Source organism: Ruegeria sp. AP7 (assembly GCF_056539905.1).
In genome coordinates this window covers 1-115107 of sequence record NZ_JBQFVT010000010.1, presented here as the reverse complement: position 1 = coordinate 115107, position 115107 = coordinate 1, and the positions used below count along the sequence as shown (strand labels likewise).

Annotated in this window: 109 protein-coding genes and 1 riboswitch (1 of these 110 only partly in view); of the genes, 72 read left to right on the top strand and 37 right to left on the bottom strand. The window is 56.9% G+C overall.

Annotation, left to right across the window (positions count from 1 at the left end; translation table 11 throughout):
• The 6 genes from ACR0KN_RS16830 to ACR0KN_RS16805 all read left to right on the top strand — a co-directional run.
• Positions 1–44, top strand: the 3' portion of a protein-coding gene (locus ACR0KN_RS16830; protein ID WP_480655164.1) for a class I SAM-dependent methyltransferase. It extends 454 nt beyond the left edge of the window; only the last 44 of its 498 coding nucleotides appear in the window; its start codon lies beyond the left edge, outside the window; its stop codon occupies positions 42–44.
• Between the two features lie 91 nt (positions 45–135).
• Complete coding sequence (locus ACR0KN_RS16825; protein WP_480655162.1) at positions 136–765, top strand: glutathione S-transferase family protein; 630 nt, start codon at positions 136–138, stop codon at positions 763–765.
• 100 nt (positions 766–865) lie between these two features.
• Positions 866–3268 carry a GcvT family protein gene (locus ACR0KN_RS16820; protein WP_480655160.1) on the top strand — a complete coding sequence of 801 codons (2403 nt, stop codon included), beginning with the start codon at positions 866–868 and terminating at the stop codon, positions 3266–3268.
• 2 nt (positions 3269–3270) lie between these two features.
• Positions 3271–4815: a trimethylamine methyltransferase family protein gene (locus tag ACR0KN_RS16815; protein WP_480655158.1), complete on the top strand. Its 1545-nt coding sequence runs from the start codon at positions 3271–3273 to the stop codon at positions 4813–4815.
• Positions 4816–5499 carry a TetR/AcrR family transcriptional regulator gene (locus ACR0KN_RS16810; RefSeq protein WP_170545690.1) on the top strand — a complete coding sequence of 228 codons (684 nt, stop codon included), beginning with the start codon at positions 4816–4818 and terminating at the stop codon, positions 5497–5499.
• On the top strand, positions 5486–6790 hold the full coding sequence (locus ACR0KN_RS16805) for an NAD(P)/FAD-dependent oxidoreductase (RefSeq protein WP_480655155.1): 1305 nt from the start codon (positions 5486–5488) through the stop codon (positions 6788–6790). The genes ACR0KN_RS16810 and ACR0KN_RS16805 overlap by 14 nt, the downstream gene beginning before the upstream one ends.
• Here ACR0KN_RS16805 and ACR0KN_RS16800 read toward each other — a convergent pair.
• Positions 6787–10182 carry an indolepyruvate ferredoxin oxidoreductase family protein gene (locus tag ACR0KN_RS16800; RefSeq protein WP_480655153.1) on the bottom strand — a complete coding sequence of 1132 codons (3396 nt, stop codon included), beginning with the start codon at positions 10180–10182 and terminating at the stop codon, positions 6787–6789. The genes ACR0KN_RS16805 and ACR0KN_RS16800 overlap by 4 nt on opposite strands.
• Positions 10183–10326: 144 nt before the next feature.
• On the opposite strand from ACR0KN_RS16800, the gene ACR0KN_RS16795 reads away from it, so the two are divergent.
• Positions 10327–10788: an Lrp/AsnC family transcriptional regulator gene (locus tag ACR0KN_RS16795; protein WP_170774964.1), complete on the top strand. Its 462-nt coding sequence runs from the start codon at positions 10327–10329 to the stop codon at positions 10786–10788.
• Between the two features lie 3 nt (positions 10789–10791).
• Here ACR0KN_RS16795 and ACR0KN_RS16790 read toward each other — a convergent pair whose 3' ends face one another.
• A complete protein-coding gene (locus ACR0KN_RS16790; protein WP_010437966.1) occupies positions 10792–11181 on the bottom strand; it encodes a DUF3307 domain-containing protein in 390 nt (129 codons plus the stop codon).
• A gap of 169 nt (positions 11182–11350) precedes the next feature.
• On the opposite strand from ACR0KN_RS16790, the gene ACR0KN_RS16785 reads away from it, so the two are divergent.
• Positions 11351–14392 carry an ABC transporter transmembrane domain-containing protein gene (locus ACR0KN_RS16785; protein ID WP_480655151.1) on the top strand — a complete coding sequence of 1014 codons (3042 nt, stop codon included), beginning with the start codon at positions 11351–11353 and terminating at the stop codon, positions 14390–14392.
• Between the two features lie 5 nt (positions 14393–14397).
• Here the strand turns inward: ACR0KN_RS16785 and ACR0KN_RS16780 are convergent, their stop codons facing one another.
• The 8 genes from ACR0KN_RS16780 to ACR0KN_RS16745 form a co-directional block, all read right to left on the bottom strand.
• Positions 14398–14685: an ArsR/SmtB family transcription factor gene (locus tag ACR0KN_RS16780; protein WP_170477613.1), complete on the bottom strand. Its 288-nt coding sequence runs from the start codon at positions 14683–14685 to the stop codon at positions 14398–14400.
• A gap of 113 nt (positions 14686–14798) precedes the next feature.
• A complete protein-coding gene (locus tag ACR0KN_RS16775; protein ID WP_480655149.1) occupies positions 14799–16031 on the bottom strand; it encodes a mandelate racemase/muconate lactonizing enzyme family protein in 1233 nt (410 codons plus the stop codon).
• A 20-nt stretch (positions 16032–16051) separates the two neighbouring features.
• Positions 16052–17146 carry a Zn-dependent alcohol dehydrogenase gene (locus ACR0KN_RS16770; RefSeq protein WP_480655147.1) on the bottom strand — a complete coding sequence of 365 codons (1095 nt, stop codon included), beginning with the start codon at positions 17144–17146 and terminating at the stop codon, positions 16052–16054.
• Positions 17147–17376: 230 nt separating this feature from the next.
• Complete coding sequence (locus ACR0KN_RS16765) at positions 17377–18090, bottom strand: alpha/beta fold hydrolase (protein ID WP_480655145.1); 714 nt, start codon at positions 18088–18090, stop codon at positions 17377–17379.
• A gap of 11 nt (positions 18091–18101) precedes the next feature.
• Positions 18102–18890 carry a 3-oxoadipate enol-lactonase gene (gene pcaD / locus ACR0KN_RS16760; RefSeq protein WP_480655143.1) on the bottom strand — a complete coding sequence of 263 codons (789 nt, stop codon included), beginning with the start codon at positions 18888–18890 and terminating at the stop codon, positions 18102–18104.
• Between the two features lie 75 nt (positions 18891–18965).
• Positions 18966–19940: a threonine ammonia-lyase gene (locus ACR0KN_RS16755; RefSeq protein WP_480655141.1), complete on the bottom strand. Its 975-nt coding sequence runs from the start codon at positions 19938–19940 to the stop codon at positions 18966–18968.
• Positions 19937–20764 (bottom strand): alpha/beta fold hydrolase, encoded by an 828-nt coding sequence (locus tag ACR0KN_RS16750; protein WP_480655138.1) that lies wholly within the window; start codon positions 20762–20764, stop codon positions 19937–19939. Before ACR0KN_RS16750 ends, ACR0KN_RS16755 begins: the two co-directional genes overlap by 4 nt.
• Positions 20764–21450 carry a haloacid dehalogenase type II gene (locus ACR0KN_RS16745; protein ID WP_480655136.1) on the bottom strand — a complete coding sequence of 229 codons (687 nt, stop codon included), beginning with the start codon at positions 21448–21450 and terminating at the stop codon, positions 20764–20766. The genes ACR0KN_RS16750 and ACR0KN_RS16745 overlap by 1 nt, the downstream gene beginning before the upstream one ends.
• A 123-nt stretch (positions 21451–21573) precedes the next feature.
• Between ACR0KN_RS16745 and ACR0KN_RS16740 the strand changes: the two genes are divergently transcribed.
• Positions 21574–22002 carry an FKBP-type peptidyl-prolyl cis-trans isomerase gene (locus ACR0KN_RS16740; protein ID WP_170477588.1) on the top strand — a complete coding sequence of 143 codons (429 nt, stop codon included), beginning with the start codon at positions 21574–21576 and terminating at the stop codon, positions 22000–22002.
• A gap of 11 nt (positions 22003–22013) precedes the next feature.
• Here ACR0KN_RS16740 and ACR0KN_RS16735 read toward each other — a convergent pair whose 3' ends face one another.
• Genes ACR0KN_RS16735 through fabA form a run of 4 tightly spaced genes read right to left on the bottom strand, consistent with a single transcriptional unit; the run spans position 22014 to position 24828 of the window.
• Positions 22014–22202: a hypothetical protein gene (locus tag ACR0KN_RS16735; RefSeq protein WP_480655134.1), complete on the bottom strand. Its 189-nt coding sequence runs from the start codon at positions 22200–22202 to the stop codon at positions 22014–22016.
• A gap of 59 nt (positions 22203–22261) precedes the next feature.
• On the bottom strand, positions 22262–23053 hold the full coding sequence (locus tag ACR0KN_RS16730; protein ID WP_480655132.1) for an enoyl-ACP reductase FabI: 792 nt from the start codon (positions 23051–23053) through the stop codon (positions 22262–22264).
• Positions 23054–23058: 5 nt separating this feature from the next.
• On the bottom strand, positions 23059–24288 hold the full coding sequence (gene fabB / locus ACR0KN_RS16725) for a beta-ketoacyl-ACP synthase I (RefSeq protein ID WP_480655130.1): 1230 nt from the start codon (positions 24286–24288) through the stop codon (positions 23059–23061).
• A gap of 30 nt (positions 24289–24318) precedes the next feature.
• Positions 24319–24828: a bifunctional 3-hydroxydecanoyl-ACP dehydratase/trans-2-decenoyl-ACP isomerase gene (fabA, locus tag ACR0KN_RS16720; RefSeq protein WP_170477575.1), complete on the bottom strand. Its 510-nt coding sequence runs from the start codon at positions 24826–24828 to the stop codon at positions 24319–24321.
• Between the two features lie 187 nt (positions 24829–25015).
• On the opposite strand from fabA, the gene irrA reads away from it, so the two are divergent.
• Positions 25016–25432 (top strand): iron response transcriptional regulator IrrA, encoded by a 417-nt coding sequence (irrA, locus tag ACR0KN_RS16715; RefSeq protein ID WP_170477572.1) that lies wholly within the window; start codon positions 25016–25018, stop codon positions 25430–25432.
• A gap of 3 nt (positions 25433–25435) precedes the next feature.
• Here the strand turns inward: irrA and ACR0KN_RS16710 are convergent, their stop codons facing one another.
• A complete protein-coding gene (locus ACR0KN_RS16710; protein ID WP_480655127.1) occupies positions 25436–26332 on the bottom strand; it encodes a LysR family transcriptional regulator in 897 nt (298 codons plus the stop codon).
• Positions 26333–26417: 85 nt separating this feature from the next.
• Here ACR0KN_RS16710 and ACR0KN_RS16705 point away from each other — a divergent pair, with 85 nt between their 5' ends.
• A complete protein-coding gene (locus ACR0KN_RS16705) occupies positions 26418–27215 on the top strand; it encodes a phytanoyl-CoA dioxygenase family protein (RefSeq protein WP_029621670.1) in 798 nt (265 codons plus the stop codon).
• Positions 27216–27218: 3 nt separating this feature from the next.
• On the opposite strand, the gene ACR0KN_RS16700 is transcribed toward ACR0KN_RS16705, so the two are convergent.
• A complete protein-coding gene (locus ACR0KN_RS16700) occupies positions 27219–28082 on the bottom strand; it encodes a glycosyltransferase family protein (protein ID WP_480655125.1) in 864 nt (287 codons plus the stop codon).
• Positions 28083–28202: 120 nt separating this feature from the next.
• Between ACR0KN_RS16700 and miaB the strand changes: the two genes are divergently transcribed.
• The 10 genes from miaB to cmk all read left to right on the top strand — a co-directional run bounded on the left by miaB (position 28203) and on the right by cmk (position 38719).
• On the top strand, positions 28203–29522 hold the full coding sequence (gene miaB / locus ACR0KN_RS16695) for a tRNA (N6-isopentenyl adenosine(37)-C2)-methylthiotransferase MiaB (RefSeq protein ID WP_480655123.1): 1320 nt from the start codon (positions 28203–28205) through the stop codon (positions 29520–29522).
• 224 nt (positions 29523–29746) lie between these two features.
• Positions 29747–30451 (top strand): outer membrane protein, encoded by a 705-nt coding sequence (locus ACR0KN_RS16690; RefSeq protein WP_480655121.1) that lies wholly within the window; start codon positions 29747–29749, stop codon positions 30449–30451.
• Between the two features lie 147 nt (positions 30452–30598).
• Positions 30599–31621 (top strand): PhoH family protein, encoded by a 1023-nt coding sequence (locus ACR0KN_RS16685; protein ID WP_170477770.1) that lies wholly within the window; start codon positions 30599–30601, stop codon positions 31619–31621.
• Between the two features lie 42 nt (positions 31622–31663).
• The gene (ybeY, locus tag ACR0KN_RS16680) at positions 31664–32158 is read left to right on the top strand and encodes an rRNA maturation RNase YbeY (protein WP_170477555.1); all 495 of its coding nucleotides are present in this window, start codon (positions 31664–31666) and stop codon (positions 32156–32158) included.
• Between the two features lie 36 nt (positions 32159–32194).
• Complete coding sequence (locus ACR0KN_RS16675) at positions 32195–33079, top strand: hemolysin family protein (RefSeq protein WP_010438005.1); 885 nt, start codon at positions 32195–32197, stop codon at positions 33077–33079.
• A complete protein-coding gene (gene lnt / locus ACR0KN_RS16670) occupies positions 33076–34602 on the top strand; it encodes an apolipoprotein N-acyltransferase (RefSeq protein ID WP_480655118.1) in 1527 nt (508 codons plus the stop codon). The genes ACR0KN_RS16675 and lnt overlap by 4 nt, the downstream gene beginning before the upstream one ends.
• Before the next feature lie 21 nt (positions 34603–34623).
• Positions 34624–34672: riboswitch (SAM-SAH riboswitch) on the top strand.
• Between the two features lie 5 nt (positions 34673–34677).
• Complete coding sequence (gene metK, locus ACR0KN_RS16665; RefSeq protein WP_480655116.1) at positions 34678–35859, top strand: methionine adenosyltransferase; 1182 nt, start codon at positions 34678–34680, stop codon at positions 35857–35859.
• A gap of 98 nt (positions 35860–35957) precedes the next feature.
• Entirely contained in the window at positions 35958–36668 is a 711-nt protein-coding gene (gene trmB / locus ACR0KN_RS16660) for a tRNA (guanine(46)-N(7))-methyltransferase TrmB (protein ID WP_480655114.1), read from the top strand.
• 69 nt (positions 36669–36737) lie between these two features.
• The gene (aroA, locus tag ACR0KN_RS16655; RefSeq protein ID WP_480655112.1) at positions 36738–38096 is read left to right on the top strand and encodes a 3-phosphoshikimate 1-carboxyvinyltransferase; all 1359 of its coding nucleotides are present in this window, start codon (positions 36738–36740) and stop codon (positions 38094–38096) included.
• Positions 38096–38719: a (d)CMP kinase gene (cmk, locus tag ACR0KN_RS16650; RefSeq protein WP_480655110.1), complete on the top strand. Its 624-nt coding sequence runs from the start codon at positions 38096–38098 to the stop codon at positions 38717–38719. Before aroA ends, cmk begins: the two co-directional genes overlap by 1 nt.
• A 24-nt stretch (positions 38720–38743) precedes the next feature.
• Here the strand turns inward: cmk and ACR0KN_RS16645 are convergent, their stop codons facing one another.
• Positions 38744–39220 (bottom strand): YHS domain-containing (seleno)protein, encoded by a 477-nt coding sequence (locus ACR0KN_RS16645; protein ID WP_480655108.1) that lies wholly within the window; start codon positions 39218–39220, stop codon positions 38744–38746.
• A gap of 218 nt (positions 39221–39438) precedes the next feature.
• Between ACR0KN_RS16645 and ACR0KN_RS16640 the strand changes: the two genes are divergently transcribed.
• From ACR0KN_RS16640 to ACR0KN_RS16600, 9 genes are all read left to right on the top strand, one after another.
• Entirely contained in the window at positions 39439–39975 is a 537-nt protein-coding gene (locus ACR0KN_RS16640; protein ID WP_480655106.1) for a hypothetical protein, read from the top strand.
• 88 nt (positions 39976–40063) lie between these two features.
• Positions 40064–40414, top strand: coding sequence for a DUF6525 family protein (locus tag ACR0KN_RS16635; protein WP_480655104.1), 351 nt, complete (start codon positions 40064–40066; stop codon positions 40412–40414).
• A gap of 237 nt (positions 40415–40651) precedes the next feature.
• Positions 40652–42328 carry a 30S ribosomal protein S1 gene (gene rpsA / locus ACR0KN_RS16630; protein WP_010438032.1) on the top strand — a complete coding sequence of 559 codons (1677 nt, stop codon included), beginning with the start codon at positions 40652–40654 and terminating at the stop codon, positions 42326–42328.
• Between the two features lie 270 nt (positions 42329–42598).
• The gene (gene ihfB, locus ACR0KN_RS16625; RefSeq protein WP_008758048.1) at positions 42599–42883 is read left to right on the top strand and encodes an integration host factor subunit beta; all 285 of its coding nucleotides are present in this window, start codon (positions 42599–42601) and stop codon (positions 42881–42883) included.
• 6 nt (positions 42884–42889) lie between these two features.
• Positions 42890–43240: a LapA family protein gene (locus tag ACR0KN_RS16620; protein WP_170477764.1), complete on the top strand. Its 351-nt coding sequence runs from the start codon at positions 42890–42892 to the stop codon at positions 43238–43240.
• Positions 43241–43248: 8 nt separating this feature from the next.
• Entirely contained in the window at positions 43249–43893 is a 645-nt protein-coding gene (locus tag ACR0KN_RS16615) for a phosphoribosylanthranilate isomerase (RefSeq protein WP_170545612.1), read from the top strand.
• A gap of 46 nt (positions 43894–43939) precedes the next feature.
• Entirely contained in the window at positions 43940–44275 is a 336-nt protein-coding gene (locus tag ACR0KN_RS16610) for a hypothetical protein (RefSeq protein ID WP_480655101.1), read from the top strand.
• Positions 44276–44343: 68 nt separating this feature from the next.
• Entirely contained in the window at positions 44344–45591 is a 1248-nt protein-coding gene (trpB, locus tag ACR0KN_RS16605) for a tryptophan synthase subunit beta (RefSeq protein WP_170774908.1), read from the top strand.
• A 50-nt stretch (positions 45592–45641) separates the two neighbouring features.
• Positions 45642–46274 (top strand): class I SAM-dependent methyltransferase, encoded by a 633-nt coding sequence (locus ACR0KN_RS16600; protein WP_480655099.1) that lies wholly within the window; start codon positions 45642–45644, stop codon positions 46272–46274.
• Here the strand turns inward: ACR0KN_RS16600 and ACR0KN_RS16595 are convergent.
• The 7 genes from ACR0KN_RS16595 to ACR0KN_RS16565 all read right to left on the bottom strand — a co-directional run bounded on the left by ACR0KN_RS16595 (position 46271) and on the right by ACR0KN_RS16565 (position 52309).
• Complete coding sequence (locus ACR0KN_RS16595; protein WP_170477497.1) at positions 46271–46651, bottom strand: DUF2237 family protein; 381 nt, start codon at positions 46649–46651, stop codon at positions 46271–46273. The two genes, ACR0KN_RS16600 and ACR0KN_RS16595, sit on opposite strands and share 4 nt — an antisense overlap.
• Positions 46652–46660: 9 nt before the next feature.
• Complete coding sequence (locus ACR0KN_RS16590) at positions 46661–47824, bottom strand: serine hydrolase domain-containing protein (protein ID WP_480655097.1); 1164 nt, start codon at positions 47822–47824, stop codon at positions 46661–46663.
• Positions 47825–47896: 72 nt separating this feature from the next.
• Positions 47897–48580: an aminoacyl-tRNA hydrolase gene (pth, locus tag ACR0KN_RS16585; protein ID WP_480655095.1), complete on the bottom strand. Its 684-nt coding sequence runs from the start codon at positions 48578–48580 to the stop codon at positions 47897–47899.
• A gap of 130 nt (positions 48581–48710) precedes the next feature.
• The gene (locus ACR0KN_RS16580; protein ID WP_010438055.1) at positions 48711–49370 is read right to left on the bottom strand and encodes a 50S ribosomal protein L25/general stress protein Ctc; all 660 of its coding nucleotides are present in this window, start codon (positions 49368–49370) and stop codon (positions 48711–48713) included.
• Between the two features lie 253 nt (positions 49371–49623).
• Complete coding sequence (locus ACR0KN_RS16575) at positions 49624–50790, bottom strand: alpha-hydroxy acid oxidase (protein WP_170477489.1); 1167 nt, start codon at positions 50788–50790, stop codon at positions 49624–49626.
• A gap of 162 nt (positions 50791–50952) precedes the next feature.
• Complete coding sequence (gene trpA, locus ACR0KN_RS16570) at positions 50953–51744, bottom strand: tryptophan synthase subunit alpha (protein ID WP_480655092.1); 792 nt, start codon at positions 51742–51744, stop codon at positions 50953–50955.
• A gap of 79 nt (positions 51745–51823) precedes the next feature.
• Positions 51824–52309, bottom strand: coding sequence for an acyloxyacyl hydrolase (locus ACR0KN_RS16565; RefSeq protein WP_480655090.1), 486 nt, complete (start codon positions 52307–52309; stop codon positions 51824–51826).
• Positions 52310–52510: 201 nt separating this feature from the next.
• On the opposite strand from ACR0KN_RS16565, the gene ychF reads away from it, so the two are divergent.
• The 5 genes from ychF (at position 52511) to fdhF (ending at position 59907) form a co-directional block, all read left to right on the top strand.
• Positions 52511–53608: a redox-regulated ATPase YchF gene (ychF, locus tag ACR0KN_RS16560; RefSeq protein ID WP_480456787.1), complete on the top strand. Its 1098-nt coding sequence runs from the start codon at positions 52511–52513 to the stop codon at positions 53606–53608.
• Between the two features lie 189 nt (positions 53609–53797).
• The gene (locus ACR0KN_RS16555) at positions 53798–54184 is read left to right on the top strand and encodes a hypothetical protein (protein ID WP_480655088.1); all 387 of its coding nucleotides are present in this window, start codon (positions 53798–53800) and stop codon (positions 54182–54184) included.
• Positions 54185–54438: 254 nt separating this feature from the next.
• On the top strand, positions 54439–55320 hold the full coding sequence (locus ACR0KN_RS16550; protein ID WP_480655086.1) for a LysR family transcriptional regulator: 882 nt from the start codon (positions 54439–54441) through the stop codon (positions 55318–55320).
• Between the two features lie 85 nt (positions 55321–55405).
• Positions 55406–57109: an NAD(P)H-dependent oxidoreductase subunit E gene (locus ACR0KN_RS16545; protein ID WP_480609296.1), complete on the top strand. Its 1704-nt coding sequence runs from the start codon at positions 55406–55408 to the stop codon at positions 57107–57109.
• Between the two features lie 11 nt (positions 57110–57120).
• On the top strand, positions 57121–59907 hold the full coding sequence (gene fdhF, locus ACR0KN_RS16540) for a formate dehydrogenase subunit alpha (protein ID WP_480655084.1): 2787 nt from the start codon (positions 57121–57123) through the stop codon (positions 59905–59907).
• 53 nt (positions 59908–59960) lie between these two features.
• Here the strand turns inward: fdhF and ACR0KN_RS16535 are convergent, their stop codons facing one another.
• The 3 genes from ACR0KN_RS16535 to ACR0KN_RS16525 form a co-directional block, all read right to left on the bottom strand.
• Positions 59961–64043, bottom strand: coding sequence for a translocation/assembly module TamB domain-containing protein (locus ACR0KN_RS16535; RefSeq protein WP_480655082.1), 4083 nt, complete (start codon positions 64041–64043; stop codon positions 59961–59963).
• Positions 64043–65848, bottom strand: a complete 1806-nt coding sequence (locus ACR0KN_RS16530) for an autotransporter assembly complex protein TamA (RefSeq protein WP_480655080.1) — start codon at positions 65846–65848, stop codon at positions 64043–64045. The genes ACR0KN_RS16535 and ACR0KN_RS16530 overlap by 1 nt, the downstream gene beginning before the upstream one ends.
• Before the next feature lie 153 nt (positions 65849–66001).
• A complete protein-coding gene (locus tag ACR0KN_RS16525) occupies positions 66002–67225 on the bottom strand; it encodes a urate hydroxylase PuuD (protein WP_480655078.1) in 1224 nt (407 codons plus the stop codon).
• A 96-nt stretch (positions 67226–67321) separates the two neighbouring features.
• Between ACR0KN_RS16525 and ACR0KN_RS16520 the strand changes: the two genes are divergently transcribed.
• Positions 67322–68236 carry a LysR family transcriptional regulator gene (locus tag ACR0KN_RS16520; protein WP_480655076.1) on the top strand — a complete coding sequence of 305 codons (915 nt, stop codon included), beginning with the start codon at positions 67322–67324 and terminating at the stop codon, positions 68234–68236.
• A gap of 2 nt (positions 68237–68238) precedes the next feature.
• On the opposite strand, the gene uraH is transcribed toward ACR0KN_RS16520, so the two are convergent.
• Positions 68239–68595 carry a hydroxyisourate hydrolase gene (uraH, locus tag ACR0KN_RS16515; RefSeq protein WP_480655074.1) on the bottom strand — a complete coding sequence of 119 codons (357 nt, stop codon included), beginning with the start codon at positions 68593–68595 and terminating at the stop codon, positions 68239–68241.
• 163 nt (positions 68596–68758) lie between these two features.
• On the opposite strand from uraH, the gene puuE reads away from it, so the two are divergent.
• The 3 genes from puuE (at position 68759) to ACR0KN_RS16500 (ending at position 72154) form a co-directional block, all read left to right on the top strand.
• The gene (gene puuE / locus ACR0KN_RS16510) at positions 68759–70177 is read left to right on the top strand and encodes an allantoinase PuuE (protein WP_480655072.1); all 1419 of its coding nucleotides are present in this window, start codon (positions 68759–68761) and stop codon (positions 70175–70177) included.
• A complete protein-coding gene (locus tag ACR0KN_RS16505) occupies positions 70174–70659 on the top strand; it encodes an ureidoglycolate lyase (RefSeq protein WP_480655070.1) in 486 nt (161 codons plus the stop codon). The genes puuE and ACR0KN_RS16505 overlap by 4 nt, the downstream gene beginning before the upstream one ends.
• A gap of 67 nt (positions 70660–70726) precedes the next feature.
• Positions 70727–72154, top strand: coding sequence for a nucleobase:cation symporter-2 family protein (locus tag ACR0KN_RS16500; RefSeq protein ID WP_170477434.1), 1428 nt, complete (start codon positions 70727–70729; stop codon positions 72152–72154).
• Between the two features lie 40 nt (positions 72155–72194).
• Here the strand turns inward: ACR0KN_RS16500 and ACR0KN_RS16495 are convergent, their stop codons facing one another.
• The 3 genes from ACR0KN_RS16495 to ACR0KN_RS16485 form a co-directional block, all read right to left on the bottom strand.
• The gene (locus ACR0KN_RS16495; RefSeq protein WP_480655068.1) at positions 72195–73184 is read right to left on the bottom strand and encodes a type I glyceraldehyde-3-phosphate dehydrogenase; all 990 of its coding nucleotides are present in this window, start codon (positions 73182–73184) and stop codon (positions 72195–72197) included.
• 54 nt (positions 73185–73238) lie between these two features.
• Positions 73239–73562, bottom strand: a complete 324-nt coding sequence (locus ACR0KN_RS16490) for a hypothetical protein (protein WP_010438086.1) — start codon at positions 73560–73562, stop codon at positions 73239–73241.
• A 91-nt stretch (positions 73563–73653) separates the two neighbouring features.
• On the bottom strand, positions 73654–74487 hold the full coding sequence (locus ACR0KN_RS16485) for a bifunctional allantoicase/(S)-ureidoglycine aminohydrolase (protein WP_480655066.1): 834 nt from the start codon (positions 74485–74487) through the stop codon (positions 73654–73656).
• Positions 74488–75232: 745 nt separating this feature from the next.
• Between ACR0KN_RS16485 and ACR0KN_RS16480 the strand changes: the two genes are divergently transcribed.
• The 4 genes from ACR0KN_RS16480 (at position 75233) to ACR0KN_RS16465 (ending at position 78926) form a co-directional block, all read left to right on the top strand.
• Positions 75233–76468: an acyl-CoA dehydrogenase family protein gene (locus ACR0KN_RS16480; RefSeq protein ID WP_480655064.1), complete on the top strand. Its 1236-nt coding sequence runs from the start codon at positions 75233–75235 to the stop codon at positions 76466–76468.
• Between the two features lie 16 nt (positions 76469–76484).
• Positions 76485–77285, top strand: a complete 801-nt coding sequence (locus ACR0KN_RS16475; protein WP_480655062.1) for a thioesterase family protein — start codon at positions 76485–76487, stop codon at positions 77283–77285.
• Between the two features lie 70 nt (positions 77286–77355).
• Positions 77356–78003 carry a DUF1007 family protein gene (locus tag ACR0KN_RS16470; protein WP_260023077.1) on the top strand — a complete coding sequence of 216 codons (648 nt, stop codon included), beginning with the start codon at positions 77356–77358 and terminating at the stop codon, positions 78001–78003.
• Positions 77988–78926: a nickel/cobalt transporter gene (locus ACR0KN_RS16465; protein WP_480655060.1), complete on the top strand. Its 939-nt coding sequence runs from the start codon at positions 77988–77990 to the stop codon at positions 78924–78926. The genes ACR0KN_RS16470 and ACR0KN_RS16465 overlap by 16 nt, the downstream gene beginning before the upstream one ends.
• Before the next feature lie 2 nt (positions 78927–78928).
• Here ACR0KN_RS16465 and truA read toward each other — a convergent pair whose 3' ends face one another.
• Positions 78929–79696, bottom strand: a complete 768-nt coding sequence (gene truA / locus ACR0KN_RS16460; RefSeq protein WP_480655058.1) for a tRNA pseudouridine(38-40) synthase TruA — start codon at positions 79694–79696, stop codon at positions 78929–78931.
• A 107-nt stretch (positions 79697–79803) separates the two neighbouring features.
• Here truA and ACR0KN_RS16455 point away from each other — a divergent pair, with 107 nt between their 5' ends.
• The 10 genes from ACR0KN_RS16455 to ACR0KN_RS16410 all read left to right on the top strand — a co-directional run bounded on the left by ACR0KN_RS16455 (position 79804) and on the right by ACR0KN_RS16410 (position 92329).
• A complete protein-coding gene (locus ACR0KN_RS16455; RefSeq protein ID WP_480655056.1) occupies positions 79804–81219 on the top strand; it encodes a YcjX family GTP-binding protein in 1416 nt (471 codons plus the stop codon).
• The gene (locus tag ACR0KN_RS16450; protein WP_480655054.1) at positions 81216–81671 is read left to right on the top strand and encodes an N-acetyltransferase family protein; all 456 of its coding nucleotides are present in this window, start codon (positions 81216–81218) and stop codon (positions 81669–81671) included. Before ACR0KN_RS16455 ends, ACR0KN_RS16450 begins: the two co-directional genes overlap by 4 nt.
• Positions 81664–82653, top strand: a complete 990-nt coding sequence (locus ACR0KN_RS16445; protein ID WP_480655052.1) for a YcjF family protein — start codon at positions 81664–81666, stop codon at positions 82651–82653. The genes ACR0KN_RS16450 and ACR0KN_RS16445 overlap by 8 nt, the downstream gene beginning before the upstream one ends.
• Positions 82654–82707: 54 nt before the next feature.
• Positions 82708–83418, top strand: coding sequence for a VIT1/CCC1 transporter family protein (locus tag ACR0KN_RS16440; RefSeq protein ID WP_480655050.1), 711 nt, complete (start codon positions 82708–82710; stop codon positions 83416–83418).
• Between the two features lie 59 nt (positions 83419–83477).
• The gene (locus tag ACR0KN_RS16435; RefSeq protein WP_480655048.1) at positions 83478–84818 is read left to right on the top strand and encodes an SDR family oxidoreductase; all 1341 of its coding nucleotides are present in this window, start codon (positions 83478–83480) and stop codon (positions 84816–84818) included.
• Positions 84818–85297: a DUF2269 family protein gene (locus ACR0KN_RS16430; protein WP_480655046.1), complete on the top strand. Its 480-nt coding sequence runs from the start codon at positions 84818–84820 to the stop codon at positions 85295–85297. The genes ACR0KN_RS16435 and ACR0KN_RS16430 overlap by 1 nt, the downstream gene beginning before the upstream one ends.
• Before the next feature lie 101 nt (positions 85298–85398).
• Complete coding sequence (locus tag ACR0KN_RS16425; protein ID WP_480655044.1) at positions 85399–88107, top strand: DUF2339 domain-containing protein; 2709 nt, start codon at positions 85399–85401, stop codon at positions 88105–88107.
• Positions 88108–88271: 164 nt separating this feature from the next.
• The gene (gene ileS, locus ACR0KN_RS16420; RefSeq protein WP_480655042.1) at positions 88272–91190 is read left to right on the top strand and encodes an isoleucine--tRNA ligase; all 2919 of its coding nucleotides are present in this window, start codon (positions 88272–88274) and stop codon (positions 91188–91190) included.
• A 136-nt stretch (positions 91191–91326) separates the two neighbouring features.
• Complete coding sequence (locus ACR0KN_RS16415; RefSeq protein ID WP_480655040.1) at positions 91327–91785, top strand: methylated-DNA--[protein]-cysteine S-methyltransferase; 459 nt, start codon at positions 91327–91329, stop codon at positions 91783–91785.
• 76 nt (positions 91786–91861) lie between these two features.
• Positions 91862–92329, top strand: coding sequence for a hypothetical protein (locus ACR0KN_RS16410; protein ID WP_170477383.1), 468 nt, complete (start codon positions 91862–91864; stop codon positions 92327–92329).
• On the opposite strand, the gene ACR0KN_RS16405 is transcribed toward ACR0KN_RS16410, so the two are convergent.
• From ACR0KN_RS16405 to fsa, 4 genes are all read right to left on the bottom strand, one after another.
• Positions 92314–93027 carry a CDP-alcohol phosphatidyltransferase family protein gene (locus tag ACR0KN_RS16405; protein WP_170397421.1) on the bottom strand — a complete coding sequence of 238 codons (714 nt, stop codon included), beginning with the start codon at positions 93025–93027 and terminating at the stop codon, positions 92314–92316. The genes ACR0KN_RS16410 and ACR0KN_RS16405 overlap by 16 nt on opposite strands.
• Positions 93028–93080: 53 nt before the next feature.
• The gene (locus ACR0KN_RS16400) at positions 93081–94001 is read right to left on the bottom strand and encodes a tyrosine recombinase XerC (protein WP_480655038.1); all 921 of its coding nucleotides are present in this window, start codon (positions 93999–94001) and stop codon (positions 93081–93083) included.
• Positions 93998–94705, bottom strand: coding sequence for a DUF484 family protein (locus tag ACR0KN_RS16395; protein WP_480655036.1), 708 nt, complete (start codon positions 94703–94705; stop codon positions 93998–94000). Before ACR0KN_RS16395 ends, ACR0KN_RS16400 begins: the two co-directional genes overlap by 4 nt.
• A 196-nt stretch (positions 94706–94901) precedes the next feature.
• A complete protein-coding gene (fsa, locus tag ACR0KN_RS16390; protein ID WP_480655034.1) occupies positions 94902–95555 on the bottom strand; it encodes a fructose-6-phosphate aldolase in 654 nt (217 codons plus the stop codon).
• An 88-nt stretch (positions 95556–95643) separates the two neighbouring features.
• Between fsa and ACR0KN_RS16385 the strand changes: the two genes are divergently transcribed.
• From ACR0KN_RS16385 to ACR0KN_RS16370, 4 genes are all read left to right on the top strand, one after another.
• Positions 95644–97839 (top strand): primosomal protein N', encoded by a 2196-nt coding sequence (locus ACR0KN_RS16385; RefSeq protein WP_480655032.1) that lies wholly within the window; start codon positions 95644–95646, stop codon positions 97837–97839.
• 79 nt (positions 97840–97918) lie between these two features.
• Positions 97919–99151, top strand: a complete 1233-nt coding sequence (locus ACR0KN_RS16380) for an MFS transporter (protein ID WP_480655030.1) — start codon at positions 97919–97921, stop codon at positions 99149–99151.
• 68 nt (positions 99152–99219) lie between these two features.
• Complete coding sequence (locus ACR0KN_RS16375) at positions 99220–100098, top strand: 50S ribosomal protein L11 methyltransferase (protein ID WP_010438128.1); 879 nt, start codon at positions 99220–99222, stop codon at positions 100096–100098.
• Between the two features lie 99 nt (positions 100099–100197).
• Positions 100198–100542: a hypothetical protein gene (locus ACR0KN_RS16370; protein WP_170477760.1), complete on the top strand. Its 345-nt coding sequence runs from the start codon at positions 100198–100200 to the stop codon at positions 100540–100542.
• A 116-nt stretch (positions 100543–100658) separates the two neighbouring features.
• Here ACR0KN_RS16370 and ACR0KN_RS16365 read toward each other — a convergent pair whose 3' ends face one another.
• Positions 100659–100868: a DUF1127 domain-containing protein gene (locus tag ACR0KN_RS16365; RefSeq protein ID WP_480655027.1), complete on the bottom strand. Its 210-nt coding sequence runs from the start codon at positions 100866–100868 to the stop codon at positions 100659–100661.
• Positions 100869–101200: 332 nt separating this feature from the next.
• Here ACR0KN_RS16365 and ruvC point away from each other — a divergent pair, with 332 nt between their 5' ends.
• From ruvC to ACR0KN_RS16290, 15 genes are all read left to right on the top strand, one after another.
• A complete protein-coding gene (gene ruvC / locus ACR0KN_RS16360) occupies positions 101201–101698 on the top strand; it encodes a crossover junction endodeoxyribonuclease RuvC (RefSeq protein WP_170781487.1) in 498 nt (165 codons plus the stop codon).
• The gene (gene ruvA / locus ACR0KN_RS16355) at positions 101695–102372 is read left to right on the top strand and encodes a Holliday junction branch migration protein RuvA (protein ID WP_260023067.1); all 678 of its coding nucleotides are present in this window, start codon (positions 101695–101697) and stop codon (positions 102370–102372) included. Before ruvC ends, ruvA begins: the two co-directional genes overlap by 4 nt.
• Before the next feature lie 4 nt (positions 102373–102376).
• Entirely contained in the window at positions 102377–103396 is a 1020-nt protein-coding gene (ruvB, locus tag ACR0KN_RS16350) for a Holliday junction branch migration DNA helicase RuvB (protein WP_480655025.1), read from the top strand.
• A gap of 63 nt (positions 103397–103459) precedes the next feature.
• A complete protein-coding gene (locus ACR0KN_RS16345; protein WP_480655023.1) occupies positions 103460–104083 on the top strand; it encodes a hypothetical protein in 624 nt (207 codons plus the stop codon).
• Positions 104080–104463: a tol-pal system-associated acyl-CoA thioesterase gene (ybgC, locus tag ACR0KN_RS16340; RefSeq protein ID WP_170545473.1), complete on the top strand. Its 384-nt coding sequence runs from the start codon at positions 104080–104082 to the stop codon at positions 104461–104463. Before ACR0KN_RS16345 ends, ybgC begins: the two co-directional genes overlap by 4 nt.
• A gap of 105 nt (positions 104464–104568) precedes the next feature.
• Positions 104569–105264, top strand: coding sequence for a protein TolQ (tolQ, locus tag ACR0KN_RS16335; RefSeq protein ID WP_480655021.1), 696 nt, complete (start codon positions 104569–104571; stop codon positions 105262–105264).
• A gap of 2 nt (positions 105265–105266) precedes the next feature.
• Entirely contained in the window at positions 105267–105737 is a 471-nt protein-coding gene (gene tolR / locus ACR0KN_RS16330; RefSeq protein ID WP_010438155.1) for a protein TolR, read from the top strand.
• A 15-nt stretch (positions 105738–105752) separates the two neighbouring features.
• Positions 105753–106856 carry an energy transducer TonB gene (locus ACR0KN_RS16325; RefSeq protein ID WP_480655019.1) on the top strand — a complete coding sequence of 368 codons (1104 nt, stop codon included), beginning with the start codon at positions 105753–105755 and terminating at the stop codon, positions 106854–106856.
• Positions 106853–108172: a Tol-Pal system beta propeller repeat protein TolB gene (gene tolB / locus ACR0KN_RS16320; RefSeq protein WP_170477337.1), complete on the top strand. Its 1320-nt coding sequence runs from the start codon at positions 106853–106855 to the stop codon at positions 108170–108172. Before ACR0KN_RS16325 ends, tolB begins: the two co-directional genes overlap by 4 nt.
• 86 nt (positions 108173–108258) lie before the next feature.
• Positions 108259–108762, top strand: coding sequence for a peptidoglycan-associated lipoprotein Pal (pal, locus tag ACR0KN_RS16315; RefSeq protein ID WP_480655017.1), 504 nt, complete (start codon positions 108259–108261; stop codon positions 108760–108762).
• A gap of 4 nt (positions 108763–108766) precedes the next feature.
• The gene (ybgF, locus tag ACR0KN_RS16310) at positions 108767–109597 is read left to right on the top strand and encodes a tol-pal system protein YbgF (protein ID WP_480655015.1); all 831 of its coding nucleotides are present in this window, start codon (positions 108767–108769) and stop codon (positions 109595–109597) included.
• A 29-nt stretch (positions 109598–109626) separates the two neighbouring features.
• Positions 109627–110847: a tRNA lysidine(34) synthetase TilS gene (gene tilS, locus ACR0KN_RS16305; protein WP_480655241.1), complete on the top strand. Its 1221-nt coding sequence runs from the start codon at positions 109627–109629 to the stop codon at positions 110845–110847.
• Positions 110848–110924: 77 nt separating this feature from the next.
• Positions 110925–112841 carry an ATP-dependent zinc metalloprotease FtsH gene (gene ftsH / locus ACR0KN_RS16300; RefSeq protein ID WP_010438169.1) on the top strand — a complete coding sequence of 639 codons (1917 nt, stop codon included), beginning with the start codon at positions 110925–110927 and terminating at the stop codon, positions 112839–112841.
• A gap of 95 nt (positions 112842–112936) precedes the next feature.
• The gene (locus tag ACR0KN_RS16295; protein WP_319545172.1) at positions 112937–113512 is read left to right on the top strand and encodes an MOSC domain-containing protein; all 576 of its coding nucleotides are present in this window, start codon (positions 112937–112939) and stop codon (positions 113510–113512) included.
• 165 nt (positions 113513–113677) lie between these two features.
• The coding region (locus tag ACR0KN_RS16290; protein ID WP_480655013.1) for a formate--tetrahydrofolate ligase at positions 113678–115107 on the top strand (1430 nt) is incomplete at its 3' end.

Here is a 115107-nt window from a genome sequence, read left to right as displayed (position 1 = left end):
CGAGTGGTGCGGTTGAGGGTCGCTGCTTCATCTATCAACGGTGATCTGCCGTAGGGTCACTTTGTGATCGGACTCGCGCTGTTGCACTGGGGCGGTCTAACGTTTGGGGTGTGAAGCCTCAGAGGGGATCGTCAAATGCTGTTCTATGATTGCTCGACCGCGCCCAGCCCACGCCGAGCCCGGATGTTCATTGCAGAAAAAGGGTTGGAGATTGAGACGCGCGAAATCTCGATCGCAAATGGCGAGCAACTGAGTGATGCTTTTCGGGCGGTGAACCCCGGCGCGACGATCCCGGTGCTGATCACGGATGAAGGTACCGTGCTCACCGAAAATCTCGGTATTGCGGCCTATCTCGAAGCGCGTTTTCCTGAGCCTGCGTTGATGGGCCGAACAGCGGATGAAAAGGGCAAAGTTTTGATGTGGAACGCCATTGCCGAGCAGCAATGCGGTGCGCCGATTGCCGAGACGTTGCGCAATACCCATCCCTCTTTCAAAGACCGTGCCATCACAGGAACCGCGAACCATGCGCAGATTCCCGAACTGGCGCAGCGCGGAACTGCACGGGTGGTCGCGTTTTTTGATTTATTAGAAGCTCGTCTGTGCGAAAACGAATTCGTATCAGGCGGCTCATTCACGCTCGCTGACATCACCACATTTGTATTTGTCGATTTTGCACGTGTCATCAAGATGCGCATTCCTGACGACAACACAGCCACACAAGCTTGGTTTGATTCCATTCGCGCGCGACCAAGTGCCCGGATTTAACGCGCGTTTTTTGTAGAACGCACAGAACTGTACAGAAATGTCTAGACAGAAGTGAACAGTGCGTCTAGCGTCCCTTGCGAGTCACCCGGGGGAGGTTGGGATGAAATCGCAGTATCGCGTAGTGGTAATTGGCGGCGGCGTTGTGGGGGCCTCGGTTCTGTATCACCTTGCCAAGTTCGGCTGGTCGGATGTGGTGATGTTGGAGCGTCGGCGCCTGGCCTCGGGCTCGTCTTGGCATGCGGCTGGGGGCATCCATGCGTTGAACGCCGATCCCAACATGGCGTCGCTTCAGGCCTATACCATCGATTTGCTCAGCGAGATCGAAAAGGAATCGGGTCAGAACATCGGCCTGCATATGACCGGCGGCCTGACGCTGGCGGGAACGCCTGAGCGGTGGGAATGGTTGCAGGCCAACTACCGCATCTTTCAATCTATCGGCATTGATGATTGCGAATTGTTATCCCCGGAAGAGGCACAAAAACGCTGCCCGATCATGTCAACCGACGGCGTGCTAGGCGCAATGTGGGCGGACCGCGAAGGCTATATCGATACCACTGGAACAGTTCAGGCATATGCCACAGCAGCCAAAAAGCGCGGAGCCGAGTATTACGAGGAAACCAAGGTCGAACGCCTGACGCAGACCGCGGATGGCTGGGAAGTTGTGACCGACAAGGGCACCATCACGTGTGAGCATGTGGTCAATGCCGCAGGTCTCTGGGCCAAGCAGGTGGGCCGTATGGCAGGGGTGGAACTGCCGGTGTCGCCGCTCAAACATCACTATCTTATTACTGATACCGTGCCCGAGGTGGCTGAGGCAGATTTCGAGATGCCGATGACCGTGGACCTCGAAGGTTTCACCTATATGCGGCAGGACCAGAAGGGTGTTCTGGTTGGTATCTACGAAGTCGATCATGAACACTGGGCCATGGACGGTGCGCCTTGGAATTACGGCGAAGAGCTGTTTCAGGAACAGCTTGACCGGATTGAGAATGAGCTGACTTTGGGCTTTGAACGGTACCCGTCGATCCAGAATGTTGGCATCAAAACATGGGTGAATGGCGCGTTTACCTTCTCGCCTGATGGCAACCCTCTGGTCGGTCCGGTCCCGGGCAAGCGCGGTTATTGGTCAGCCTGTGCGGTGATGGCCGGGTTCCTACAGGGTGGTGGCGTCGGCAAGACGCTAGCCGAGTGGATGATCCATGGCGAGCCAGAGGCCGACGCGTGGCCAATGGATGTGGCACGCTATGGCGATTTTGCACAGAACAAACGGTATATCCGCGAGACCACCGGGCAATTCTACTCGCGCCGTTTCGTGATGACCTATCCAAACGAGCAATTGCCAGCAGGCCGTCCTTTGAAGATGGCTCCTGCACATGACGCGATGACCGAGGCCGGGTGCAAATGGGGTGTGAGCTGGGATCTGGAAGTGCCGCTCTATTTCGCGCCGGAAGGGTTTGAGGAAACCCCGACGCTGAAACGCTCGAACGCGCATGACATCGTAGCCGAAGAGTGTAGAACAATCCGTGAAGGCGTGGGTCTGCTGGATATCTCGGGCTTCTCGCGCTTTGAGGTTTCCGGACCAAATGCCGAGGCTTGGCTGGACAAGGTGATGGCCTCGAAACTGCCCGCACCGGGCCGGGCTAAGTTGGCCCCGATGCTGGGAGAAAACGGGCGGCTTAAGGGCGACCTGACCGTGCTCAATTGGGGCGATGGCACCTGGTGGATCATGGGCAGCTATTATCTGCGCGCATGGCATATGCGTTGGTTTGATGATCACATGATGGATGGCGTCACGGTCCGCGATCTGGGTGAAGAATACTGTGGATTTGCCGTGGTTGGGCCGAGGTCAGAGACCGTGGTCGAGAGATTGGCAGAACAGGACATCTCGGGCCTGAAATTCATGGGCTGTGGCGACTTCGATATTGGACTGGTCCGCGCCCGCGTTGCCCGGATGTCAGTGACGGGCGAGAAGGGGTACGAGATCAACTGCCGCTATGGCGACCATATCAAGCTACGCCGTATGCTGTTGGAGGCCGGGGCCGATGAGGAAATCCGCGAATGCGGTTTCAACGCGATGCTGTCGACGCGGATTGAGAAGAGCTTTGGTATCTGGTCTGCAGAATTCACCCAACTCTATACGCCCGGCATGACCGGGATGGATCGCTGGATCGACTGGGACAAGGATTTTGTCGGCAAAGATGCGGCGCTGGCCGAGCGCGATGGCAACGGACCAGCGCAGGTACAGGTGACGCTTGAGGTCGACGCGTTGGACGCGGATGCCAGCGGGTATGAACCCATTTGGGCAGGCGGCGAACGTGTGGGTTTTGTGACGTCGGGAGGCTTTGGGCACTACACCGGCAAGTCCCTGGCCATGGCTCTGGTAGATCGCGACAAGGCTAATCCAGGGACTGAGCTGTCGGTGCATGTGGTTGGCGTTGAACGCCCAGCCCGCGTGGTTGAGCCGTCGCCGTACGACCCGCAGGGCAAAGCGATGCGGGGTTGATCATGGAAGCAGAGGCCGGAAGACGCCGTCGCCGAGGGCGTGGGGCCGAGGCGGTCCCGCAACCCAGTCGTGACGTGAACTATCGTCAGCTGCGCAATCCGTTTCCGCAGATGGAAGTATTTCCGGCGGATCAGATTGCTGAGATGCACGAGACGGCCTTGCGCACGCTGGAAGAATTGGGTGTGAAGGTCCTGCTGCCCGAGGCGCGCCGGATTTATGCGCAGGGTGGTGCGCGCGTGAATGAAGATAATGAGATGGTCTTCATCGGGCGCGACATGGTCGAGGCTGCGGTGGCGTCGGCCCCGAAATCCATTGCCTGCCGCGCCGGGGCGCGGCGCAGGGATTTCACGCTGGAGCTCGGTTCTTTGGTGTTCCAACCCGGGGCTGGTGCTCCGAATGCGACTGACCTGGAGCGCGGGCGCAGGCCTGCAAACGGGCAAGACTATCTGGAGTTCCTCAAGCTCACGCATCATTTCGATGTCTTCCAGATGATCTCGCCACAGGTCGAACCGCAGGACGTACCCACCAACGTCCGGCACTATTTCACCACCCAAGCGCAAATGGAATTGACGGACAAGTTCCCCTTCTTCTTCTCGCGCGGAACGCCTCAGGTGATGGACTGTTTTGAGATGCTGTCCATCGCGCGCGGGCTAAGCGATGATGAGTTTCGGGTCAATCCGCATTGTTACACGATCATCAACACCAATAGCCCGCGGACGCTGGATATTCCGATGGCGCAAGGGCTGATCGATTTTGCGCGCCACGGGCAGATGTCGATCATCACTCCATTTACCCTGATGGGCGCGATGGCGCCAATCACTGTTGCCGGGGCCATCACCCTGTCGCATGCCGAGGCGCTCGCGGCTTTGACCCTGACGCAGCTGACAAACCCCGGCGCGCCAGTGTGCTATGGGACCTTCACCAGCAACGTTGATATGAAATCCGGTGCGCCTGCGTTTGGAACGCCTTCGCATTTTCAGGCGTCGTTGGCCGCGGGGCAACTCGCGCGACACTTGGGCCTGCCTTGGCGATCGGCGGCAGGGTCGGCTTCGAACATCAATGACGTACAGGCAGCCAACGAGAACCAGTTCGGTCTTTGGGGCTGCCTAATGGCCGGAGCGACAGTGATCATTCACTCAGCCGGTTGGCTTGAAGGTGGCCTGACGGTGTCCTTCGAAAAGATGATCTGTGATGCAGAAGTCCTGAACATGGTGGCCGAACTTTGCGCCGGAGCGCAGGCAGATAGTTCAGAGATAGGTTTCGATTCCGCGCTGAGCGAAGTTGAACCCAGCGGGCATTTCTTCGCGACCAGCCAGACGATGGAACGTTACAACACTGCATTTTACGAGCCACATATTCATGACTATGCCAATTTCGGGACTTGGACCGAGCGTGGTTCGGTCGACGCAAATCACCGGGCGACAGGCGTTTGGAAAGAAATTCTAGCGAATTTCGAAGCCCCAGCCCAGGATGTGAGCCGTCTTGGCGCGTTGCATGAATTCATCGCACGTCGCACGGAAGCAGGCGGTGCACCGCCGGAGAGTTGAATGAGCACAAAACCAATCCTCCACCGGGACGATCCGGAAGCTGAACCCTTGACCGGCAATATTAAGGTCACACGTGATGACTGGTTGAACGTCGCCATGGACGTCTTGATCTCGGATGGGGTCGAGCAGGTGAAGGTCATGAACCTGGCGGAACGTATGGCGGTCTCGCGCTCCTCGTTCTACTGGTACTTCAAGTCCCGGCAGGAGTTGTTGGATGCGTTGCTGGCGCGATGGCAGGCGACCAACACGGCAGCATTGATCGCACAATCCGAACTGCCTGCAGAGACGATAACGGCGGCCGTTTGCAATGTTCAGCGTTGTGTCGTGAACTCAGAGCTTTTTGATACGGCGCTTGATTTTGCCGTTCGAGATTGGGCGCGACGATCTGGAAAAGTGCGACGCATGTTGGATCAATCCGACGCGAGACGTCTGGCAGCGCTGTGCACGATGTTCATCCGTTTCAACTATGATGAGACCGAAGCCGAGACTCGTGCACGCGTACTGTACTATATGCAGATCGGATATGATCTGGCGCAGTTGAACGAGCCGATGGCGACCAGGCTATCGATGGTGCCACACTATCTTTACGTCTTCACTGGGGTTGAGCCGCGACCCGAAGAAGTATCCGAATTCAGCGACTATGCGAAACGCCTTTGGGAGAGGACAGGACATGAGCCAACCTGATGCAATCATTATCGGAACCGGCGTAATTGGGGCCGCCATCGCCTTCGAGATGGCTAAGGCGGGTTGGAAGACTCTGTCACTGGACCGCAATACGCAAGTTGGGCATGGATCGACCGCCGGTTCATGCGCCATCGTTCGGATGCATTATTCGACTTTTGATGGCACGGCCTTCGCCTGGGAGGGATACCATTATTGGCGTGATTGGGCAGATTATCTGGGATTGTCCGATGATGCCAATCTGGCACAGTTCCGTGAAACCGGCTGTATGGTCATGAAGACGGAGGCCAATGGATTTCTTGAAAATCATAAGAAGTACAGTACCGAACTGGACTGTCCTTTTGAAGAATGGACACCGGAGAAGATTACGGAACGTCTGCCGATTTACACGTTAGACAGCTTCGCTCCGGCGCGGCGCATGGATGATCCACAGTTTGGGCAATCGAACGGGGCACATGTTCAAGGCGCGGTTTTCTGGCCGAACGCGGGATATGTGACAGATCCGGCGTTGTCGGCCCAAAACCTTATGGATGCGGCGAAGTTGCATGGTGCCGACGTTCGCACCGGTGCTGAGGTGCGTGAAATACTGACCAGCGAGGGCCGCGTTGCGGGCGTCAAACTTGCCTCGGGTGAAGAGATTCATTCCAAAGTTGTTGTAAACGTCGCTGGGCCCGGGTCGGCAATTGTTAACGAAATGGCTGGGGTTCTGGGTGACATGACCATCCAGACCCGCCCGCTGCGGCAGGAAGTCGTGCATGTACCGGCACCCGAAGGGTTTGATTTTGAGACACAAGGAACAATTGTCTCAGATAGCGACATCGCCCTTTATTGCCGCCCTGAGCATGGCAACCACATTCTGATCGGCTCGGAAGATCCGGCGTGCGATCCGCATCAGTGGTGCGAAGATGACGTGAATTATAACCACGACTTTACAGACCAATGGACAACGCAAGCCATGCGTTACGCGCAACGCGTTCCCAGCCTGGGGATACCCTCACGCACTAGGGGCGTCGTGGATTTGTACGATGCATCGACAGATTGGATTCCGATCTATGATAAATCCAGCCTTCCGGGGTTCTACATGGCCTGCGGCACCAGCGGGAACCAATACAAAAATGCTCCGATCGCGGGCAAGATGATGACCGCTTTGATCGGCTATGTCGAAGGCGGCGCAGATCATGATGCCAATCCGTTGCAGTTCGAGTTGCCCTATTTAGGCCGAACAATCGACACCGGATTTTATTCCCGCAAACGGCCCATCAATACCGAAAGCAGCTTTTCGGTTCTCGGTTAAGACACCTCTGCGCGCGCTGTTTCGAAGCTCTCTTCGCGTACCGGTCCGAACCCTCGTATCTGGTCCGCCGCCGAGAACGCGCGCAACCACTCTGCTTCTGCTCGTGCTGTCGGATTAGTCTGATACATGTTCAGAAGCCCTTCAAACCAATTCAGGATATTACGGTGCAGCCGCGCTTCGGCGTGATATCCGAACGGGTTCAGAGGTGATCCGCGCAATCCGCGCAACCTTGAAAGACCACGCAGAACCGGGCGCATCCATACGCCCACCGCAATCTTGACCGGTCGCCCGCGCTCATCCTTGCGCCAACTCAGCAGCGGTGGGGCGAAATGGTATTTGGCTTTGAAATCACCTTCGAACTGCTGTGCCAGCTCCTCAGAAAAGTCAGAAGATGTCTGCAGTCGGGCGACCTCAAACTCGTCCTTATAGGCCATGAAACGGAACAGATTTCGAGCAATCGTCTCAACAAGGCGGTCCGAGATATCAGACTTTGACGATCGGATCGCCTTGATCCGCTGTGCGTAGCGGTTGGCATATTCGGCGTTCTGATAGTCAGTAAGAAAGGCAACCCGCCGCTCGATCATCTGGTCCAGTGTGTCCTCTGTCTCGGTCGGCTGAGCCAATCCCTGAACGCGTTCCGGATCAACTGCCAAACACCGTCCAAGGGCAAAAGCCAGTCGGTTCTTTTCGACCGCGACACCGTTTAGAAAAATTGCCTGCGACAGCGCGGTGTGTGACACAGGTACCAGCGCCTTTTGCCAAGCATAGCCCAACATAATGACATTGGCGAAGACCGTATCGCCTAACAGCGCCTCGGCCATCGCGTTTGCGTCTAGGCTGGTTAAATTTTCCGCACCCACTACGTCTGCAATCGCCTGCTCCCGCGCGTCAACCCGTAGTTGGGCATCACGATGCAGCACAAGATCTCCGGTAGGCATCTCGGCCCGGTTCAGAACGACGCGCGTCCCCGGCGCAAAGTGAGCCGATGCTTTGGGGGCCGAGCTTACGACCACATCGCATCCGATCACCGCATCCGCAGCGCCCTGATCAATGCGCACCTGGTTGAGCGTATCAGGTTCTTTACCGAGGCGGATATAGCTCAGTACGGTTCCGAATTTTTGTGCAAATCCGGTGAAATCCAGAACCGAAGCCCCCTTACCTTCTAGATGCGCCGCCATGGTGATCAAGGCCCCGACTGTAACCACTCCGGTGCCTCCGACGCCTGTCACCAGCAGATCAAAGGGGGACTCCAAAGATGCGGCTGAGGGCAGGGGCAGTCCCGCCTCAAGCGCATCAAGATCCATATCAACGCTCTGCTTGCGCCGAGTTGCGCCCTCAATGGTGACGAAACTGGGGCAGAACCCGTTCAGGCACGAGAAATCCTTGTTGCAGGAGCTCAGATTAATCTTGCGCTTGCGGCCAAGAGGCGTTTCACGCGGCTCGACACTAAGGCAGTTCGATGCCACCGAACAGTCGCCACAGCCTTCGCAGACGAGATCATTGATCCAAACAAATTTCTTTGGGTCTTCCATCGTGCCGCGCTTGCGGCGGCGTCGCTTTTCGGTCGCGCAAGTCTGTTCGTAGATCAGAACGGTGACACCGGGTATGTCGCGCAGCTCGCGTTGCAGGCTGTCCATTTCTGCCCGGTCATGAAATGTAGTTCCCGCAGGGAATTCGGCACGGCAGAACTTGGTGATGTCATCCGAGACCAGTGCGATCCGCTCGACCCCCTCGGCGCGGCAGGTTTGCGCGATGCCTGCCACGCTGACTGGCCCGTCCACCGGCTGCCCTCCGGTCATTGCGACCGCATCATTGTAGAGGATTTTATAGGTGATGTTCGTTCCTGCCGCGACCGCCTGTCGGATCGCGAGGGATCCCGAATGGTACCACGTCCCTTCGCCCAGATTCTGAAAGATATGCGTGCCGCCATTGAATTGTGAGGCCACCACGTGAGGCACGCCTTCTCCGCCCATCTGAGCGTAGCCGACGGTTTCGCGATCCATCCATGATGCCATGACATGGCACCCGATGCCGCTGGCAGCAGTGGAGCCTTCGGGTACTTTAGTCGAGGTGTTGTGCGGGCAACCCGAGCAGAAATAGGGCGTTCGCGTTGCACCCGGGACGTTGATCACGGGCGCTTCCGTCTCGGTCAGCGCGCGCGCTTTAGCAGGCAGGTTTTCTTCTGGAAAGAACGTGTCAAGGCGGGCGGCTACGATGGGGGCCAGCATCAACGGGCTGAGTTCCCCGGTCCACGGGATCAGCGGTTCACCATGGCTGTCATATTTGCCCACCATCTTGTGGGGTTTATCGCCGGGCCAGTCATAGAAGTACTCTTTAAACTGACTTTCGATGATGCCGCGCTTTTCCTCGACGACCAGAACCTCGGCCTTGCCTTTCACAAAGCGCAACGCGTTGCGGCGGGCCAGCGGCCAGACCATCCCGACCTTGTAGATGTCGATCCCCAAGCGACGGCAAGCGGCTTGATCAAGGCCCAACAAACGCAGCGCCTCCATCAAATCAAGGTGACCTTTGCCGGTGGTCACAAATCCGAATTTGGCGTTGTCGATGTCATAGATGCGTCGGTCGATGGGGTTTTCTTCGGCAAATGCCCGGACGGCACGCAGTTTGTGTTGTATGCGGGTCTCGATTTCAGGCGAGGGCAGGTCGGCCGTCCGCACATGCAAGCCGCGTTCTGGCAGATCGATCCGGGGTGGGGTGAAACTGCGGTCCGGGCGCAGGTCGACCGAACGCGCGCTTTCTACTGTTTCCGAGATCGCCTTGAACCCGACCCATGTGCCCGAAAAGCGGGAAAGAGCGAATCCGTATTCGCCGAATTCCAGATATTCCTCGACCGAGGCCGGGTTCAATGTGGGCATAAACCACGCCATGAAGGCCACGTCCGATTGGTGCGGCATCGACGAACTGACGCAACCGTGGTCGTCGCCCGCCACCACAAGCACGCCGCCTTTCGGGGCGGAACCATAAGCATTGCCATGTTTTAACGCATCGCCTGAACGGTCGACGCCAGGGCCTTTGCCGTACCACATCGAAAAGATGCCCTCGACTTCGCAATGTGGGTCCAACGTGGCCTGTTGGGCACCCAGTACGGCTGTAGCGCCGAGGTCCTCGTTCACAGCGGGCATGAAGGTGATTCTGTCTGCTATTAATCGCTCTTTGGCGCGCCACAGCTCCAGGTCCAACCCGCCCAATGGCGATCCGCGATAGCCAGAGACAAAACCTGATGTATTCAAACCTGCCTGCCGATCGCGCCGCGCCTGATCCATCATGATCCGCGCGAGGGCCTGAGTGCCCGTCAAAAAGACCCGGCCTTGAGTTAGGGAATAGCGATCGTCGAGTTGATAGGTGCGAATATTTCGGTCGAGGTGGCTCATTGCATCGGGTCCATGGGATTATGCCTTTGGTTGAGGATATTTTAACCCAGTTCGAATGGTTAACCGTTCCATTTTGTGTGCTGAGATGTAATATTTTGGAGAAAAAACTCACAATATATCAAAATTCCGATTAGAATATCCAATATGATTGCTCTAGATGACCGAGACCGCCGAATTCTGACGCTGCTGCAGAATGACAGTCGAATTTCGAATGCAGATTTAGCCGACACAGTGGGGATGTCGGCCTCGGCGCTTTGGCGCAGAGTGCGCGCTCTTGAAGACGCAGGGATAATCGAACGCTATGGTGCCTTGGTGAACCCACCGGCGATGGGATTGACGTTCGAAGCAATCGTACATGTGCATCTGACGCGACACGATCCGGACAAAATCGTCGACTTCATCCGAGCGGTGGAACTAAGCCCCGAAATCCAGGAATGCTATGCAACCACGGGGCAGGCGGACTACCACTTGCGTGTCCTTTGCCGAGATCTGGCGGCTTACAATACGTTTCTGGAGGACTTCCTGTTTCGGCTGCCAGCCGTTGCCAGTGCGCAGACCAATGTGGTGTTGCGTACAATCAAAAGAAATCAACCGACCGTGCCTTAAGCTTCAGGCTGCAAAGACCACCCAGGCCCAGGCCATCCCGATATAGGTCAGGTTATGAAGCAATTGATCCAGACCAGCAGCGCGCCAGAAAGCTGCCTGATTGGGTTGTAACTGTTTGCGGTCTGAGTAATTGGCTTTTGCGAAATCTATGTGGAAATGCACGATCCATTCCAATGCAGCAATGATCAGAATAAATTCTATCGGCGCACGAAAGAGCGCAAAGATAATAACCGATCCCACAACATGCACAGCTGCATGTTGCGCGCGTCCCATGTGGAAATACGTGCCACGCCCAGAAAGCATTTTGGGCGTCTGTAAATAATAATCGGCGAACATGTGCTTGATCTGAAGCAGGCAGAGCAACAGAAACACAGCGCCAAAGTTGGCAGGCAAATGTATCCTCCCGATATCGTCCTGAATCAGAAGATTAGGGGGTAATGGCCTGCCGCGCAAATGAACTTGTTCACACAACGCGAAATAAGCGCAAATCGGATTTTCATTTGCGTCTGAGGATACGATTGCGGTAAATTCGTGCCGTTGTATTCACACCAAAATCAGTGATTTGAGCGGTGGGTCATTAGTAGGGGCGGGTTCAATCGAGCGAACGATCTTTCGGTTCATCTGGAAATACTCCAAACGCGATCAGCTGATTCTACTGGCCGTGACTGCGACGCTATTTCCATTACTTTATCTCACCTTGGAGCTCCCCAAACGCATCATCAATGATGCAATCGGTGCGACCAGTCAGATTATCGACGTTTGGGGATATAGCCTGACACAAACTGCATTCCTGACGATTCTCTGCTTTGCCTTTCTGGCTGCGGTGCTGGCGCATGGTCTGATGAAAATGCGAATCAACACCATGAAGGGTGTTTTGAGCGAACGGATGCTGCGTCGATTTCGGTATCAGTTGATCAATCGCGCGCTTAGATTTCCGCAGCCCTATTTTGAGCGTGTGAGCCAGGGCGAAATGGTGTCGATGGTCACCGCTGAAAGCGAGCCCATGGGAGGCTTGATGGGGGATGCGATCAGTCAGCCTGTGCTGCAGGCGGGTCAGATGATCACGATTCTGTCCTTTCTGTTTCTGCAAAGCGTCTGGTTCGGTCTGGCTGCCGTCGCCTTGATTCCTTTACAGGCCTGGTTGATCCCCAAACTGCAGCGTCAAATCAATTTGCTGAACAAGAAGCGCATCCAGGAGGTCCGCGTACTGGCCGCCCAGATCGGTGAGAATGCCGCCGGTGCATCGACTTTGCGTGCCAATGGGGGGTGGCGGTATCGTCGTGCGATGATCTCGGATCAGCTGGGGCGGTTGTTTGCCATCCGCTTTGAGATCTATCAGAAAAAGTTCTTTATGAAGTTCATCAACAACTTCATCTCGCAGCTAACGCCCTTCATGTTTTATCTCGTCGGAGGCCTGCTGGTATTGCAGGGGTCGGTTTCTCTGGGCGCATTGGTGGCCGCGCTGGCCGCCTACAAAGACCTGAGCTCTCCTTGGAAGGAACTGCTGACCTACTACAACCAAACGCAGGATATGTCGCTGCGGTGGGATGTTGTGATCGAGCGATTCGCACCGGAAGGCATGATTGACGAGTCGCTGTTCGAAGGCGAGCCTTCTGAACGCCCCCACTTGAATGGTGATATCGTGCTGGACCGGGTCTCGGTTCGCGATATTGATGGCAATCAGGTGCTTGACGATCTGAACCTGACTTTTCCGGCCGGCAAGACCATTGGTATCTCGGCAACCAGCGAAGAAGATCGTGATGCACTGACCGAATTGCTGATCCGAGAGATTGCACCGACCTCTGGACGGATCGAAATCGGCGGCATCAATATGGCAGGCCTGCATCAGAGCGTTGTGGCAGCGCGGATCGGTCTGGCTACCTCTCGGCCGGTGATGTTTCAGGGTACGTTGGGCGAGAACGTGATTATGCCGATGCGCCCCCGCCCATTGTCCACCTCATCTGATGATCCGAATTTTGCGGAAACGCTGCGCGCGGGTAACAGCGCGGATCCAATAGATACCAAATGGTTTGATCCGGGATTGGCCGGTTTTGACGATACCGATCAGTTGCGTGAATGGTGGCTGCAGTTGATAGACGGCATGGGTTCAGGTGCCGCCCTGTTTCAGCGCGGGGCAGAACAGGCATTTGATCCCAATGAACATCCGCAGTTGGCGGCCAAACTGATTGAGCTGCGGCCATTGGTACAACAGGCAGTGCGCGAGGCTGGTCTAGCCGAGCAAGCTTTGGTTTTTGACCGGTCCACTTATAACCCCGCATTACCGGTTGCTGAAAACCTCTTGTTCGCGACGCCCTGCGTGCCAGTCAATCAACAACTTTTGGCGCGCCAAACCGTGTTTCTGGGTCAGTTGCGTGAGCTGGGGCTGGATGAAACTCTGGTCAGTCTGACCCGTGACGTGATTGAAATGCTACGCCAGATCTTCGGACTGGATGGAACCGACCACCCATTGTTCCGCAAACTCGGGCTCGAGGCTCAAACCTACGAGGCGGCGGTCGAATTGGTTGAGCAAACCCGCAAAGAAGGCACACAGGGCTTGGACGACGAGCAATTGGCCAGCTTGTTGTCGGTGCCGTTTGTGATCTCGGCGGAACAGATCGGTCCTGCGTTTTCGGACGAGCTAAAAAATCGCATCCTCGAGCTTCGCCACAGCCACTCGGAAAAATTGCTGGAACCTCTGCACGACGTTTTTGTGCCTTTGAATGAGAACGCCTTTGCGCCTGGCCTGACTGTCATGGAAAATGCGTTATTCGGTAAGGTCAGCCAGATTGGTGGTGCGCGAACCGATGAGGCACGCAAGCTGATCGTCGATGCGTTGGCTGAAAATGGCGCGCGTCCGTTGGTGGTTGAACTGATCTATGATGTGCCGGTTTCACTTGGTGGTCAGAACTTGCCGGCGGTGTTTGCTGAACCCTTGGCCTTTACGCGCGCAACAATCAAAAAGCCGGACATTTTGATCCTGGAAACTGCGTTGGCCAGCTATGACATGGAAACGCAGGTCGCGGTTTACAAAAATCTGCGTGAACTTTTGCCCGAAACTACGGTAATCTACCTAAATGATACGTTCGAAAATCCAGATGTTTTCGACATGCATGTCGAAATTCGTCAGGGTCGGGTCGTGACTGGCGAAGGCCCAACCGACGTCGAGGGTGACAGCGCTGCATCTGCCGACCTGAGTCGCAAATTGCGAGCGCTGGAACAAACACCGTTGTTCTCGGGTCTTGACCGCCGTCAGCTCCGCCTGCTGGCCTTTGGTGCGCGTTGGTTCGAGGCCAAGGCCGGCCAGGTGGTGTTCCTAAAGGACGACCAGCCAACCGATGGGGCCTATGTCGTCCTCGAAGGCGAAGCGGGTCTTTATCTGCCGCGTTCGGGCGAGGACGACCAACTTATCATAACCGTTGGCGCTGGTGCTTTGGTCGGTGAGCTCGGATTGATCCGTAAAGAGCCACGGGCCCTGAGCATGGTGGCAGAAACGGACCTGTCCTGTCTGCGAATTGGTGAAGAAGAATTCCTGGCCGTGGTCGAAAATGATGCTGCCACAGCCTTCAAGCTGCTGCAGGTTATCGCAGGATATGTCTCGAACTGATCGGCCTAGGCATCTGGCTCACAAAACAGGCTATAGAGAAGTTCGATCATCTGCGCAGCTTTGCCATCATTCAGTGCGTAATAGATCGTTTTGCCATCGCGTCGGGTTTTTACCAGTCCTTCGTCGCGTAAGCGTGCAAGCATTTGGCTGACCGCTGCCTGCCGAAGCTCCAGCAAATCCTCCAACTCTCCTACAGAACGCTCGCCGTCTCCCAGATGGCACAGGATCATCAGGCGACCTTCATGTGCCAGGGCCTTAAGGAATACCGCTGCCCGTGCCGCACTTTCTTTCATATCTGCGGGGGTTTCCCCCGACAAAATTTGAGTGTCGTTATCCTGAGGTCTCACGCAACAACCTAAGATCTACTTCTGGGTCGGATCAATATGCCTTACTTGCCGTCCGATTGTCACCCCTCGACCACAGGAGCGCCGCCCTGAAATGCATTTCCATTTACATAGTCGCAGGGCGCTTCCTGCATCTCTAAGTGCAGACCATTACCTATGTAGGGGTGTGCGCGCGCAAGGTCCTCGTCAACGTCAATACCAAGCCCGGGCTTGGTGGGAGGAGTGACAAAGCCCTCGTTGACGCGGATGCTTCCTTTGATCAGTTGGTCGTGAAACGGCGTTTCGATACTTTCCAGAAGCAACAGGTTTGGAATCGATGCGGCCAGATGAATGTTGGCAGCCCATTCAATCGGGCCCGCATATAGATGCGGTGCCAACTGCGCGTTAAAAACCTCGGCCATGGCGGCGACCTTCTTCATCTCCCAGATACCGCCTGCACGGCCAAGTGCGGGTTGCAGTATTTCGGCGGCGCCTGAGCGCAATACCGCGCCGAATTCGGCCTTGGTCGTCATCCGCTCACCCGTCGCGACAGGTATGCGGACATTGCGCGCCACGCGAGCCATATCTTCGATCATGTCCGGAGGAGTGGGCTCCTCAAACCACAAAGGTGAATAGGGCTCCAGCGCTTGTCCTAGGCGAATTGCTCCGGCGGTGTTGAACTGACCGTGGGTGCCGAATAGCAGGTCGGCCTTGTCTCCGACCGCCTCGCGAATGGCGTTACAGAATGCAACTGACATTGAGATATCCGACATAGCAGGCATATGCCCGCCGCGGATCGTATAGGGCCCCGCCGGATCGAATTTGATAGCTGTGTAGCCGCGTCGAACCATTTCTGCCGCACTTTCACCGGCCTGTTCCGGCGAGGTCCAGAAGTCAGCCAGATCGTGCTGAGGAAGCGGGTAGAGATAGGTATAGGCCCGGATACGGTCGTTCATCCTGCCGCCCAGAAGTGCATAGACCGGTCGGTCCCGATCTTTGCCAAGAATGTCCCAGCATGCGATCTCTAAGCCCGAAAACGCGCCCATGACAGTCAGATCCGGGCGCTGCGTAAATCCGCTGGAGTATGCACGCCGGAACATCAATTCGATATTCTCGGGGTTCTCCCCTTGCATGTGCCGTTCGAACACATCGCGGATGACATGGGTCATGGCATCGTGTCCGACCGAGGATGCATAGCATTCTCCCCATCCAACCACACCCGTATCGGTCGAGACTTTGACCAGAATCCAATAGCGCCCACCCCAGCCTGGGGCCGGAGGGGCGGTAACGATGACATCGAGATCCTGCAGTTTCATCAGGCGCTCCTTTCAGGGGTTCATTCGCGGTCGAACATGATCACATTGCGCTTAGCAGCACCGGTCTTGGTATCCTCGATGGCTTCGTTGATCTGTGAAAGGGACCAGCGACCCGAGATCAACTCGTCCAGTTTCAGCCGCCCCTGTTCATAAAGATCAATCATCCATGGAATATCGCGCTGGATCACAACGTCTCCCATTTTTGACCCAACCATGCCTTGCCCAAGCGCTGCCAAAACGACGGGTTCATAGCTGGACATGTCACCAGAATGCGGCATCCCGATCATGATCGCTTTGCCACCGCGGCCCAGATAGCGCGGGGCCTGGTCATAGGCTGGGATAGCGCCAACGGTGATCAGAACCGCGTCTGCTCCACGCCCGCCAAGCGCTTTATACGCGGCTTTCCACGGCTCCTTGAGGCTGCCCAGAACGCCATGCGTCGCTCCGAACTCTTCAGCGATCTCAAGCTTTTCTTCGGTCATGTCGACAGCAACGATACGGCGCGCGCCGGCGATACGTGCGCCTTGAATCGCATTTAGGCCAACCCCACCGGCACCAATCACTACAACATCCTGCCCGGGGCGCAATTCAGCAGCGTTGACGGCTGCACCGACCCCGGTGATCACGCCGCACGAGAGCAAGCTTGCGAGATCCTTTGGTAGTGTTTCGGGAATTCTGACGATCTGACGATGGCTGACCACGACTTTCTCGGCAAATGCACCGCAAGCCATCGCTTGTTCCAATGCGCCCCCGTCTGCGGTTCGTAGCGGTCCTTTGATCGTGTCATAGGGCGTTTCACAAATTGTGGGTTTTCCCCCAGCGCAAGAGGGGCATGACCCGCACGCACGGATCAGTGTCACGACCACCGGATCACCAACCTTAAAATCGCCCGCACCGTCTCCGACTGCCGAGATTATCCCAGCGGCCTCATGCCCGTAGACGGCAGGTAGGTGACCGCCCCATGCCCCGCTGGCGAATGAGATATCCGAATGGCAGATTGCCACGGCCTCCAGCATAACTTCTACCTCACCCATTCCAGGTGGCGCGATCAGAATGTCTTCGATGATCAGCGGTTCGCCGAACGCCCTGCACACGGCTGCTTTGATGGATTGCATGTTTTTCCCCGTTCCCGTTTGAGCTCACGGTGGCCTGTCCCGGCCTAACCTGCAAGGTGGTTTCCGTCACGTATATGTCGTTGTTATGCCAATGCGGCGCGCGCGTTCATAAATGCAGCAGGCTGTTATCAATCTTTCCGCCTCGCATTCCACAAGAGCCGAACGAATAGCTGGGCCAGTTTTGCACCCCGCCTTAGCGGTGATTGCGATCGCTTGTCATCGGGCCCCGGTCACATTCGTTCCGAGATCTGGTGCATCAATCCGGCCAGATGCTCAGGGTGCGAGAAGAACGGTGAATGAGAACTGTCGATGGTCAGGCACATACCGGCGTCTGCGCATCCAGCCATTTCGGCTTGATACTCGGTCGGCACTGTACGGTCATCAGTCGTTCGGATGTATCCTTTTGGGACGCTGGCGAAGTTTTTGCCTGTATCTAATGGCGTCGCTTGCGGCGCGATAGCTTGGGGGCATAAGCGACCAAACGCGTAGGCCACAACCTCATGCGGGCAGTCATGGTAGAACAGATCATGAACCCGATCCGGCACAACCGTATACGATAGACCATCAGAGGATTTTTCGACGGCATCACCTATCAGCTGGCGAGGCGCGCGTTTACGCATTTCAATCATGGAAAGCCCGGATTGCGGGACATATGCGCTGAGATAAATTACACCCCGCATGGCGTCCGGATCAGCCTCGGCAGCGGCGCTGACGGGATAACCACCCCAGGAGTGTGCCACGATGATCGATTGTGGTGTTGAGGCTTTCAAAATTGAATCCCGGCACGCTTCGAGGGTCACATCCTGAATTGGAGTTGGGTCCGAACCATGGCTTGGCATATCGATAGCGCGGGCAGAATGCCCGAATGTGGTCAATTCCGGAATCAGGTCACGCCAGCACCAGGCACCGTGGCATGACCCGTGGACTAGTAAGAAGTCCGCCAACTCTTTCTCCCTCAGATATGGCCGATCTCGATCAGGAAATTGCCAAGCAATTCGGCATATTCCTGCGGGCGCTCGACACATGGCAGATGACCCGCCCGTCGGATCAGTGCAAAGCGCGAGCCAGGTATCAGATCAACCGTTTCATGTACCAGATCGGGCGGAGTCGAACCGTCCTCGCTGCCGGCAATTCCCAATGTGGGCAGCCGCAGGCCGCTGGTGGGCGTATAGAAATCTGTGCCCGAAATTGCGGCACAACACCCCAGATAGCCCTCAACTGGTTGCCGAACCATCATGTTTCGCCACAAGGGCATCTCAGGGCCGGACTGGAAGTGTTTCGAGAACCAACGCTCCATTGTGGCGTCAGCAAGGGCTTCGATCCCACCGGCGCGAACGGCTGCCATACGATCTTGCCAGATCTTAGGCGTCCCAATCTTGGCAGCGGTATTCGACAGCACCAGTGCGCGGATCTGGTCCATGCGCTTTACCGCCAATCCCTGCGCAATCATACCGCCGATGGACAGGCCGACAAACACGCAGTCTTTTACCTCGAGCTGATCCAGCAGTTGTTCAGCATCTCGTATCAAGCTCCCCATTGAGTATGGGGCGGCCGGTTGGGACGATAATCCGTGTCCGCGTTTATCGAATCTGATGATCCGTAACCCTTTGGGTAGAAAAGGTATAATCGGGTCCCAAAGGCGCATGTCGGTACCCAGTGAATTGGCAAATACAATGGGGGCTCCGTCGACATCTCCGTCAATTCGATAGTGTAGACTTACGTCTTTCAGGTCAGCGATACGCATGCAATCGGTCCCCGTCTGTTCAGGGTGCCTAATAAAACAAACTCGATCAGATTTTGCACTGATCGCTTCCGATTGTCAGGTAAGGAATTCCAACGCTTGTTCAAATATCTGCGGATCTACATTCCCGCCCGAGGCCACGACGATCACGGTATCCCCTTCAATCTGATCTTCCCGAAACAGCGCTGACGCCAAAGACACCGCTCCACCTGGTTCCAACACTATCTTGAGGCGCAAAAAGGCGAGGGCCACGGCGTGCAGTGCCTCTTGTTCAGATACTGCAAGTCCGGGGCCGCAAAGCCGTTGAAGAATCGGAAAGGTAATTCGCCCCGGTTGCGGTGTCAGGATTGCGTCGCAGATGTTGCCGGATGAGGCATTGTTGCTCTGGATCGCGCCAAGCTGCAAAGAGCGTTTCACATCGTCAAACCCCTCGGGCTCACATGGGCGCGCGCGTAGGCCGGGCGCATGATGTTCCAGAGCCAGCGCAATGCCAGAGGTCAACCCACCTCCGCCGCAACATACGAGGACATCGCCTTCGGTCACGTCAAGCTCGCGCGCCTGACGCGCCAACTCCAATCCGGTCGTACCTTGCCCTGCAATCACTTGCGGCTCATCATAGGGTCGGATCAGAGTCAAACCGCGCTCAGTAGCCAGCGCTTCACCGATGTCTTCGCGGCTTTCGGTTGCACGGTCGTAGAGGACCACTTCACCCCCCAGCGCGCGGGTGTTTTCAATCTTCAGCTTCGGCGCATCCGACGGCATGACGATGACTGAAGATATCCCGTGTTGAGCTGCTGCATAGGCAACGCCCTGCGCGTGATTGCCCGAAGAATAGGCGATCACGCCGCGGTTGCGCGCCGCGTCATCCAGCGCAGAGATTGCGGACCACGCGCCGCGAAACTTGAAACTACCGGTGTGTTGCAGGCATTCGGGTTTTACCAATACGCGGCGACCCGCGATTTCATCCAGAAAAGGTGATGACAGAAGCGGGGTCTCGCGCACGTGCCCCTTCAGCCTGTCGGCTGCGGCTTCGATCATGTCAATGTTGCTCATGTGGCATCCAATATTTGGTGGATAAGGTCGAGGGATTGCAGTTCGTTCAGAAACGGAACGTGACCACGGTCCGGTACTTCGGTAGAGATCAGTTTAGGGTGGCGTGCGTGCATTTCTTGTACTGTGGCAGTGCTCAGCAGGTCGGAATTCGCACCCCGAATAACGCCAGTCGGGATATCGTGCAACGCGTCGAACATAGGCCAGAGGTCAGGAGCGGGCGTGTTTGCCGCCTGTTTGATCAGAGCGTTCCTCAGGGCAGGGTCATAGCGCAGGTCCAGTCCGGTATCGGTCTGGATGTATTGGTTCTCAACCTGCTGCCTCCAGATGTCCAAAGAGATACCTGGGAATTGCGATTCCATCATGACCCCAAGGGCGTGAGCCGCATCGTCGTAGGTTTTTGAGGTTGGGCGGTTGCCGACATAGCCCATGATCTTGGCAATACCACCGAGTTCGATCACCGGACCAACGTCGTTTAGGATCACAGCTGCCAAACGGTCAGGATGGCTGGTGGCCAGCGCCATGACGATCAGCCCCCCGCGCGAGGTGCCCAATAGTGCCACCTTACCCAAGCCCAGGTGATCCAGCAGTTCAACTGCATCCTGCCCCTCGCGCAGGATGTTGTAATTCATGTAGTTCGCATCAAAATCGGATTTTCCGCGCCCGCGATAATCCATCGAAATCATTCGAAGATCCGCCACATGCGGTGCAAAAAATGAAAAGTCTCGGCAATTTCGGGTCAAACCCGCAAGGCAAAGCAGTGGCTGACCTGTACCTGTGTCTTCGTAATAGAGGCGCTTACCGTCCGAAGTGGTGAAATACGCCATCAAAGCCCCGCCAATTGCGGGATCGTTGTCAGGTCAGACAGCACATGGGCAGGTTTCCAGGGCAGGCGGTCCATCGGTTCCCCTGCACGATTCACCCAAGCGGTAACAAATCCATAGCCGCTTGCCCCAGCGGCGTCCCAGCCGTTTGAACTGACGAATAGCACTTCGTTACGCGCGCAGCCAAACCGGTTTTGCACGAGGTCATAGACGCTGGCATGGGGTTTGAAGACCTCGACGCTTTCAACCGACAACACGTCATCAAGCACATCTCCGATCCCAGCAGATTGAACCGCACCATCCAACATAGGAGGTGAACCGTTGGACAGGATGGCCGTCTGCATCCCGCCCTCTTTTAGCGCCTTCAGCATCTCGGGGACTTCGGGAAAGGCCTGCAACTCCCAATACAAATCCAGTAGGCGCTGCCGAAGGGTGTTATCCCCTTGCAGGCTAACCGCTTCCAACGCCCAATCCAGCCCATCTTGCGTGACGTCCCAAAAGTCACAGTGCGCATCAGCGACAGCACGCAGCCAAGTGTATTGCAGTTGCTTCAGACGCCAGTGATTGGCCAATTCAGGCCATTTATCCGCCAGCGCCTCGAACCCCGGTTCCGCTGCGGCCTGCCGGGCAGCAGCAGCCACGTCGAACAGAGTGCCATACGCGTCGAATACACAAGTGGTGATAGCCATCCGATCCTCCCCTGATCGGGCGCAGGTAACCACAACCGGTTCCGGGGTTAAAGAGGGCAGGGTTTACAATGCCGTGTCAGCCTCTAGGCTGCGCCGTTCATTCCTTTCAGGCCGGAGGCCCCCATGACCGCAATAAAAGATGGCGACACCGTTCGCATCCACTACACCGGAACTCTGTTGGACGGCAAAGTCTTCGACAGCTCCGAGGGGCGCGATCCGCTTGAGTTTGCGGTTGGTTCCGGGCAGATCATCCCCGGTCTGGATGCTGCCCTGCCAGGGATGGAGATTGGCGAGAAAAAGCGTGTCGAGATTGATTGCGTTGAAGCCTATGGTCCGATCAATCCGGGTATGCGGCAACAAATACCGCGTGAAGGCATCCCGGATGACATTCCGCTGGAACCCGGCACGCAATTGCAGATGCAAACACCTGACGGTCAGGCGCTGCCAGTGACTGTTGTCGAAGTAGATGAGGCGACTGTGACCCTGGATGCAAATCATCCATTGGCGGGGCAGGATCTGGTCTTTGATATCGAAATAGTTTCGATCAACTGATCCCGTTCAGATCAAAGGCCGGGGATCTGTGACAACATAGGCTCAACCGCATCGCGTACGGGCGGTTGGGTCAGAAACACAAAGGCAATCAGCAGCGATGTGAGTATTAGCAGGAACAGGCGTGCACGTCCGCTTCCTGACTTGCGTTTCAACGCTGGCGAGCGCGCGTTACTCGCAAGGATTTGTTCAAGTTTGCTCATATCGTAATCCCTGCGCGGCAAAGATGGTCAAATCTTGGCACCCGCAGGGAAAGATATGGTCACATGGCCTCGGGCTGAGGCATACCCAGAATATGATACCCGCCATCGACGCGGATGATCTCACCCGAGGTGTAGCTTCCCGCATCTGAAGCCAGATAAACGGCAGTGCCGCCAACCGCTTCAAGCGTGGCGTTCGAACGCATGGGGGCGTTCTGGTCGCAGAACTTGTAGGTCTTGCGCGCTCCGCCGATGGCGGCACCGGCCAGCGTCTTCATAGGGCCGGGTGAGATGGCGTTGACGCGGATGCCGTCGGGGCCCAGATCGTTTGCCAGATAACGGGTCGCAGATTCCAGCGCCGCTTTGGCTACGCCCATGACGTTGTAGTTCGGCACCACCTTGTTCGAACCCTGATAGGTCAGGGTCAGCAGCGTGCCGCCATTGTCCTTCATCAGCGGATAGGCGCGGCGCGCGACCTCGATAAACGAATAGGCCGACACATCCATTGAATGCTTGAAGTTTGCGCGTGTGGTGTTCAGGAAACGGCCCGTCAGTTCGTTCTTGTCCGAATAGGCGATAGCGTGGACGACAAAATCGATGGTCGGCCAGCGCTTTCCCAACTCACCAAATGCGCGTTCTAGTGATGCGTCATCGGTGACATCCGCATCGACCATGAAGTCGCTGCCAAGGCTCTGGGCCAGAGGTTCCAGCCGCTTGCCGAATGCCTCGCCCTGATAGGTGAAAGCCAGTTCAGCGCCCGCCTGGTGCATGGCTTTGGCGATGCCCCATGCAATCGAGCGGTCATTTGCAACGCCCATGATCAGGCCGCGTTTACCCTTGAGAATATCCGACATCTTGTTCACCCGTTATACTTCGACAGAACCATGGATCCGTTGGTGCCGCCAAAGCCGAAGCTGTTGGTCATCACGCTGTCCAGTCCTGCGTTTTCAACTACTTGAGTTGCAATTTCACCGGGCAGGATGCCTTCGGCAAGTGTGTCGACATTGATCGACGGAGTAATGAAATCATGTTCCAGCATCAACAGGCAGAAGATCGCCTCAAGCGCGCCAGCCGCACCCTGCGCGTGGCCGGTCATCGATTTGGTTGATGAAATCGGAGGGACATTGCCTTCGCCAAAGATACGGCGCACGGCTTCGACTTCGCCTACATCGCCAACCGGGGTCGAGGTGCCGTGGGCGTTGATATAGCCGACCTTGCGGCCTTCGGGCACGGTCGACAGCGCCAGACGCATCGCGCGCTCGCCACCTTCTCCAGAAGGGGCCACCATATCGTGCCCATCCGATGTAGCGGCATAGCCGGTCACTTCGGCATAGATTTTCGCACCACGCGCAAGCGCATGTTCGAGGTCCTCAAGAACCACAATGCCGCCACCACCGGAAATTACGAATCCGTCGCGGTTTTGATCGAATGCGCGTGAGGCTCTGTTGGGCGTGTCGTTATATTTGGACGACATCGCACCCATCGCGTCGAACAGGCAGGACAGGGTCCAGTCCAGTTCCTCTCCGCCGCCCGCGAACATTACATCTTGCTTGCCCAGCATGATTTGTTCCGCAGCGTTGCCGATGCAATGCAGCGACGTCGAACAGGCAGAGGTAATCGAATAGTTGATGCCCTTGATCTTGAACGCGGTCGCAAGGTTCGCTGAAATCGTCGAGCACATGCATTTAGGCACTGCAAACGGGCCGATCCGTTTGGTCGCGCCGGTTTTCAGCACGGTTTGGTGTGCGGTCAGCATCGCGCTGGTCGAAGGTCCGCCCGAACCCGCGACCAGACCGGTGCGCGGATTAACGACCTGATCTTCGGTCAGCCCGGCATCAGCGATGGCCTGGCTCATCGCGATATGGGCATAAGCCGCGCCCGGTCCCATGAACCGCAGTGTGCGCTTGTCCACGTGATCAGCCACGTCGATTTTCAGCGATCCGGCGATCTGGCTGCGAAAGCCATGTTCGACCATCTGTTCGTTGGCCTCAATGCCGGATTTGCCTGCTTTCAGCGAGGCAAGCACCTCTTCAGCGTTGTTCCCGATCGAGGACACAACCCCCAAACCGGTGACGACTACTCGACGCATGTGCGTACTCCTTGTTTCGGTCGGTCAGGCTCAGGCGTCTGACAGAACGACCTTCATGTCCTTGACGTCGTATATCAACTCGCCATCGGCTTCGACGATGCCATCTGCCACACCCATTGTCAGACGGCGCGTTTGGATCGCTTTTTTGAAATCAATTTTATAGGTCAGCATCTTCCGGTCCGGGCGTACCATCCCGGTAAGCTTGACCTCGCCAACGCCAACGGCCATGCCACGGCCTTGCCAGCCGCGCCAACCGAGGTTGAAGCCGGTCAGTTGCCACAGACCGTCCAAGCCCAGACAGCCGGGCATGATCGGGTTGCCGGGGAAATGGCAGTCAAAGAACCAAAGGTCGGGTTTAATATCAAATTCGGCCAGTACATGGCCTTTGCCATGCGCACCACCATCGCCCGAGATATCGGTGATCCGGTCCATCATCAGCATCGGCGGGGCGGGCAACTGCGCGTTGCCAGGGCCAAAAAGCTCGCCGCGGGCGCATTTCAGCAGATCGTCCTTGTCAAAACTGCTTGGGAATTGGGCCATTCTGCCGCCTCTCCTGCCTGGGTCTGTTCGTTATATCTGGTCTCGTCTAGCACCCGTTTGCAAGGTCCTGCAAGACCAGCACGCCATATCATGCCGTGACACGTATACTTCTTGCGAATGAATTTCATTTGAAATTGCAGGTCGGGCGCACTTATATTAAGGGCAGCAAAACACAGGTATCGGATTCATGACACCTCAGAGCCGTGACATCGCTGCAAATTGGTTGGTTGACGCAGGTTTGCGCCCCACGCGCCAAAGGGTTGCTTTGGCCGAATTGCTTGTGGGTGACGGGTTGCATCGTCATGTGACCGCAGAAAGCCTGTTTGAATCCGCAAAAGCCAAAGGTGACGCGGTTTCGCTGGCGACCGTATACAACACATTACGCGCGTTCTGCGATGCCGGGGTTCTGCAGGAAATCACTGTGGACGGATCCAAAAGCTATTTCGACACCAATACGCACGACCATCCGCATTTCTATTGGGAAGACGAAAGCCGCCTAAGCGATGCGCCGTCAGACCAATTGGTGATTCAGCAATTGCCGGAAGCTCCTGAAGGCGTCGAAATCGCATCGGTCGATGTGGTGATCCGCTTGCGGAAGAAATAACCGCTAATCCTTTCGTAACAGCGTAACCAATGCATGTTCGGCCTGCGTGATCAGTGAATCGGCAGGCCCCGTGCCATGCCGCGCCAAAACGACGGCTTCGGTTGCGTCCGGATCGATGATCGGCAGGCTTACCAGGCGGACCTGATCATAGCTGAAGCCGCTTTTAGGGCTGGTATAACTTATCCCGATACCTTCCCCATGAGCAGCCAGACTACGCGAAAGCTCGAGTGATTCCGCCCGGTGCGAGATTGTGGGATTCAGACCTTTGCGTCTGAAGAGCGCGAGCACATGCTGCGCGGACAGACCCTCTTTGGACAGAATCAATGGATGTGCCGCGAGCTCGGTTAGGGTCACCTGCTCGGCCCTCGCCAGTGTATGATCGGGTGAAAGCAGTGCATGTGGCGTGCTGTCGAACAGCTTCTTGCACAAAAAACCGGCGTCCATGCCCAGATCATACGTAAGCGCAAAATCATATCTGCCATCGATCAGGCCGGAAATCAGACCTTCGAACGTTTCAACCCCGTGTGTCAGGACGACATCGGGCAAGGCCTCTCGCAGACGGTGCAGAGACTGGGCCAGAAGAAAGGGGGCCAAATCGACGAAGCATCCCAGGCGCAATCGGTTCTCGCCGGTTAGCGGCTGTTTTGACTGTTCTAATAGGGCTGCTCGGTTCAACACGGCTTCGGCTTCTTCGATAAATTTGCGGCCTTGCGGGGTTAATGCCATCGCGGCACCCCGCCTTCGGGCAAAGAGTGGATATCCCAAATGTGATTCGACCCGGGTCAGCGCATTGGACAAGGCGGGTTGCGAGACGTTCAGGCGCTGTGCTGCCGCAGACAGGCTGCCATGTCGACCAATGGCGCAGACATATTCGTATTGGCGGAGTGTAAGGTATAACATAGAGTTAATACCTAAATCGAAAGATATGATTTGAACAGAGGGCTCATTCATGCGCAGATCGGGCGACAAATCCAAGGAGACCGCGATGACTCACCCTCTTGTTTCCCAAGCCATGATTGACGACTTCCAGACGGATGGTGTTGTGTTGGTCAAAGGCCTGTTCGCCGATCACATTGAAACCCTGCGGGCCGGGGTTGCGGCAAATATGGATGAACCGGGTCCCTATGCGTCAGAGAACAAGAAAGACGGTGAGACTGGCCGTTTTTTTGACGACTATTGCAACTGGTCTCGTATCCCGCAGTTTCGTGAAGTGATCGAAACATCCCCTGCTGCCGAAGTTGCAGCCGACCTTATGCAATCGCAATCCGTGCAGATGTTCCACGACCATGTACTGGTGAAGGAGCCCGGGACCTCAATGGCGACTCCGTGGCATCAGGATGGGCCATACTATTTTGTCGATGGCCAACAAAATATAAGCTTCTGGTCACCTTTGGACCCGGTGAAACAAGCGACCCTGCGTTGCGTCGCCGGATCGCACCGCTGGGAAAAAGAAGTGCTGCCTACTCGCTGGGTCTCGGAAGAAGGGTTCTTCCCTGATGAGGGGCAGTACATGCCGATCCCTGACCCGGATGCCGAAGGGATGAAGGTTGTCGAATTCGAGATGGAGCCAGGCGACGCCGTGGCCTTCAACTATCGCACGCTTCACGGGGCCCGTGGCAATACTTCCGACAGTCGGCGCAGGGCCTTCTCGCTGCGGTTGGTTGGTGATGATGCGCGCTATGTTGAACGTCCGGGGCGGACATCGCCGCCATTTCCGGGGCATGACATGGTGCCGGGGCAAAGGCTACGCGAGGACTGGTTCCCGGTTCTGTTGCAGCGTTAGGACCTAGAACCACTGACCCGATTCAATCAGGCCCAGATCCAGCAACTGGCGCGAATCCCACTCGAACGGAGTTGAATGGTTCCAGCAGAAGTCAGAGATATCGAACGTCGACCCGGCGTTCGTCTTCAACGCCTTGGCCGCACGGAAGGAGCAGATCGCGGCGGTCAGGTTGTTGTGCCAAGGGCATGCGTAGGTGTTGTATTCCGCCTCGTTGAACGTGTGATCCGGCAGAAGCTTCAGATCGGATTTTGCTTTAAACAGCGAAATCCGATCGATGCGGCGCCGTTCATAGGGGATATGATCTTCGAACCGCCAGCGCAGGCCGCCAGACATATCCAGCTGCCGCTCTAGCGGCTTGCCAGATGCATCATGCCGCGTGTGGGCGTAGTATCCGGTCTTGTCCAGCATTGCTTGATCGGGGGCCACGCCGTTGGGAAAGGCCGTCAGATCGTTCGCATACAGATCGATCACGTGGGTCAACATCGCCTGTCGCCGCTCTTCTGAATGGAAGGCGAGCAATTCGCCAACCGAGCGGGTCTCGCAGAACGGATAGAACAGGTATTCGGCGTTGTAGCAGTAGTATATCCAGACGCCTTGCGTGGCTTGGATGATCCGGTTGACGGCGTCAAAAACGACTGTTCTGGGCGCGCATGCCATCACAACCCTGTAGACCCTCTCGCTCAGATCATCGTCGATCGCAAATTCCTGTGGCAGGAATGCGATCACCGATTTGAACCCCAGTTTTAGGTGGTGATGCAGCGTGCTTTCCAATTCGACTTCATCTTCGGCGAAGATCAGCGCTACAGGGCCCTTGTTCAGGGCCTCACCGCCGGTTTTCAGAAGGTGATCAAGGGAATCGTACTGCATCGTTGGCTTTGTTTCCGCCTCGCTGGAAATTCCCGCCAAATTCGGGTAATTGCGCCAGCATTGCAAGCGGCGTTCGATCCGTATAGACGACGCCGACCCAGCGACTGCAAAGGCCAACCCATGTCTGAACCGAAAAAGCTGTTTATCAAGACCTATGGCTGTCAGATGAACGTCTATGACAGTGAACGCATGGCCGAAGCGCTGGGCGGGCAGGGGTATGTCGAGACCAAGTCGGCCGATGATGCGGATATGATCCTTCTCAATACTTGCCACATCCGTGAAAAGGCAGCTGAGAAAGTCTATTCCGAACTGGGCCGGTTCAAGGGTCTGAAAGCAGACAAGCCGGATTTGAAGATTGGTGTCGCTGGCTGCGTAGCCCAAGCCGAGGGCGAAGAGATTATGCGCCGTCAGCCTCTGGTCGATCTGGTGGTGGGTCCGCAAAGCTATCATCGCCTGCCCGAGATGGAGGCGAAGACGCGCGCGGGTGAAAAGGCGCTGGATACCGATTTCCCCGAAGAAGACAAATTCGAGAAGCTCAAGAACCGTCCCAAAGCGAAGCGCGGCCCGACTGCTTTTCTGACCGTGCAGGAAGGCTGTGATAAATTCTGTGCATTCTGCGTGGTGCCCTATACCCGCGGGGCCGAGGTCAGCAGGCCTGCAGACCGCATTATTCGTGAGGCGCAGGATCTGGTCGAACGCGGCGTGCGCGAGATCACGTTGCTGGGGCAGAACGTAAATGCCTATCACGGGGTTGGGCCGAATGGGGACATGACCCTTGCCGGTCTGATCTGGGAGTTGAACAAGGTCGATGGGCTGGCGCGCATCCGCTTTACCACCTCGCACCCGAACGACATGGACGATGCGCTGATCGAGGCGCATGGGACCTGCGAAAAACTGATGCCTTATCTGCACCTGCCGGTGCAGTCGGGATCGGACAAAATCCTGAAACGCATGAACCGAAGTCACACGGCTGAAAGCTATCTGCGGCTAATCGAACGCATCCGCGAAGCCCGGCCCGATATTCTAATGTCCGGCGATTTCATCGTAGGCTTCCCCGAAGAGACAGATGAGGATTTTCAGGCTACTCTGGATTTGGTGGAAGAGGTCAAATACGGCTACGCGTATTCATTCAAGTATTCTACCCGCCCCGGTACGCCTGCGGCAGAACGGCCACAGGTCGATGCCGAAGTGGCAGACGAGCGTCTGCAACGGTTACAAGCCTTGATTACACGTCATCAGCGAGTGATTCAGGATTCCATGGTTGGCAAAACAGTCAGTGTCCTTTTTGAAAAATCTGGGCGTCAACCGGGCCAGATGGTTGGAAAATCCGAGTATCTTCACGCGGTTCACGTTTCGGATGCAGATGTGGCACGTGGAGATTTACGTAAGGTAAGGATCAAATCCTCTGGCGCGAACTCGCTAGGCGGCGAAGCGATTTAATCCAATATACGTATGCTGCAAGGGTTCCTTCCGACCAAATTTAACCCTTGATTTATGACTTGGAACTATGCTCCGAGAGAGGCCAGATTTCTCGGGTGTGGGTTTTGCGGCCTACGTAACTGTTGACCCGAAGAGGCAAGCCATGATGGCGGAGGGTGCGAGTAGTGAGTTGGATATGTTTTCCAATATCGAAGATGTCCCGCGTTTTGACGGCCCTCTTATTGATGTTATCTTGCGCTGCTCCGACTTTGGCTGGGGATGTGACCGGGGAAGTCACTGAACCTGACGTGATTTCGTCCGAACGATATGCCAGCGATATCCGGGCGTTTTATCTGGGGGTGAGCGCCAGTCGTGCAACGGGTGGTTCCGATGAGTTTGGCTTGCAGGTCAATGGCGGCTCAGTTTTCGGGATCGGAGAGGTCAGTACTGACGGAAACTTTGCCGGGTTTCGCGGGGGTTGGCGCGGGATTTTGCCTGCGAGAGGCGGGCGCGACTATGTCTATGGTCTGGAGGTCGGCTACGACTTTGGTACTCTGGACGGCAGCACGTCAGGACAGATCGGCGGAACACCCGTTCGCGGCAGATCTGCAATTTCCGATGTGTTCTCGATCCGCCTTCGAAATGGGCTTACGAACCGCAGCAAGAGTGTCCTTTACTTCGTGACAGTGGGCTATGTGCGTGGTGATATCACAACGTCGGCTTCTGTGACCGAAGTGGGTGGGACTACCCGCTTTGAAGACGTTGATCGGCGTCAGGGTTTTTCTGCCAGCCTGGGTGCCGAGCATAAACTGAATGACGATTGGTCGATTACTGGTGAGCTCGAATATCTGCAGTTCGAATCAAAAACCGTAGAACTGGGCTCTTCTTTCAGCACCAAATCGACGCCAAGCTATCGCGGATTGCGGATCGGATTGAATTATACGTTCTGAACCATTCGCAAAAACTGATATTTTATGCGCAACAACGGCGTTGATCGGCGCATTTGTCATCCAGTTTGCAAAAAACGAAACTGCGCCTTGCGTCCACCTCAAGATGTTGTCTACGCTCGGGGTGAAACGCCAAGACAGGAGAACGGATTGGCCATCGGTGCCCTGACCCCACCGCAAGAAGATATGCCCCAGCGTGAGGCGCTTGTTGAGTTCCCAGACAACAGACTACTAATCGATTTGTGCGGCGAATATGACCGTAACCTGACCGATATCGAACAAAAGCTTTCGGTGCAGATCGTGCGGCGTGGAAATCAGTTGGTCGTGCTGGGTGATGAAGAATCGCAAAAGCAGGCGATTGAAGTGCTGCAGGCGCTCTACACTCGGCTTGAAGGTGGGCGAGATGTCGAAGCAGCAGATGTCGACCGAGAGTTGCGCATGGGCAATTCCGAGGCCGGAACCGGCACGCGGGATGGTGACCAGCTTGAGATGTTCAAAGGCGGAACGGTCGAAATCAAAACCCGTAAGAAGCTGGTTGAGCCGCGGACAGACGCCCAGAAGGCATATGTTCAGTCGCTCTTCAACAATGAGCTGGCCTTTGGAATCGGCCCTGCAGGTACGGGTAAAACTTATCTGGCTGTTGCTGTGGGTGTGTCGATGTTCATCGGAGGCCATGTGGACCGGATCATTCTCAGCCGTCCAGCGGTAGAGGCCGGCGAAAAGCTGGGTTACCTGCCCGGTGACATGAAGGATAAAGTCGATCCCTACATGCAGCCGCTTTATGATGCGCTGAATGATTTCCTCCCGGGCAAGCAGCTGGCTAAGCTGATCGAAGAAAAGCGGATCGAAATCGCGCCTCTGGCGTTCATGCGTGGGCGGACGCTGGCGAATGCCTTTGTCGTGCTGGACGAGGCGCAAAATGCCACCACCATGCAAATGAAAATGTTCCTGACCAGACTTGGCGAAGGCAGCCGCATGGTGATCACCGGAGACCGGTCACAGGTCGATTTGCCGCGCGGTGTGCAATCGGGTTTGGCGGATGCGGAAAGACTGCTGAAGACGATCCCGAATATCAGTTTTAATTATTTCACGTCGAAAGATGTCGTGCGCCACCCGCTTGTCGCCGCCATTATTGAGGCGTATGAGGCCGACACGGGCCGCGAAACGGGGTGAAACCCAAGGTTCCGATGGGTTTTGGAGCCTTGGAGAGCCGGTATGAATCTGGATGTAACGATCGAAGACGAGCGCTGGCGGGAATTGGAGCCGCTGGCGCAACGTGCACTCATTGAAGTTCTTGATTATTGCGGTCTCAAATCGGACCTCTGCGAAATCAGCTTGTTGGGTTGTAACGATGAACGAATCGCAGTTCTGAATGCCGAATTCCGGGAAAAACTGAAGCCGACAAATGTTCTAAGCTGGCCTGCCGAAGATTTGTCCCCTGATCAGCCTGGGGGCATACCAATGTTGCCCGAGCCCGATTTCACTGGGGAAATCGCATTGGGAGACATTGCGATTTCATATGACACCTGCGCGCGTGAGGCCATCGCAGCGGGTAAATCAATAGAAGATCATGTGACCCACTTGATAATTCACGGCACGTTACATTTGTTAGGATACGATCACATTCGTGACCTCGACGCCACTTTGATGGAACGGGTTGAGATCGAAATACTTGGCAAACTGGGTATAGATAACCCATATAATGTATGACAGGGGCAGCTTTGCCCGATCATTTGGAACAGGATAATGGGCGATACAGACGGCAGTTCTAGGGCAGCGCAAGGCGCGCATTCACAGAACAGCAACACGGATAGCGATGAAAAAGGCGGGCTTTTATCCCGGATTTTCGACGCATTTTCACCTCCGGGCGATGAAGCCAGTCAGGTGAACGGGGCTAAGGTCACGGATTCACAACCGAGGGGTATGATCAACCTGCGCAGAATGCGGGTCGAAGATGTCGCGATACCCACGGCTGAGATTATCTCGGTTCCCTCGACAACACCCAAGGACGAGTTGGCGCAAATTTTTCGCGATAGTGGATTGTCGCGAATCCCTGTGTACGAGGGAACGCTCGACACGCCACTGGGCTTTGTCCACCTCAAGGATTTCGCGCTGACCCATGGATTTAATGGCAACTCGTCCGAGTTTGATTTGACGTCAATGCTAAGGACCTTGCTGTTCGTTCCGCCCTCGATGCCGATTGGTGTACTTTTAACCAAGATGCAAACTGAACGTCGTCATATGGCGCTGGTCATTGACGAATACGGTGGTGTCGACGGCCTGCTGACCATCGAAGACCTAATCGAACAGGTTGTGGGCGAAATTGCCGACGAACATGACGCCGATGAAGATCAGCTTTGGATACAAGAAAAACCCGGCTGCTACGTGGTTCAAGCTCGGGTTCCGCTTGAAGATTTCGAAGCCGAAATTGGTCGTTCATTGACCAGCCACGAAGATGTGGACGAAGAAGAGATCGACACTTTGGGCGGTTTGGTCTTCATGCTATCCGGGCGCGTCCCGGCGCGTGGTGAGGTGGTATGCCACCCCGAAGGTCCTGAATTCGAAGTTCTTGACGCAGACCCACGCCGCATAAAGCGGTTGCGCGTCATGTTGCCGGATATCGCTGCATGAATCCTGCCCAGGGGTGGCCCTATTGGTTGCGGTTGCTGCTAGCGGCATCCTTGGGAATCGTGGCTGCTTGTGGGCTTGCCCCGTTGGGTTTTTGGCCAGCGGCATTGGTGGCGCTGATCCTGCTTACTCCATTGTACTTGAACTCTGAATCATCCCGCCGCGCGGCTTTGCTGGGGTGGGTGTTCGCCACCGGGTACTTTGCCAATGCGCTAAACTGGATCATCGAACCATTCTTGGTTGACGCAGAACGCCATGCCTGGATGGCACCCTTTGCACTGATCTTATTGTCAGGCGGGTTGGCATTGTTCTGGGCGCTGGCCTTTGGAGTTGCAAAACGCATCGGTGGATCGCCGATCGTGCAGGGTATGCTACTGGCTTTGACGCTCTCTCTGGCCGAGTTTGCGCGGGGTTACATACTAACAGGGTTTCCTTGGGCGGGTATTGCCCAAATCTGGGTGGATACGCCTTTTTCTCAGCTCCTGTCGCTGATAGGACCTTATGGCTTGGGCGCGCTGACGCTGATTGCGACTTTGCCACTCGGTGCAGCCATCGCCAGTGATCGGACTCCACGCGGTCTGGGGATGCCAATCTTTGTGCCTGCGGGGTGCGCTGTATTGGCTCTGGCTTACGCCGCGAACCGGCCGTCGGTTGAATACACCGGCCGTATCGTGCGGCTGTTACAGCCTAATGCTCCACAGCACCAAAAGTGGGACCCGGAATATGCACCCCTGTTTTTTGCCCGCCAACTTGAATTCACGGTAGCCGAGCCCAGGCCAGATCTGATTGTCTGGCCAGAAACTTCGGTTCCGGCGTGGCTTGGCAGTGCGCAGCCCTATCTTTCAGCAATTGGTGAAGCGGCGCAGGGTACGCCTGTTTTTCTAGGTATTCAGCGTGCTGCCGGACGGCAGATCTATAACTCGATGATCTATTTGAATGGAGATGGCCAACAGGCAGGGCTCTATGACAAACACCACCTGGCCCCATTCGGAGAATATGTGCCCTTTGGTGAATTGATGGCGCGGTTTGGAATTCATGGAATGGCGGCAACCACGGGAAGTGGTTTCAGCGCTGGGCCGGGCGCTGCCCTGATGGATGCAGGAGGGCTTGGGAAAGCTCTGCCGCTGATCTGTTATGAGGCCGTATTCACACAAGATGTTCTGTCCGCGCCGGGCCGGGCAGATTTTCTTTTGCAGATCACTAACGATGCGTGGTTCGGGACTCGCTCCGGTCCGTATCAGCATCTTGCACAGGCACAGATGCGCGCTATCGAGCAGGGTCTGCCGATGTTGCGCTCGGCCAATACCGGTGTTTCTGCGATGATTGACCCTTTGGGGCGAATTACTGACGCGTTGGCGCTTGGGCAGGCCGGGTTTATCGACGCCGAATTGCCGCAGCCCCAAGCCGCGACGATATATTCCCGGATTGGGGACAAACCGGTGTTTTTCCTTCTATTAGCAGCTTGGGCGTTGCTCTGGCGTCATACCCGTAGGTTCAACGGTCAAATACCGATTGACCCTACCTGACTGCGCGCGTATTCGGTCAATTGCCCTTCACAACGGCTTCCTGACGTGATGGGAAAATCTTAATGGAGCACATTTATGTCCCGACAGAATTACACTTTTACTTCGGAGTCCGTATCCGAAGGACACCCTGATAAGGTCTGCGATCGTATTTCCGATGCGGTGCTAGACGCCTTCCTGCGTGAAGAGCCCGAAGCCCGCGTTGCGTGCGAAACTTTCGCTACAACGGACCGTGTGGTCATCGGTGGCGAAGTGGGACTGTCGGATCAGGACAAGCTACACGATTACATGGCGCATATCGATGATATTGCGCGCGCCTGCATCAAAGATATCGGATACGAGCAGGACAAGTTTCACCACGAAACCGTCGAGGTGACCAACCTGCTGCACGAACAGTCGGCTCATATTGCGCAGGGCGTCGACGCCGCTGACAACAAAGACGAGGGCGCAGGCGATCAGGGTATCATGTTCGGGTACGCCACGACCGAGACACCTGCACTGATGCCAGCTCCGATCCAGTATTCGCATGCAATCCTTCGCCGTCTGGCCGAAGTTCGCAAAAACGGTACCGAGCCCGCGCTGGGTCCGGACGCGAAATCGCAGCTGTCGGTCGTCTACCGGGATGGCAATCCAGTTGGTGTCAGCTCAATCGTGCTGTCCACTCAGCATCTGGATGAGGCGCTGACCTCGGATGATATCCGCCAGATTGTCGAACCCTATATTCGCGAAACCCTGCCCGATGGCTGGCTGACCGCCGAGACCGAGTGGCATGTGAATCCCACCGGCAAGTTCGTGATCGGCGGCCCCGATGGCGACGCGGGTCTGACCGGGCGCAAGATCATCGTGGACACCTACGGCGGTGCTGCTCCGCACGGGGGCGGTGCGTTCTCTGGCAAAGACCCGACCAAGGTGGACCGCTCGGCTGCGTATGCCGCACGCTACCTGGCCAAGAACGTGGTGGCGGCAGGAATGGCGGAACGCTGCACCATTCAGTTGAGCTATGCGATTGGCGTCTCCAAACCTCTGTCGATCTATGCCGACACACACGGGACAGGCCAGATCGCTGACGCGGTTATCGAGAAGGCTGTCGGTCAAGTCATGGACCTGACACCACGCGGCATTCGCGAGCATCTGCAACTGAACAAGCCGATATATCAGCGTACTGCAGCCTATGGCCATTTCGGACGCGAACCCGATGCAGATGGTGGATTCAGCTGGGAGCGTACCGATTTGGCCGACGCTCTTAAGCAGGCTGTCTGAGCGCCGTTCACCTATTCAAAAAATACGCCGGAGGTGTGGGGGCCAGCCCCCAACCTCCACCCTTGCCTCAGGCACGAGTCAGCAGTATGGGCACGGGCATGAGCAACCAGACCCCACAGCGCCCCCGCAGGAACTTTTATGGCCGCTTCAAAGGCAAGACCTTGAAGCCCAGCCAAAAGACTTATCTGTCAGAAGATCTGGCCGCCCTGTCTCCAGGTGCGGTAGATTGGGAAACCAACCCAGAACGCACCGCTTTGGACCTAGAGGGCCTGTTCGGTGGCAAGCCTGTCTGGCTCGAAGTCGGATTTGGCGGTGGCGAGCATTTGGTGCATCAGGCGCAAAACAATCCCGGTATCGGCATTATCGGAGCAGAGCCTTACATCAATGGTGTCGCAATGTTGTTGGGCAAAATTCGTCAGGCTGGTGCCGAAAACCTCGCCGTGCACCCCGGCGATGTGCGGGATCTGTTTGATGTGCTGCCCGAGGCCAGCATCTCGCGCGCGTTCCTGCTCTATCCTGATCCGTGGCCGAAAACACGTCATCATCGGCGCAGGTTCGTGACCCCTGAGCATCTGGAACCTCTCGCGCGTGCCTTGAAGCCGGGTTCGATTTTTCGCGTTGCCACCGATATCCCCGACTATGTGCGCCAGACTCTTGAAGAGGTACCGCGTACCGGTTTTGAGTGGCTCGCCGAGCGCCCCGCCGACTGGCGCGAGCCATGGGATGACTGGATTTCCACCCGCTACGAACAAAAAGCCCTACGCGAGGGGCGTACCCCGCATTATCTGACCTTCCGACGCAAAGACTGATTGCCGCTGGACCAACCGGCCCCAATTCGCTAATCGGCCTGAGGACCGATAGCGAAAACAGGAGCCCCCATGTCCGGACACGGCACGCCCATCCCGATGACGTCGCATCCATGCGGCCCGCTGACCGGCACGGCAGAGGTGCCTGGCGACAAATCAATCTCGCACCGGTCCCTGATCCTGGGGGCGATGGCTGTTGGCGAAACCAGGATTTCGGGCCTGCTTGAGGGCGAGGATGTGCTGGACACGGCCAAGGCCATGCGGGCCTTCGGGGCCGAAGTTACGGATCACGGGGGCGGCGAATGGTCGGTGCACGGCGTTGGCGTAGGCGGCTTTGCGGAACCTGATCAGGTGATCGATTGCGGGAACTCGGGCACCGGTGTGCGCCTGATTATGGGAGCGATGGCAACCTCTCCGATAACGGCGACCTTTACCGGGGATGCCAGCCTGAACAAGCGTCCGATGGCCCGGGTCACCGACCCTCTGGCGCTGTTCGGCACGCAATCTGTCGGCCGGGATGGTGGACGCCTGCCGATGACCATAGTTGGGGCAGTTGATCCTGTACCCGTGCACTACGAAGTGCCTGTGCCATCGGCGCAGGTCAAATCAGCCGTGTTGTTGGCCGGACTGAATGCGCCAGGCAAGACAGTAGTGATCGAAAAAGAGGCAACCCGTGATCATTCCGAACGGATGCTGGCCGGGTTCGGCGCAGAAATTACCGTCGAGGATACCGACGAGGGTCGAGTGATTACTCTGACCGGGCGTCCAGAATTGAAGCCGCAGGTCATTGCGGTGCCGCGTGACCCATCTAGCGCAGCCTTCCCGGTCTGTGCCGCACTGATTACCCCCGGATCGGATGTTTTGGTGCCGGGCATCGGATTAAACCCCACGCGTGCAGGTTTGTTTACAACGCTACGCGAGATGGGTGCGGATCTGACCTATGAGAACGAGCGCGAAGAGGGTGGTGAGCCCGTTGCAGATCTGCGGGCAAAATACTCGCCGAATATGAAGGGAATTTCCGTCCCACCAGAACGCGCTGCCTCGATGATTGACGAATACCCTGTGCTGTCCGTTGTTGCCGCCAATGCAACCGGCACAATGATGATGGGCGGCGTCAAAGAGTTACGCGTCAAGGAAAGTGACCGGATCGATGCAATGGCACGTGGCCTGCGCGCGAATGGCGTGACGGTAGACGAGGGTGACGATTGGTGGTCAGTCGAGGGCCTAGGCATTGGTGGTGTTCCTGGCGGCGGCATTTGTGAGAGTTTCCTCGATCACCGCATTGCCATGTCCTTCATGGTGATGGGTATGGGCGCGAAAAAGGCGGTTTCGGTAGATGATGGTGGTCCGATTGCAACTTCGTTCCCGATCTTTGAGCCGTTGATGACGGGTTTGGGTGCCAAGCTGCTTCGCGACAACCGGCCCGTCTGATGCTCGAGCAGCGTTATACGGTTGCGATCGACGGCCCTGCTGCGGCAGGTAAGGGCACGATCTCGAAGGCGGTAGCCTCGCATTTTGGGTTTGCCCATCTGGATACTGGATTGCTTTACCGAGCGGTTGGACGACGCATGCTGCAAGGTGAAGAGCCTGTTACGGCGGCGCAATCTCTAAACGCAGAAGAGTTGGGTCAGGGTGAACTTCGTACGGCCGAGATCGCACAGGCGGCCTCAAAAGTGGCTGTCATACCTGAGGTTCGTAGCGCGCTGGTTGATTTCCAACGTGCCTTTGCGCGACGTGTCGGAGGCGCAGTTCTTGACGGTCGTGATATTGGAACCGTTATTTGTCCGAATGCCGAGGTCAAACTGTTCGTCACGGCCAGTGCCGAAGTGCGCGCGGAACGGCGATATCTGGAGCTTGCAGCCAAAGACGATGACGTCTCGCGCGAACAGGTGCTGGCAGACGTCAAAGAACGCGATGCCCGCGATGCTGAACGCAGCACTGCACCGATGAAGCCCGCAGTTGATGCTGTGCTGCTGGATACCTCGGACCTGAGTGTCGATGCTGCACTGGCCCGTGCGATCGAAGTCATCGAAATGACCCTGCCTAAAGTATAATCGCCTTCAGGCAGGGCCAATTCCTTACAGCTCGCCTACAGCGATGCTTTTGATGTTGGTCCACTGATCATCGGCGGTTTTTGCTGTACCGGTGACGTCTTTCAGGAAAGATGCACGGGTGTCTGCGTTCAGGAACAAGAACAGCTTTCCGTCGGCAACCAGATATTGATCCGGGTCGCCGTCAAATTTCTTTCCGACCGAAACACCGAATGAGCAATATCCGCCGTGTTGAGGCAAGTATACTGCTGGGTTGGCCTCAAACGCTTCAAGGTTTGCAGCACTGGTGAAATAGTAGGACGCGCCGTCATAGGTCGCTGTATGGGTTGCAAAACCCTCGACCGGATTGCCGTCATTCACCAAGGCCACCAGATCTACACCATGTACCGCCAATGGAGCGCCAGCAGCAGAGATACCCTTTGAGACGTTTATTTCATCCGCAGCAAATGCAGGGGCAGTAAGGGCAAGTGTCATCGCAAGGGCCGTAAGGGCAAGAGATTTCATTTGGTTATTCCTTTCCATTTGGTTCCTGGCCGCAACAGTCGTCGGCCGATGGGGTGAAAATAGGAAAGGCTTTTCGGACGCGTAATCGCCGATAGAACGCAAAGTATTGCAGATCGTCCTAACCGATGCATGATGTGTGATAATTGTTCACAGAGCTTTGTTTGGTTCGTCAGAGCTGAACGTCATATTGTCGTTTCTATATCTGTAGGAGGCGCCACATGATCCGAATAGTTCTGTTTCTGGTGTTAACAGCCACAGGCATCGCTGCTCAGGAAGCTGAAACCCCGTCTCCGATCAATGAGCCCCCGATGACCTACGAACGTTTGGGTAAAATCCTGTTTGCACTGGATCCCGAGGCGCAACCACACGGGCCTGGTTTTGAGCTGATGATCTCAGAGACGCGTGTATTTGTTGTGACGGATACCAATGCGGATCGTATGCGCGTGATGGTTCCGATCCGATCTGCAGACGGTCTGAGTCAGGCCGACATGCAACGGATGATGCAGGCGAATTTCGATACGGCATTGGATGCGCGATATGCGATCGCGAACGGTAGGGTTTGGGCGGTATTCTTGCACCCGCTTTTGTCGTTGGAAAGGGATCAATTGATATCGGGCATCGCGCAAACGGTGAACATCGCACTAACATATGGCACCCTCTATTCCAGTGGGGGGGCACAGTTTGGCGGCGGCGACAGCGGTGAGTTGCAGCAAGAGCTGTTCAAGGAACTGTTAAAAAAGGGCGAGGAAATCTAATTTCCGACTGTACGGCCCAAAGAACGTCTTGCTAAAAGGTTTATGTTATATGATATCGTAACACAGGCTTGAAAGATGGAGTTTCTGTGTGTCTGCGCGTTACGATGTAAAACGAGGTGTGATCCCTGCCAACGCCGGTAGGGCGATCAAAGGCAATTCAGGCCGTAATTTGCGGACTCAGCTCAAACGCCGTAGGCGGCGGGGCTCGCCGATGCAGGCCTATGACGCATTACCGCAAGGCCTTAGGCAGTGGCTGGCGTCTGCCTGTTTGCCATGGAGTCCGGCCTCGGCTCTCAAAATCTGGGACCAAGCTGGGGGTTCGGCAAATCCCATGGCCGCTATTCTGCGGCTTGACGCCATTGAGCGATCCATGTTGCAGCGAGATGCGTTGATCTGGGGCACGCCGGGCAAGCAATCAAGCGCTGATCCCGCCGCATAAGCCAGCGTTTGTTGGCTTTGCACTTGCGCAAGCATTGGAAACCGCCTATACGCGCGCTGTCGATACAAGGGCGGTCAACGTCCGGATGACGTTTCTGAGCAGGGCCGGGTAACCTCGGCCCTTTGTGTTTGTTTGCTCAGGGGCGCACCGGATCACGCCTGAAGACATCATGAAACAAGACCGGCGGAGACAACCGCTCGGCCAGCAAAAACGTACTGTAAAGGAAAACAACGCCACATGGCTAACGCATCCATGGAGGAATTCGAAGCCCTCCTGAATGAAAGCTTCGAAATGGACACACCCGAAGAGGGTTCTGTTGTCAAAGGCAAGGTTCTGGCGATCGAAGCCGGCCAAGCCATCATCGACGTAGGCTACAAAATGGAAGGCCGCGTTGATCTGAAAGAATTCGCAAATCCCGGCGAAGCCCCTGAAATCGCTGTTGGTGACGAGGTCGAAGTTTACCTGCGCGCCGCAGAAAACGCCCGTGGCGAAGCCGTCATCTCGCGCGAGATGGCCCGCCGTGAAGAGGCATGGGATCGTCTGGAAAAAGCTTATGCCGACGACCAGCGTGTCGAAGGTGCAATCTTTGGTCGCGTCAAAGGTGGTTTCACCGTCGATCTGGGTGGCGCAGTTGCGTTCCTGCCAGGCTCGCAAGTTGATGTTCGCCCCGTGCGCGACGCTGGCCCGTTGATGGGTCTGAAGCAGCCGTTCCAGATTCTGAAAATGGACCGCCGCCGTGGCAACATCGTTGTGTCGCGTCGCGCAATCCTGGAAGAATCGCGTGCCGAACAGCGTGCCGAAGTGATCGGCAACCTGTCCGAAGGTCAGACCGTCGAGGGTGTCGTCAAGAACATCACCGAATACGGTGCGTTTGTCGACCTGGGCGGCGTTGACGGCCTGCTGCACGTCACTGACATGGCCTGGCGCCGTGTGAACCACCCGTCCGAGATCCTGACGATCGGCGAAACCATCAAGGTTCAGGTCATCAAGATCAACAAAGAAACCCACCGCATCAGCCTGGGCATGAAGCAGCTGCAGGAAGATCCGTGGGATCTAGTTGCTGCCAAGTACCCGCTGGGCTCGGTCCATCAGGGTCGCGTCACCAACATCACCGACTACGGCGCGTTCGTCGAGCTGGAAGCCGGTGTCGAAGGTCTGGTGCACGTGTCCGAGATGTCCTGGACCAAGAAAAACGTCCACCCCGGCAAGATCGTTTCGACCAGCCAGGAAGTCGACGTCATGGTTCTGGAAATCGACGGCGCCAAGCGTCGCGTGTCTCTGGGCCTGAAGCAGACTCAACGCAACCCATGGGAAGTGTTTGCAGAAACGCACCCCGAAGGCACCGAGGTCGAAGGCGAAGTCAAGAACATCACCGAATTCGGTCTGTTCATTGGCCTCGAAGGCGACATCGACGGCATGGTTCACCTGTCCGACCTGTCCTGGGACGAGCGTGGCGAAGATGCGATCCAGAACTACCGCAAAGGCGACATGGTTTCGGCCGTTGTCTCGGAAGTTGATGTTGAGAAAGAACGTATCTCTCTGTCGATCAAAGCCCTGGGCGGTGACAAGTTCGCCGAAGCCGTGGGCGGCGTGAAGCGTGGCTCGATCGTAACCGTCGAAGTGACCGCGATTGAAGATGGCGGCATCGAGGTCGAGTACGAAGGCATGAAGTCGTTCATCCGCCGTTCGGACCTGAGCCGTGACCGCGCCGAACAGCGCCCCGAGCGTTTCTCGGTCGGTGACAAGGTCGACGTCCGCGTCACCAACGTCGACAGCAAGACCCGCCGTCTGGGTCTGTCGATCAAGGCACGCGAGATCGCCGAAGAGAAAGAGGCTGTAGAACAGTACGGTTCTTCTGACTCGGGCGCATCGCTGGGCGATATCCTGGGTGCAGCGCTGAAGTCCGGCGACTGATTCAGGGCGAAAGCCTAACCAAGAAATTCGGCCCCGTGCGCATGCGCGGGGCCGTTTTTGTTGCGAATCAATATGTTCCAATTATCCGGGTTTTTTCCCGTCATGTTCGCTCAATAGGTGTAGAAAACGAGCTTGTGCGCTAATATTCGCGTTAGAATATGGCAAAATAAGTCCAATCGATGCAGAGTATGCGTTCCCCCAAACCGGGTTTTTTCCTATACTGTCAAATCAGTAGGCCAGACATACCGGACGCCTGGGAGGGTATTACGCATGATCCGTTCAGAACTGATTCAAAAAATCGCCGACGAAAACCCGCATCTTTATCAGCGCGACGTCGAACGGATTGTAAATACGGTTTTTGAAGAAGTGACCGATGCAATGTCGCGCGGTGATCGCGTTGAACTGCGTGGATTTGGCGCTTTCTCCGTGAAAAAACGCGATGCACGTGTCGGACGGAATCCCCGTACTGGAGAAACCGTACAGGTTGAAGAAAAATGTGTTCCGTTTTTCAAGACCGGCAAGTTGCTAAGGGATCGGTTGAACGGTAAAGCGTAAGTCATGATGCGCTACATTCGTTATGCTTTTCTTGCTGCCTTAGGGATCATATTGGTTTCAATCTCTCTGGCCAATCGTGAGCTGGTTGAATTGAAGCTGATGCCGGATGCACTGGCAGAGTTGCTTGGGTTCAACTTTTCAACCTCGCTCCCTTTGTTCTTGGTTGTCCTTGGTGGCGTTGTGGCCGGTCTGGTCATCGGCTTCCTTTGGGAGTGGCTACGTGAGCACAAGCACCGTAAAGACGCCACTGTGAAGAAAAGCGAAGTGCGTAAGCTTGAGCGCGAGGTCAAGAAGCTCAAGAAAAAGCAAAATGAAGGACAAGACGACGTTCTTGCCCTGCTGGATGAGGCAAGCTGAGGCCGACTATGTCCGGTGAAATCAGTGTCAAAATATGCGGTCTTACCGCACCTGATCATGTGCGTGCGGCAGTTGAAGCAGGTGCACGGTATCTTGGCTTCAATTTCTTTCCTAAATCGCCGCGTTACGTATCCGCTGTGCAAGCGGCAGAGTTGATGCAATCTGTGCCTGTTGGGGTCGCTAAGGTGGCTTTGGTTGTGAATGAGTCGAACGAGGTTTTGGATCAGATTACCGAAACCGCACCGTTCGATATGTTGCAGTTGCACGGTGGCGAAAGCATCGAACGGGTCTCGGAAATTAAATCACGCTATGGGTTGCCAGTGATGAAGGTCATTGGAGTGGCTGATGCTGAAGACTTGGATGCGATTGATGCCTTTAGCGACGTCGCTGACCAGATTTTGATCGATGCCAAACCACCAAAAAATGCTGTTCTACCGGGCGGCAACGGCTTGGCGTTCGATTGGCGTCTTATGGCCGGGCGGAAGTATTGGCGCAAGCCGTGGATGCTGGCGGGTGGTTTAACTCCCGACAACGTGGCGGAGGCCATTCGTACCACGGGAGCCCGGCAAGTGGACGTCGCTTCGGGCGTTGAAAGTGCTCCGGGTATCAAGGATGAGGCCTTGATCAGCGCATTTATCGACGCCACGCGGTGATCTGAACAATTGTCTGCTGCGTATCTCCGGAAAAGGGGAGACGACAATGCTTGCGGCAATTGGCGGTGTTTCGTTAAGACGATGGTACAACGGGCCGGAGCTATTCTGGCGGGCGCGTCAGGCGTTGCTTCAGGCGCGAGGCGATCCATTGTGCCTTGAAGCACAGGTCTTTTTACATCAGGGCATGTTTTTTTCACTCAGTGTTTGGGAAGACGTAGAGGCTATGCTGACATTTGCCCAATCGGGCCCGCATCGATGTGTGGTGGATGCAGCTTCGCGCTTGGCCAGAACCTATGAATTCCACCATTTTCCCTGCATTGCTGTCCCTAGCAGGGATCAGGCCTTGAAGGTCTGGGCGCAATGCGTCCAGGATCAGCAATGATGCGTTTTGCCATGGCAAATCCTGCCGCTACCACCTATGAAAGTCGCGTACGACGAGTGGAGACACCCATGGCCAACGATCTTTTTAATTCCTTCATGTCCGGCCCGGATGAGCAGGGCCGTTTCGGCATCTTCGGTGGACGGTTCGTCAGCGAAACGCTGATGCCGCTGATCCTGTCGCTGGAAGAGGAATATAACAAAGCCAAGGATGACCCTACTTTCTGGGCCGAGATGGATGATCTGTGGGCCAACTATGTGGGCCGCCCCTCGCCGCTTTATTACGCGGAACGCCTGACCGAGCATCTGGGCGGGGCCAAAATCTATCTGAAGCGCGATGAACTGAACCACACTGGTGCGCATAAGATTAATAACGTGCTGGGCCAGATCATTCTCGCGCGTCGCATGGGTAAGACCCGGATCATCGCGGAAACCGGGGCAGGGCAGCACGGCGTAGCCACCGCTACCGTCTGTGCCAAGTTCGGCCTGAAATGCATCGTCTATATGGGCGCGCATGACGTACAGCGTCAGGCCCCGAATGTATTCCGTATGCGCCTGCTTGGGGCTGAGGTGATTCCAGTGACAAGCGGTCGGGGTACGCTGAAAGATGCGATGAACGACGCGCTGCGCGACTGGGTGACCAATGTGCGCGACACGTTCTATTGCATCGGCACAGTGGCCGGTCCGCACCCGTACCCGGCGATGGTACGCGATTTCCAGTCGATCATCGGTAAGGAAGCCAAAGAGCAGATGCACAAGGCCGAAGGCCGTCTACCCGACACCATCATCGCAGCCATTGGCGGTGGGTCGAACGCGATGGGCCTGTTCTATCCGTTCCTTGATGACAAAGAGGTCAACATCATCGGCGTCGAAGCAGGCGGCAAGGGCGTGAACGAGAAGATGGAGCATTGCGCCTCGCTCACTGGTGGTCGTCCGGGCGTGCTGCATGGCAACCGCACCTATCTGCTACAGGATGATGACGGGCAAATTCTCGAAGGCTATTCCATCTCGGCGGGTCTGGATTATCCGGGGATCGGGCCCGAGCATTCCTGGCTGAACGATATCGGCCGTGCCAACTATGTCTCAATCACCGACAAAGAGGCGCTGGAGGCATTTCAGCTGTGCTGTGCGACCGAGGGCATCATCCCGGCGCTCGAGCCCAGTCATGCGCTGGCGCATGTGATGAAGATCGCACCAGATTTGCCCAAAGATCACCTGATCTGCATGAACATGTGCGGACGCGGCGACAAGGATGTGCAGACGGTCGCGAAATACCTGAACTTCGACATGTCCGACACCGAAGGCCGTACAGCAGACTGATCACCAAAACAGGCTTTGCGCCTTTGAGGAACTGTGCCAGTTTGCTAATCATGAGCAGCGCATCCTCAAAGGCTGAACTTGATCGACTTGACCAAAAATACGATCAGGCAGCCCCAGGCTGGGCGGATAAGATGCGGCTGCTAGGGTATTTTGATGCCTACCTAGGATTTCTGTCGTCAGATCCGCTTGCAGACTTGGGGCGTAATGCGCTGGATATCGGGTGTGGGACGGGTGCTTTCGCCGAAGCACGCACAGTCATCCGGCCCGAAGGTAACATCGCGCTGCTCGAGCCTTCTGCCCGGATGCTGCACTTGGCGCATTCAGCTTTGCAGCGCCGCGGATTCGATGCGAAGCTCATTCAATCCAGATTGGACGATTTTCAACCGGAGGCCCGATTTGACTGCCTACTGGCCGCGCATGTTCTGGAACATTGCGCCGACCCTACTGAGGCTCTGCGCCAAATGCGCGATCTTGCCGAACCCGGTGCGACGCTCTGGCTGGTCGTGAGCAAACCGCATTGGTGCAATGCGATCATATGGTTTCAGTGGCGGCACCGGACCTACAGGCCAGAGACGGTGGTGGAGATGTTGTCCCGCTCAGGATGGGATCTGCAAGCTGAACACAGCTTTCCGACCGGGCCTCCATCGCGCACGTCACGTGGATATCGGGCGACCGCGATCTAGGTCTCGTCTTCGGAACGCTGCGCCTGCAGGATATGCAGGGGAACGATATCCAACGCTCTCTGATGGGTGGCTTCAAGGTGGACCAAGGGTGCACAGCCCTCGTCATAGGCTTGCAAGAAGCGCGACGCACATAGGCACCAGCTATCGCCGGGTTTGAGACCTGGGAAATCGAATTCAGGTCGAGGCGTGCTCAGGTCATTGCCGACATATTTCGAGTACGCCAAAAACTCAGCGGTCATTACTGCGCAAACCGTGTGGCTGCCCTGGTCTTCCGGGCAGGTGTTGCACACGCCGTCGCGAAAGAACCCGGTCAGAGGATCGCGAGAACAAGGGGCGAGTACGCCTCCCAAAACATTGATGCTGTCTAGCTTTTGCATGGCTGCATCTTACAGGCTTTGCGCAATTTTGCGGAACATTTCGACATTCAGCTCGTTGACGCCGGGTTCGCGGAACTTTCGGTCAGCGCCAGTTGTCACGATCAAGACCCCGCGTGGCTGGTCGAAATAGATATACTGGCCATAGATGCCGCGCGCCATGAATTCACCTTCGTGCGCTCCAGTCGGAATCCACCATTGATACCCATATCCGATCTTTCCGGGTTCAGTCGGTGCGCTTGGCCAAGTCGAGGCACTGATCCAATCGGCCGGCACCACCTGTTGTCCATCGCGTGCACCGTTTTGTAGGATCAGCTGTCCAAAGCGCGCGAAATCCCTTGTTGTGAAATTGAGTCCCCCAAGTACAAATGCCACGCCAGCACCATCGGTGATGTAGTATCCATCCCGCTCGAGCCCCAAGTGTTCAATGATCTTCTGGGTCAACAGATCCGCAACGCTCTGTCCGGTTGCACCTCGGATAACCATTCCGATTATATGAGTGTCTATGGACACATATTGCCAAGTTTCGCCCGGCGCGACAAAGCTGTCCCGCAGTGAGGCCGCAAAATCATCCAGCTCACCACCCAAGGCAACCACACGCCCCATTCGGTTGATGTCAGAGTCGTAATCCAGATAATCTTCGTCGAAGGTCACGCCGCTGGCCATATTCAAGACATTGCGGATCGTCGCAGTGTCATAGGCGCTGCCCTTGAGCTCTGGGGCGTATTGTGCAACCGGGTCATCCAGCGATGAAATAGCACCCTCGGCCATCAGAATACCAAACAGGGCCGACAAATAGCTTTTTGCAACTGACCACGAAATCCTCCGGTCATCGGGTCCTGTGCCCAGATAATATTCCTCAAACCGGATCGCTCCGTCTTGCATCACAAGCAAAGATGTTACCGAGCGATCTTCGATCCACTGGTCAGTTCCATCGGGTAGATCGAAACCGGGGCCATAAGGCAGTTCCCAGGTCGGGCCGTCACCGCGCGGTAAATCGGTGGTCAGAAACGCCTCGTCCATGTGCGAAAAATTATACACGATCTTTTCTTCTGAAAACAAAGAGTTCACGGCCATCAGGCGTTGAATCTCTTCGCGTTTCCAAAAGCCGACCACCAACGCCGCTAACGCCAGAGCCAACACAAGACGTAGCAGCCACTTAAAAGCAGATCTCATCCGAAGTCTCCCATTACACCTGACAGTGGACCCCGGTCAGTTCCATTACGCAATTACTACGTTGCGGAAGCATTACCTGAATTTGTCCAGCAGCTTCTGCATGGCCGAACGCTCATCTGGCACAGATGCGGCCTCGGCGATCGTTTTAGGGGGGCATTCAGGTTTGCCAGACTGCTTCGACGATCTTGGCGGAGCGGTTCGCAAAGCAACAGCATTCATGAACTTGCCGCTTTCGTCATCTGCAAGATAATCCGCACCACCCGAAACCCCGCGCAGGACGCTATCCAGCCAGTCTGCATCGGCTTTGGTAAAATCACTCAGAACATAGGGTGAGACCATTTCCTTACGGCCCGGATGCCCAATGCCCAGCCGCACGCGATCATAGGCCGGGCTGATATGTTCGTGTATCGACCGCAACCCGTTATGTCCCGCATGTCCGCCGCCAGCTTTCACACGTACCTTGCCCGGGGCCAAATCAAGCTCATCATGGAAGACGGTCACGTCGGTCGAATCGAGTTTGTAGAACCGCATTGCCTCGCCCACGGACTGGCCCGAACGGTTCATAAATGTCTGAGGTTTGACCAGCAGCACTTTCTGCCCGCCCAGGCGACCTTCGGCGATCTCAGCCTGAAATTTAGATTTCCACGGGCCAAAGCCATGGTCTTCGGCGATCCGCTCCAATGCCATAAACCCGATATTGTGCCGGTTACGGGCGTATTTCTGCCCGGGATTTCCTAAGCCGACAAACAGTTTCATCGCATCGTCCTTAACAGCGTAATCTCAGCGGTTGATGCCACATCTTACCGTCTCGTTTCCAGCCCAACATCTGCATAAAAAAACGGGGCTACAAACGAGCCCCGTTACACTATTCGGATATGATCCGAACTTATTCTTCAGCTTCGTCCTGGCCGATGACTTCAACTTCATCAGCTGCAACTTCGCCCTCTTCACCCTCTTCATCGTCGCTTGTCGACAGACCGGTGGGTGCCGAAACGTTGGCGATCACGAAGTCACGATCGATGGTTGGTTTGGTGCCAGCAGGCAGATCAACCGAAGAAATGGTGACAACGTCGTTGATTTCCATGCCTGTCAGATCAACGGTGATCTTCTCAGGAATGTCACCCGCGGTGCACAACAGTTCAACTTCTGGACGCACAACGGTCAGAACGCCACCCTTCTTGATGCCGGGGGCCGCTTCTTCGTTGACGAATTCAACAGGTATGAACAGCGCGATCTTTGTGGTCCGACGCAGGCGCATCAGGTCCAGGTGTGTCGGCAGGTCTTTGACAACGTCACGCTGAACGTCGCGGCAGATGACGCGAACGTCTTCGTGGCCTTCAACCTTCAGGTTCCACAGGGTCGACTTGAACCGGCCTGCTTTCAGTCGCTTGAACAGGACGTTGAACGGGATTTGGATCGGCAGCGGGTCTTTGTCGCCACCAAACACAATGCCCGGAACCATGCCGTCGCGGCGTGCTTGACGAGCGGCGCCCTTGCCTGTCCCCGTCCGTTCCAGAGCTACGAGATCAGGAATCTCTCCAGCCATGATAATTCTCCAATGTTAGGGCGGGCATCCTCCAAGGCTGTATGCCCGCGTGAAGCCGCGTCCTTAGCTTGATTCAATTGGTTTGGAAAGGGCTTTTTGTGGCCTGAGGAATTTTGCGAGGCTCTGCCTCGCGCTCCGGGATATTTACGGCCAGATGAAGATGGGGTCCACTTCTTCATTGGGCTGCAAATATCTCGGGGGAGACGCCCAAAGGCGGCAGGGGCAGCGCCCCCTTTTTTTGGTAAGTCGAGGATCAGGCCTGCCAGCGGCCGCCGAAGTCTTCCGGGACCAGAAGATTGTGGCGCCCCAGATCAGCCACGTTGCGCTCACCGCAAAGTGCCATCGTCGTATCGAGCTCTTTCTGGATTACCTCCAAAGCCGTCGTCACACCCTTCTGACCCATCGCACCCAGCCCATAAACAAAGGCGCGGCCTATGAAGGTTCCTTTGGCCCCAAGCGCCAGAGCCTTTAGCACGTCTTGCCCCGAACGAATGCCGCTATCCAGATGCACTTCGACATCATTGCCAACGGCATCCATGATCTCAGGCAGAACCCGGATTGAACTGAGCGCACCGTCCAGCTGTCGCCCGCCGTGATTTGATACGACGATGGCGTCCGCACCCAGCTTGGCGGCCATCTTTGCGTCTTCGGCGTCCAATATACCCTTGAGGATTACTTTGCCGCCCCACTGTTCCATCAGCTTCTCAACCTTGCCCCAGTCGAGGCTGGGATCGAACTGTTCAGCAGTCCATGTTCCCAGTGAGCGGGTATCGGTGATGCTGTCGACATGACCGACGATGTTACCGAATTCCCGGCGCTTGGCGCCCAGCATTTCGATACCCCAGGCCCATTTTGTCATCAGGTTGGCAATGGTTTTGGGGGTCAGCTTTGGAGGGGCGGAGAGGCCATTCTTCAAGTCCTTGTGTCGCTGACCGAGGATTTGCAGGTCGAGCGTGATCACCAAGGCTGAGCATTTCGCATCCTTCGCGCGCTGGATTAGTCGCCCGACGTAGTCTTGATCCTTCATTGTATAGAGTTGGAACCAGAACGGAGCGGTCGTGTTTTCAGCAACATCTTCGATCGAGTTGATTGACATCGTCGAAAGGGTGAAGGGCACGCCAAAGGCCTCGGCAGCTTTGGCCGCTTTGATCTCACCATCTGCGTGTTGCATGCCTGTGAGACCTACCGGAGCCAGTGCCACCGGCATCGACACATCCTGTCCGATCATCTGCGACGCGGTCGAGCGCCCGGTCATATCTACGGCCACCCGCTGACGCAGGCGGATGTCTTCGAAATCCGAGGTGTTCTCGCGGAATGTTTGTTCCGTCCAACTGCCGCTTTCCGCATAGTCAAAAAACATGCGTGGAACCCGGCGTTCATAGATCCGTTTGAGATCTTCAATATTGGTAATTGTCGGCATGGATCTGGCTTCCGCAGGATTGGTTAAGTTTCTTTACCAATTTTTCTATCGCCCTGCAATGGTGATCAACTGCGGTTGGTTGCCGCGTGGTTAAAAAAGAAAAATACCGCAGCAAGTTGAACGCCTGCTGCGGTGGATACCGATTTGAAATATCATAAGTTATCAGGCGGTGTGCGCGCCGTCAGCAAGTGATTTGACGAAGTCCAACACCTCAGTCACTGGTTTTCCAGACCCGATTTGGCTGACTATTGCGGACCCGACAACGGCGCCATCTGACACGCTGGCAATGTTGCGTGACTTCTCTGGCGTATTGATCCCGAACCCGACAATGACCGGTAAATCGGTTGCGGCTTTGATCCGTGCAACCTCGGGTCCGACATCGGTCGCCTGCGCCTCAGCAGCGCCGGTGATGCCGGTAATCGACACGTAATAAACAAAGCCAGACGTGTTCTGCAGCACGCGAGGTAGGCGGTTATCGTCGGTTGTCGGTGTTGCCAGCCTGATAAAGTTCAACCCGGCAGCCTGTGCTGGCAGGCAAAGCTCTTCGTCTTCTTCAGGTGGCAGGTCGACGACAATGAGCCCGTCGATTCCGGCGGATTTGGCATCTTCCAGAAAGACATCGACTCCACGGCTGTAGATCGGGTTGTAGTATCCCATCAGCACAATCGGCGTGGTATCATCGGTTTCGCGGAAAGCGCGTGCCATATCCAGCGTGCGCTGCAACGTCATCCCGCCATCCAACGCCCGTTGACCAGCGGCCTGGATGGTGGGGCCATCCGCCATCGGGTCGGTAAAGGGCAGGCCCAGTTCGATCACATCGACGCCTGCGCCGGGCAAACCCTTTACGACCTCCAGCGACGTTTCATAGTCGGGATCCCCGGCCATGACATAAGCTACAAATGCCTTTTTGCCCTGTTCTTTCAGAGCGGCGAATTTGGCGTCGATACGGGTCATCGGAAGTCCTTGCACTCGGGTTTGGACCTGATGTGCAGAAACTTTCGCTGAAAATCAATCCCGCTTGGTGGACTAGAGATCAGAACGAGTAATGATACCGCAGCAGTAGTGAGTTCACACCGGGGTTATCGCCCTGCGTACTAGCATTGGATTTGTGCGTGATGGCAACCGACAGTTTGTTCCCACTTTCAAGCGTATAACCAAGACCCAACAGGCTGCGAATCTGAAAACGGCCTCCCAAATCATTCTGATCGCTTCCTTCGCTATAGTAGCCGGGCATGACGCTGCCTTCGATAAACCATCGGTCGGCAAAGCTATACACTCCGATTAATCCGGCACCAATATGCGTGTCTCCGTCTGTATCAACCGAGAGAGCTCCGCCCCATGTTGCGCTGAACCGAGTTGCCTCGTGAAACGGGCGATGCTGATACTCAAGCGAAAAAATGGCCTGATCGTCTCCGTCGCTGTGGGAGTAATCTGCGTAGCCAGCGCCGAAAATGATGGATTGTGCCTGCGCAGAAGTCGCCGCCGCCAGCGCGAAGGCCAGAATAACAAGGGGTTTCATCGTACCTACTATGTCCGTCGTTCGTTGGTATTAGTTTTATTGGGGACTGTATGTGCATGAATTCAATGAGGGCAAGAACACAATGTCATGCCAATTTCGTGATGTAGCAGATCAGACTCGGAGGTGGGAGGGAGTGCTACGCCTTGCGCATTGCGCTAGACCTGCCTAGAAGCGGCGCTCGAATGGTATCAGGAGGCCGTCATGGGCTTTAAAATGGGAATCGTGGGTTTGCCGAATGTGGGCAAGTCGACCCTCTTCAATGCGCTGACAAAAACTGCGGCAGCCCAGGCGGCGAATTTCCCATTCTGTACCATCGAACCCAACGTGGGTGATGTTGCTGTTCCTGATGATCGCCTGGACAAATTGGCGGCGATCGCCAGTTCTAAACAGATCATTCCAACGCGCATGACCTTTGTAGATATCGCCGGTCTGGTAAAAGGCGCATCAAAGGGCGAAGGACTTGGCAACCAATTCCTGGCAAATATCCGTGAGACCGATGCGATTGCTCATGTTCTGCGCTGTTTTGAGGATGGTGATGTGACCCATGTGGATGGTCGTGTCGATCCCGTGGCGGATGCGGACACGATCGAAACCGAGCTTATGCTGGCCGATCTGGAAAGTATTGAAAAGCGCCGTGCCAATCTGGTGCGCAAGCTGAAGGGGAACGACAAAGAGGCGCAGCAGCAGGATCGCCTGCTGGCCGAGGCACAGTTGATGCTGGAAAACGGCAAGCCCGCGCGATTGGTCGAAGTCTCGGACGAAGACGCCAAAGCCTGGAAGATGTTGCAGCTTCTGACGACTAAGCCGGTGCTCTACGTCTGCAACGTGTCCGAGGAAGAAGCCGCCGAAGGTAATGAGTATTCCGCCAAGGTTGCCGAGATGGCCGCTGCGCAGGGCAATGCCCATGTCATCATCAGTGCTAAGATCGAAGAAGAGATCAGCCTGCTGGAAGACGAGGAAGCGCAGATGTTCCTTGAGGAAATGGGGCTAGAAGAACCCGGCCTCGACCGCCTGATCCGCGCTGGTTACGATCTGCTCAAGCTGGAAACCTATTTCACCGTAGGCCCGAAAGAGGCCCGCGCCTGGACCATCCGCACCGGCACCGCCGCACCACAGGCGGCTGGCGTGATCCACGGCGATTTCGAGAAAGGCTTCATCCGCGCCGAGACCATCGCTTATGATGACTATATCGCCGCCAATGGGGAACAGGGCGCGAAAGAAGCGGGCAAGATGCGAGCCGAAGGTAAAGGCTACATCGTCAAGGACGGCGATGTGATGCATTTTCTATTTAATACATAGACTGCGACGCTTTCTGCGTGATTTTTCGCACATCAGAGGCAGGGACTGCATTGAGAGCAAATATACTGGATTTAACAGGGCACACTAACGGCAGTCTATTCAGCCGAACAGAAAACCTTTGACGCAAGCGAGTTTTGAGCGATGTTTCAAGGATTCAAAAACAGTATCGATTATTTTGGACACACTAAAATGACCGAAGAGGAAAAAGAACCTGCCTATTCCACTGAAGAACTGTCAAAGGCTTTGGAAGTCTGCAAGTATTCAAGTCGGAGTTCATTGAAAACAAGCGGTCAAAATCCGGGATATTTGTTCTGGCGTTCCCAACGTTGGGTTGATGTCGAAGAGCACTGCGGTGACAGCAAATCTAAGGTGTTGTTGGCGGCACTCGAAGGCATCTCTGACGACTTCCGCAACCTAGAGAAAGCTTTTTTGCTGCAAACTCGAAACAAGGGCGACTCGCGGCCAGCGTTTGATTGGCGCGAGCAGATAGTAAAGGCATTTGAAAATAAGTTCCCCGACGTGCCGGCAAAGGTTGTATCGTGTTTAGAGGCAGACTTTGCACATAGGCACAGATAGCTCCATCAAATTCAATTTAGACAACCATGCCAGCGATTGACTAAATGACCGCCTAAAGCAGTAGTCGACCCAGCCGCAGCGAACGGCAACTTTATCCGCTTCTCTGGCATTCAGATAATATCTCAGTAGATCCGCTTACTGGTACACTGCCTTGCATGCTCGCGCTGCGCGGAAATGCCAGTCAGATCATGCGTTCCTAAGCATTGAAAACCTTGCTAAATAGCTTTCTAGCCCGCCGTTTGAGATACCTCTAAATGATCGAAATCCGCGACCTCCAACTGCTCAGCGCCTTGGCGCGGCACCGTCATTTCGCAAAAGCGGCTGAGGAGTGCGGCATTTCCCAGCCTGCGTTCTCAATGCGCATCCGAAATCTCGAGGATCGATTGGGTGTCTCTATTGTCCGGCGCGCCAATCGGTTTCAGGGCCTGACCGAAGAGGGCGAGATGATCGTTCAGCGGGCGCGACGCATTCTCGATGACACCAAAGCTTTGGAACAGCAGGTGTTGGCTGCCAAGGGTGAGATCACCGGCACGCTTATTCTGGGCGTGATCCCTACGGCGATTGCCTTCACCGGACGACTGACCAAGCGGTTGCGCGACGCCCACCCGCGTATCGTGACCCGGATCGAGACCATGTCCGCGACCGCGATCCAACACCGGTTGGACGAAGGCAGTCTGGACGCGGGTATTACCTATGGCGACAGCATCGGCACCGACTTGCGGCAGGTGCAGCCGCTTTACGAAGAAACCTACGTCCTGTTGGTTCCTTCGCATATGACCGATGAGACAGGCCCTATCCCATGGGCGCGCGTGGCCGAGTTCCCGCTCAGCCTGTTGGAGCCTCAGATGCAAAACCGGCGAATTCTAGACCGGATCTTTGCCGAACAGGGCTTGCACCCGGATATAGTGGCCGAGACCAGTGGGTTCACCGCCTCGATGGTTATGGCGCGCGAGGGGCTGGCTGCCACAGTGATCCCGCGCGTGCTGGTGCGGGCGCTAGGGGATCTGAAAGATACCAAAGTGCTGCCTCTGGTCGACCCGGTGGTTAGCAAGCCAATTTGTCTGGCGACCCTGACTCGCGACCCGGAATTGCCCACGGTTGGCGCATTACGTTATGTGGTGGCGTCGTTAAGGTGATAATCTGTCGTTATCGTACGATTGGGATATGCGATTTGACGATATGCTAGTCTGATGAGACACGGAGCCTTAATCGGAGGGCATCATGGCACCATTAGATACCAAGCCATCAGGCGCACCCAAGGGCGTCTGGAAGTCAGGTAAAGGCAAAGGGCGGCACACACCTAAAGGCCGTCAATTCACGGATGAGGCGCAGGCTGAAATCGCGCGTCTGCTGGGCGACCACCCGCGCCGTCGTGACCTGCTGATCGAATTTCTGCATTTGATTCAGGACGAACACGGCCATATCAGCGCCGACCACATTGCCGCCTTGGCGGTTGAGATGCGGATCGGGCAGGCTGAGATTTATGAGACGGCCACCTTCTATGCGCATTTCGACGTGGTGAAGGAAGGCGAGACGCCTCCGCCCGCGCTGACGATCCGGGTATGTGATTCTCTTTCGTGTGAAATGGCCGGTGCCCAGCAACTTCAAAAGGCGCTTGAAGATGGTCTTGACCCGGCAGAGGTCCGCGTTGTTCGCGCACCTTGTATGGGCCGTTGTGACACCGCGCCTGTTCTTGAGATCGGTCACAATCATATCGATCATGCGACCCCTGAAAAAGTACAGGCGGCGATTGCGACCGAAGACACGCATGCGCATCTGCCCGACTACGAAGCCTTTGCCGCTTATGAAGCTAATGGCGGCTACGCCAAGCTGAATGAGCTCCGCGACGGCGGTGACTGGGAGAAGGTGCAGGAAGACGTTCTGTCCTCGGGCCTGCGTGGTTTGGGTGGCGCTGGCTTCCCATCCGGCAAGAAATGGGGCTTTGTTCGCATGAACGAAGGTCCGCGCTATCTGGCTGTAAACGGGGATGAGGGCGAGCCCGGTACGTTCAAAGACCGCTACTACTTGGAGCGTACACCGCATGTCTTCCTCGAAGGTATGCTGATCGCCGCATGGGCAGTCGAGGCCGAGACGTGCTTTATCTACATGCGTGACGAATACCCGGCGGTTCTGGAAATCCTACGCCGTGAGATTGCCGCGCTGGAACAGGCCGGGATTGTTGAGCCCGGCTATATCGATCTGCGCCGCGGCGCCGGAGCTTATATCTGCGGTGAAGAATCCGCGATGATCGAGTCGATCGAAGGTAAAAAGGGCCTGCCGCGTCACCGTCCTCCGTTCGTGGCGCAGGTTGGGGTCTTTAACCGCCCGACCTTGGTGCACAATGTCGAGACCCTCTATTGGGTGACCAAAGTTTGCCGTGAAGGGCCTGAATGCCTTAACAGCACCGAAAAGAATGGTCGCAAGGGTTTGCGTAGCTATTCGGTCTCGGGGCGGGTCGCGAAGCCGGGTGTTTACCTTCTGCCTGCTGGCTCGACCATTTTGGATGTGATCGAAGCTGCTGGTGGTATGGCCGAAGGGCAGACCTTCAAGGCTTATCAGCCAGGTGGTCCATCCTCGGGCCTGTTGCCCGCGTCGATGGACGATATCCCATTGGACTTCGACACGCTGCAACCGCACGGCACCTTCATCGGCTCTGCCGCTGTGGTGGTTCTGTCCGATCAGGACACCGCGCGCGATGCGGCGCTGAACATGTTGCGCTTCTTCGAAGACGAAAGCTGCGGCCAGTGCACGCCCTGCCGTGCAGGCTGCGAAAAGGCGGTCAAGCTGATGCAAGCCGAAAAATGGGATCAGGACCTGCTGGAAGACCTGTGTCAGGTCATGGGCGATGCCTCGATCTGCGGTCTGGGGCAGGCGGCCCCGAACCCGATCCGCCTGGTCATGAAACATTTCGCTGACGAAATCTGAGGGAGACAGCCATGCTTGATGCAAGCCCAAACAAGACCGTCACCTTCAACCTGAATGGCGAAGATGTCACCGTGCCCGAGGGCTGGACCATCTGGGAAGCCGCCAAGGGGCAGGGGTTCACAATCCCGCACCTGTGTCACAAGCCGCAACCCGGTTACAAACCCGACGGCAATTGCCGTGCCTGCATGGTCGAGGTGGAAGGCGAGCGCACGCTGGTTGCCTCCTGCATCCGCCCGGCGGCGGACGGTATGGTCGTGAAGACCGACAGTGATCGGGCCGAGAAATCGCGCGCCATGGTCATGGAACTGTTGGTCGCGGATCAGCCTGAGGAAGCACACGACACCTCCAGCCACTTCTGGGATATGGCCAAGCTGAACCATGTCAGCGACAGCCGTTTCCCGGCGAAAGAGGCCGAGAAAATCCCGCTGTTGGATGACAGCCACGTTGCGATGCGCGTCAATCTGGACGCTTGCATCAACTGCAACCTCTGCGTCCGGGCCTGCCGCGACGTGCAGGTCAACGATGTGATTGGTATGGCCGGACGTGGCCACACAGCGCAGGTGGTGTTCGACCAGAACGACCCGATGGGTGCTTCGACCTGTGTGGCTTGTGGTGAATGCGTGCAGGCCTGCCCGACCGGTGCATTGATGCCCGCCACTATTCTGGATGAGAACCAGCAGGGTGACAGCAAGGATTACGACAGTGAAACCGAAAGCGTCTGCCCGTTCTGCGGCGTCGGCTGTAAGGTCTCGCTGAAGGTCAAAGACGGCAAGGTCAAATATGTCGAGGGCATCAACGGTCCCGCAAACGAAGGCCGTCTGTGCGTCAAAGGCCGCTTTGGTTTCGACTATATCCACCATCCGCATCGCCTGACCAAGCCGCTGATCCGTCGTGAAGATGCGCCTGAGAAGGGCCTGAATGTCGATCCCGGCAACCTATCAACTCATTTCCGCGAAGCGACTTGGGAAGAGGCGATGGATCTGGCCGCCACCAAGTTGAAAGCCCTGCGCGAGGAAGACCCGCGCAGTGTTGCGGGCTTTGGTTCGGCCAAGTGCACCAATGAAGAGGCGTATCTGTTCCAAAAGTTCATCCGTCAGGGCTTCCGCCACAACAATGTCGACCACTGCACCCGCCTGTGCCATGCGTCGTCGGTTGCGGCCCTGATCGAAAACGTCGGCTCCGGCGCTGTTACTGCGACCTTCAACGAGATCGAAAACGCGGATGTGGCGATCATCATCGGGGCCAACCCGATCGAGAACCACCCCGTAGCCGCGACTTACTTCAAGCAGTTCACCAAACGTGGCGGCAAGCTGATCGTGATGGACCCACGCGGCGTCGGCATGCGTAAATTTGCTGATGAAATGCTGCAATTCCGTCCGGGAGCGGACGTCTCGATGCTCAACGCGATCATGAATGTGATCGTGGAAGAGGAGCTCTATGACAGCCAGTATATCCACCGCTGGACTGAGAACTGGGAAGCCGAGAAAGAGCATCTGCGCCAGTTCACGCCCGAAGCGATGTCGCAGATCTGTGGTATTGAACCAGATCAACTGCGCCGAGTGGCGCGCACCTTTGCACAAGCCAAGGCCGGTCTGATCTTTTGGGGTATGGGCGTCAGCCAGCACATCCACGGAACCGATAATTCGCGCTGCCTGATCTCGCTGGCCTTGATGACCGGTAACGTTGGCAAGCCGGGCGCGGGTCTTCACCCGTTGCGGGGCCAAAACAACGTTCAGGGCGCCTCAGATGCGGGTCTGATCCCGATGTTCCTGCCGGATTATCAGTCAGTCACCGATGACAGCATCCGGGCCAAGTTCAACAATGTTTGGAACGATGAACGCGACTTCTCGAACGAGAAGGGCCTGACGGTAACCGAGATCATCGATCAGGCCTATGGGGGCAACATCAAAGGTATGTACATTCAGGGTGAAAACCCTGCCATGTCTGACCCGGATGTAGGCCACGCGCGTGATGCTCTGGCCAAGCTGGAGCTGATGATCGTGCAGGATATCTTCCTGACCGAAACAGCGAACTATGCCGACATCATCCTGCCCGCCTCGGCGCTCTATGAGAAGAACGGCACCGTGTCCAACACCAACCGTCAGGTACAACGTGTGCGTCCTGCTGTGACGCCTCCGGGTGAGGCGCGCGAGGATTGGAAGATCACTGTCGAGCTTGCGCAGCGCATAGGTCTGAACTGGGAGTACACGGATGTGTCCCAGGTCTTTGCCGAGATGAAGCTGACCATGGCCTCGCTCGACAATATCACTTGGGAAAGGTTGGAGACCGAGACCATCACCTATCCTTCGCTCAGCGAAACCGATCCGGGACAGGCCATCGTGTTCGGTGACGGGTTCCCGCGCGCAGATGGCCGGGCCCGGTTCACCCCGGCCAGCGTCATTCCGCCGGATGAGGCGCCGGATGACGAGTACCCGATGATCGCCACCACGGGCCGGCAGCTGGAACACTGGCACACCGGGTCGATGACCCGCCGGGCCACTGTTTTGGACGCCGTAGAACCTGAAGCGAACTGCTCGATGAACCCGCGTACGTTGAAACTGATGGGGATTGAGCCGGGCGAGATGATCCGTCTGACTACTCGCCGCGGTTCGATTGAAATCATGGTGCGAGCTGACCGAGCGATTGCCGAGGATATGGTGTTTATACCATTCGCCTATGTCGAGGCGGCGGCGAATATCCTGACCAACTCGGCCATCGACCCATACGGCAAGATCCCCGAGTTTAAATTCTCGGCCATTCGTGTCGAAAAGATCGAAGACGCCATCGCGGCGGAATAAACTTCACGTACTCTTAGAAAGGGCGGCTCATTTGAGGTCGCCCTTTTTTGTGATCAGTAATCCCGTTCGAAGAATATACCCAACCCCGTCTCACCCCGGCCATCCACCGTACCACGCACTGTAAAGCTGTCGGTGACGTCTAGGTTCAAATTCACTTCGGTATCGCCTTCGGTATTGACGGTGAAATCGGTGTAGAGGTTGTCGCTTAGATATGCGCCTGCCCCTAGGCTGCCACCGCCGCCTTCCGTTGCGCCAAGGTCTACAGTGTCAAGCCCCGTAGCCTCGCGCACGCCCTTGGTTGCATCCCCACCCGCGCCGCTGAGCTGGGCCAGTGAAGCCGCCATCTGCGCGATCACAAAAGGCGACAACTCCGAAAAACGGTTGCCGAACAGCAGCATGGCCAGTGCTTCTTCGGTCGGGCGTTCGGGGTCTGAGAACACGTCCACTTCGGGCGAATCCAGAGGACCTGCGATCTCAATGGTGGCTGTACCGTCCGAGGTGCTGGTCGAAGATTCAAACTCGATATAGGGGGTCAGGTCACCTTGCAGTGTCACCAGACCCTTGGTCAGCGCAAGACGACGGCCCAGAATGTCGATGTTACCCCGGATCAATTCAATCTGACCCGAGGGGACGACGGATGTGGTGGTTCCGCCAATTTGAATGCGCCCTCCCAATTCGGCGTTGACACCTCGGCCTCGAACAAACACGGCTTTGGGGGCAAGCAGGCCGATGTCCAATGACATGCGCGAGTTGCTTTTGGCTTTGTCTTCGGTTTCGACCAGATTGGCACGTTCCCGCGTCACAAAACCGGCACGGCTTTCGTTAATATGGTCGATTGTTGGGATTGGTGCTGCGCCAACTGCGCCTGCCGCTGCGGCAAGGTTTATGTTAGTTTCACCAAAGTTTATCTGACCGGCCAGAGCACTGTTTCCAGCCAATGCCCCGGTCAGGGCAATCTGGCCGTTCAATGTGGTCTCATACAAAAGCCTGTCTGTCAGAACGAGATTATTGAGCTTCGTGGTGATCTGGGCGTTGAAGGGCGTGGCCAAATCGACCGGTCCGTTGACGGTGAATCCTCCTCCTGCCCGCAGGCCACCCTGCAGTGCAACAGTTGCACGGGTTTGCACGATGTTGACCGTTCCGCCGATATCGGTGATCGTTTGCCCCACATCTGGCAACGCCATTGATGCGCCGGATGTTGAAATCGTTCCGCTGAGCGCATCCAGTGCAGGCGCCCCTTTCAGGGCTAGATCGAACCGAGCTTTACCTGCCAGGCTATTGGGTGAAATAAACGCATTGGCGATACCTATGTTGATACCGCCTTGCATCTTCAAGTCTGCCTCGCCGCTACTTTCATCAAAGGTACCCGCGACCGTAGTGTTAATCTCGGCGGGGCCGTCGGCTTTGGCGTCGATAGTCCACTTGCCTGCATCACGACGAGCATTTCCATTGGCAGACAGGGTTCCAGGGAAATCGGGGATCAGACGTTCGAGCCGATTGATTTTGGCCTCAAAATCAAAGTCGGCTGAACCATTGGTGTCAACGGTTCCCGACAAGTCGGCATAAGAGCTCTCAGGTCCTTGCAAGCGGGCGTTGCCCTCAAGGCCAGACCCGGTCGGGGCGACATTGCCATCAAGTTTTAGCGGGCCGGACAGAGTAGGCGAGACCCGACCCACATTGTCCAGCATGGCCGAGAAATTCAGGCCACCTGCTTCACGGTCCAATCGTCCCGATGCATCTGCAGTCAGGGCTGTTCCGTTCAGATTGAACGTGCGGATGTTAAGACCTTGATCGTCGTTTGCGGCATCCACGTTTAGCGTTGTTCTGCCCTGAACAAGCGCATCGATCACGTTTATACCTGTTCCAAGATCATCCGCGCTGAGGTTGCCAATGATCTCAAAAGTCTTGCTACCTTGCGCGGCTCTGCCTGTGACATCAGCATTGATTGATCCCGTCAGGTCGCGCCCGACGAGGCCTGAGAACACTGACAAATCCGGTGCCGTTACCTTGGCACTGCCGTCTACGGCAATGTCGCCGATAGGATCATTAATCGTAGCACCGACCTCGGCGGTCAACGCGGCGCTTTTGATTGTAGCATTTCGGACGACGACCTGATCGCCGGAATGTGCGCCGTCCAGATTGATCGATACCCGGCCTCTCAACAGCGGATCGAACTCACTCATCCCTGTTTCGATATTTGTTCCGATTACGCTGGCCTGGCCGTCAAACTCCAGTGTTTGTACGGTGCCCTTGCCATCCAGCCGGGCCTGCACCGCACCGGAGAGATCACGCTTAGCGAGGCCCGAGAATACCTTCAGATCGGGGGCGTTGACGTTGGCCTGCCCATCGATCGTCATGTTGCCATCAAGGGTCGTGACCGTACCGCTGGCCTGAGCAGTCAGTGCATCACCACTGATCGAAAGCTCCCGTATGGACACGCCATCGGTTCCGCGTTTGGCATCTAACACAATGTCGGTTTTACCGGTGATCATTGGGTCGATATCGTCGCGGCCAGTAACCAAATCGCGCCCGTTTACTGTTAGCTTGCCATCAAAGCTGCGTTCCAGCGGTGAGCCTTTGCCTTCGACTTTGATCGAAGCTTCGCCACCTAGCTGCAGCTGTGCGAGGTTCGAAAACCTCGATAGGTCGGTGGCCTGCAGCAGTGCCGCGCCATCAACCTGCAACCCTGTCTCAAGCCCGCTGATCACGGCATCGGTTTCAAGGGTATAGTCGCTTCCAACCAGTTCGAAACCGGTCAGTTGTAAGGACTGGTCACTGCCATAATCGAACCGTCCATCCAGCGTGATCTGATCCCCAACGGCAGCTTTCAGCGCTGGGTCAGTCAAATCGATGCCATCAAGCACGGCCTGGACGTCTCCATCCATCGATAAGCCGCTGGACTGATCCAAGGTGCCCTGCCCAGTAATTCTGGCGTGATCAATATTCAGATTGGGGGTCTCAACGTTGTCAGTTGTCAGGCTCAGATCCCAATAGTTACCGTTTTTGGAGTTGTACAAGGCCGAAATCTGCGCCGCGCCAATGGACGTGTCGCCGCCACTGACGGGCAGAACAACTTTGTCGCCTTCTGGAGGCGTGATGCGGCCTTGAAGGGCAACCAGTTGCAATGCACCGCCCGAGGCAAGGCTCACCTCGCTTTTCAGTTCCAATGCTTCTGAGGTGATCTCAATTTCCGAGATGTCCAGCGCGCCATCGGAATGGGTGCGCCCGTCCACGAAAAGCCTCGTGTCTGTGCCAAAAAACGTGTCCATCTCTTGGGCCAGGAACGGAGTCAGGTCGCCGCCGACATCGGCAGTAAATGCAATCCCATCGGATGCAGTGCCATTCTCTTCGGCTGTCCGCAGTCGAACTTGGCCAGATACGCGAAGCTGTTGATCGCTGCTCAGCCCGATATCGGCGTTGAAATCTGATACCGGCCCCGAACCTTTTGCGGTCAGTCTTAGCGGCGGGGCATCGGGGATGGACAGGGCCGTTGCGATCAACCCGCCCGAGGCTTCGGCGACGGTGAGGTCCAGGTCGATCTGGCTGTTATCGTTCTGGAATCCGGCTTTAAGATCAATCGTATCACCCGCTCGATCCAGCCGGTCGATATCCAGCCTTGTATCCAGCGTTCCGTCCGCCAGCGAGAGGTTACCATTCACGGCAAGATCAGCCGCAATACCGATCAATGGCTCACCCAAAGACAAGTCATCGACCCGAAGCTCGCCAATTTCGATGGAAACCGGAAGCTCGGGCAGTTGAAAGGGTTGGGTCTCAGCTGAAGGCGCCGGCGTGTCCTTAGTCGTCGTGCCCGGGGCACGGGCGATGTCAATCTCTTGCGCCGACAATGTATTGACTGAGAATCGACCCCGCAGCAACGCCAGCCGGTTCCAATCCAGCTCAGCATTTTTGATGGTCAGCCAGACACCTTCGTCATCGGCGACGATAATTTCCTGAATCGTCGCTCGTGAACTCAGCGCGCCTTCCAGACCAATCACCCGCACATTTTGATCGTCACCTGACAGGGTGTCCTGCAGGAACTGCTCGATCATGCTGCCGCCTTCGTCCTGCGCGGTCGCTGCGAAGGGTACGATGATCACTGCTGAACTCAGCAACAGAGGATATATAAAGCGACGCATCAGAAGGCCTGCCCGATCCCGAGGTAGAACTGCAGCCCATCGCCCGTGTCACCCTGAACTGGGACGGCTAGGTCAAAGCGCAATGGCCCGAAACCGCCTAGATCATAGCGAATACCCAGCCCGGCGCCAGAATGCTCTTCCGCGCCGCTGCCGATGAACGAGGACGTGTCGACGACGCCATAGTCATAGAAGCCGACCAACGAGATTGTGTCGGTGACTTTGCCACGAACTTCAGCTGACAGTCCCAGAAAGGACTTACCGCCGGCAACACCGTCCCCGACTGGGATGCCGAGGCTTTCATAGGGCTGACCGCGTACCGTTCCCGCGCCGCCCGAGAAGAACAGGAAATCCGGCGTCACACCGTCTGGCGGCGGGCCAAGGACTGATCCAAGTTGAACGCGCCCGGCGAGCACCAACCGGCCGCCTGTGCCTATGTCGTTATAGTAACGCCCGTCAAAAAACATCCTCAGGCCAGTGTCAGAACCAGAGAACCCGACAAAGGGCATCACCTGCGAATCCAGATAGTAGCCACGCGTGGCGCTGACCTTGCTATCCCGTTCATCCCATTCAGACCGGAAAGGCAGGATGAAGTACCGGAACTTGCGGCCATCGCCATAGGCGTCATCCGCGTCTGACCATTGGAAACCGGCTGAGGCTTCGGCATAAAGACGGTCCGAAAATGTGCGGCGGGCACCATAGGCAAGCGAGGCGATGGTGACGTTGTAATTCTCGGTGTTTCGCCGTTCCAGCAGCCCGCTCCAGAATGTATTGTCGTCAGGGCCGAGCCGGTCTGGTTGATCCAGACGCAGGCCAATGCGCCCATCGATATCCTCGGCGCCGCCAATGTTGCGGATCGCAGCCTCGAACCTTAACCGCTCTGCCCGCCGGAATACATTCCGATGGGTCCACGTGGCAGTTAAATCCAGCCCATCGCGCGAGGCGATCTCGGCCCCGAAAGTCAGCCGACGAGGGGGAAGATCTTCGAATGTGGCATCGAAATCCAAAGTGCCGTCCGGGTTGGGCTCATCATGCTCCTTTATAGAGACCGTGCTGAACGTGCCGGTGCGCCGCAGCCGGGTTCCAACCTTTTGTACCTGTTCTGGCGAATAAACTTCACCCGAGGGAAAGCCTGCAATTTTTTCGATCGACCGATGACGAACGTTAGTGTCGCCTTGGATGTTCATTTTGCCGAACCGAAGCCTTGGCCCCGGTGCCAGATCAATTGTGGCATCCAGTCGTGCCTGCGCATGTCGCGCGATTACTTTTTGGTCCGACACCTCTGCCTTTGCGTGGCCCGTATCGCGCCAGCCTTGGACTCCTGCGGATGCTGCTTGCTGGATTGCTCCGGTGGTGGCCGTTTTGCCTGTGGCAAATTCCTCGGGTAGCACGGTTTCTGGTGCCAATGGTTGAACGACAGCCGTGCCAAATTTGAACTTCGGCCCTGAAGTCACCAATATCGTTGCACGTTTGAACTGGGTAGGAACATTCAAAGAGTTGATGTTTGCAGCTTCCTGCCCGTCCAACTTTATGCTGACGACGGGGCTGAAATACCCTTCGTCATACATGATTTGAACGATGGTGCGGTAGTCGGACAGAGCAGCCGACAGGATTTCCAGCGACGTATCCAGTCCACGCGATTCTGAGGTGAAAACCGATGAGGTCTCTTCCAGTCGGTCAATCAGATCTTTAGATGCGCCGGGAGCGGAGAGGGTGGTTTCCAGCGCGGATGCAAGATTTGGAGACAATGCCAAAAGAGCGCAAAAAAGCCAGCTTCTCAGAACGCTGCGCGGTCTGCTCCCTATCATTGTCTGGCTCCAACTGCCCCAAGTCGAAATCACTATGGCCGCGAAACAATAGAAATGCGGCTTGTTGAATTCATTTAGAGCATTTGGCGACGCCAAGGGGAAGAACTAAACCAAACTCAGTTGCTATTATTGGCTCGACCGTGTCCCAATTTTTCACAGATCGGCATTTTGGAACCACCTAATGATTGCGTCGCGATCTTCGGGCTCCATGTAAGTGACGTTTGCGGGGGGCATTGCGTGGGTGACGCCGGATTGCAGATATATCTGCTGCGCGTTCTGCGCGATGTCGGCCTCGGTTTCTAGCAACACACCTTTGGGTGCCCACAGGATGCCTTCCCAGACAGGCTCACGCGCGTGGCACATGGAACAGCGCCCCAAAACAATGTCATGCGCTTCTTCAAAGCCATCCGCCGCTGCAAATTTCTTTTCATATGGTGTAAGCTCTTGCGCTTCGGCCTCTTCCAACGGGTCGTGCATAGAAGCGGTCGACAGCCACATGATGGCCATGAACAGCAGTGCAGTCACCAGCCAGGTCCAGGTTGGATTACCGGTGCGCGCATGGCGGGTGTTGAAATAGTGGCGAATGGTGACGCCCATCAAAAAGACCAACGCGGCGATGATCCAATTGTACTCGGTGGCAAAGGCCAGCGGGTAGTGATTCGACAGCATCAGGAACACAACGGGCAAGGTTAGATAGTTATTGTGAGTCGAACGCAATTTGGCGATTTTGCCGTATTTGGGATCAGGCGTACGTCCGTTTTTGAGGTCATCCACAACAATGCGCTGGTTTGGCATAATTATGAAGAACACATTCGCCGTCATGATCGTGGCTGTGAAAGCACCCAGATGCAGCATCATCGCACGGCCGGTGAAGATTTGGTTGTAACCCCAGCCCATGGCCACCAGTAGGACAAACAACAGAACCATCAGCAGCGTCGGGCGTTCACCGAGACCAGACTTGCACAGAAAATCATAGACCAGCCAGCCAATGGTCAGCGACGCAGCCGAGATAAGGATGCCCTGCCACAGCGCCAGATCAGCTTTATGCGCATCGATCAGATAAAGCTCACCGCCAACCCAGTAGACGATCATTAATAGCGCGGCGCCGCTCAGCCAAGTCGCGTAGCTTTCCCATTTGAACCAGGTCAGGTGGTCAGGCATGCGCTCCGGCGCGACAAGATATTTCTGGATGTGATAAAAGCCACCGCCATGGACTTGCCATTCCTCGCCGTCCGCCGGGCCGGGAATATCGCGGTTCAGGCCAAGGTCCAGCGCGATGAAATAGAAGGATGATCCGATCCAGGCGATCGCAGTGATGACGTGCAGCCAGCGCACGCCAAAACCAATCCAATCCCAGAACACGGCGAAGTCGTACATTGATGAGGTCTCCGATAAGTTATCGCCACACTAGGCAAACGGGCTTTTCTTCGGTATTCCCGTATATTGTCAAACTGTATCAAAAAAAACGATAAGATGTCCTATCTCGATAACATTCGAACCTTTGTACGGGTTTATGATCTAGGCAGTATGTCAGCCGCCGGACGCGATATGCGAATCTCACCTGCGGTGACGTCAGCGCGGATTTCGCAGTTAGAAGATCACCTCGGGGTTCGTCTGTTCCAGCGAACCACACGCAACTTGACTCCAACTGAGCAAGGGCGTGCATTTTACCCCGGTGCAGTCGCAGTTCTGGATGCGGTGGATGAGGCAGAAGCGCAAGTCACACATCTGACCGAAGCGCCGCGCGGGTCGCTGTTCGTCGCAGCGCCCCTGGGTGTCGGACGCCGTCTTCTGGCACCTCATGTGCCTGATTTTCTGTCAGAATACCCTGAGATTGATGTGCGTCTAAGGCTGACAGACCGCTCTGTCGACCTAACCACCGAAGGGTTGGATCTGGCCTTTTTCATCGGTCAGCCCGAAGACAGCACATTGCGCATTCGCAAGATCGCGGATTGTCAGCGCGTGCTATGCGCGGCCCCTGATTACGTAAGCCGTTGTGGGATGCCCGAATCTGGAACGGATCTGATTTCAGGCAAACATGAGTGTTTGAATCTACGCTTCCCCGGAGCGGCAGAGTTTCAGTGGATGCTGGAAACGCTCGATGGCCCGAAACGGTTCGCTGTTTCAGGTCGCTATGAGTGCGACGATGGCGATGTTTTAACCGATTGGGCGTTGTCGGGGCAGGGAATTGCTATGAAACCTGTGTTCGAAGTGTCCGAACATCTGAAGGCAGGACGATTGATCCCGGTGGCGATGCAAACGCCACCGGTGCCGGTTCAAATGGCTTGCCTGTATACCCATCGCCGCCACCAAGATCCCAAGGCACGGCTGTTTATGGATTTCATGATTGATCGTATCGGCAAGGTGGTCCGCAGCGCCGAAATCTAGGTCTAGCTGCCCCGATAGGTCGAATACCCATAAGGGGATAGAAGCAGCGGCACATGGTAATGGGCATCCGGGTCGGACATACCAAAGCGGATAGGCACATGATCCAGAAACAGAGGATCATCGCCGTCCTGGCCCGTCGCGCGTAGGTAATCGCCAGCAAAGAAAATCAGTTCATACGTGCCGGCTTTGAAGTCGTCCTGCGGTAGGATCGGACTGTTGGTGCGACCATCCGCGTTGGTCTCCATCTCGACCAGTTTGCGATGAGAATCTCCCGACACTTCGTAAAGAGAGATTTTCAACCCCTCAGCGGGGCAGCCGCGTGCCGTGTCCAGAACATGGGTCGTCAGATAGCCAGCCAAGGGTCTCTCCTATGTGTTTCTTTTGGTGTGCCACAGTCTGGGCCAAACAGCAAAATGGTTGAAATGCCGAAAGAACTGGAAACAGTGTTCGGATTGATTTGATAATCAATGGACCGTTTCTGCGGTAAAGCTGTTAAAACACCTAATCGGACTGGAAGACCCTATGCAGCCGCCTCGTTACCCTCGCGACATGATCGGATACGGAGCCAACCCGCCTGATGCCGCGTGGCCCGGTGGGGCAAAACTGGCTGTTCAGATCGTGTTGAACTACGAAGAGGGTGGCGAGAATTGTGTTTTGCACGGGGATGCCGCGTCTGAGGCGTTCTTGTCTGAGATCGTTGGGGCGGCGCAGTGGCCGGGCCAGCGACACTGGAACATGGAATCGATCTATGAATACGGTGCGCGGGCGGGGTTCTGGCGCTTGCATCGCCTGATGAAAGATCTACCGATCACTGTCTATGGCGTGGCGACAGCTCTGGCGCGCTCGCCGGATCAGGTCTCCGCGATGAAATCTGCCGGGTGGGAGATCGCCAGCCATGGCCTGAAATGGGTCGAGCATAAGGACATGCCCGAGGATGAGGAGCGGGTCCAGATCGCCGAGGCGATCCGCCTACATACCGAAGTTGTCGGGGAACGCCCGCGCGGCTGGTACACCGGACGCTGTTCGGACAACACCGTGCGTCTGGTCGCCGAGGAAGGTGGCTTTGCGTATGTCGCCGACACCTATGCGGATGATCTTCCATACTGGATGCAGACCGGTGGCCGGGATCAGTTGATTGTTCCCTACACGCTGGATTGCAACGATATGCGCTTTGCCACACCGCAGGGGTTCAACGCCGGGGATCAGTTCTATTCTTATCTGAAAGACAGCTTCGATGCGCTTTATGCAGAAGGCGAAGCTGGCGCACCCAAGATGCTGTCGATCGGTCTTCATTGTCGCTTGATCGGGCGTCCGGGACGCGTCATGGCGCTGAAACGGTTTCTGGATTACGCGCTCGGGTTCTCGGATGTGTGGTTTGCAACGCGATTGCAGATTGCGGAACATTGGGCTGAAATGCACCCGCCGGCTGAGCGCCCAAAACCTTCACAGATGGGCCGCGACGAATTTGTCTCCGCTTACGGAGGTATCTTCGAGCATTCCGCATGGATCGCCGAGCGAGCACATGGTCTGGAACTGGGCGCGGCACATGACACGGCGGGTGGATTGCACAATGCTCTGACCCGCATGTTCCGGTCCGCCTCGGACGAGGAACGGCTGGGTGTGTTAACGGCCCACCCCGATCTTGCTGGTAAACTGGCGCAGGCCAAGCGGCTGACACAGGAAAGCACGTCTGAGCAGGCTTCGGCCGGTCTCGATGGGCTGACGGATGACGAACGAGCCACCTTTACCGAATTAAATCAGCGCTACACCGAAAAATTTGGTTTTCCGTTCATTATCGCCGTTAGGGACCACAACAAGGCCTCGATCCTGGGCGCATTTGAGCGGCGGATCGAACAGGATCGCGAGACCGAGTTCGCAGAGGCATGCCGACAGGTCGAACGGATCGCCGAATTCCGTCTGCGCGATGTGCTGCCTTCATGACCCAGATTGTCGCTGAAACGATTTCGGCAGCAGCGTTCGCGCCATTTGGCGATCTGATTGATATCTCAGGTGAGCCTGACAAGATCATCAATCAAGGCCAATGCGGCCGTTATCACGACCGGGCTGGGCTGGATTTCGGTAAGGCGCGTGCCGGTATTAGCCTGTTTAACGCCAACCCGCGCGAATTGCCTTACCGGCTGGAAATGGTCGAGCGTCATCCCGATGGCAGCCAGGCCTTTATTCCGATGACTCACCAGCCTTTTCTGGTGATCGTCGCACCGGATGAGGGCGGAAAACCCGGGCAACCAAGGGCTTTCATCACGCTCCCCGGGCAAGTTGTGAATTATCACCGAGGCACTTGGCACGGGGTTCTAACTCCTCTGCACGGGCCCGGCCTGTTCGCGGTCGTCGATAGGATCGGGGACGGTCCAAATCTAGAAGAATACTGGTTCAGCACTCCGTACGAGGTGGTCGACCGCTGAATCCAAATACGAAGCCGCCAAAGAAGCGGTAAGAACCCCATTGGATCTTAGGGAGGACAATGAGATTATGGCCGAAACTACGATAGGGACACCCGAACAGCTTCGGGACCCGAACTATACGCCCGCCTTACACAAGGCGATACCGCTGGGCATTCAGCATGTGCTGGCGATGTTTGTTTCAAACGTCACGCCGGCCATTATCGTGGCCGGAGCCGCCGGGTTTGGATTTGGATCCAATTCCCCCGATTTTCCTGAGCTGCTCTACCTGATCCAAATGTCGATGCTGTTCGCGGGTCTGGCGACCTTGTTGCAGACTGTGACGCTGGGCCCAGTTGGCGCGGCACTGCCGATTGTTCAGGGAACAAGCTTTGCCTTTCTGCCCATCATGATCCCGCTTGTCGCTGGTAAGGGTGTGGATGCTTTGGCAGCACTGTTCGGTGGCGTCCTGATCGGTGGTCTTTTTCACGCCTTTCTAGGCCTGTTCATTGGCAAGATACGTTTTGCGCTTCCGCCGCTGGTGACCGGGCTTGTCGTGACAATGATCGGTTTGGCGCTGGTCAAGGTTGGCATTCAATATTCTGCTGGTGGCGTGCCTGCGATTGGTACTCCGGAATACGGATCGCTGCTCAACTGGTCGGCGGCGTTGGTCGTGGTTGTCGTGACGCTGGGCCTCAAGTTCTTTGCGCGTGGTATGCTGTCGGTGTCTGCCGTACTCGTCGGATTGGCGGTTGGCTACGTCTATGCCCTAATGGTCGGCATGGTGACGTTCGAAGCCATCGGCAACAGCTGGTCGCGGGCCTCTGCATTCGCACTGCCAGTCCCGTTCAAATATGGCTTTGAGTTCTCATTGGCGGCCATTATCGGATTCTGTCTGATGTCTTTCGTCTCGGCCATTGAGACCGTCGGTGACGTATCGGGGATCACCAAGGGTGGTGCAGGTCGCGAGGCGACAGACAAAGAAATCGAAGGTGCAACATATGCCGATGGTTTTGGAACTGCACTCGCCGGTATGTTCGGCGGGTTTCCGAATACATCGTTCAGCCAGAATGTCGGCTTGATCGCGATGACAGGCGTCATGAGCCGTCATGTTGTGACCTGCGGGGCCTTGTTCCTGATCCTGTGTGGTCTCGTGCCGAAGGTCGGAGCGATCATTCGCACAGTACCCATCGAAGTGCTGGGTGGCGGCGTGATCGTCATGTTCGGCATGGTGGTTGCGGCAGGCATCTCGATGCTGTCGGACGTGGATTGGAATCGCCGCAACATGGTGATCTTTGCGATCTCACTGTCGATTGGTCTTGGGTTGCAGCTGGAACCTGGTGCGGTCCAGCACCTGCCGGATACGCTCCGCATTCTGATGACAAGCGGCCTGCTGCCAGCGGCTCTGATCGCCATCGTGCTGAACCTGGTCCTGCCTGAAGAGCTGGCAGAAGAATCGACCGAGGAAGTTTCTGGCGGAATGGCCGGTCACGGCTCTGGCAGCCTGCCTCACGAATGAGGCCTATGAACAATCCCGCAGCGCGGGTCAGCGCTGCGGGTCACCCCGCTTCGGCCATCAAGCGTGCGACATCCAGCATGCGGGCCGAAAACCCCCATTCATTGTCATACCAACCAAAGACCCTGATTTGGTTCTCTCCGATCATACGCGTCTCGGGCCCGGCCAAAACGAGTGATTCAGGACGGGAGCGCAAATCAGATGATACCAAGGGCAGATCGGTCCAGCCCAGTACGGCAGAAGCTGCGACCGCGTTGCGAAACGCTTGGTCGAACTGATCCGCGCTCTTGCCCCGTTCAAGGGTGGCGACAAGATCGACAGCAGATACGCTGGCCGTGGGAACACGCACCGCAGCCCCTGAAATGCGACCGGCAAGATTTGGCAGTACAACATCGATCAGATGTGTGGCGCTTGAGGTCGTGGGCACCATCGACAACGCACCAGCGCGCGAACGAGCCAGATCCCCGCGTGGCGCATCGACCATAGGCTGGCTGTTTGTATAGCAGTGGATCGTGGTCATGTGCCCGGACACAAGCCCGCCCATTTCATCAATCAGTTTGACGAGCGGTGCCAGCCCATTCGTGGTGCATGACGCATTCGACACGATCCGTGCGTTGCCCAATTGATCTTCGTTTGCACCCAGTACAACCGTGACCTCGGCAGCAGGTGAGGGGCCGGAAATCAGCACTTTGCCCGCCCCGGCAGTCAATCCCCGGCTGGCAACATCCGATGTGCGCGCGATGCCGGTGCAATCGAGCATGACATCGACGCCGGACAGATCGACCTTTGCCAAATCTGCGCTGTGGGACATTGGAACAATCCGGCCATCGATGTTCAATGCTCCACCTTCGGCTGCCACCGAACCTGGATAAGGTCCGAATGTGCTGTCGTACTTGAACAGATATGCGCAGGTTTCGAGCGGTGCGATATCGTTGATCAGCACCAGTTCGATATCCGAATGCTGCGACGGGCCTAGGACCTGTCGCAGGATGGTGCGGCCGATACGGCCGAATCCGTTGATCGCAAGTTTCATGCGCAAGCTATGGCAGGCAGATCATGCGATCTCAATCAAAGTATTGTACCAATTTCAGTTGCAGCTGACCTGTGAAAAGAACTGGCCCGAGATGTTCTGATACATGCTGGAATAGATCGCCTTGCATCCGGTCGCCTGCTGTATCGCAGCCATCGCCTGAATGGTGCGCAGACGTGGCGGGGGGCCAAAGGGGTTCAGATTGTTGTTGTCCCGCGTGGCCCGATAGACCACAGGCGCGTCCGAGACCTGCGTCACCGCCCAGGTACGGCTCATGACGAAAACGGACTTGGTTTCTTCCTTGGCTGCGACCGGCTCGGCGTTGAACGCCGAAAGGCCAAGGGTGGCAACCAGTGCAATCATCGTACCGCGCAGTAACATTGAACAATCTCCAGTGCTGAAAACTTATGTAATTTCATCAGATTCCAGCGATTCTGTGAACCCCTATACCGGACATTAACGCTATGGTCGTCTATCGCGAGGGAACCGACAGAGGCATATGCCGATTTACATCTTTATATAGCAGATATCGGAACCGACCCGGACCACCCGCATAACAGGCTTGGGGGCAGAAAGCGCGCAGCCACATATAATCTCCGGCCTCGACCTCGACCCAATCCTGATTGAGTCGATAAACCGCCTTGCCCTCCAGCACATACAGGCCGTGTTCCATCACATGGGTTTCTGCAAATGGGATTACGCCACCGGGCTCGAAATTGACGATGTTGACATGCATATCATGCCGCAGGTCATGCGGATCGGTAAAACGCGTGGTAGACCAACGCCCTTTGGTGCCGGGCATCTCGACGGGCGCCACATCGCATTCGTTGGTGATGATCGGATCAGGGGCTGGCAGGCCGGGCACGGCCTGATAGGCTTTGCGAACCCAATGGAACCGGGCAACGGAATCGGCGCGATTGTGTAGGGCCCAGTCACTTCCGGGTGGGATATAAGCATATCCTCCGGTCTCAAGTACGTGCTCCGCTTGGTTCAACGTCAGGGTTACAGAGCCTTCGACTACAAAAATCACACCTTGTGCGTTTGGGTCTGTTTCCGGAGTATCACTGCCGCCACTGGGCTGAACCTCCATGATGTATTGCGAGAATGTCTCTGCAAACCCACTCAGAGGCCGCGAAAGAACCCACAGGCGTGTCCCTTCCCAGAAAGGAAGAAAGCTGGTGACGATGTCGCGCATCGTGCCTTTCGGGATAACCGCATAGGCGTCGGTGAACATGGCGCGGTCAGTCAATAACTGCTCTTGCCCCGGGTGACCGCCTGTAGGTGCATAGTATTTTGGATGTGTCATCAAATGCCTCTGGTTCGTCTTGGGATAATATGAGGCGAACGGGCTGAGGGACCTAGCACCCGCCTTGCAATAGGTTTGTTCGGGATAATTTGAAGGTGACCAAGTTGGGCTTGGCCACACACGCACAGAGGTATATCTATGAGCGTGAAAGTTGTTCAGATCGGCGAGGCCCCATAATGAAAGCCTTCTTTTATTCAGCGCTCGTTACCGTTCTATTACTGGGTTCGAGTGGAATCGCTCAGGCCAAACCGATTTCCCGAATCATCGCGGAAATGGGGTTGAGCCCCGCGGATTTCGAAGTGCTAAGCGCCACCTCGAATGCGTTGTTGTCCTCAGGTTCGCCCTCGGTTGGGCAAGAGAGGGCTTGGCTTAATCAAGATACAGGCTCAAAAGGGACGATCCGAGTTCACAGCGTTCAGAATAATTGCGTAATACTCCAGCATATTGTGCAGCCCGAAGGCGCGGAACAGGCTCGGGATATCAGAACACGCCGTTGCAGAACTGCCGATGGTAACTGGATACTGGCACCTTAAAGGCTGTCACTGGGTCGGCGTCTGACCTCATGTATCTACGCCCGATCCAATCGAGAATTTCTGCCGCAACCTCAGGCACCTCACTGTGATGCAGTGTATGGTTTCGTTTTATCTGAATGACGTTCCGTCACCCAACTGGACAGTGTCATAGGTGCTGAGCCATCCTTGGACCCAAGCGTCGGGTGCGCGCGGTGCTGTAGAGAGGACTATACATGACCATGACATTCGGACTGCGCGATGAAAATCGCGCCTTGTTGCAACGTGTTGCTGATATGATCCGGGATGAGGTCATGCCGCTTGAACAGGAGTATCATGCGGAGATCAACAAAGGCGATCGCTGGCAATACACCGAGCGTCAGGCCGAAATCCTCGAAGGTCTAAAGGACAAGGCCAAAGCGGCAGGGCTGTGGAACTTCTGGCTGACGGACAGTGATAAGGGCTTTGGCCTCAGTACAGTTGAGTACGCCTATTTTGCCGAAGAAATGGGTAAGACCCCTTTGGGGGCTGAAGTATTTAACTGCTCAGCACCTGATACCGGGAATATGGAGGTCTTTGAGCGCTACGGCTCGGACGCGATGAAGGAACAGTGGCTGAAGCCGTTGCTCGATGGCCAGATCAGGTCGGCCTATCTGATGACCGAACCGGATGTGGCGTCGTCGGATGCAACGAATATCTCGATGTCCTGTGTGCGGGACGGTGCTGACTACATTCTGAATGGTGAGAAATGGTGGTCTTCCGGGGCAGGTGATCCGCGCTGCAAGGTCTATATCGTGATGGTCAAAACGGGCGGAGATGATCTGCCGAAGCACCAGCGCCAGTCGATGATCGTGGTGCCAGCAGGCACTCCTGGCATCGAGGTATTGCGGCCGATGGAAGTCTACGGCCACGACGATGCACCTCATGGTCACATGCATATCCGTTTCACAGATGTCCGGGTTCCAGCCGAGAACATCCTGCTGGGCGAAGGGCGCGGGTTCGAGATCGCGCAGGGTCGTCTGGGGCCGGGTCGCATTCATCATTGCATGCGCGCCATCGGTCAGGCCGAAGCTGCATTGGAGCAGATGTGCAAGCGGTCACTGCAACGCCAAGCATTCGGGAAGAAGCTGGCGCAACTGGGCGCCAATTACGACATCATTGCCGAATGTCGGATGGAGATCGAAATGGCCCGACTGCTCTGCCTAAAGGCGGCATGGTACATGGATCAGGGCGATGCGCGGGCGGCGGCCCCTTGGATCAGCCAGATCAAGGTCGTGGCGCCCAAAATAGCGCTGAAGGTGATCGACGAAGCTGTGCAGATGTTTGGCGCGCAAGGGATCAGCCAGGATACACCTTTGGCCAACGCGTGGACCCATGTACGCACCTTGCGTCTGGCGGATGGGCCAGACGCGGTGCATCGTCGCCAGGTCGCGCGCGCCGAATTAAAGAAATACACGCAAGAAAAAGTCTGAGGCAGAAGCAACCGCGATGATATCGGATCTGTTGGGGCAGGCGTATTTTCATCAGAATACGCAAGGTGAGTTTGTCGGCAATGATCCCGCGCGCGGGCCCTGGTCAGCAGATCACTGTCATGCGGGGCCAGTCAGTGGCCTGATTGTGCGAGCGGCCGAGACCGAGGTCGGACCAGATAAGATGTTGACCCGTCTCACGGTCAATTTGCTGCGCCCGCTGCCTTTGGCCGGTTTGCGGGTCGCGGCGGAGACCACGCGCCACACAAAAACGCTGGCGACCACACGCGTCACCGTTCATGATCTAGATGATACGCTTTGTGCAACCGCAACCACCATGCATGTGGTGCGCAGGGACCTTGGGTCTGTTTCCAATGTCGACCTGCCCGCACCGCGATTGGAAGATGTCGTCGATGGCCCATTTCCAATCGGTGAAATGCGGCATGATCTGCCTGGTTTTGCCCATCACTCAGAAATTGGCTATCCAGCCGGCGGCAATCAGGGCGCTGGTCCCAAAATCGTATGGATGCGCACGCCCACCTTGGTTGAGGGCGAAGACCCCTCGCCGATACAGGCGCTCTGCCCGCTCGCGGATTGTGGTAATGGCATATCATGGAATGCGCCCACGACCGAGATGGGATTCATGAACACCGATCTGACGATACAAGTCCATCGAGAGCCCACCTCAGACTGGCTGGCCTCCGATTCGATTTCACACTGGCAGCCGTCGGGGATTGGTATGTCGCAGTCGGTTTTGTTTGACACGCAGGGACCTGTGGGAACGGCGCTACAGACTCTGGTTCTGTTTCCGCCCAAATAACTCGGCTGGATTCTGCGATACTCTGGGGAACCGGATTGCCGATGCCTGCCCCGCACCCTATCTTTGCGCTATGCGTTGGATTGCGACCCTTCTAACCTGCTGCCTGCCATTCCCGGTTTTGGCCCACCCGCACGTCTTTATCGACACGGGACTGGAGTTCGTCGTCGATGAGGCAGGCAACCTGACCCATGTGCGTGTGACCTGGGCCTATGATGAATTCTATTCGCTGCTGGTGCTGGAAGACATGAGATTGGATCAGGACGGCGATGGCGTGCTGACCGAAGCGGAAGAAAAATTTCTAAGCGGCTTCGATGCGCAATGGGTCGAAGGGTACAATGGCGATTTGGTCATTCGTATGGGCGAGACCGTGATCCCCCTGTCTGGCCCGTTAGAGCCACAAGCGACGACTGAAGATGCACGTATCGTGACCACGCATTTGCGCTCGGTAGAAGGCACGCCCGTTCCGGCAAGTGACCTGTCGATCAAAGCCTTTGATGAGAGCTTTTACACCGCCTACGAGGTGACCCGGCCTGTGACGGTTTCGGGTCCTGTCATCTGTCAGATTGATCGGAGCGATCCAGACATTGACGCAGAACTGGCGCAGATGCAGGCATTTTTACGGACACTCGATGCCGACTATGACCTCGAGGAGAATGACATCCCCCTGGTTGGTGAGAAATTCGCAACTGAGATCAGACTTTCATGTCCAAATACCTGATCGTTCCCGTCGTCATCGCTTGCGGGTTGCTCCTTTGGTTCTGGGGCAGCGGTGGCTTTGACCATCTGGCGGCATGGGCTGCTGGTGAGCAGCGGGAGTTCCAGAACCAGATCGCTCGCGCCTTGCGTGCAGCCCGGGCCGAGCAGCCCGAAGCTATCGCGACGCTACTGACCGTCTGTTTCGCCTATGGTTTTTTCCACGCCATTGGACCAGGTCATGGCAAGGTATTAATCGGGGGGTACGGGTTGGGCCGTCGTGTCGCGTTTTGGCGACTATCCGCGATCAGTGTTTTGTCGAGTCTGGGTCAAGCAGTCACGGCAATCGTGTTGGTTTATGCCGGTGTGCTCGTGTTCCAGATGTCGCGCGAGTCGTTGGTAGGCACGACCGAACAGGTCATGGCACCGATCAGCTATGGCATGATTGCGGTAATCGGGTTGTGGTTGATCTTTCGCGCGCTGCGCAGCTTTGTACGGCATCGCAAAAGCCAGACATCGCATACGCACGACCACCATCACCATGCGCACAACCCTGATCACCATCATCACGACCACGACGTCTGCGCTGACTGCGGCCACCGCCACGGCCCGACTGCCGATGAGGTCGCTAAGGTGGGCAGCCTGCGCGAGGCCTTGATCTTGATCGCAGGCATCGCTGCACGACCCTGTACCGGGGCGTTGTTTGTGCTGATTCTGACTTGGCAGATGGGTATCGCGATGGTTGGCATCGCGGGCGCGTTCGCTATGGCGCTGGGCACTGCAACGGTGACGACTCTGGTCGGATGGACGTCCTTCGGGCTGCGCGGCGGGTTGCTTGCCTCAGCCTCGGCCACGCGCTTTGCATCAGTGCTGGCTCCGACCATCGAACTGGTGGCGGGTCTTATCATCGCCGTGATTGCTAGTGGGTTGCTGTTGCGGGCTTTGTAGACTTAGCCGAAAACCGGCTCTGGATACCCGACCCTTGCCAGATACAATCCTTGCGGCGGGCAAACCGGGCCACAGGCCGCTCGGTCAACCGCCTCAAGCGCATCGCGAACGTCCTCAGGCGTCCATGCCCTAGCTCCCACACGCTCCAACGTGCCAACAAAGCTACGTACCTGATTGTGCAGGAACGATCGGGCGCGAACATGGAAGTGGATTTCGGGGCCAGAGAAGCCCTGCACCCGTTCCACCCGCAACTCATCCAGCGTTTTGATCGGGCTGGCGGCCTGACAGATGGAGGACCGGAAGGTGGTGAAGTCATGCCGCCCGATCAGCATATCCGCCCCGGCCTGCATCGCCGCGACGTCCAGAGAATGATTGATCTGCCAGACCTGCCCCTTGTCATGGGTAGCGGGCGCGCGGCGCATCAGGATGCGGAACAGATATTGCCGCTCAAGCGCCGCGAACCGCGCATGCCAGTCATCATCCACCCGTGCGGCTTTCACGATGGCAACGGGCTGCGGCTTGAGGTGATAATTCAACGCCTCAGACAGGCGGAACGGGTCCCAGTCCTTAACCAGATCGCAATGCGCCACTTGCCCCAGCGCGTGCACACCCGCATCCGTACGACCGGCGGCTGCGATGGTGTGGTCTCCGGGTTCGATCCGCGAAAGCGCTAGTTCGATCGCGCCCTGAACCGACGGCAGTTCTTTCTGCCGTTGCCATCCGGCGAACGGTTCCCCTTGGTATTCGACTTGCAGCGCGTATCTGGGCATGGGGCGCTGGTATCGCGCCTTGGGCGGTCGGGCAAGGGGGCGAAAGCTCTGGCAAGTGCGGTAACCGCTACCTATCTTGGCACAAACGATAATTGCGGGGCGACGGCTTGGTCATCTCATCATTGGCAGACAGTTTGGTACGCAGCGTCGAATCCGTCGGCGACCGCGTGTCCGAAACGTTCTTTGAGCCGGTCATACGGCTGGGCGTCACGGGATTGGCGCGGTCTGGTAAAACTGTATTTATCACATCGCTGGTGGCCAACCTCCTGGACCGCGGCCGTATGACCGGGTTGGTGGCGCAGCAAGAGGGGCGGATCACCGCCAGCTATCTGCAACCCCAACCCGACGATACCGTGCCCCGATTCGATTTCGAATCCCATCTGTCAGCGCTCACGGGGCCTACGCCGCACTGGCCGGAAAGCACAAGGGCGGTGTCTGAGCTGCGCCTGTCCTTCAAAGTCCAGCCCGCAGGTCTGCTTTCAGGGCTGCAAGGGCCGCGAACATTGCATCTGGACATTGTGGATTATCCCGGTGAATGGCTGCTGGATCTGGCCCTGTTGGACAAATCCTACGATGACTGGTCGCGTGGCACGTTGGAGCACATATCCAACCGTCCACAAGCAGAGGCGTTTCTGGCCAAGGCCAGAGCGGCCGACCCCACCGCGCCACATGATGAGCCGCAGGCGCAGGACCTTGCTCGCAGCTTCACAGACTATCTAAATGCCGCGCGTGAGGCCGGGTTCTACGACTGCACCCCCGGTCGGTTCCTTCTGCCGGGAGATCTCGCAGGCTCTCCTGTGCTGACCTTCGCGCCTTTGCCGGTGTCTGAAGCATCACGCCGAAGGACGTTGCACCGCGAGATGGAACGGCGCTACGAGGCTTACAAGGTACAAGTGGTCAAACCCTTCTTCCGCGATCACTTTGCCCGGATCGACCGGCAGATCGTTCTGGTCGATGCGCTGGGCGCGATCCACAAAGGCCCGCAAGCGGTTGAAGATATGCGCCGCGCCATGGCCGATATCCTGTCGGCCTTCCGCCCCGGTCGCAATGCGTGGCTGAACAAACTGCTGCTTGGCAAGCGGGTCGAGCGTATCCTGTTTGCGGCCACCAAAGCGGACCATCTGCACCATCTGCAGCACCCACGCCTGACCGCGATCATCGAGGCCCTGACCCGTGAAGCGCGCGATCGCGCCAGCTTTGCGGGCGCTGAGACGGCGGCCTTATCGTTGGCTTCGCTTCGAACCACGACGGAAGAGATGCGCAGCCATAACGGCGTTGAACTCCCTTGCGTGCGCGGTACTCTGCTGGACAGCGGCAAGCAGGCGGCGTTCTATCCTGGCGATTTGCCAGAGGACCCGGCCCATCTGCTTGGCCCCGCGCGAAACGGGGCCGAAGGTTGGTTGGGCGAGGATTATGGCTATATGGCTTTCGCGCCGACGCATCTGACCCTGAATCCCGGAGACGGCCCACCGCATATTCGATTGGACCGAGCCGCGCAGTTTCTGATTGGAGACAGGCTGTGAACGCGATCCTCCGCCCAGCACGCACTACCGATGCCGGAACCACAGGCGCAATTCTGCACGGGTTTGCACGGGAAAATGACTGGATGCCAGAGCTGCATTCCGAAGCTGAAACCATCGCATTTTGCGGTCGCATGATCGATTTGGGCTGGGTCACTGTCGCCGAGGTGCAAGGCCAGGTCGCCGGATTTCTGGCGTTGGACGGGGAAGAAGTGCAGTCGCTTTATTTGAAGGCACCGGCGCGTGGGCTGGGGATCGGACAGCAATTGCTTGATCTTGCGAAGACGCAGCGCCCCAATCTCAATCTATATGCGTTTCAAGCTAATCACCGCGCCTGCCGGTTCTATGAACGCAACGGCTTTGTTGAGGTCTCGCGCGGTGATGGCTCCGAGAATGACGAAAACCTGCCAGATATTAAATATGTCTGGACACGTAAGGAGGAGGTCGATGGCTAAGGGCCCCGTGCTGATTGATCTGGAAGACGACACCCCGGCAGCCGATGTTTCAACCGCACCTCCCGTACCTGATATCGCACCTCCGCAGGGACAGGCGATGCAGGCAGCGGTTCGGTTTGCAGCCCGAAAACCATCGGCCTTGGCGCGCTGGTTTTGGGGTTTGGCGCTTGCGGTCGTAGGCGCGGTGGTCTCAGTTGCGGCGTGGGATTTTGCCATGTCGCTGCTGGAACGCGCCCCAATTCTGGGGTGGATCGTCACGGGCCTGATCGCCGCGCTTTTGCTGGTCGTGCTGGTTATCGCACTACGTGAACTGGCCGCGATTAGTCGCCTTTCTCGCGTGGACGGGTTACGCCGCGTTGCCGATGCTGCGTTAGCAGACGAGGACTTGACGCAAGCCCGCGCCGTCACCACACGGCTGATTGCATTCTACAAGGGGCGTGATGAAACCCGCTGGGGCAGCGATCGTCTGAACGAACGCATGGGCGAGCTATTCGATGCCTCAACCCTGCTGAGCTTGGCCGAAGACGAACTGCTGGCCCCGCTGGACGTTGCTGCCAGTCGCGAGGTCGAGGCCGCAGCCCGGCAGGTCGCTACCGTGACCGCACTGGTGCCACTTGCGCTGGCTGACGTCGCAACGGCGTTGGCAAGTTCATTGCGCATGATCCGACGCATCGCCGAGATTTACGGCGGTCGGGCGGGCTTTCTTGGCAGTTGGCGCCTGACCCGTGCTGTGTTTGTGCATTTGGTTGCGACCGGTGCCGTAGCTGTAGGGGATGATTTACTGGAGCCGATCCTGGGCGGCTCAGTCCTCAGCAAACTGTCGCGCCGGTTCGGTGAGGGCTTGGTCAATGGTGCGTTAACAGCACGCGTTGGCGTCGCCGCGATGGAGGTGTGCCGACCTCTGCCCTTCTCAAAACGCCACAAACCTTCGACGCGGGGCATGATCAAACGCGCACTTAGTGGGCTGTTTTCCAAGAGTTGATCTGGCGCAAGGCCACAATAGCATGGATCCGTCATAAAAAAGTCGGAGCAAGCCATGACCGATCACGGCCACAGCCAGCAAGAGATTATCGAACGGATCCATGCCCCGCCTGGACGTGGTGTGTTGCGTGATGTGGTCTATGGCGGCATCGATGGATCGGTCACCACGTTCGCCATCGTCGCCGGTGTCGCGGGGGCGGGGCTATCGCCATTTGTCATCGTAGCACTCGGGTTGGCCAATGTGCTGGCAGATGGATTCTCGATGGCGGCGGGCAACTATTCCGGCACCAAGGCCGAGATCGACAACATCCATCGTATCCGCGCCATCGAAGAACAGCATATCAGGCTCTATCCGGACGGAGAGCGCAAGGAAGTACGCGAAATCCTTACGCAAAAAGGTCTGTCGGGCCGCGTGTTGGATGAGGCCACGGATGAGATCACCTCAAACCACGACAATTGGATTAACCTGATGATCGAGGGCGAATACGGGTTAGGCAGCGTCGACCCGCACCCGATGAAAGCCGCAATGGCGACGTTCTTTGCCTTTCTGGTCGCGGGTATGATTCCATTGCTGCCATTCCTTTTCTCGATTGAAGGTGCGTTTGCTGTTTCAGCCTGGATGACGGCAGGTGTATTCTTTGCCATCGGAGCCATGAAAAGCCGCTGGTCCCTTGCGCCTTGGTGGCGATCCGGGGCCGAAACACTTCTGATCGGTGGACTGGCCGCCGGGATCGCATTCTGGGTCGGCTCCCTGTTCCATCCCTGATCGGTGCTGTTGTCGCAGACAGTTCAATCAAGCTGGTCGCAGGGGTTTGATCCGCTAGGGTGGCAAAAACACGTGTGGGTCATCCTGTGGCAGTGAAGTTCGAAGAAAAAACAGTATTGGTGCTGGGCGCCTATGGTTTTATCGGCGCGGCTGTTGTTCGGGCGCTGCATGCGGATGGTCTCGCGGTCAAGGGCCTTATACGCAGCCGAAAGACAGCGGGACGTGTCTTGCCCGATGTTGATCTGGTGTCGGGCGACCTGCGAGATTTTAGATCAGCCGGGGACTGGAGGCCACTCCTCACAGGTGTCGATGTTGTGGTGAATTGCGCTGGGGCTCTGCAGGATGGGGGACAAGACGATCTGCGCGCCGTGCATTACACGGCTATTGCATCGCTGGGACAGGCTTGTGCCGAGGCAGGCGTTTCATTCGTCCAGGTCTCAGCAATAGGGGCCGACACCGATGCCACGACCGAGTTCATGCGCTCCAAGGCGGACGGGGATGCGGCCCTACGCGCAAGTGGCGCGACTTTGTGGTGCTTCAAGCCCGGATTGGTGATTGGACAGAGCGATTATGGCGGCACCGCGCTGTTGCGGATGCTGGCGGCGGTGCCTTTCGCACAGCCGGTCGCTTATCCGGAAACTCCGGTGCAATGTGTCGGGATGCGAGACCTGTGCGCCGCCGTCTTGTCTGCCATTCGCGACGATCTGCCGCCAGGTAGCTACGATCTGGTGGAAGATACGCCGCAACCTCTGTCGCGGGTTTTGTCAGTGACACGACACTGGCTTGGCTTTTCGCCTGCACACTTAACTATCACAATGCCACCACGGGTAACCAATGCAGTCGCCGCCGTGGCTGATCTGCTTGGCCACCTTGGGTGGCGATCACCGCTGCGGAGCACGGCGATGATGGTAATGGCGCAAGGGGTGACAGGCGACTCTGAGCCATATCGCTGTGCCACGGGCCGCTCTCTGGCCGGATTAGAGGAGATTTATGGCGGGCTGGCTTGCGCGAGAGAACACAGGCTGACAGCTCGGATGACGTTGCTGATGCCGGTCGTTATTGCTGTGCTCTGCCTCTTCTGGGTTCTATCTGGTGTGTTCGGACTAACGGGTCTTTCTCAGGCAGCCGAAGTCCTTACGAGGAATGGTTGGTCAGGCGCCATCGCAAATGCAAGCGTAGTGTTCTGGTCATTGATTGACATAATGCTGGGGCTGGCAATTCTGTGGCGCCCTTGGGCGGCCGGCGTTTGTTTGGCTCAAGCCGCGATCGCCATGTTTTATTTGATCGCTGCAACGTTGATGGCACCAGAGCTTTGGCTAGATCCGCTGGGACCATTGGTCAAGATCGCGCCCGCATTAATGCTGTCATTGGTTGCTCGACCCATGTTGGAGAGCCGCTGATGGACCCGGACCTGTTTCTGCGCTGGCTGCATGTGATCGGAGCGTGTGTTCTGTTGGGAACAGGCGCGGGCATCGCCTTTTTCATGCTGATGGCGCATCGAACAGCAGACGCGAGGATTATCGCCCATACTGCAGGTATCGTGGTGTTGGCCGACATGATTTTCACAGCAACCGCGGTCGTACTACAGCCTGTGACGGGCGCACTGTTGGCATGGCGCTCAGGCTGGTCTCTGACAGAGGATTGGATCGTGGCGTCTGTGCTGCTTTATATTCTGACCGGCCTGTTCTGGTTGCCTGTGGTTTGGATACAAATCAGGCTGCGGGATTTTGCAAGACTGGCCAATCACGATGGGACTGCTTTGCCGGTTGCATATTTCCGATTGTTCCGCCTTTGGTTCGCCTGCGGCATTCCAGCCTTTGTTGCTGTGCTGACAATCGTCTGGTTGATGCTGGCGCGCCCCGACTTGGCGCTGTTTTAGGCAGGCTTGCAAAGCAACATACGGTAATCATGTGGATTTCCTTACTATAAACCTGCCGATCACCGCGATACGTTTGATGTATCCTACCTCGGAGGTTTCGGTTGGAATCATTACTTGTTCTCATTGGCCTGATCGTTTTGGCGATTCCTGTTTCGATCATCGTATTGCTGGTTGGCCAGTCGCGGTTGCGCAAACGGGTAGAACAGCTTGAGCAGCAACTTGCAGGGCAAATGCCAGAAAGCACTGCTGAGGCACCCAAAACGTCCCGATCAGAACCCACAACCGTGCAAGCTAAGCCTGCGCCTTGGGCAGCGGCAAAAGCTTCAACCACCACCGACGAAGGTCTAACGGAGACACCGCTAGCTCCCGAGATTAAAGATCCTCCAGCCAGTATCGTATTTCGCGAAGAAAAAATCGCAGCGCTGGGCGCGTGGTTGCGCGAGAACTGGTTCTACGCGGTATCGGCGCTTTCACTGGCGTTGGCGGGGATCTTTCTGGTTCAGTATGGGGTCGAAAACGGGTTGTTACCCCCCACCGCGCGGGTCGCTGCGGCGCTGGTCTTTGGCTTGCTGCTGATCGGCGCGGGTGAGGTGATCCGCCGTCGGTTCGGCGATGATGAGGAGGCCTCAACCGCTTATCTCCCATCGGTATTTTCAGGCGCAGGTCTGGTTACCCTGTTCGGCGGCATTCTGGCGGCAGGCCAGCTTTATGATCTGATCGGGCCCGAGGCGGCGTTGGCCGGGTTGATTGTCATCGCGCTGTTCGGGCTCGTGTTGGGTTGGTTCCATGGGCCGCTATTGGCGGCTGTTGGTCTGATCGGAGCTTTTGCCGCCCCCTTTGCCGTGGGTGGTTCCTCGGATGATCCGAACTGGCTCTACGGTTACTTTTTCATAATCGCCGTATTGGGTCTGGGAATTGATACAGTAAGGCGTTGGGCGTGGATTTCGGTGTTGACCCTAATTGGCACCTATGGCGCCGCGTTTCTGCTGGTACTGTCTTCGCCGTCGACCGAGCCCGGGTATCTAACCTGCGTCACGGCACTGGCGATCATTGCGATCGCGATACCCATACGGCGTATCTGGCCAAACCACTCTGGTGCGATGGTGACCGAGATTATCCGACGCCGGAAAGGAGAACCATGGCCCGAGTTTCCAACTCGGATTGCCTTTGGTGCGGTACTCGTTTCCTCAGTGATTTTGTCGCTGCATTGGTCAGATTCAGGTGGTGAATTCTGGTTGGGCGTCGTGCTGTTCACAGGTTTGATATTGGCGCTGATGCTCTGGGCAAAGGATGCACGGGCATTACAGGATGTGACCGCATTCCCAGCACTGGGACTAATCTGGTTTGTCTTGGTGCACGGGTTGGATGGAGGCGCAGTATGGCTTCGCTTTGTGGATACTTATGCGGAAACAGCCGAGGCAGATTATCCTTGGAGCGTCACGCAATTGGTGGCCTTAGGCGCTTTGGTCACTTTGATTGCAGCTTGGCGATCCTTTCGGGCCGGGCGCTATAGCGTGGTCTGGGCCGGAGGGGCGGCGATATTCGCACCGGCCCTGGCGATCGCGCTTGAGGTCGGATGGCACCCTGCTGAGGTATTGGGAGCCTACCCATGGGCGCTACATGCCATCGCTTTGGGCGCGATGATGGTAGTTCTGGCCGAACGGTTCGCGCGGGTCGATGGTGAAAACCGGATGCGCCCAGCCTTGGCGACTCTGTCCGCGCTTTCTTGTCTCAGCTTTGCCTGCATTATTGTGCTCAGTTCGGCTGCTTTAACCGTGGCGCTTGTCGCCATGATCGTTGTGGCCGCCGCGTTGGACAGACGATTTGAACTGCCTCCGATGAGCTGGTTCATCTGGGCAGGCGTATTCACCGTCACAGTCCGACTGGTGTTGGACCCAGGGCTTGTTTGGGCCGAAAGCGCTCCATTGCTCGAAATGACGTTGGTCTATTCGGCTGCGGTTGTCGGGTTCATTGTGGGCTGGACGTTACTGAAGCCCCTAGACCGCCCGATTGCTTCATTGCTCCTTGAAAGCGCGGCCTGGGCGACAGCGGGGATACTGCTATCGCTGCTGTTGCTGCGCTGGCTGGAAAGTTTCGGCGAGGGCGGTGCCACCAACAGCCACTGGGGGCTGGGATTGCTTGCGGTCATCTGGCTGCTGCTGGCTTTCGCACAGGTGCAACGGTTCAAGCTGGGCGGTAAGTTAAACTATCTGCGCTACGCCTTGGCTGCTTTCTTCGGTGCGCATGGTGTGTATCGCCTGGGTCAGGCGTTGTCAGAAGCCAACCCGCTGCTCAACCCGTTTGCGGATCCGGTACTAGGCCCACTGGTTTTGAACACGCTCGCCGTTGCCTATTTGTTGCCCGCGCTGGCAATTGGTTTCTCGGCCTGGCGTGTCGTTACGCAGCCCGTTCTGCTGAAACAGATCAGCTATGGAGCAGCCACAGTTCTGGCAACTGTTTGGCTGGGATTAGCGATCCGGCATGTCTGGCAGGGCGCGGGCGGTATGTATGAAGGCAACGGCGTCACTCAGCCCGAGCTTTATACTTATACAATCACGTTGTTGGTGGTCGGAGCGGCGTTGTTTTATCAATCACTGGCCCGCCACTCTGATTTGATGCGCAAGGCTGGCTTGGCTGTTATCGGGTTGGCGGTGGCGAAGGTATTTCTGATCGATATCGCTGGATTGGGGGGGCTGATCCGCGTCTTTTCTCTGCTTGCGTTAGGGCTCGCTCTGGCAGGGCTGGCATGGCTCAATCGCTGGGCTAAGCTGCGCCATTCGCCTCAGGATGCGGAACCTCTGGACCATTGAGGGCGGGCGTCCTATAAGCGCGGCCATGTTTGACCGTCTGGCCATCATTATTCGAATTATATCCCCGGCGCTCTGATATCGCGAGACGCCGGGCAAAGGTGCTTGAGATATCGCACTGACCGCTTCGATCCATACACGACAAGATCATCCTGAGGACGCCCCAAATGTGCGCCGACACACCCCAAACACCTGACTACAAAGACACGCTGAACCTGCCCAAGACCGAATTCCCGATGCGAGCTGGCCTGCCCAAGCGCGAGCCTGCATGGCTGGAGCGCTGGGAAAAGATCGGTGTCTATGACCGCCTGCGCGAGAAAGAGGGCCGTAAACCCTTTACCCTGCACGATGGCCCCCCCTATGCGAATGGGCATCTGCATATCGGTCACGCGCTGAACAAGACCATCAAGGACATGATCGTGCGGTCGCATCAGATGATGGGCTTCGACTCGCGTTATGTGCCCGGCTGGGACTGCCACGGCTTACCGATCGAATGGAAGATCGAGGAACAGTACCGCAAGAAGGGCAAGAACAAAGACGAGGTGAACATCGTCGATTTCCGTCAGGAATGCCGCAAGTTCGCCGAGGGCTGGATCGACGTCCAACGTGAAGAGTTCAAGCGTCTGGGCATCACCGGCAATTGGCCCGATCCCTACATCACTATGGACTATCACGCCGAAGCCGTGATTGCCGACGAGTTCATGAAGTTCCTGATGAATGGCACGCTCTATCAGGGCTCGAAACCCGTAATGTGGTCGCCCATCGAGAAAACTGCTCTGGCCGAAGCCGAGGTTGAGTATCACGACAAGGAAAGCTTCACCATTTGGGTGAAATTCAAGGTTGTGAACACCGGCGATGTGACTTTGGACAACGCCCATGTGGTGATCTGGACCACCACACCTTGGACAATGCCGTCGAACAAAGCCGTAGTTTATGGCGAAGACATCTCGTACGGCCTTTACGAAGTAACTGGCCGCCCTGAGGAATGCTGGGCGCGGATCGGTGAGCGTTACCTGATGGCTGACGATCGTGCGGCGGACGTATTTGCACGTGCGCGGCTGGATGACTCGATGTACCGCCGTCTGTGCGATGTCACTCAAGAAGATTTAGCCAAGATCCAGCTAACCCACCCGCTGGCCGGGGCTGAAGGCGGCAACGGCGAATGGGACGATATCCGTGACTTCCGCGCTGCTGAGTTTGTGACCGATACGGAAGGTACCGGTTTTGTCCATTGCGCGCCCTCGCACGGTATGGAGGAATTCGAGCTATATCGCGATCTGGGCATGCTGGAACAGGTCATCACCTATAACGTAATGGACGATGGCTCTTTCCGCGCTGATCTTCCGTTCTTCGGCGGCAAATACATCCTGTCCCGCAAGGGCGGCGAGGGTGATGCGAATAAAGCCGTCATCGACAAGCTAGCTGAGGTCGGCGGGCTGCTGGCGCGCGGCAAGATCAAGCACAGCTATCCGCATTCATGGCGCTCAAAGGCTCCGATCATCTATCGCAACACGCCGCAGTGGTTTGCATCGGTTGACCGCAAGCTGGATGACGGCATGGGAGAGATGGGCGACACCATCCGCGAACGCGCCCTGCGGTCTATCGATGAGTTGGTTAAGTGGACCCCACAAACGGGCCGCAACCGCCTGTATTCGATGATCGAGGCGCGCCCGGACTGGGTACTGTCACGCCAACGCGCGTGGGGTGTGCCGCTGACCTGCTTCACCAAGAAGGGGGCTTTGCCCACCGACGCGGATTACCTGTTGCGCAACGCAGATCTGAACGCCCGTATCAAGGCAGCGTTCGAGAAAGACGGCGCAGATGTCTGGTACACGGACGGGTTCAAAGAAAAGATCCTCGACGGAATCGTCAACCCGGACGAGTACGACCAGGTGTTCGACGTGCTGGACGTATGGTTCGATTCGGGCTCGACCCACGCCTTCGTTCTGCGTGATCGTGAGGACGGGACCGAGGACGGTATTGCTGACGTTTATATGGAAGGTACTGACCAGCACCGCGGCTGGTTCCATTCTTCGATGCTGCAGGCATGTGGCACCAAGGGCCGTGCGCCCTATCGCAATGTGGTGACCCACGGTTTCACCTTGGATGCCAAAGGCAACAAGATGTCCAAATCGCTGGGCAACACCATCGTGCCGGAAGAGGTCGTAAAGCAATACGGCGCCGATATCCTGCGTCTGTGGGTGGCCCAGACCGACTACACCGCCGATCAGCGGATCGGGCCGGAAATCCTGAAAGGCACCGCCGACAGCTATCGCCGCCTGCGCAACACCATGCGCTTCATGTTGGGCTCGCTTGCCGATTTCACCGAAGCCGACCGCGTCGCGCCAGAGGATATGCCACGTCTGGAGCGCTGGGTGCTGAGCCGTCTGGCTGATCTGGATGAGCAGGTGCGCCAGGGTTATGCCTCGTTCGACTTCCAGGGTGTTTTCAGCGCCGTGTTCACCTTTGCCACTGTCGATCTGTCGTCCTTCTACTTCGACGTCCGCAAGGACGCGTTGTACTGTGACGGCGACAGCCAGCGCCGCCGTGCTGCGCGCACGGTTCTGGATATCCTGTTCCACCGCCTGACCACATGGCTGGCCCCGGTGCTGGTCTTCACCATGGAAGAGGTTTGGCTGGAACGATTCCCGGCCGATGACAGCTCGGTCCATCTGGTCGATTTCCCTGAAACGCCCATCGACTGGCGCCATGAAGAACTGGAAGCCAGCATGGCCAAAGTCCGCCGTGTCCGCCGTGCTGTGACCGCAGCGCTGGAAATTCAGCGTCAAGACAAGGTGATCGGATCCAGCCTTGAGGCCGCTCCGATCGTGTATGTCGAAGATCAGGAAACCCGCGATCTGCTGGCATCCTTCGACGTGGATGATATGTGCATCACCTCGGGCCTGGCCGTCACAGGCGATCCGGCCCCCGCCGAGGCGTTCCGGGTTCCGGAAATCGAAGGCGTCGCCGTGGTCTTCGAAAAGGCCCAGGGCGACAAATGCCAGCGGTGCTGGAAAATCCTGCCCGATGTGGGGTTGCATGCCCATCCGGGCGTGTGCGGGCGCTGTAACGAAGCGCTGAGCTGACACACAAACGGAGCGCGTAGGAGAGTTCGCTGATGCGAGGCTCTGCCTCGCGCTCCGAGGTATTTTTGGCCAGATGAAAGGCGGATCGTCAGGATTCGGGTTGCAGGTGTGGCGAAACATCTGCAACCGTTCTCTTATGCCGATGATCGCCGTAGAAACTCAGTTTGGTTGCCTTGGTGTCGAAGAGATCGATGGCGCCATTACACGACTTGTTTGGAATGCCCAAGACGAAGGCCCGGCCACCCCAGTTCTGCAAGAGGCGGCGGCGCAACTACGCGCTTATGACGAAGGGCGTTTGCGGCAGTTCGATCTGTCCTATCGGATCAAGGGGTCAGAATTTCAGCGTCGCGTGTGCGATGCGATGTATGCCATCCCGTTCGGGGATACGCGCACCTACGGCGAGTTGGCCGAAGAGCTTGGATACTCGGCGCAGGCGGTTGGGCGGGGATGCGGTGGGAATCCCATCCCGATCATCATTCCCTGTCACCGGATTCTGGGTGCTGATGGGAAGATGGTCGGGTTTTCAGGGCAGGGTGGAGTAGAGACAAAAGTGGCTTTGCTGCGTCACGAAGGTGCAGCCAGCCTGTTGATCTGATCCGCACTTACCTGTTGCATTCAGAGCGACACGGCCCCAACCTATATCAAATAGTGAATTTGAAGGACCGAATTGCATGACCGGCCAGACAGATCCCGCCGTACGTAAGAAAGCCATTGTTGATCATTTGATGTCTTTGGAAGAACAGGAACTGGCAACCGCACAGGCGCATTATGATGCCTTTCTGAAGGATTCCCAACTGGATGACCGGGAAGGGCATGACAAGGATGATATTGCAGCATCACGCGAGAATGCCGATCTGGCCGCTGCCTTTGACGCGCCCGTTCATGCGCATCATGCAAAGATAGACGTGATCGAGAATACCGACTTCAGCCTCACGGACACGGTGCAGCCCGGCGCGGTGATCAAGTTCAACAATCGCCGCTTCGTCGTATGTGTCTCAACGACTCGGTTTGACGTGGACGGCAAAACCTACATGGGTATTTCGACCCAAAGCCCGATCTATCTGGCCATGGTCGGACTGCAAGAAGGTGATGTGTTCACCCATAACGGGACTGAGTTTGAGGTTCAGGAAGTCTTGTAATCCCTGGCTTTGCGCGGAGGGATGATTTGCTGCGCAATTCCTGCTGAAACCAGATACAGGCTGGTGATCACCAGCCCCCAATGGGCCCAGCTTTCAGGGTGAAAGTCGACCCAGGCGGCCCAGCCTGCAAAGAAGGTCCACGCAAAAGCCATCGGCAGGGACAAGGTGCGCCAACGCTCGGTTCGGACCGGGTGAATGAATTTCAGCGGCAGGAACATTGCGACTGACAGCAAGGTGACCAGCAGCAGGATGACCCAGAAGTTGGGCTCCAAAGCGAAGATCACGATGACGAACATGTTCCAGCAGCCCGGAAAGCCGGAGAAGGAATTGTCCTTTGTTTTCATGCGCGTATCCGCAAAATACATCGCGCTGGCAAAGGTGATGACGATGATAGCGAACCAGCCGGTCCAGCCATCCATCAGTCCTGACTTAAACAAGGCGAAAGCGGGAATGAACACATAGGTCAGATAGTCGATGATCAGATCCAGCAACACGCCGTCAAACTCTGGTGCGTTCTTTTTGACGTGATAGTGCCTCGCCAGCGGGCCATCGATTCCGTCCACGATGAACGAGACAACCAGCCAGAGATACATCAGGCTCCATTTCTCTTCGACTGCGGCCAACATGGCGAGCATTGCGAAAACGGCACCTGTGGCGGTGAAGAGATGAACGGAAAGCGCTTTGAATCTAAGTGTCATGGTGGTGTCATGACGGAAGCAAGGCGCAGATGCAAAGCAAAAGGGTCTTTGCTTCAGGCTTTTGGGTGCGTGCGGTTGTAGACTTCCATCAACCGGGCCGTGTCGACCGCGGTATAGGTCTGCGTGGTCGAAAGCGAGGCGTGACCCAAAAGCTCTTGGATCGCACGTAAGTCACCGCCCGCAGACAGCAGATGGGTAGCAAAGCTGTGGCGCATCGCGTGCGGGGTGGCTGTGGCGGGTAGGCCAAGTTGCATTCGCGCTTTGGCGACCACGGCCTGAATGATCCCGGGGTTCAGAGGGCCGCTCCGAACGCCTCGAAACAGCGGGGCATCAGGTGATTGCGGATGCGGAGATAGCCAGAGATAGCGATCAACCGCTGCCCTAGCGGCCGGAAGAACCGGCACGATTCGTTCTTTGCCACCTTTCCCCGAAATGCGCAGAGTATCCGGCAGGGGCGCATCCGATCCGGTCAGGGAAAGTGCCTCGGAAATGCGAAGCCCACAACCGTATAGGAGTGTTACAACCGCGACATCCCGGGCGGCAACCCAATCGGAAGATGATTGCAACTCGACAGTTTCGATCATGGCGCGGGCTGCGTCTTCGGCCAGAGGGCGCGGCAATTTCTTAGTAAATTTAGGCGCGCGTGTGGACAGGACAGCGGTCGGCTCGAATCCTTCGCGCTCAGCCAGCCAACGATAGAAGTTTTTGACCGCAGACAGTTTGCGCGCCAGAGATCGCGCGCCGACGTCTGAATTGCGCTGATCCGCCATCCAGGCCCGAATATCCGAGACGGTAATACGTTCAAGTGCTGCCAGCCCTTGGCGCTCGCTGTGATGCAGGGTCATGAAGGACAGGAATTCGGTCACGTCACCGCGATAGGCCTCGAGCGTATTCTCTGATCGCCCAGCGAGCGCCCCCAGACTGTCCAGCCAATGCTGCAAAGCATCGCGGCAGGCTGGGGAGATCAGGCTCATGACAACCAGTGGCGCATCGAGCGTTCAAAGACACCGGCAAAGAAGGCAAGAAGATCTGTGCCAAGCTGAGGTGAGAAATGCCGTGGGTCGTTGGCACCCATGACAATCATGCCGGGCAAGCGTCCCGCGCCGAGATCAAGTTTGAGGCAGGCTTCGGATTGCAGTTGATCAGACTGTTCACCGTAGACTTGAGGATTGGGATAGCGAATTTCGCGCAGCGTAACTTCGCGCGGTTGGCCATTGCGGTCCGAGGTCAGGTAGCTGTCGATAAATCCGGGCTCGACCACGGTCAGAACACCACCAAGCTGGTTCACTACAGGATCGTCGCGCACGATAGTCGTTTCAAGAACCAATGTGATGTGATCGACGCGCAGGATCTCGGCCACGTCATTGCCAAGCGCGCGCAAAAAATCTTCGAATACTGTGGGTTCGAGAAGCCGGAGAATGGCACGATGCACCTGATTTGTGCCTGCCAGATTTTCGTAAGCTGCTGCGATGACTGAGCGATGGGTATCCTCAAGCCGATCGAGCCGTGCCTCAAGGCGTTGCATGGCGATGCCGCGCAGATCAACGACATTGTCACCGCGGGCTTGTTCATTTGCCGCCACAAGGGCTTGCATCAGGTCTTTGTCATCCAGCACTGCGTCAGGCTCAGCCAGAATCGCGGCGCGGAGATTGTCCTTGAGTTTAGGATCGCTGCTCATGTCCCGTCCGGTCGTTTTTTGTTTTGGCGGGCTTATAACACGGGTTGCCGGATTTGCCTTGGGAAAAATGCACGCGAAAGGCGAATTTCGTCGCTGCTGTGGCGGGAGCTCCCGCCAGCCATGCGCTGATTGAAATTCAGCTTTGGCCGTTGGGCCGGGCGCGGTGCCTGGCAGCACCGCGCGGCAGCGCTTGGGATCAGAGGATTTTCTGACCTGTTTTGGCCCAGTCGGCCAGGAATGTTTCCAGACCTTTGTCGGTCAGCGGGTGGTCGGCCAGTTTCTTGATGACACCCGGAGGAGCGGTAATCACGTCGGCCCCGATGCGTGCGCTATCGGTAACGTGGTTCACGGTACGGATCGAGGCGGCCAGGATTTCGGTTTCAAACCCGTAGTTGTCATAGACCTGGCGGATATCTGCTATTAGGTCCATGCCGTCGAGGTTGATATCGTCAAGGCGTCCGATGAAAGGCGAGATGAAGGTCGCACCCGCCTTGGCGGCCAGAATCGCTTGGTTGGTCGAGAAGCACAGGGTCACGTTGACCATCTGGCCTTCGTCGGTCAGCGTTTTACAGGTTTTTAAACCCGCCCATGTCAGCGGTACTTTGACAGCAATGTTCGATGCAATCTTTGCCAGCTTGCGGCCTTCGGCGATCATGTCCTCGGCTTCGGTTGCGACAACTTCGGCCGAGACGGGGCCGTCGACCAGATCACAGATCTCTTTGGTGACTTCCAGAATGTCGCGGCCCGATTTCAGGATCAGCGAGGGGTTGGTGGTTACGCCGTCCACCATGCCCAGATCGTTCAGTTCGGCGATGGCGTCGATCTCGGCGGTGTCTACGAAGAATTTCATGAGGGCAGTCCTTTGATGGGTTGGCCTTGGTCGCGGATGGCTTTACCTCAAAGAGACCCATGCTGGAACCCCCTGCGAAGGATATGCCGTGAGCGCTAACGGATTTTTCGACGAAGGAGAGCTGGTTGCGGTGCTGACCACGCAACCGCTGGACCGGACGTTGGACTACAAAGCGCCCGAGGGCGGGTGCTTTCTTGGGGCGTTTGTCGAGGTGCCTTTGGGGCCACGCAAGGTGTTGGGTGTGGTGTGGGGGCCGGGGCGGGGCGGCTTCGATCTGAGCAAGGCGCGGTCGGTGATCCGGGTGCTTGAGGTTGCGCCGATGCGCGAGGAAATGCGCCTGTTTCTGGGGCGCGTAGCTGATTACACGCTGACACCGATGCCTGCGATGCTGCGTCTGGCGACGCGCGCGCCGGGGTTGGGTGAACCGCCGTCAATGCGCAAGGTTTATCGGCTGGGAGGCGCGGAACCGGATCGGATGACAGACGCCCGGACACGGGTGCTAGAGGTGCTGCGGGATTACGGTGGGCTGGCGTTCACACTGAAAGAACTGGCCGAGCAGGCGGGTGTAACCTCCTCCGTGGTCAAAGGACTGGTCAAACAAGGCGCTGTGCGGGAAGAGGACAGCCCACGAGATCTGCCCTATCCCTATCTGGAGCCTGATCTGCCGGGGAAAGACCTGACCGAGGATCAGGCAAAAGCCGTTGCGCGGCTTCAAGCCGGGCAGCGCACGGGTGACTATGGGACCACGCTGCTGAAGGGCGTGACGGGGTCGGGCAAAACCGAGGTTTATCTGGAAGCCGTGGCCGAGGCGCTGCGCAAGGGGCGGCAGGCTCTGGTCCTGCTACCCGAGATTGCGCTGACGGCTGAATTTCTGACCCGTGTCGAGGCACGTTTCGGTGCGCGTCCGGCAGAATGGCATTCGGGCGCAACAATGACAGAACGACGCCGGGTCTGGCGGATGGTTGGGCAGGGGGATGCTCAGCTGGTTGTGGGCGCTCGGTCGGCGCTGTTCCTGCCGTTCCGCGATCTGGGGCTGGTTGTGGTCGATGAAGAGCACGACACGTCGTACAAACAGGAAGATGGCGTGCATTACAGCGCGCGCGATATGGCGGTGCTACGGGCCTCCATCTGCGGGGCGCGCGTGGTTCTGGCCAGCGCGACGCCGTCGCTTGAAAGCTGGGCGAATGCCGAGGCTGGGAAGTATGAGCGTCTCGACCTGACCGCACGCTTTGGCGCGGCAGTCCTGCCCGAGATGAAGCCCATCGACATGCGGGCTGAACAGATGCAGGCGGAGACTTGGATTTCCCCCTCGCTGCGGCAGGCGGTACGGCAGCGGATTGAGCGGGGCGAACAGTCGCTGCTGTTCATCAATCGCCGCGGCTATGCACCGGTGACCCTGTGCCGGGCCTGCGGAGAACAGATTGCCTGTGACCATTGCGATGCGCGGATGGTGGAGCACCGGTTCCTCAAACGTCTGATGTGCCACCAATGTGGTGAGACCAAGCCGATGCCCGAGACCTGCCCGTCCTGCGGGGTCGAGGGCAAGCTGGCACCGGTCGGGCCGGGGATTGAACGACTGGCCGAAGAGGCCGAGGCGACCTTCCCCGAGGCCAAGATCGCTATGCTCAGCTCTGACCTGTTTGGTTCGGCCCGTGCCTTGAAGGCCAAGATCGAAGAGATTGCCGAGGGCGATGCGGATATCGTTATCGGGACGCAACTGGTGGCCAAGGGGCATAACTTTCCCAAGCTGACGCTGGTGGGGGTGATCGATGCGGACCTCAGCCTGCACGGGGCCGACCTGCGCGCGGCGGAACGGACTTTTCAACTGATGCGGCAGGTTGCGGGCCGGGCAGGCCGTGCGGATAAACCGGGGCAGGCATTGCTGCAAACCTTCCAGCCCGAGCATCCGGTGATCCGGGCGATCCTATCGGGCGATGAAGAAGGGTTCTGGAAGGCCGAAGCCGCTGGCCGTCAGGCCGCTGGGGTGCCGCCTTACGGCCGTATGGCCGGGATTGTCCTGTCGGGCCCCGAGGTTGGGCCGGTCTTCGATATCGGCAATGCCATGGCGCGCAACGATGCACCGCTGCGCGATGTCGGGGCGCAGGTGTTTGGCCCGGCTCCGGCCCCCATCGCGCGCATACGTGGCCGTCACCGCGTCCGGCTTTTGGTCAAAGCCCCGAAAGGCGCGCCTATTCAGGACGCCATCGCCCGCTGGATTGCCCCATTGAAGTTGAAAGGCGATATCCGCCTGGCCGTGGATATCGATCCGCAAAGCTTCTACTGACCCCTGCATCAGTGCAGAGCCACTGTGCGCCAGCCGCTTTCCACTCGCCAAAAGGTGCAAATCGGCGTAAGGCAACCTCATGCTGAAACCCATGCCCTTGTCTGAGGCGCAGAGTCTTCCGCTCTGGCGCCGTCCTATGACGCTCTTGTTCGTGATGGCGTTGACCATGCCGATTGCGTTCAACGCGTGGAGTGCGTTGCTGAACAATTTTGTCATTGAGGTTGCGAACTTTGACGGGGCGGATATCGGTCTGTTGCACACGGTGCGCGAAATTCCGGGGTTTCTGGCCGTCGGCGTTATCGCAGTGATCATCTTCATCCGCGAGCAGGTTCTGGCCATGATCTCGTTGATGATGCTGGGCGCTGCAACTGCGGTGACCGCGTGGTTTCCAAGCCTTGGCGGTCTGTTGTTTGTCACTTTGTTCAGCTCAATCGGGTTTCACTACTACGAGACGGTGAATCAGTCGTTGCAACTGCAGTGGTTGCCCAAGGATCGTGCGCCACAGATTTTGGGCTGGCTGGTTGCGATGGGTTCGGCTGCGACGGCTGTGGTCTATGGCTTGATCGTGTTGACATGGGATCGGTTCGATCTGTCTTACAACTTCGTCTTCATGGCTGCTGGCGGCGTAACCGTTCTGCTTGCGCTGTTTTGTCTGATCGCATTTCCGCAGTTCGATTCGCCGACACCCCAGACCAAAAAGATCGTACTGCGCAGACGTTACTGGTTGTATTACGCCCTGCAATTCATGGCAGGCGCGCGGCGTCAGATTTTCATCGTTTTTGCGGGCTTCATGATGGTTGAGAAGTTCGGGTTTGAGGTGCACGAACTGACCAGCCTCTACCTCATCAACCTGATGATCAACATGGCCGCAGCGCCGATGTTGGGCAAAGCAGTTGCCAGATTCGGGGAACGCCGCACGCTGATCTTTGAATATACCGGCCTTGCAATCGTATTCGCAGCCTACGGTGGTATCTATTGGTTCGGATGGGGCGTTTTGCTGGCGGCAATATTATATGTGATCGATCATGTTCTGTTTGCGCTGGCACTGGCACTGAAAACATACTTCCAAAAGATCGCCGATCCGGCAGATATTGCACCCACTGCGGCCGTTGCCTTTACCATTAACCATATCGCGGCGGTGTTCCTGCCTGCGCTATTGGGTCTGCTTTGGGTCATTTCACCGGGCGCCGTATTTGGTCTTGCCGCTGCGATGGCGATGGTGTCGTTGGGCTTGTCTTTTCTGATCCCACGGCATCCGGAGGCCGGGAACGAGACAATCCTGTCGAAATACGCCACTGCACCCGCCGAGTAGTCACCGGCGCTTGACCTCGGCGCCGCGCCGCCCTACGCGCAGGGGCAGCTTGAGACAGGAGGCCCCCCATGCCCACATTCACTGCACTGACCACCCTGACCGGCAGAGTAGCAGCCGAAGGTCTGGGCGAGGCGATGGAACGTCTGAACCCGGAGCCCACCGGTGTGGGGGTGTTTGAGGTCGAGGATGGCTCGGGCCTATGGGAGATCGGCGGGTACTTTACTGAAGCACCAGACGAGACCGCGTTGGCCGTTTTGGCCGCAGCATTTGAGGCGAAGCCATTCGTCGTCTCAGAGCTTCCCGAAACTGACTGGGTTGCACATGTACGTCGCGAACTGGCCCCGGTCGAAGCAGGTCGTTTTTTTGTATATGGCAGCCACGACGCAGACAAGCTGCCCGATGGTCGTATTCCATTGTTGATTGAGGCCGCGATGGCCTTTGGCACGGGGCATCATGGAACGACCTTAGGATGTCTCAAAGCTCTGGACTTTCTTCTGGATGAAGGCTTCGCGGCCACCAAAGTTGCCGATATCGGTTGCGGTACTGCCGTGTTGGCGATGGCCGCGGCTCGGGTTTGGGATGGCGATATCATCGCCAGTGATATTGATGAGGTTGCTGTTGACGTGGCCGAGGCCAATTTGAGGGCAAACGGTATGGCAGGAGCCGTGAAATGTGTCGAAGCCGCGGGATTCGATCATCCCGACCTGAATGAACATGCGCCTTATGACCTGATATTTGCGAACATTCTCAAAGGACCCCTGGTCGCGCTTTCACCAGAGATATCGGCGAATCTGCGGGTAGGCGGACACGCAATCCTGTCGGGAATCCTCAATGAACAAGCTGATGATGTGCTCACAGTTTATATCCAAAATGGCTTCAATCAGGTGCGCGGGAGTGAGATTGGTGAGTGGACGACGCTAATCTTAAGCAAACGGGGCGAAAGCTAGGCCATTTGCGGGAGTTTTATGGATTTTCGCCACGTTTTTGTCGCATTCTTCTTTTACCGTCATTGGACGCAATCGGGGGGCGGTTTTTTGGAGGCTGCCATGACTGGAAAACAACTGGAATTTGATCAACGCGTTACGCGCTTGAACAAAAAGCATCAAAAACTAAGCCGTGGGTATCGTGCGACCATGCGGTCGGATGGACTGGTGGTGATGAAGCCGCAGCGCGTGCGCTCGGCAGTTCCGGCCAAGGTTCTACTAATGTGTGTGGTGGGCTTCTTTGGTTTCAAAGCTTTCCTTCTGTCCCATCTGGGCCCGTCTGCCTACGACACGCGCGTGGATGCCTTGCACCAAGGCACTGCAGTTGAACAAGCTGGTGCATGGATCATGCAAGCCGATCCTGTGACTGCATTCTTCGCCACCCAATTAAACAAGGTAATGTTCTAGCCTAAGTTTGAACGCCCTCCTCAATCAAAAACACCGCGTGTCTTGAGACACGCGGTGTTTCTGTTCGCCCCACAGGGAGGAAGTAGGGGCTTATTTGGAGCAGTGACAATTTGTTATCAACGGCCCTCGGCGACTTCGTCGATGTCGCCACGGCACAAGCCGATATCAGCCAGTTCACGATCGGTCAGACCGTTCAGCGCGTTGCGTGTTACACGGGCGTCATTCCATTCGACTACGGTGCTTACAACCGATGCGAAAGTCGCGCCGATACGGCCGACGAGGCCGAATGAGCCAGTGGTGGTGCGGGTGGTGTCCAGTGCAGCCATATCCTGTTTCCTTCTGGTTTGTGTTAAACTCTGATCTTGCGATCTGAGCGGCATCTAGTGATCTCAATCTTGCCGCGCAAGCGCTGAAATTGCATGTGTCCTATGCGTTTTTTGCAATGCTCAGTATCTCTGAAAGCCCTTTAAATCATTGGTTAATTTTCCTTCATATCGAGGTCGAAAATGAACCAGTCCGTGTCGCAAATGAACCCGGGAAGACCAGGGGCGACACAAATGTCGTTTTTCACCCTGCGACCATTTTGCTTGGAAAATGTTCACGCTTCGTGCTAATCGATGGAAAAAGATCACGTAAACCCGAGCAGGCCGAAGCAAACATGCGAATTCTGGGCATTGATCCGGGTCTAAGGACCCTGGGATGGGGCGTCATCGAATCAACGGGAAGCCGCCTGAGCCACGTCGCCAATGGCTTGTGTAAATCCGATGGTGATGATTTGGGAGAACGGCTTTTGTCGCTCCACAACCAGATAGTCGAGGTTATCGCTGAACACCGGCCCGATCAGGCGGCCATCGAACAGACCTTTGTCAACAAAGACGGAGCAGGAACCCTGAAGTTGGGGCAGGCGCGAGGTGTTGCGCTATTGACCCTGGCACAAGCCGGTCTGCCGGTGGGTGAATACGCCCCCAACCGGGTCAAGAAAACTGTGGTGGGTGTCGGCCACGCCGAGAAAGAACAGGTGTTGCACATGGTTAAATTGCAACTGCCGGGTTGTTCGCCCAAAGGGGCGGATGCAGCGGACGCTTTGGCGATTGCGATTTGTCACTCCTACTATGGCTCCGCTCCGCAGGCTCGGTTGAAAGAGGTGCGTGCATGATCGGCAAACTCACCGGACGACTGGACTATCGCGCTGCTGATCACGTTCTGATCGACGTACGCGGGGTCGGGTACATCGTCTATTGCTCAGATCGGACCATGGCGGCTTTGCCCGGTGTGGGTGAAGGTGTATCGATCTACACAGACATGGTTGTGCGCGAAGACCTGATGCAGCTTTACGGCTTTCTGTCCTTGGTAGAGAAGGAATGGCATCGCCTGTTGTGCTCGGTCCAGGGCGTGGGCGCGAAGGTCTCGTTGTCGATCCTCAGTGCGTTGGGACCGGATGGTGTCAGCCGTGCGATCGCCTTGGGCGATTGGGGTGCGGTCAAGGCAGCCAAGGGTGTCGGACCGAAGACGGCACAACGGATCGTGTTGGATCTGAAGGACAAAGCCCCAGGCGTGATGGCTATGGGTGGCACTGTGACCGAAGCAATGGAGGGTCCCGCTCTGGAAGTCATCGACGCGGGTGAGCCTGCGCCCGCGCCGAAACGAGCGGTAAAACCGGCCTCAGGCGCTGCTGCTGCTTCTGCGGGCGCGCTTTCGGCGCTGGGCAATCTTGGCTATGGCCCATCCGAGGCGGCTTCTGCTGTCGCTGAGGCAGCGGCCAATATGCCCGATGCGGGTGAAGCCGATCTGATCCGCGCCGCGCTGAAACTGCTGGCTCCGAAAGGGTAAGTTAATGGTAGACGCCGATCCCGCCTTGCGCCCCGAGCCGATGCCGGAAGACAATGATCGCGCCCTGCGCCCTCAGGGCCTTGATGAATTTATCGGTCAGGCCGAGGCACGCGCGAACCTACGCATCTTTATCCAGTCGGCCCGCCAGCGGGGTGAGGCGATGGACCATACACTGTTCCATGGCCCCCCGGGATTGGGGAAGACCACGCTGGCGCAGATCATGGCGCGTGAGTTGGGAGTGAATTTCCGCATGACCTCGGGGCCGGTTCTGGCCAAGGCGGGGGATCTGGCGGCGATCCTGACCAATCTGGAATCAAGGGATGTGTTGTTCATCGACGAGATTCATCGTCTGAACCCGGCAGTTGAAGAGGTGCTTTATCCAGCGATGGAGGATTTCGAGCTCGATCTGGTGATCGGTGAAGGCCCGGCGGCGCGGACGGTGCGAATTGAGTTACAGCCTTTCACGCTGGTCGGGGCGACCACACGCATGGGGCTATTGACGACCCCGCTGCGGGATCGCTTTGGTATTCCAACGCGGCTGCAGTTTTACACGGTCGATGAGCTGCATGAGATTGTCACACGGAATGCGCGGAAGCTGGGAGCTCCTGCCGACGATGAAGGCGCGCGCGAAATTGCGCGACGGTCACGCGGCACACCGCGGATCGCCGGTCGTTTGCTGCGGCGGGTCGTGGATTTTGCCATTGTCGAAGGTGATGGTCGGATTACCCGCGAGTTAGCGGATGGAGCGCTGACCCGATTGGGTGTCGACAATCTGGGTCTGGACGGGGCCGACCGCCGGTATCTGAAGCTGATTGCCGAGAACTATGCTGGTGGTCCGGTTGGAATAGAGACGCTATCGGCGGCGTTGTCGGAAAGCCGGGACTCGCTGGAAGAAGTGATCGAGCCCTATCTGTTGCAGCAAGGATTGATCCAACGCACCCCGCGCGGACGGATGCTGGCGCAGAAAGCATGGACGCATTTGGGGATGGCTGTGCCCAAAGGGCAAAGCGATCTGTTTGGTTGAAGCAGCTCGCAAGAGATTTTATGCCTCTACTGAGAGTATTTTTCAGAAGATGAAGGTTCAAGCGTGACTCCGGAAGAGATCCAAGCGCTGTTCACGCGCGAAAACGGTGAGTTTTTGTTTGCGCGCTGGGGGCGGCCCATCGCGCCAATCGTATTCGGTGTCGAGGATGAGACACTCGCGACCGTCAAAGGCGCGTTTGAAGCGGTCGTCACTCTGGCCGGTCATAAGATGACCGAGACGGACCCTGAGCTGGGTGCCAACTGCATGGTCTTCTTCTTCCGAAATTGGCAGGAGTTGTTGGAAGTTCCTGACCTGGATCGCCTGATCCCGGATTTGGCTCCATTGGTCGAGCGATTGGTTGCCGCTGATGCCAATCAGTATCGCATTTTCCGATTCGAAGAAGATGGCGCAATTCGCGCGGCTTTTGTGTTTCTGTGCATGGACAAGGAGATGTCCAAGGTCCCGGCGGAAACACTGGCGCTCAGCCAGGTGGTGCAGACCATTCTGCTATGGTCCGATACGGCATTCCGTAGCGCGTCACCTTTGGCCATCGCAGGTGACGCAACGATCTTACGGCCTGATATTGCCGCCTTGATCCGCGCCGCCTACGATCCGGTTTTACCCGGGGCAGCGCAGGATTCCTCTCATGCGTTGCGTCTGTTTGCCCGATTGGAACAACCGCAATGAAACATGTTTACCCGGTTCGCGTGTATTACGAAGACACCGACATGGGCGGGGTAGTCTATCACGCGAATTACCTGAAGTTCATCGAACGCGCCCGGTCCGACTGGGTGCGCAAGCTGGGCAACGATCAGAACGCGATGCGGGATGCGGGTATTGTCTGGGTCGTGCGGCGGATCGAGGCGGATTATCTGGCTGCCGCGCGCTTCGAAGATGAATTGGTGGTGGAAACCGAGATGGTTTCACTATCGGGTGCGCGGCTGTCGATGTCGCAATTGGTTAGACGTGGTGAAACCGAGATCTTTCGTGCCGCGGTCACCGCGGTTTGCATGAATGCGCAGGGTAAGCCCGTGCGCCTTCCGGCAGAGATTCGCGCATTGATGTAACATTTTCACCCTCTGGGGTGGTTCTGTTGGCTTTTCCCCTCCATCTGCGTTAGCGTTTGGCAAAACAAGGCCAAATGGCCATCAGGCAAAACAAAGAGCAGGTTCATGGAAGCTGAAACGCTGGCGCTGGCGCAGGAGATCGATTTCTCCATGTGGGGGCTGTTTGCCCGTGCGACATTTATCGTCAAAATCGTGATGCTGATCCTTTTGATCGCGTCCTTTTGGTCTTGGGCGATCATCATTCAAAAGCTGATCAATTACCGGGCGGCGCGTCGTGAGGCTCAGGTGTTTGACGAAAGCTTTTGGTCAGGGAATCCTCTGGACGAGTTGTTCGAGAAGATCGGAACACAGCCGGATGGCAGTTCTGAGAAGATTTTTGCAGCCGGGATGATCGAGTGGCGCCGCTCGCATCGTAACGATGGTGGTTTGATCGCCGGGGCGACCGCGCGGATTGACCGCTCGATGGATGTGGCGATCGCTAAAGAAGCCGAAGGGCTGCAAAAAGGACTGTCCATTCTAGCCACGGTAGGTTCGACTGCACCATTTATCGGCCTGTTCGGAACGGTTTGGGGCATCATGAACGCTTTCATCGAGATTGCTGAACAGCAAAACACCAATCTTGCGGTTGTGGCCCCCGGTATTGCCGAGGCGTTGCTGGCCACAGGCCTTGGTTTGCTTGCTGCCATTCCGGCAGTGATTTTCTACAATAAGCTCAGCGCCGACAGTGATCGGATCGTAGGCGGTTACGAAGCATTCGCCGATGAATTTGCAACGATCCTGTCCAGGCAGTTGGATAGCTGACGATGGGTGCGGCGGTTCAGCAATCCTCGGGTGATAACGGACGCCGGCGCGGGCGGCGTCGCGGCCGTGCCCAGCCGATGGCCGAGATCAATGTGACGCCATTTGTGGATGTCATGCTGGTGTTGCTGATTATCTTCATGGTGGCTGCCCCTTTGCTCACCGTTGGTGTGCCCGTTGATCTGCCAAAGACGGCCGCAAGCGCCTTACCCGGTGACAACGAAGAACCATTGACTGTCACTCTGACGGCAGACGGCCGAGTACAGATCCAGACAACAGATGTGCTGCGCGAAGAGCTGATCGGCAAGTTGCGCGCCATTGCGGCTGAGCGCAGCAGTGATCGAGTGTTCCTGCGTGCTGACGGTGCTATCCCATATGCGCAGGTAATGCAGGTCATGGGTGCGCTGAATGCAGGCGGGTTCTCCAACGTGGGTCTTGTAACCGATACCGGCGGGCCAACGCTGGACGAAGGGTGAGAGTGAGGTCGCGCGGTGGAGACCGGCACCAAGATTTCGGCAATTGCGCATGTCAGCCTGATCAGCTGGGCGCTGTTCGGAGGGACCTTCCGGTCCGAGCCGTTGCCGATGGCAGTGCAGGATGTCACCGTGATATCGTCTGAGCAGTTTGCGGCAATGACCGCCCAGCGGGAGGCACCAGAGGTGCCGACTGACCCGGCTGAATTACAACAACCCACAGAGCCGGACGAGATTGATACGCCGGACCCAGCACCGGAAGAACAGCCAGAGCCGGAACCGGTTGCCCAGCCAGAGCCGGAACCCGAGCCTGAGGTGGAGCCCGAGGAGGTAGAAATACAGCCCGAACCTGAGCTGATCGAACAGCCCCCGACGCTTGAACAGCCCGAGCCCGAGGTGGCGGCGCTTCCGGTTCCTCCGGGTCCCGAGGCGGAACCGAGCCCCGCAGATAAGATCGCACCTGAACAGATTGCACCACCCCCGCCGGAGGCGAAACCGGATGACATTGAGACCCCTCCCGTCTCTTTGGATGAGGGTGCTGAGGTTCAGCAAGAGCAGCAGGACCAGACTGCTCCTGAAGAAGCCGCGCCCGAGATCGTTACCGAGGCGGAAGAGGTCGAGGATCCGGCTCCCCGCACCTCGCCCCGCCCGCGCGTGCGTCCGAACCGACCAGCGCCAACACCCGAGCCTGAGGTTGCCGAAGCACCTGAACCCGCTCCGACAGAACCCGCGCAAAATGATCAGGCAATCAACGACGCGCTTGCTGAGGCGCTGGGGAATGGTACCGAACCTTTGGGTCCTCCACTGACCAGCGGCGAGAAAGATGCGATGAGGGTTGCCGTGTCGCGGTGTTGGAATGTCGGATCTCTGTCGACGGATGCGCTGGAAACTATCGTCGTCGTTGGGTTCTCGCTTACCCGGGACGGTAAAGTGGTCGGTGGCAGCCTGCAGTTGCTGGACAGTACAGGCGGCTCGGCCGCTTCGGCAAAACAAGCCTACGAGGCAGCGCGGCGCGCGATTTTACGCTGTGGCGCCAAAGGATACGACCTGCCTGCTGACAAATACGATCAATGGCAGGATATTGAGATTACCTTCAATCCCGAGAGGATGCGGATCAAATGATGAAACTTCTGACCAGCCTCTTCGTTGGCCTGACCCTTCTTTCGACCTCGGCCTATGCCCAGAGTGGCCCGCTGCGCTTGGAAATCGATGAAGGGATCATCGAGCCGATGCCGTTTGCGGTGCCGAGTTTTGTGCCGGATGGGCCTTCCGCGGCACAATACGCTCAGGATATATCGCGCGTGATCGTGTCGGACCTGACGGGAACGGGCCTGTTTCGCGAAATTTCATCAGATGCGTTCATCAGCCGGGTCAGCAGTTTTGATGCTCCGGTGCAGTTTGCCGACTGGAAAGCAATCAACGCGCAGGCATTGGTGACAGGCGCGGTCAATGTTTCGGGCAAACGGCTGACGGTTCGGTTCCGGGTGTGGGACGTATTCTCGGGTCAGGAACTGGGCAATGGGTTGCAGTTTGCCGGCACCACCGACGGCTGGCGTCGGATGGCGCATAAGGTGGCCGATCAGGTATATACCCGGATCACCGGTGAGGGTGCTTATTTTGATAGCCGGGTTGCGTTCGTATCGGAAAGTGGCCCGAAGGATCAGCGGCGCAAGCGGTTGGCGATCATGGATTATGACGGCGCGAATGTGCAGTACCTGACTGACAGCGCCGCCATCGTGCTGGCGCCGCGCTTTTCGCCGACTGGTGACCGGCTGCTGTACACCAGCTATGAAACCGGTCAGCCACGCATCTACGTGCTGGATGTCGGTCGCGTGAAACGGCAGGAATTGCCAACGCAGGAAGGCACCATGAGCTTTTCGCCGCGCTTTTCGCCCGATGGTCGCTCGATTGTTTATTCGCTGACGCAGGGCGGAAACACGGATCTGTGGAAGATGGATCTGGCCTCGGGTCAAAGTGTGCGGCTGACAAACACACCTGCGATTGAGACCGCACCCAGCTATTCGCCGGATGGTGGCCAGATCGTGTTCGAGAGCGACCGCTCGGGCACTCCGCAGCTTTATATCATGCCCGCCAACGGCGGCGAGGCGACGCGGATCAGTTTCGGACAGGGACGCTATGGCACGCCGGTCTGGTCTCCGCGTGGTGACCTGATTGCCTTTACCAAGCAGAATAAGGGCCGCTTTCACATCGGCGTTATGCGCACCGACGGCAGTGAAGAGCGTCTTTTGACCGCTTCTTTCCTAGACGAAGGTCCCACCTGGTCACCGAACGGGCGGGTCATCATGTTCACCCGCGAAACACAAGGCGCGAGCGGTCGATCGACGCTTTACTCCGTGGATATTTCGGGAAGGAACCTGCGCCCTGTGCGAACGCCGGATGGGGGTAGCGACCCGTCTTGGGGACCACTGCAGAATTGATCGGAACAGGCAGCAGGTAACGTTCACAACAAACCCGCAATGTGATAGAAGCGCGGCAATAAACAACGAAACACGAGGCACTTGAGATGAAACTGTTGAGCAAAGCCGCGGCTATCGGGGTGCTGACCCTGATTGCTGCCTGTACGAATAACGATCCGTCGGCACTGGGCGGAGGCGCCGGTGGCAGCGGTGCTCTGGTTCCGGGGTCTCCCAGTGATCCGCGCTCGCCAGCTTATTTCCAGCAGACAGTTGGCGACCGGGTTCTGTTTGCCGTCGACCAGTCCACGCTCAGTCCGCAGGCGCAGACGGTTCTTCAGGGGCAGGCCGACTGGCTGCTGGCCAACCCGGATTTTGTCGCCAACATCGAAGGCCACGCGGACGAGCAGGGCACGCGCGAATACAACCTTGCGCTTGGCGCCCGTCGCGCAAACGCAGCTCGGGAGTATTTGATCTCGCGCGGAGTTGCGGGCAACCGATTGACCACCGTCAGCTTTGGCAAGGAACGCCCTATCGAAATTTGCAGCACCGAGGATTGCTATTCCAAAAACCGCCGCGCGGTGACGGTGCTGACCGGCTCAACCTTGGGGTAAGATGATGCGATTTGCGGGATTGGTTCTTGCGGCGGTTGTGGCCGTCGCTGGTGTGGCACAGGCACAGGATCAGCAGACTTTGGCGGATATCCGTCAGGAACTGACCGTGCTGCATGTGGAAATCCAGCGTCTCAAGCGCGAGTTTTCGACCACAGGCTCGCCCGCGCCGAACCTGTCCGGCAGTTCCGTTCTGGAACGTGTCGACGCGATCGAGGCCGAGTTGCAGCGTCTGACGCGCCAAACCGAGCAGTTGAACCAGCGGGTGCAGAATATCGTCACCGACGGTACGAACCGGATTGGTGATCTGGAGTTCCGTCTGGTTGAGCTTGAAGGCGGAGACCTGAGCATATTGGGCGAAACCTCCACACTGGGCGGTGAGACACAAACGGAAGTTGCGGTAGCTCCTTCACCAACGCCGACGCAACCCTCGGACACGGATCAAGGTGAACTTGCTGTGGGTGAGCAGGCGGATTTTGACGCTGCTTCACAGGCATTGGCGGATGGGAATTTCCAAACCGCAGCCGATCTGTTTGCGCAGTTCGACCTGTCTTATCCCGGTAGTCCGCTGGCGAGTCAGGCTAATTTGCGGCGCGGGCAGGCGCTTAAAGGGGTGGGTGATACCAGGGAAGCTGCACGCGCGTTCTTGGCAAGTTTCACAGGCGATTCCGAAGGCCCCCTGGCCCCCGAGGCTTTGTTCGAGTTGGGCGCAGCGCTTGGACAATTGGGTCAAACAGATCAGGCCTGCATTACACTCGGCGAAGTTGGTGTGCGGTTCCCGACCTCGGCACCAGCGGCTTCGGCCGTGCAGGAAATGGCAACGCTGGGCTGTTCTTGAACATTGACGCCGATACGCTTCGGGCTGAAGTGCGGGTGCGCTTGCCGGATCCGCTACCATGTCGGCTGGGTGTGGCGGTTTCAGGGGGCAGTGATTCGACTGCCCTCATGCGTTTGTTGGCGGACATAGCACAGCAAGAGCAATTGGAACTACATGCGGCAACGGTCGATCATGGACTGCGACCTGAATCAGCCTCGGAAGCTCTGGCTGCCGCGGCACTGGCGCAGCGCTGGGGTATCCCTCATGAAATACTGAAATGGCAAGGTTGGGACAGAGTCGGTAATCTGCAAGATCAGGCGCGGCGTGCGCGATATCGACTGCTTGTCGCCTGGGCCAAGGCCAAGGGGTTGCAGGCAATCGCACTGGGTCATACCGCAGACGATCAGGCCGAAACCGTTCTGATGCGGTTGGCGCGCGCAGCGGGCGTTTCAGGCCTTTCAGCAATGTCCGGGTCGCGCAAAGAAGAGGGGATTGCCCTATTGCGCCCATTGCTAACCACGACACGTGAGCGCTTACGAGACTATCTGACTGCGCAAGACATTTCTTGGATTGATGACCCCTCGAATCAGGACCAGCGCTTTGATCGGATCAAGGCGCGTCAGGTCCTATCCGGGTTGGATCGGATCGGCATCACCGCAGCGAACTTATCAAAGGTTGCTGAAAATATGGCACAAGCGCGTGAGGCTCTGGCACGCTACACGCAGGAATCCGCTGTCAGATGCATCCAGGTGTCGGATGGCGATTTGTGTCTCGACCGCGGTGATTTCGAAACTTTACCCGAGGAAATTCGCCGGCGTTTGGTGATTGCGTCTGTCTTGTGGATTGCTGGCGCTGGCTATCCTCCGCGTCACAACGCGGTGGACCAAGTGATGGATACGATCTCTTCTGGCCAGACGACGACGCTCGGGGGCTGTATCCTGGTTCCAGAAGGCAAAAAAACTTGGATTTGCAGAGAGCTAAACGCCATCAGGGATCAATGCGCACGACCGCTTGAACCATGGGACCGCCGCTGGATCGTATCTGGTCCAAATCGTGCAGATGCTGAAATTCGGGCGCTGGGTGAAGATGGAATTCGGCAGCTCGAAAATTGGCGCTCCACAGGCAAACCCCGTACTGTAGTGTTGTCGACACCCGCCGTTTGGGCTGGCGATACGGTTTTGGCGGCACCTTTGGCCAGTTTCGCGAATGAATGGCGCGTCGAATTGCTGCCAGAAAGGTCTGACTTTGCGGCTTTGATTTTATCGCATTGAACCTGCCACAATCCTCTCTATTTTAAGGGGTAACTCCGGCAGGTCGCTACCTGCCGAAACCTTTCGGGAGATTTTCCTTGGGCAACGCTCGCAACATCGCCTTCTGGGTCGTTCTGTTTCTACTGATCCTTGCACTGTTCAACCTGTTCAGCGGACCCAGCGGGTCGCTTCAGGGCAATGAAAAAACCTATTCTGATTTTGTGTCCGCCGTTGAAAGTGGTGAGGTCAACAAAGTCACGCTGGACGGTGAACAGATTCGCTACTCGACTCAGAACGGCGCCAGTTACACTACGATCAAACCCGCCGACGCCGAGGTTACCAAGCTGCTAATCGACAAAAACATCCCTGTTGAGGCTGTGAAACAGCAGCAGTCAGGGTTCCAGTCGTTCCTGATCACATTGCTGCCCTTCCTGCTGCTGATCGGTGTTTGGGTCTATTTCATGAACCGGATGCAGGGCGGCGGCAAAGGCGGCGCGATGGGCTTTGGCAAATCCAAGGCTAAGATGCTGACCGAAAAGCATGGGCGCGTAACCTTTGACGACGTCGCCGGCATTGATGAGGCCAAGGAAGAACTGGAAGAAATCGTTGAATTCCTGCGCAACCCGCAGAAGTTCAGCCGCTTGGGTGGCAAGATTCCAAAAGGTGCGCTGCTGGTTGGTCCTCCGGGGACCGGTAAAACGCTGCTGGCCCGCGCGATTGCGGGTGAGGCGGGCGTGCCGTTCTTCACCATCTCGGGTTCAGACTTTGTCGAGATGTTTGTGGGTGTAGGTGCATCCCGTGTGCGCGACATGTTCGAACAGGCCAAGAAGAACGCGCCATGTATCGTGTTTATTGACGAGATCGATGCCGTAGGTCGCCATCGTGGCGCGGGTTATGGCGGTGGTAACGATGAACGCGAACAGACCCTCAACCAGCTTCTGGTCGAGATGGACGGGTTCGAGGCCAATGAAGGCGTGATCATTCTGGCGGCCACCAACCGTAAGGATGTGCTGGACCCGGCTCTGCTGCGTCCGGGCCGGTTCGACCGCAATGTGACTGTCGGCAACCCTGACATCAAAGGCCGTGAGAAAATACTGGGCGTGCACGCGCGCAAGACGCCTTTGGGTCCAGATGTTGATCTGCGTATCATCGCGCGCGGTACACCCGGCTTCTCGGGTGCTGATCTGGCGAACCTCGTGAACGAGGCCGCGCTGATGGCCGCTCGTGTGGGTCGCCGCTTTGTCACAATGGAAGATTTTGAGAACGCCAAGGACAAGGTGATGATGGGCGCCGAGCGCCGCTCGATGGTGCTGACCCAGGATCAAAAAGAGAAGACGGCTTATCACGAGGCCGGTCACGCCGTCGTTGGTCTGGAATTGCCGATGTGCGATCCCGTATACAAGGCGACCATTATTCCACGCGGTGGAGCGTTGGGTATGGTTGTGTCCTTACCCGAGATGGATCGGTTGAACTATCACCGGGATGAGTGCGAGCAGAAACTGGCCATGACCATGGCAGGTAAGGCGGCCGAGGTGATCAAATACGGCGAAGATCACGTCTCGAATGGCCCTGCAGGCGACATTATGCAGGCCAGCCAATTGGCGCGGGCTATGGTGATGCGCTGGGGTATGTCGGACAAGGTCGGTAACATTGACTATGCCGAAGCCCACGAAGGCTATTCGGGCAATACTGCCGGATTCTCAGTATCGGCTCATACGAAAGAGCTGATTGAGGAAGAGGTGAAGCGCTTGATCCAGCAAGGTTATGAGCGCGCGCACCAGATTCTGACCGAAAAGAACGAGGAATGGGAACGCCTGGCTCAGGGTTTGCTCGAATACGAGACGCTGACCGGAGATGAGATCAAGCGGGTTATGAATGGAGAATCGCCAAGTGAGAGCGATGACGAAGGCGATAAGCCAGATGAGGGCAACGCGCCAAGCGTCACCGCGATTCCCAAAACCAAGGCTAAGAAGTCTCCACCCGAAGGTGGCATGGAACCTGAACCCTCAGCTTAACCAGACAGACCCGGGCGTTGCTCGGGTCTTTTTTCTTTCCATCACATCACCCGCATGTTCTCTATGACCCACAAGGCGAGAGGGTGATGTAGGAAATGCCGGTATTGCGGAAAATGGAATACGCTGCCGAGGTTGTCTGGTTGGGTCACGTAGTGGTTGGTGGCGCTATTAGTGCACAGGCGGTCGAAGCGCTTGATCTCGAATTCGAAGGCGACCGGGGTGCACGCCATGAGGGGCATACCCGGGCGTCGTGTTCGCGGGTCAGGGACCTGTACCCGAACGGCACTGAGATTAGGAATGTGCGTCAGCTTTCTGTTCTGTGCGCTGATGAACTGGATGTGATCGCTCGTGATATGCGGCTGGATGGGCTTGATCCCTCTTTGCTGGGTGCAAGTATGGTTCTCAAAGGGATCCCAGATTTTACCCACATACCACCAAGCTCTCGGCTGCAGGCCGAGGGGGGCTTAACCATCACCGTTGATATGGAAAACCGCCCCTGTGTCATGCCAGGGCGTGAAATAGAGGCCGTTTCTCCCGGTTATGGTGCATTATTCAAATCTGCGGCACAGGGCCGCAGAGGCGTGACGGCCTGGGTCGAACGGCCAGGCAAAGTGCGAATAGGCGATTGCATGTCATTGTTTGTACCGGATCAACGTCCTTGGTCACCTTGAAAACATAAGACCTCTATAGGTAATGCCCGAAATGGATCGAAGCCGTTTCACGGCTTGATTATGTCGGAATCTGTGTTCACTAAGGCGCTGCACCATCGTAAGGACTGCATAGCGCCGACTCCCGCGCGTCGGCCGTGCACGGAATTCAATCAGGGACCCGACCCAATGAGCTATAAATCCGATATTGAGATTGCCCGTGAGGCAAACAAGAAGCCGATTCAGGAGATCGGTGCCAAGCTGGGCATTTCCAGTGATGATCTGCTGCCCTACGGCCACGACAAGGCGAAAGTCAGTCAGGAATTCATCAATTCGGTTCAGGACCGCGAAGATGGCAAGCTGATCCTGGTCACGGCGATCAACCCGACCCCTGCGGGTGAAGGCAAGACGACCACCACCGTTGGTCTGGGCGACGGACTGAACCGCATCGGCAAGAACGCGATGATCTGTATCCGCGAAGCCTCGCTTGGCCCGAACTTCGGCATGAAGGGCGGCGCTGCGGGTGGCGGTTACGCGCAGGTTGTTCCGATGGAAGAGATGAACCTGCACTTCACGGGTGACTTCCACGCGATTACTTCGGCCCACTCGCTGCTGTCGGCAATGATCGACAACCACATCTATTGGGGCAACGAGTGCGAGATCGACACCCGCCGCGTCGCATGGCGCCGTGTGGTCGACATGAATGACCGTGCGCTGCGCCAGATCACGGCGTCTCTGGGCGGCGTGTCGAACGGCTTCCCGCGTGAAGCAGGCTTTGACATCACCGTGGCCTCCGAGGTCATGGCAATCCTCTGTCTGGCCAACGACCTGAAAGATCTGGAAAAGCGTTTGGGTGATATCATCGTGGCCTACCGCCGCGACAAGACCCCGGTCTATTGCCGCGACATCAAGGCCGAAGGCGCGATGACCGTGCTGTTGAAGGATGCGATGCAGCCGAACCTGGTTCAGACGCTGGAAAACAACCCGGCCTTTGTCCACGGCGGCCCCTTCGCGAACATCGCACATGGCTGTAACTCGGTCATCGCGACCAAGACGGCGCTGAAAGTCGCTGACTACGTCGTGACCGAAGCGGGCTTTGGGGCCGATCTGGGGGCCGAGAAGTTCATGAACATCAAGTGCCGCAAGGCGGGCATCGCTCCGTCGGCCGTGGTACTGGTCGCCACCGTGCGCGCGATGAAGATGAATGGCGGCGTGGCAAAGGCTGATCTGGGCGCGGAAAACGTTGATGCGGTCAAATCGGGCTGTGCCAACCTGGGTCGTCACATCGAGAACGTCAAATCCTTCGGCGTTCCGGTTGTTGTCGCCATCAACCATTTTGTCACCGACACGGATGCCGAAGTGCAGGCGGTCAGTGACTATTGCGGTGAGCATGGGGTCGAGGCGGTTCTGTCGCGTCACTGGGAGCTGGGCTCGGAAGGATCTGCCCCGCTGGCCGAAAAGGTTGTCGAGATCGTCGAAGGCGGCAGCGCCAACTTCTCGCCGATTTACCCCGACGACATGCCACTGTTTGAGAAGATCGAAACCATCGCCAAGCGTATCTATCGCGCGGATGAGGTTCTGGCCGACAACAAGATCCGTAACCAGCTGCGCGAGTGGGA

Excerpts from the sequence above, each read along its gene's own strand:
- ACR0KN_RS16740 (WP_170477588.1), top strand. The coding sequence starts at position 21,574 with ATGACCGCAATAAAAGATGGCGACACCGTTCGCATCCACTACACCGGA.
- ruvA (WP_260023067.1), top strand. The coding sequence starts at position 101,695 with ATGATCGGCAAACTCACCGGACGACTGGACTATCGCGCTGCTGATCAC.
- pcaD (WP_480655143.1), bottom strand. The coding sequence starts at position 18,890 with ATGCGTATCGCTGACCTGAAAGACGTAAGTCTACACTATCGAATTGAC.
- ACR0KN_RS16590 (WP_480655097.1), bottom strand. The coding sequence starts at position 47,824 with ATGAGATCTGCTTTTAAGTGGCTGCTACGTCTTGTGTTGGCTCTGGCG.
- ACR0KN_RS16375 (WP_010438128.1), top strand. The coding sequence starts at position 99,220 with ATGCCCACATTCACTGCACTGACCACCCTGACCGGCAGAGTAGCAGCC.
- ACR0KN_RS16730 (WP_480655132.1), bottom strand. The coding sequence starts at position 23,053 with ATGTCGGATATTCTCAAGGGTAAACGCGGCCTGATCATGGGCGTTGCA.
- ACR0KN_RS16405 (WP_170397421.1), bottom strand. The coding sequence starts at position 93,027 with ATGACACTTAGATTCAAAGCGCTTTCCGTTCATCTCTTCACCGCCACA.
- ACR0KN_RS16640 (WP_480655106.1), top strand. The coding sequence starts at position 39,439 with ATGATCCGAATAGTTCTGTTTCTGGTGTTAACAGCCACAGGCATCGCT.
- fabB (WP_480655130.1), bottom strand. The coding sequence starts at position 24,288 with ATGCGTCGAGTAGTCGTCACCGGTTTGGGGGTTGTGTCCTCGATCGGG.
- ACR0KN_RS16465 (WP_480655060.1), top strand. The coding sequence starts at position 77,988 with ATGTCCAAATACCTGATCGTTCCCGTCGTCATCGCTTGCGGGTTGCTC.
- ihfB (WP_008758048.1), top strand. The coding sequence starts at position 42,599 with ATGATCCGTTCAGAACTGATTCAAAAAATCGCCGACGAAAACCCGCAT.
- ACR0KN_RS16295 (WP_319545172.1), top strand. The coding sequence starts at position 112,937 with ATGCCGGTATTGCGGAAAATGGAATACGCTGCCGAGGTTGTCTGGTTG.
- ACR0KN_RS16770 (WP_480655147.1), bottom strand. The coding sequence starts at position 17,146 with ATGCAATCCATCAAAGCAGCCGTGTGCAGGGCGTTCGGCGAACCGCTG.
- ACR0KN_RS16580 (WP_010438055.1), bottom strand. The coding sequence starts at position 49,370 with ATGGCTGGAGAGATTCCTGATCTCGTAGCTCTGGAACGGACGGGGACA.
- ACR0KN_RS16525 (WP_480655078.1), bottom strand. The coding sequence starts at position 67,225 with ATGTACGACTTCGCCGTGTTCTGGGATTGGATTGGTTTTGGCGTGCGC.
- cmk (WP_480655110.1), top strand. The coding sequence starts at position 38,096 with ATGCTCGAGCAGCGTTATACGGTTGCGATCGACGGCCCTGCTGCGGCA.
- ACR0KN_RS16475 (WP_480655062.1), top strand. The coding sequence starts at position 76,485 with ATGATATCGGATCTGTTGGGGCAGGCGTATTTTCATCAGAATACGCAA.
- ACR0KN_RS16410 (WP_170477383.1), top strand. The coding sequence starts at position 91,862 with ATGACCGGCCAGACAGATCCCGCCGTACGTAAGAAAGCCATTGTTGAT.
- ACR0KN_RS16370 (WP_170477760.1), top strand. The coding sequence starts at position 100,198 with ATGACTGGAAAACAACTGGAATTTGATCAACGCGTTACGCGCTTGAAC.
- tolR (WP_010438155.1), top strand. The coding sequence starts at position 105,267 with ATGGGTGCGGCGGTTCAGCAATCCTCGGGTGATAACGGACGCCGGCGC.
- ACR0KN_RS16545 (WP_480609296.1), top strand. The coding sequence starts at position 55,406 with ATGGCACCATTAGATACCAAGCCATCAGGCGCACCCAAGGGCGTCTGG.
- ACR0KN_RS16500 (WP_170477434.1), top strand. The coding sequence starts at position 70,727 with ATGGCCGAAACTACGATAGGGACACCCGAACAGCTTCGGGACCCGAAC.
- fsa (WP_480655034.1), bottom strand. The coding sequence starts at position 95,555 with ATGAAATTCTTCGTAGACACCGCCGAGATCGACGCCATCGCCGAACTG.
- ACR0KN_RS16745 (WP_480655136.1), bottom strand. The coding sequence starts at position 21,450 with ATGGCTATCACCACTTGTGTATTCGACGCGTATGGCACTCTGTTCGAC.
- ACR0KN_RS16550 (WP_480655086.1), top strand. The coding sequence starts at position 54,439 with ATGATCGAAATCCGCGACCTCCAACTGCTCAGCGCCTTGGCGCGGCAC.
- ACR0KN_RS16380 (WP_480655030.1), top strand. The coding sequence starts at position 97,919 with ATGCTGAAACCCATGCCCTTGTCTGAGGCGCAGAGTCTTCCGCTCTGG.
- ybgC (WP_170545473.1), top strand. The coding sequence starts at position 104,080 with ATGAAACATGTTTACCCGGTTCGCGTGTATTACGAAGACACCGACATG.
- ychF (WP_480456787.1), top strand. The coding sequence starts at position 52,511 with ATGGGCTTTAAAATGGGAATCGTGGGTTTGCCGAATGTGGGCAAGTCG.
- trpB (WP_170774908.1), top strand. The coding sequence starts at position 44,344 with ATGGCCAACGATCTTTTTAATTCCTTCATGTCCGGCCCGGATGAGCAG.
- ACR0KN_RS16480 (WP_480655064.1), top strand. The coding sequence starts at position 75,233 with ATGACCATGACATTCGGACTGCGCGATGAAAATCGCGCCTTGTTGCAA.
- ACR0KN_RS16520 (WP_480655076.1), top strand. The coding sequence starts at position 67,322 with ATGTCCTATCTCGATAACATTCGAACCTTTGTACGGGTTTATGATCTA.
- aroA (WP_480655112.1), top strand. The coding sequence starts at position 36,738 with ATGTCCGGACACGGCACGCCCATCCCGATGACGTCGCATCCATGCGGC.
- ybeY (WP_170477555.1), top strand. The coding sequence starts at position 31,664 with ATGAATCTGGATGTAACGATCGAAGACGAGCGCTGGCGGGAATTGGAG.
- ACR0KN_RS16780 (WP_170477613.1), bottom strand. The coding sequence starts at position 14,685 with ATGAAAGAAAGTGCGGCACGGGCAGCGGTATTCCTTAAGGCCCTGGCA.
- ACR0KN_RS16610 (WP_480655101.1), top strand. The coding sequence starts at position 43,940 with ATGCTTGCGGCAATTGGCGGTGTTTCGTTAAGACGATGGTACAACGGG.
- ACR0KN_RS16675 (WP_010438005.1), top strand. The coding sequence starts at position 32,195 with ATGGGCGATACAGACGGCAGTTCTAGGGCAGCGCAAGGCGCGCATTCA.
- tolQ (WP_480655021.1), top strand. The coding sequence starts at position 104,569 with ATGGAAGCTGAAACGCTGGCGCTGGCGCAGGAGATCGATTTCTCCATG.
- truA (WP_480655058.1), bottom strand. The coding sequence starts at position 79,696 with ATGCCCAGATACGCGCTGCAAGTCGAATACCAAGGGGAACCGTTCGCC.
- ACR0KN_RS16700 (WP_480655125.1), bottom strand. The coding sequence starts at position 28,082 with ATGCAGTACGATTCCCTTGATCACCTTCTGAAAACCGGCGGTGAGGCC.
- ACR0KN_RS16495 (WP_480655068.1), bottom strand. The coding sequence starts at position 73,184 with ATGAAACTTGCGATCAACGGATTCGGCCGTATCGGCCGCACCATCCTG.
- ACR0KN_RS16505 (WP_480655070.1), top strand. The coding sequence starts at position 70,174 with ATGACCCAGATTGTCGCTGAAACGATTTCGGCAGCAGCGTTCGCGCCA.
- ACR0KN_RS16445 (WP_480655052.1), top strand. The coding sequence starts at position 81,664 with ATGGCTAAGGGCCCCGTGCTGATTGATCTGGAAGACGACACCCCGGCA.
- ACR0KN_RS16620 (WP_170477764.1), top strand. The coding sequence starts at position 42,890 with ATGCGCTACATTCGTTATGCTTTTCTTGCTGCCTTAGGGATCATATTG.
- ACR0KN_RS16600 (WP_480655099.1), top strand. The coding sequence starts at position 45,642 with ATGAGCAGCGCATCCTCAAAGGCTGAACTTGATCGACTTGACCAAAAA.
- ruvC (WP_170781487.1), top strand. The coding sequence starts at position 101,201 with ATGCGAATTCTGGGCATTGATCCGGGTCTAAGGACCCTGGGATGGGGC.
- ACR0KN_RS16825 (WP_480655162.1), top strand. The coding sequence starts at position 136 with ATGCTGTTCTATGATTGCTCGACCGCGCCCAGCCCACGCCGAGCCCGG.
- tolB (WP_170477337.1), top strand. The coding sequence starts at position 106,853 with ATGATGAAACTTCTGACCAGCCTCTTCGTTGGCCTGACCCTTCTTTCG.
- ACR0KN_RS16440 (WP_480655050.1), top strand. The coding sequence starts at position 82,708 with ATGACCGATCACGGCCACAGCCAGCAAGAGATTATCGAACGGATCCAT.
- ruvB (WP_480655025.1), top strand. The coding sequence starts at position 102,377 with ATGGTAGACGCCGATCCCGCCTTGCGCCCCGAGCCGATGCCGGAAGAC.
- puuE (WP_480655072.1), top strand. The coding sequence starts at position 68,759 with ATGCAGCCGCCTCGTTACCCTCGCGACATGATCGGATACGGAGCCAAC.
- ACR0KN_RS16615 (WP_170545612.1), top strand. The coding sequence starts at position 43,249 with ATGTCCGGTGAAATCAGTGTCAAAATATGCGGTCTTACCGCACCTGAT.
- ACR0KN_RS16555 (WP_480655088.1), top strand. The coding sequence starts at position 53,798 with ATGACCGAAGAGGAAAAAGAACCTGCCTATTCCACTGAAGAACTGTCA.
- trpA (WP_480655092.1), bottom strand. The coding sequence starts at position 51,744 with ATGACCCGTATCGACGCCAAATTCGCCGCTCTGAAAGAACAGGGCAAA.
- ileS (WP_480655042.1), top strand. The coding sequence starts at position 88,272 with ATGTGCGCCGACACACCCCAAACACCTGACTACAAAGACACGCTGAAC.
- trmB (WP_480655114.1), top strand. The coding sequence starts at position 35,958 with ATGAGCAACCAGACCCCACAGCGCCCCCGCAGGAACTTTTATGGCCGC.
- ACR0KN_RS16735 (WP_480655134.1), bottom strand. The coding sequence starts at position 22,202 with ATGAGCAAACTTGAACAAATCCTTGCGAGTAACGCGCGCTCGCCAGCG.
- miaB (WP_480655123.1), top strand. The coding sequence starts at position 28,203 with ATGTCTGAACCGAAAAAGCTGTTTATCAAGACCTATGGCTGTCAGATG.
- ACR0KN_RS16490 (WP_010438086.1), bottom strand. The coding sequence starts at position 73,562 with ATGTTACTGCGCGGTACGATGATTGCACTGGTTGCCACCCTTGGCCTT.
- ACR0KN_RS16705 (WP_029621670.1), top strand. The coding sequence starts at position 26,418 with ATGACTCACCCTCTTGTTTCCCAAGCCATGATTGACGACTTCCAGACG.
- ACR0KN_RS16750 (WP_480655138.1), bottom strand. The coding sequence starts at position 20,764 with ATGGCGTATTTCACCACTTCGGACGGTAAGCGCCTCTATTACGAAGAC.
- ACR0KN_RS16645 (WP_480655108.1), bottom strand. The coding sequence starts at position 39,220 with ATGAAATCTCTTGCCCTTACGGCCCTTGCGATGACACTTGCCCTTACT.
- ACR0KN_RS16595 (WP_170477497.1), bottom strand. The coding sequence starts at position 46,651 with ATGCAAAAGCTAGACAGCATCAATGTTTTGGGAGGCGTACTCGCCCCT.
- pth (WP_480655095.1), bottom strand. The coding sequence starts at position 48,580 with ATGAAACTGTTTGTCGGCTTAGGAAATCCCGGGCAGAAATACGCCCGT.
- ACR0KN_RS16690 (WP_480655121.1), top strand. The coding sequence starts at position 29,747 with ATGTTATCTTGCGCTGCTCCGACTTTGGCTGGGGATGTGACCGGGGAA.
- ACR0KN_RS16415 (WP_480655040.1), top strand. The coding sequence starts at position 91,327 with ATGCCGATGATCGCCGTAGAAACTCAGTTTGGTTGCCTTGGTGTCGAA.
- ACR0KN_RS16795 (WP_170774964.1), top strand. The coding sequence starts at position 10,327 with ATGATTGCTCTAGATGACCGAGACCGCCGAATTCTGACGCTGCTGCAG.
- ACR0KN_RS16805 (WP_480655155.1), top strand. The coding sequence starts at position 5,486 with ATGAGCCAACCTGATGCAATCATTATCGGAACCGGCGTAATTGGGGCC.
- ACR0KN_RS16800 (WP_480655153.1), bottom strand. The coding sequence starts at position 10,182 with ATGAGCCACCTCGACCGAAATATTCGCACCTATCAACTCGACGATCGC.
- ACR0KN_RS16575 (WP_170477489.1), bottom strand. The coding sequence starts at position 50,790 with ATGCCGACAATTACCAATATTGAAGATCTCAAACGGATCTATGAACGC.
- ACR0KN_RS16810 (WP_170545690.1), top strand. The coding sequence starts at position 4,816 with ATGAGCACAAAACCAATCCTCCACCGGGACGATCCGGAAGCTGAACCC.
- ACR0KN_RS16535 (WP_480655082.1), bottom strand. The coding sequence starts at position 64,043 with ATGCGTCGCTTTATATATCCTCTGTTGCTGAGTTCAGCAGTGATCATC.
- ACR0KN_RS16485 (WP_480655066.1), bottom strand. The coding sequence starts at position 74,487 with ATGACACATCCAAAATACTATGCACCTACAGGCGGTCACCCGGGGCAA.
- pal (WP_480655017.1), top strand. The coding sequence starts at position 108,259 with ATGAAACTGTTGAGCAAAGCCGCGGCTATCGGGGTGCTGACCCTGATT.
- metK (WP_480655116.1), top strand. The coding sequence starts at position 34,678 with ATGTCCCGACAGAATTACACTTTTACTTCGGAGTCCGTATCCGAAGGA.
- irrA (WP_170477572.1), top strand. The coding sequence starts at position 25,016 with ATGACACCTCAGAGCCGTGACATCGCTGCAAATTGGTTGGTTGACGCA.
- ACR0KN_RS16470 (WP_260023077.1), top strand. The coding sequence starts at position 77,356 with ATGCGTTGGATTGCGACCCTTCTAACCTGCTGCCTGCCATTCCCGGTT.
- fabA (WP_170477575.1), bottom strand. The coding sequence starts at position 24,828 with ATGGCCCAATTCCCAAGCAGTTTTGACAAGGACGATCTGCTGAAATGC.
- ACR0KN_RS16565 (WP_480655090.1), bottom strand. The coding sequence starts at position 52,309 with ATGAAACCCCTTGTTATTCTGGCCTTCGCGCTGGCGGCGGCGACTTCT.
- ACR0KN_RS16710 (WP_480655127.1), bottom strand. The coding sequence starts at position 26,332 with ATGTTATACCTTACACTCCGCCAATACGAATATGTCTGCGCCATTGGT.
- ACR0KN_RS16395 (WP_480655036.1), bottom strand. The coding sequence starts at position 94,705 with ATGAGCAGCGATCCTAAACTCAAGGACAATCTCCGCGCCGCGATTCTG.
- ACR0KN_RS16530 (WP_480655080.1), bottom strand. The coding sequence starts at position 65,848 with ATGATAGGGAGCAGACCGCGCAGCGTTCTGAGAAGCTGGCTTTTTTGC.
- rpsA (WP_010438032.1), top strand. The coding sequence starts at position 40,652 with ATGGCTAACGCATCCATGGAGGAATTCGAAGCCCTCCTGAATGAAAGC.
- ACR0KN_RS16820 (WP_480655160.1), top strand. The coding sequence starts at position 866 with ATGAAATCGCAGTATCGCGTAGTGGTAATTGGCGGCGGCGTTGTGGGG.
- ACR0KN_RS16365 (WP_480655027.1), bottom strand. The coding sequence starts at position 100,868 with ATGGCTGCACTGGACACCACCCGCACCACCACTGGCTCATTCGGCCTC.
- ACR0KN_RS16430 (WP_480655046.1), top strand. The coding sequence starts at position 84,818 with ATGGACCCGGACCTGTTTCTGCGCTGGCTGCATGTGATCGGAGCGTGT.
- lnt (WP_480655118.1), top strand. The coding sequence starts at position 33,076 with ATGAATCCTGCCCAGGGGTGGCCCTATTGGTTGCGGTTGCTGCTAGCG.
- ybgF (WP_480655015.1), top strand. The coding sequence starts at position 108,767 with ATGCGATTTGCGGGATTGGTTCTTGCGGCGGTTGTGGCCGTCGCTGGT.
- ACR0KN_RS16755 (WP_480655141.1), bottom strand. The coding sequence starts at position 19,940 with ATGAGCAACATTGACATGATCGAAGCCGCAGCCGACAGGCTGAAGGGG.
- fdhF (WP_480655084.1), top strand. The coding sequence starts at position 57,121 with ATGCTTGATGCAAGCCCAAACAAGACCGTCACCTTCAACCTGAATGGC.
- ACR0KN_RS16775 (WP_480655149.1), bottom strand. The coding sequence starts at position 16,031 with ATGAAACTGCAGGATCTCGATGTCATCGTTACCGCCCCTCCGGCCCCA.
- ACR0KN_RS16815 (WP_480655158.1), top strand. The coding sequence starts at position 3,271 with ATGGAAGCAGAGGCCGGAAGACGCCGTCGCCGAGGGCGTGGGGCCGAG.
- ACR0KN_RS16400 (WP_480655038.1), bottom strand. The coding sequence starts at position 94,001 with ATGAGCCTGATCTCCCCAGCCTGCCGCGATGCTTTGCAGCATTGGCTG.